The organism is Amycolatopsis sp. NPDC004625 (genome assembly GCF_040609695.1).
Classification (GTDB): domain Bacteria; phylum Actinomycetota; class Actinomycetes; order Mycobacteriales; family Pseudonocardiaceae; genus Amycolatopsis.
Map to the genome: position 1 here is coordinate 1 of NZ_JBEXKX010000010.1, position 107999 is coordinate 107999.

The window sequence follows — 107999 nt, forward strand, 5'->3', positions numbered from 1 at the left end:
CGAGAAGGGTGTTCAGGTCTGTCGTCACAAACGGATCTTGAACACCCTTCGCCGATCTCCGGCCACCACCCAGACTTACGCATCACTCGTCTAGCGCACGAGCCGGAAGAACCCGCGCACCTGCCCGACGAACAACTCGGGTTGTTCGAGCGCGGCGAAGTGCCCGCCGACGGGCAGCTCTTCGAACCAGCGCAGGTCGGTGTAGCGCTGTTCAGCCTGCCGCCGCGACGGCCGGACGATTTCCCTGGGAAAAACCGAAACCCCGGCCGGGACATCCACTGTGGACAGATCGCGGTCGTTGTTCTCCCAGTACATCCGCGCGGAGGAGGTCGCCGTCGCGGTGAACCAGTAGACGGAGACGGCGTCCAGGATCCGCTGCCGGTCGACGGCGTCCTCCGGGTGGCCCTTGTGGTCGGTCCAGGCCCAGAACTTCTCGGCGATCCACGCGGCCTGGCCGGCCGGCGAATCGGTGAGGCCGTAGCCGAGCGTCTGCGGCCGGGTGCCCTGCTGGGCGGAGTAGCCGCTGCCGGTCCGCCGGAACTCCTGCAGGTCGGCGAGGGCCTGGCGCTCCTCGGGCGTCGGGTCGGCGGTGTCAATCCGCACCGGCGCGAAGTTGACGTGCACCCCGGCCACCCGCCCGGACCGCGCGAGCGCGTTCGTGACCGCGGCACCCCAGTCGCCGCCCTGGGCGCCGTAGCGGTCGTAGCCGAGCGACGTCATCAGCTTGTCCCACAGCTCGGCCACCCGCGGGATCTTCAGGGCGGGCTTGTCGCTCCACCCGAACCCGGGCAGCGACGGCACGACGACGTGGAAGGCGTCGGCGGGATCCCCGCCGTAGCGCGCGGGGTCGGTGAGCGGCCCGATGACATCGAGGAACTCGAGCACCGACCCGGGCCAGCCATGGGTGAGCACGAGCGGCAGCGCACCGGGCACCGGCGACCGCACGTGCAGGAAGTGCAGCCCGACGCCGTCGACGGTCGCCCGGAACTGCGGGAACGCGTTGAGCCGCCGCGCGAACCCGAAGTCGTACTCCTCACCCCAGTCCCGGCAGAGCTCGCGCACGTAGGCGAGCGGAACACCCTGCGACCAGTCATCGACGGTCTCGGCCTCGGGCCACCGAGTCCGCCGCAACCGCTCCCGCAGATCGGTGACATCACCCTCGTCGAGCGGTACCTGGAACGGCTCGGCCATCTCGGCTCCTTCAGGTGGGCTTCCCACGCTAGCGACGTCCGCCCGAACCGATCAACTTCACGCCCCTGACCAGCAGAATCATCGGTCGGCCCACCTGCGGCACGGGGGTCGCGGGGCATGCGCTAAGCTTTCGGAGTCGCCCAGCGATGGGCCCTCGTAGCTCAGGGGATAGAGCACTGCCCTCCGGAGGCAGGTGTCGCAGGTTCGAATCCTGCCGAGGGCACTCCCACAAGAGCGGGAAAAACCGCTTCTCACCAGCGGTTTCACGCTTGAAGCGGTTCTTCCCGTTCTCCGGCTGGTTACGGCCATTCACGGCCAAATCCGGGTGTCTCTTCCCAATGCGTTCCCACGGGAATGCATTGGGCATCAGGTGGACGCCGTCCGGGGCCGCGCCCGGCTACCGAGCCAGGATCTTCTCGATCCGCGCCTGGTTCGCCTCCTCTCCCCCGTCCAGGAACGCGGCATAGATCTCCAGCAGCACCGCAACCGACTGGCCGGCCCAAGCCGCGATGGTCGCCGGGTCGACTCCCGCCACCAGCTGGGTGCTCACCGCCGCGTGGCGCAGGTCGTACGGCCGAGCGGCGAGCGGCGACTTCTGCTGCTCCTCGGTCAGCACCATCCGTCGCGCCGCACGCCAGGCCCGGGTGTAGGTGATCATCGGTATTTCGCCGCCCTGCTCAGCATGGAACAGGCGGCCGTCGGGGCCATAGCCGAACGTCAGGATGTGTCGGTGCAGAAGCCGAGTCAGGTCCGGCGGGAACGACACGATGCGCTGATCGCCTACGTCCCGGGCCTTCAACGGCCGGTCGTCGCGCGGCTTCCCGCTGTCTGTCCATCGGCCTCCCGCGTGCGGTTCGGCCCTGTCCAGGCGGAACTTGCCCCAGCCGTAGTCGAACTCGTCCGTGGCGTCGTTCCACTCCGGATCCGGCAAGTGCGCGATGTTCCGTCTGTTCAGCGATACCGCCTCCTCGGGACGCAACCCGGCGTAGTACATGCTGCCGAAGAAAGCTTCCAGCCGTGGGCCGCTGCGCGGCAACGCGCCGACACCGGACAGCAAGGCCCGCGTCTGCGCCGGGTTCGGCACGGCCCTCGTGTCGACCTTCCGCTTGCCCTTCGGCATCGCCGTCCACTTCACCGACGGCAGCGGGTTCGCGTCGATCAACTTTTTCTCAACCGCATAGTCCAACGCGTTGAACAGGACGCCGCGCGTCTTCCGCGCCACGCTCGGGGCGAACTTCTGGCCGTCCAGTCGCCTGGTGACCGCACGCTGCAAAGCGCGCAGTACATCCGGATCGAGAACCGCTCTCACGGGCATTGTGTTGCGTTCCAACCACTTCAGGACCTTTCGAACGTCGTCCGGCATCTCCCGGTTGGTGCGGTATTCGGTGTTGTAGCCCCACTGCCGGAGCGCCGAACGGACGACTTTCGCATCCGGTCCGTTCTTGTCCCGTTTCACGAACACCGGCGTCACCCGGATCAGCGCTTCAGCCATCGTCTGCCGCGCGGTGGCCGCCGCGTCCGGCCACTTCATGTCGATGTAGGCCACCGTGAGCGCATACCAGCTCATCTCCCCCGCCGGCAGGGTCAGCGACGGCGGCAGTCCGGAGACGATGTCGAATGCCTCACCAGCTCGTTGTGCAACCAGCAGCGAAGAGCGGAACCCGTCCGCTTGCGCGTAGAGCTTGAACGACTTCTTGAAGTCCTTCTTGTCCACTCGCCACAGCACGCGGTAACTCGTGGGCTTGCCAGCCGCGTTGCGACGAGTCTCGATCGCCCACACGCGGACGTTGTACGACGACGTGATCACGCGGCCTCCTCTCGGTCTTCGAGCCAGGATTCCAGTACGGAGCGACGAATCCGGACGCCACCGTTCGGCAGCTTGATGCACTTCGGCGCGCGTTCCTTGGCGCGCCAGTCATAGAAGGTGGACGGCTTGATTTTCAGTTCCTCACAGACCTGCGAAATGGTGAGTTTTTCGTCTTTCGCGGACATGGTTGTGGACCTCCGAGCAGAGGCGTGCCGCGCACCAGGCGACCGGTGAGGGGCACGAGCGAGCGAGAGTTACCGATGCGGGGTGCCAGGGAGGCTGGCAGGTGGGGTAACTGCGGTAACTGCGGTAACTTGCCTGGTCAGGCGGTTACCGATGGGTGCCCCGGTTACCGATGGATCGGTAACCGGGGCGCGTGGGAGGTTTGTCCGGTTACCGATCCATCGGTAACCGGTTCCGGATCGGTAACCGCCTGACCTGCAGGGTTACCGCAGTTACCGCAGTTACCGACACTGTCAGCCCGCGGCGGGCAGGTAGCGGCTCCAGGCGTCCGCCAGACCGGTCTCGCCGGTGGTGGTGTAGCCCTTGACGCTGTCGCCGTCGTACTTGAACGTCGTGGGCTTGACGTCGTAGCGGGACAGTTCCTTGGCCATCATGCGTGGGTTGAGCGGCTTTCCTTTCACGTCGGTCCAGTCGGATTCCTCCATTTCCAGGAGTTCGGCGATGATGAACGTGGACGGCAGGCGGTCGGTGTTGCGTTGGGCGAAGATCCGGCGCATGTCGGCGAGCAGCTGTATACCGAAGCTGCCGCCGCGGTTGCTGTTGCTGGCCACGAAGTAGGAGCATGCGGCGCGGGCGGTGGCCGGCCAGTGCTCGCCCGCGGCGTCGGCGATCGCCAGCAGCGGTTCCCAGATTTCGGCCGCCCGGTCGGTGACGCCTTCGGGCATGTCCGGTTCGGCGTCGCCGACTTGGTTGCCGACGCCCGCGACCCAGGTGGCGAGCTTGTCCCGCAGCGGCGCGGCCTGGCGTTCGACGACGCGTTCTTTGAAGGGTTCGACGGTTTCGCCGGGGGCGCGGCGGCGCATGTGGAAGGTGATGGCGCGGGTGGTGATGGTGTCGGGCATGTGCCCGGCAATTCCTGCCAGCGCCACCGGGGCGTAGACCTTGAACCGCTCGACTTTCATGGCGCGGGCGTCGCCGACGCAGCGCGGGATGGTGGCCGACCGTTTGTATCCGGCGTTGAGCATGGCGCGCAGGTCTTCGGTGTTGCCTCCTTTGGCGGGGTTGAAGATGGCGTCCACTTCGTCGAACAGGATGGTGATCGGCCCGTCCGAGACCAGCCGGAACAGCGCGGCGGTGGTGGCCGAGAGTGTCATTTCCGCCTGCCGTACCAGGAACTGTGCGACTTCCAGGACGCGTGTTTTGCCGCTGCCGGGTTCGGCGGAGTCGAGGATCAGGCGCGGGGTGACGTAGAAGTGTTCGGCGGCGTGGGTGTGGGCGTACCACAGCGCCAGCGTGGGGGCGCAGTGCTCGGACGGAAAGACGTTGAACCGCCTCACGAACGCGGTCACGGTATCCAGGATCTGCGCCCCGCTCGGGGGTGGCGGCGGCGCGGGCATGTAGGGCATCGGCCGGGCCGGGTCCTGCTCGGCTAGGTCCCGGTCCGGGGTCGCGCCGTTGTCGACGGGATCGGGGCCGGCTGCGTGCTCGGCCAGCCACGTGGTTTGGCAGTCCTCGGTGCAGAAGTCGTCGGAGGGCGACCCGGCCAGCGCCGTCCCGCAGTGTCCGCAGACCGTGCGGGTGTCGCCTTGAGGGTCGGCGATGGCGGCGTCGATGGCCGACAACGCGGTATCCAGATCAGGCATGACAAAGCTCCCTCGGGTCGTGCGTTCGGGTGGTGCTGGCCGGGCGCCCCCGCGCCGGTCACGCCGCGGGTTCCAGCGGTTCGCCGGAGAATGTCTCCACCAGCGCGCTGGCGAGGACTTCGGCCATCGCGGGCGGGACGGCGTTGCCCCACCCGCGGACGCATTTGCGTTTGGACTTCGCCACCGACTCCGGCACCCGGTAGTCGGTCGGGAAGCCCATTCCCGCGGCGATCTCGTGCGGTGCGAGCATCCGGAACGTGCACGAATCCACCGGCGGCGGAGACCCGGTGCCCCCGAGCAGGCCGTAGCGGTCCCGGGTGGTCAGCGTCCCCACCGGCCGGTCGGTGAGCTGGGTACCGCCGTTGCCGTAGTAGGCCACCAGCAACGCCACCACGGCCTGGTCGGCCGGCGGGCCGACCAGGCCGTGGTGGTTGCCCTGCGCCGACACCGTCGGGATCGGCCCGGACACCGGGTAGGCGGTCTTCATGGAGCCGCCGCCGCGTTGCAGCGACACGAACGGCGGGATCACCATCGCGTGCTCGCGGCGGCAGGTCAGCGTCCGCAACGGCTGCCCGACGTGGGTGGCGGTGTCGACCCCGGCCCGGCCGGAGCAGTTCACCAGCAGCGGCGGGCACGCCAGCCCGTCGGTCTCCCGCGTCGTGCGGGTCGGCAACGGCACCTCAACCGACGTGGCGTGCTCACGCCAGGTCCCGCCGGCCGGGGCCAGTAGCGCCCCGATGTGCCGCGCCAGCCCGGCCTCAATCCGGTCGATCGTCTTGGGCTCCAGCGGGTCGGGTCGCCCGTGGCGGTCGACGCGCTCGCCGATGCGCTGCCCCGGATCCAGGCTCCAGTCGATGATCGACGACGCCGGGAGCACCTCGGGTTCGATGATCCGTTGGCGGCAAGACCGGTTGGGGCAGCGGTAAACGTACTGGCCGGTGAGGATGCCGTAGGTACCCATGTCGGTGCCGGGCACCCGGGCGGGCTTCTTGAACGACTGCACCGCGGCCACCAGCTGGTCGCAGTCCGGGCAGTACGCCTGCGGGCGCAGCCACTTGTCCCAGTCCGGGGTGCGCCCCAGGCTCGTGAGCCAGTAGGCGAGGAAGAACCGGTTGCGCGACTGCGCGACCTTCCCGAGCTTCGGGCCGGTGACGTGCATGGCGTTGAGCGCGATGAGGCGCGTGTTGTAGCCCTCGGTCTCGATCTCGCGGCGCCAGCGCTTGAACTCGGCCCACTTCACGACCTGGACCACGTTCTCGACCACGCCCCCGAGCGCTGGCCGGCCGCGCCGGTTCATCGCCTGCAGGTACCGCGGGACCTCCTCCATCAGCGCGCGGGCACGGGCGACGCTCGGGTCGGTCGCCTTGGGGCCGGTCTTGGGGTCGAACAGCACGCCTTGGGTGCTTTGGTCGAAGTCGCGTTTCACCCCGCGGGCGTCGGTCCACGGCGGACACGAGGGCGAAGCCCAGAAGAAGTCGACGGCCGGGAATTTGCCGATGTCGGCTTTGGCGATGTCACCTTCGTAGTGGTCCATGCCGGGGTGGTTGTAGGCGTGGGTGGCGATGGCGTCGGGGTTGTGGTTGGCGGCCAGGACGCCGGTGGTGCCGGGGACGGCCAGCACGCCGGTGGTGTCGCCGCCGAACCCGGCGAACTCGTGGTAGGTGGTGATCGTCATCGGTGATCGGGTCCTTTCAGGTCATGCACCAGCCGGAGTCGCAGCCGCCGTCGCCGGACTCGAAGGGCAGCAGTTGCACGCCGGGGTCGACGGCGCGGCGCAGCGGCCGGCCGGTGCGGGTGAGGTAGACCGGGTCCTTGCCCAGGGCGGCGCGCCGATCGTTGAGCAGGTCCTCCAGCTGGCACGACTTCTCGAACAGCTCGGGCTCTTCCGCCCGCATTACCGCCCACATGGAGAGCCGGTGGAACGGGCAGAACCAGCATGAGGACTTCGGCGGTACGGGCAGCCGAGTGAAGCCGCTGCGGGCCAGCTGGGCCCGCACGTCCGGGTGCTGGTCATCGACGGTGGCGCGGGCACGCTCGGCCATGGCCGCCGACAGCGGTTGTTCGGCCACCAGGGCGGCGCATTCGGCCCGGCGCATCCTCAGATCCAGCAACGGATACACGATGCGTTCGTGTGGCTCGACCCGGCGGGAGTTGGCCCGGTGGATCTCCTCCAGGCTGATCCCGATCGCCACCGTGGCCGGGGTGTCGGCGGTCGCACCGTGGGCCTTGAGCCATTTGCCGATCACCCGGATCTTGAAGTCCGCGGTGCACGAGCGGGTGCCGGGTGCGCCACCGGACATGCGCACCGGGATCGGCAGCGACCGCGACCCCGGTCTCGTCAGCCGGCCGAACAAGGTCTCCACGGAACCGTCGCGGCGGTGCCGGTTCAGCGTGGTGATCGTCAGGCCGTGCTCGGCGGCCCACGGGGTGGCGATGTCGCGGACGTAGGCCAGCGTGCCGGGGTGCTCGGAGTCATCGCCGACATTGGCGAACAGCACCGCATCCAGCTCCAGCCGGCCGGTGGCGGCCAGCACCAGCAGCGCGGTCGACTGCTGGCCCCCCGCCGTAGGACAGGCACCGCATCAGGCACCACCACCGGTCGGCCGCGTGCGGCGGTCGATGGCTTCGGCCCAGCACGCCGCGGTGGCGGCAACCTGGATCAGCTCCTCGGTCAGGGCGGCCGGGTCGGCGTCGGCGAAGGCTTCGTAGACCTCTTCGCGCAGGATGTGCAGCCACGTCAGCCGTCCTTCGGCGCGGGCGATCTCGGTGGTGAACCGGGCGGTGTGGGCGGCGTCGGCGGCGCGGCGCAGCAGCCCGGTCAGCTCGGCGTGGGGGCCGGTGCCGTCGGGGTGGTTCTGCTCGCCCCACAACGCGTCCTGGCGGCCGCGTTCGGCGGCGATCCGGGCGAGGACGGCGGCGGTGGCAGGCGTGATGGCCGGTGCGGTGGTGGTCATGGCAGGCTCACTTCCGGTTTGGCGGCGGGCACGGGAAGGGCCGGGCACCCGCGGTGCCCGGCCCTTCCCGTGTCCTATGTGGTCAGTGATGTTCTTCGGTGGGTGGTGAGGTCACGGCCGGACGTTGGTTCGGCCGCGGGTGTGCCGTTTGCTCCAGTGGATGGCCGCGCCGATGACGCTGGACAGCGCCCCGGCGGTCGCCAGGGTGGGCCCGATGCTGTGCACGATCGCCAGCACGATGACCGTGACGTTGCCCAAGGCGGCCACCAGGGCCAGCAGCAGCGGCCAGGGCGGGATCGGGGTGGGCAGCAGCGCAAGCAGCCGGGCGGCCATCGAGTCGTTCGGAATGGCCGGCTGCGGTTCGAGCTCGGGCGGTGTGACCGCGGTCTTGGTGGTTTCCACCGCCCTCAGCGTCGCTGTCCCGATATCGCTACACAACGTCACTTTCGGGTGGACTACGCGGCCTGACCGACGGTGGTCTCGTAGAGGGTCCAGCAGTCGTCGCAGTCACACAGCCGGCCGAGCCCGGGGCCGTCGACGGTGCCCGGCTCGACCAGGACCGGGTCGGGCATCGCCTGCGCGGTCAAGCTGGCCGCGCGCCAGGTCGGGATGATCTCCGGCGGAGCGGGATCGGAATCGCGGCAGCTGCAGATGTAGCAGGGCCGGCGGCCGTCCTTGTCCTCGCCGGTGACGTGGAAGTGGTCCAGGTGCGCGCAGGCGCAGCGGTGCACGATGGCAGCCATGACGGTGCTCCTTCCGATTCAGCGCTGGCGGGCGAGGGAGATGACAGCGGCGGTGGCGTTGTCGGCCTCGGGGGCGGAACCGCCGGTGACGGCGAGCTCGACCAGGATTTCGGCGAGGGCCTGCGGGTCGTCGGCGAAGACGCGCGCCAGGTCCTCGATCTGCCCGGCCGTGAGTTCCTTGTGGACGCCGTCGCTGGTCACGATGATCCGTTCGACCTTCGCGTCCTCACCCCGCAGCGGTGTCCAGGACATCGTGGACACGGTCGCGAAGGCCAGCCCGTTGAGCACGTAGTCCGACAGGACCTCGGTCGCGGCTCCGACCCGTTCCAGCGCGTCCCGATCGGACGCGATGAGGCCGGGGTTGTCGAGCATGTGCCGGATGTGCTCCCCGGCGGTCTGATCGACCGTCCAGCGGCGCAGCCCGGCGGTATCCGAGTAGGTCCAGACCGCGGCGTCGCCGACGTGGGCGACCTCGATCCGCCCGCCGACGACCGATACGACGGCGGCGACCGCGTTGGGGGCCCCGGGGTAGTCGGGCATCGTGTCCGCGGCGGCCATCAGCCCGGCCTGCGCGCCGCGGTGGGCGGCCACCGCGGCGGCGGTTTCGGCGGCCAGCTTGGCCGCGGTGCACGTGCGCGGTTCGGACCCGATGCCGTCGACGACCGCGGCGGCAATACCGAGCGGGGTGATGACGGCGGAGGCGGCGTCGGCGTTGGCGACGCGGCCACCGATGTGGGTGGCGACGGCGACGGTGGGCATGGTCATCGAAGCTCCATTTCCGTTGGTGATCAGGCAGCGCGGCCGGGGCCGCGCCGGTTGATGCGGCGGGGGTTGCCTTCTCCGGCGGCCAGGGAGGTGGCGATGACGCCGGTGTCCTTGGCCCAGGAACCGGGGCTGTTCCACGCGGCGACGGCGGTCTCCAGCTCGGCGCGGGCGTGCTCGCGATCGAGCAGTTCGGCGCCCACGAGCTGGCCCAGTGCGTAGGCGGCGGTCGAGAGGACCTTGTTGCGCCGCCCCGGTGGCTCCGTGGCGACGCGGTCGCACTCGGCCCGCACCGCGCGGGCGGTGTAGGCGTCCGGCGCCGTCAGCGGCTTCTCAGCGGCCCCTGAGTCGGCTGTGGGCGAGCGTTCGACGTTGGCCTGGACCAACCACCCCGGCAGCTCGGCCGGGTCGGTGTCGTCGATCAGCTCATACGCCCCGTTCGGCAGGACACTGCCCGGCGCCAAGCCGTAGGTGCCCCACCCGCGGGTGTCGATGTTGGTGGCGACGTGCTTGACCGTGCCGCGCAGGCGGGTACCGGGCGGGGCGGTGAACCACAGCTGCCGCCCACCCGAGGGCGTGGCGAGGGTGAAGGTGTCCGGCAGCGGCCCGCCCCGCCCGGCCGCCAGCGCCTGCAGCTGGAACCAGCCGTCGGGGTCGTGCTCCCCGCGGGCCGCGGGCTGCCCGGGGCGGGGGGGCTTGGGCACGTCGCAGTCGAGGATGAACAGCCCGGACGGGCCGGGGAAGACGGCGATGTTGTACGGGACGCCGTCAGACCACCGCGCCGCCACCCGGTCCACATCGAAGGTTGCCAGCGACTCCGGGGTGACGTGCCCGCCCGCGCAGACCCCGCGCCCGCGGCACAGGGCGGCCTTGTGCCACAGCGCGGCTTTCGTGCCCGGGCGGCACGGGAACACCGTCCACCCCCTGCCAGCAATCTCCATCGCCGCCGCCCGCAATGCCGCACTCTGGGCCGAACTGCTCATCTGCTGATCTCCTTTCGCCAGTGGGGTTCGCGGTCCCACGCCGCGACGTCGTGCAGGTGCGTCCCGAACGCCTGCGCCAGCCGATCGGCCAGGTCGTCAAGCCGGGCGGGCGGCAGGCGGGATGCGGACAGGGCGGCGGCAAGCGGAAGGCAGGTGGCCGAGGCGTAGAACTCGTGGGCATTCCACGCATCGGCAATCGCCCGCCCGGCCCGCCGCGCCGCCTCCCCGTCGATGCCCGCTGCGGTGATGAGCCAGGCCCGGATGTCGGCGGCCCGGTACTTCGCCTTCTCGCCCACGGCCGAGCGTCTCGGCTAGAACGGCGGTTCCTCGGAGAACCCGCCGCTCGCGCCGGGGGCCGGCGACCCAGCCGTCCACGGCTCCCGCGCCCCACCACCGCCGGTGGCGCCGCCGTTGCCGCCGGAGCGTTCGGGGCGGGCGGATTTCGCGGGGTGCCACAGCAGGGACAGGGCGGCTTCGCGGACCTGGACGTCGAAGCCGTAGCGCTTCTCGCGGGTGTTCTTGTCCTCCCATTCGGACTGCTTGAGCTCGCCGACGATGAGCAGCCGGTCACCCTTGCGGGCGTCGGCGACGTTCTCGGCCTGGCGGCGCCACACGGTGCAGCGCAGGAACGTCGCGCCCATGTCCTTCCACTCGCCGGACTCGCGGTCCAGGCGGCGGTCGTTGGCTGCGAGGGTGAACGAGCACACTCCGGCGCCCGAGGGGGTGAAGCGCATCTCCGGGTCCGCCGTCAGCGTCCCGGCCATCGTGATCTCCGGCAATCCAGCCATGTCAGGTTCCTCCGATTTCTGGTGGTGGGCAGGTACGAGTACGCCCCGACGGCCGGGCCATCGAGGCGTGGGAATGTGCTGGCAGGCGTTGATGCTGGCGGGGTGGGCAGCGGCGGCGCGGCGGTTGAGCCGCGCGCAGCAGCGTCACCGGGGCGGGGAAGCCGGGCGAGGCATGAAATTCGTGACGGTTCCGCGCCTCCCGCTGTCGCCGGGCAGGCCCGCACCGAGGCCGCCCATGACTGCCGCCGTCGTGGTCTCCAGCTTCGCCATCGCCGCCTTGGCCGCCAGGCGCCGGGCCGTCAGCTGCTCGGTGGTGCGGCCGGCCTCGTGCGTTGCGGTGTCCATCGCGTACACCGCCGCTACGGCCTCATTGATCCGGGGAAGCAGTTGCGGCGCCAAAATAACCAGCTGCGCGCGCGGCCGGGTAATGGCGTCGCGGGTGACCAGCGAAGCCGCGAGCGTGACGTCGATTTCGTCTTGGTCGTCGCGGATCCGCGCGGTCTCCAGGTCCCACATCGCCGCATAGTGCGAGGACAGGGCGGCCATCAACGTTCCGTAGATCTCCACGACCGACACCTGCCATTCGTGCACTCGGCCGGCGGTGTCCGCCCGGCTCTTGAGCACGCCGCCCAGCACGGTGCCACTGATGGTGCCGATCAGAGTACTGACGATAGTGATCACGCTTTGCCACAACGACATTCGACGTTCCTCATCACTCGGGCGATGGTGGCGCTGAGCACGGTGCCGGTCATTTGTTCGCGGCCTTCTGCGTGGCATCCCGCCGCTGGCATTCGAGTTCTTCCTGCTGGCGTCGCAGATCGGGCTGCCAGGCGCCCGAGCCGTTGGTGGTCACGCCACCACCGCGAGCACGTCCGCCGCGGTGCGCGTCCCCACTTTGGATCGAGCGGCGGCCTGGTCGGCCGCGCGCCAGATCACGACCGGGAACGCGCCGTCTTCGCCGGGGCAAGCCGGGCGCGTGGCCGGGTCACCGGAGCGGACGGGGTGGGTGTAGGCGAACCAGCGCAGCCGGAACGCGGTCGCGTCGGTGCGGGTCGGGACCAGCCCGCTAGGCGCGGCCATGCGGATCAGGTCGAGCGCGGCCGCTGGGCGGGTGAGTCCGACGGCGAGCACGGCGCCGTCCGGCGCGACGCGCACGGCGGGGGCGCGCACCCCGAAGCAGGCGTAGGCGTCGCTGCACGACAGATCGGGCGCAGGAAGGAACATGGCGAAGCTCCTTTGTGGTCTCAGAAATTCAGGTCACTCGGATGCGGATGGGCCGTCCGACATCGGGCAGATTCCGGCAGAGCGACCCGCGTAATCAGCCGGCATCAGCAGCACCCGTGCTCGGCAGAGCCGGGGGTTCACAGGGTGATCCGGCCGCGCGCCACGAGTTCCGGTGCGGCGTCTTGGATCCGCGACCAGCGGCGGTTGACGGCTGCGCGTGCACTTGCGCGGGCGGATCGCTCGGTAAGGGTGTGCCGAAATTCCCGTCGCATCAGCCGTTGAATGTCACCGAACGCGCGGATGTCGTGGCTGCTGTTGCCGCGGCCAGCTGCGCCGAGCCGGTGTTCCCGTAGCCAGCGGTCTTCGGCTTCGAACCCGCCCCACAGGCCGACCGCTTCGGCGATCAGCTGAGGCAGGTGGCCATTGGGGTTGATGACGCGCACGTGGCCGCCGGTGGGGGTGAACGTGATCGAACGGACCTCTAACCGGCCGTCCTTCCAAACCCACGCGTGGCCCAGTTCGTGCACGGCGATGGCGAGGTGTGCAGGATTCCCGGGGTCACCGGCAGAGGTGAACAAACCCATGGAGGTCCCCTTCCGAAATGGCTTCAAGTCGTGGGCTGGGAGCGAAACACTGTGCGGTAAAGGGAATGCAGCCGACCGGATCCGGGATCGACAGTCGAGCACGAGGGCACGCCCGCCGGGCCTCGGGCGAGGCCGCGGCGACCTAGCCGGGACGGCTACATCCGGACGGCGCGCTGGTCGCCGACGGCGCCTTGAACCCACCCGTCGCGGCCGGTGCCGGGGTGGTAGGTCTTGAGCACGACGGTGCCGCTGTTGAGGTCGACGTCGGTGGAGGTGACGCGCCACCAGTCGCCGTCGGCGGCCTGGACGACGCAGTTCGTGGTGATCTCCTGGATCGGCAGCATGACGGTCTTCATCGCGGGAAGTCCCTTCGGTCAAAGGTGTTCGGGCAGGTGGAAACCGTCGGGCCGATGGCGCGCAGCGCATCGGCCCGGCGGCGGTCAACGGGAGCGCAGCGCCCGACGGCCGGCGGGTAAGGCCGGGGTGGGCGACCGTGAAGTGGTGTCAGATGTCGCCGTGGTGCAGGCGGCCGCGCTGGTCGAGCTTGCCCGCGACGCGGGCGATGCGGGACCACTGCGCGGACACCAGCGACTGGGCTGCGGCACGGGCGAGGCGCTCGGAGATCCCGGTTCCCCAGCCGGCGGCCCGGAACGCGCGGTCGCCGGCCGGTAGAGCCGCTCTTCCTCAGCCTCGCGGGGCATGACCACCTCCATCATTGATTACCATGAGTGATCTTTGTGGCGTGGTGGTCCAGTGGATTGCCAGTGAGCGGCCCAGTGGATCGGCGAGAGGTCAGTGGATCCCCACTGGGGCGTCCACTGAGCCGATCCACTGGGCATGATCAGCGACGATGACCGTTCAGTGGATCAGTGGATGACCTCGGAAAACCGTCCTGGAGGGGTCTTTGGGGCGGCAATCCGCGGTGAGGTGCCATCCACTCACTGACCGGCGGCAGCCCGCGCGGTGCGCACGCTGTGTGACTGAATCCACCAGTAGCCGTCGCGCTGCTTGATCTCGACATCGAGGTCGGTGAGCTTGTCGCGCAGGGCTTTGCCGGTCAGACCCTTGCCATAGGGGCGGTAGTTCGGGCCGGCCAGCTTGCGCAGCCGCACCACGAGGTCGGTGTCCTTGGCCTGGTCTTCGTCGGCTTCCAGCACGCTGACGAGGTCTTCCAGCAGATCCCGCTCGGCAGGGGCGGCGATCCGGCGGGCGACCCCGGCGCGGAAGCCCTTGGCGCGGTCGGCGACCTCGTGGGCCTGTTCGGTGCTGATGAAGTGCGTGCGCACCGTGGTGTGGGTCGCGCCGTTGGGCAGATCCATCGACTCGCCGGGGGCGAGCACGACGGTGCCGCGGTCGAGCCCGGCCCGCAGCGCGTGCGGCGCCGCGCCGGTGTCCACGGCCGCCTCCCCGAGGGCCATGCGGGCGATGGACTCGGTGCCCACGAACAGCGACGCCCGGATCATCGCGCCTTCCCGCACGATCGCGGGCAGGTTGGCGTTGGTGGGGTTCTGCGAGAACTCCAGGAACACGACGTTGACCGCGCGGCCCTGGTCGTGGATGGACTGCGCCGCCCGCGCCGCGCGGGACTTCTTGCCGTTGCCGCCGATGTCGCCGCCGTCGGGGTGCTCGACCGCGCAGCCGAAGAGCTTCTGGACTTCGTCGACCACCACGAACAGCGGCTCGAACCCGGACCCGGGGGCGGAGTCCTCGCGGCCGATGTCGCCCTTGCGGCCCATCGCCCGCCACCGCTCGTAACGGTCCTGCATCTCCCGTTCGGCGGATTCGAGCATGTCGCAGGTGGCGATGAAGTTCTCCGCCCCGGCCCCCTCGATCAGGGTTTCGGCCAGCCCGTCGAACATGGACCAGTCCCCGAATCCCTTCAGGTCCGCCAGCCACAGACGGCTGGACGGGTCCAGCATCAGCCACAGGACCAGCGCGCGGGCCGCGGCGGTCTTGCCCTGCTTGGAGAGTCCAGCCAGCAGCAGGTGCTGCTGCAGCAGGTTGAGTCCAACCGCATCGCCCTTGACGTCCATGCCCCAGGGCATCCGGTCCCGGTACACATCGACCGGACCGAAGTCCGGGTCCAGCAGCGGCGAGTCCGGCAGTTTCCGGTCCAGCGCGCCCGGGTCGGCGACCCACAGGGTGAACTGGCGCTCGGAATCCGCGGAGCGCTCGAAGTGGACTTCGTGGGCCTTGCGGTCCAGGTTCCCGGCGAGGGTCTCGCGCAGGTTCATCACCTGGCTGGCGGTGACCTGCGGGGGCAGGGTGACCTCGACCTGCGCGCCCGGTCCGTAGCGGGTGATCATCGACAGCATCCGGGCCCCGAAGTCGGCATCCGAGCGGATCGCCTCGCGCAGGACCCGGATACCCAGGTCACGCAGCGCCGCGACCACGATCGAGGGGGTCAGGTTCACGACCTGGGTTTTGGCGGCCGGCGGGGCGAACATCCCCGGGGTCTCGGTCCGGGTCCGGCCCAGGTTCCACAGGTAGGTCAGCGCCCCGGCCGTGCCGAGGCTGATCAGCAGGACGCCGTAGGTGATGCAGAACCAGACCAGGAACGCGATCCCCTCGACCACCGCCGTGATCGGGCCGAGAACCTCGCCCTTGCCGGCGACGGCCAGGAGCACTCCGAGCGCCAACAGCAGCACGGCGGCTCCGGCGATGGACAGGCCGGTGGCCTTGGCGATCTGGACCGGGGCGCGCATCCAGTCCATCACGCGGTCGTGGCGGCGCTGCTTCTCCGCGACATCGCGGGCCTCCCACTCCAGCAGCCGCTCGTGGTTGCCGTCGGCTTCCGCCGCGCGCATCATCCGCTCGTAGCGGGACGGGCCGTGGGTGTCGCGCCAGTGCTTGCACACCACCCCTGCCCCCGCGACCGGGTAGACCAGCGCGTTGCGCAGGACGAACTTGGCGGTGCGGAGGGTCGTGTCGTGGGTGACCGCGGTGCGGGTGTAGCGCACGACCGCGGCGCCCTGGCGGCGGTATTCGGCGAAGCGCCACTCCCGCTGGGCCCTCTGGTCGGTCAGCAGCCGCCACTGCTCTTCGGTGACGATCTCGCCCTCGATCACCTCGCCGCCGGAGTGGTCGGCGCGGGCGCGCAGCGGGTGGACGGTGGCCAGCTCCCCGGCCGACCCGACGGCAGGCTGGCCCTCGGTGCCGGTGGTGTTCTCGTCGTCGTGCTGGTCGGTGGGGGTCATGGCGGAACCTTTCTGCCGTGGTGGGGCATCACGAGGCAGGGGCCGAACCACCCGGGTCGCCGTGCTGGGCAGGGGGTTCGGCCCCTGCCCGGATGCGGGCGGGGCCTAGCTGGTGCCGCCACGGGCGCGGTCGGCGAGGTAGCGCTTCTTCAGCTCGGTGGCGGGGCCCTTCCCGCACTTGAGCGTCTTGCGGATCGACTCGCCGTTGGTCGGGTCGAACCCGGCGGGCGGGTCGGCGACCGCCGCGGCGAACTCCGCGGCCAGCTCCTCGAAGCTGCGTCGCCTGGGCTCAGCCGCGCGGCCCCGCACCGTCCGGCGCGGGACGGGCTTGCGCCGGACGGGCACCTCACGCCCAGGCCGGGGTTGCTCCGGGCGGGCAGTGTCCTGGTCGGCGGTCGGCCGGATGGCCGGCGGGCGGTTACCGTCAAGGGTGGCGACCCCGCCGGGCCCCTCCCCCTCGCCCGGCGGGGTCGTCTCCTGTCCGGGTGTGTCGGCCGGCCGACGGAAGTCCAGCCCGGCGAGGTAGGCGGCGGCTTCGTCGGCCACGGTGTCGGCCAGGTCGTCACCGGCGGGGTCGACCGGCAGGCCGGGCATCGCGGTGGGGTGCAGCTTGCCGCGGTGGAGGGTGTAGCGGCCGGGTGCGAAGACCAGCCGGGCGGTGCCGTTGGGGTCGACTTCGGCCACCGAGTGGGCGATCGCGGCGCGCCGCGCGGCGTCGACTCGGGCGGCGGCGACCTTGCGGGTGGCCAGCTCGGCCCGCTGCTCGGCCAGTTCCTGCCGGGCCAGCTTGCGGGCGGCCCGCTCGGCCGGGCTTCGGCGGGGTGCGGCCGACACCAGCTGGTGCGCGGCGACCCCGGCCACCGACACCAGGCCCATCACGACTCCGAGGCTCCAGCCGCCGCCGTGGCGGTCGGTCACGCCGCGGATGACCGCGATGGCGAACCCGACGGCGGCGAACACCCACGTGCCGGTTTGCAGGGCCCACACCGGGCGATCCGGCGTGCGGACGCGGGAGACGTGCACGGCGATGGAGAAGGCGACCATGCCCCACTCCGAGAGCACCGGCAGTAGCGCGCCGGTGTGCCCGAGCGTCGCCGCGCCCCATTGCGCGGCCAGCGGGACCGCGATGGCCGCGGAGACGAGCATCAGCGGGTAGATCAGCAGGTCCACCACATGCGCACCCGCCCATGCTCGCGCCGCGGTTGCTCGAGTGTTCCAGCGCTCACGCCGCAGCTGGCGGTCGGCTTTGGCGTCGGCTTCGGCCAGGCGGGCGTCTGCCTGCTGCAGCTGGGTCAGCGTCAGCTGCTGCTCGAACTCCAGCTGCCGGTCGGCGCGGCCCTGCTCGGCGCGGGCGGCGCGGTCGGCGCGGGCCTGCTCGGCCCGGTCGGTGAAGTAGCTCACCGGGTCACCTCCTGTCGGGATGCGGCGTCGGCCGGCGGCGGCTCGTCGTCGGCGTCGGCGCCGCCGGTGGTCAGGGCGGGTCGGGCCGGGCCGGTGGTCACCACGGCGTGGCGGGCGGCGGCGGTGGTGCGGCGCAGCCGGATCTCGTTCGCCGCCCACACCGCGGCGGCCGCGACGGCGAGCAGGTTCAGCCAGGGCGTGAGCACCAGCCCGCCGATCAGCGGGAGACCGACACCGGCGAGCTCGGCCGCGTGGGCGGTGGTCCAGGCCACCGCCGTCTCCTGGCGGGTGCGGCAGCGGTCGTTGTGGTCACTCATGGCACCTCCGGGTGCTCGGTGGGGTCGTCGGCCGGTTCGGCGGTGTAGGTCACCCGGCCGGTCACGATCGCGGCCAGGTAGAGCGCGGCGCGGCCGGTCTCCGGCAGCACCACCCCGGCCAGCACCGCCAGCGGCCACACCGGACCCCACGTGCCGAACGCCAGCCGGTTGGCCAGCCAGACCACGCCGATGAACACCACCGCGGAGAACACCGTGCCCACCGCGTCACGGATGTCCGCGCGGCGCGCGGACCGGATCGCCAGCTGCGCGGCCGCCTCGGCGGCGAACGGCGCGGGCGTGGGATTGTCGAGCTCAGGCATGTGCAGCCTCCCGGCGCATCGGCCCCGGCTGGCCGGGGTGGGGATGGGTGTTGTGCGGGTCGAAGTAGTGGTTGATCGGCCCGGACGGTTCGCGGGCCACGTGGGTGGTGGCGTAGCCGTCGATGCGGGCCATCACCCCGGCCAGGACCCGAGCCAGCAGCACCAGCGGGATCCGGATCAGGTGCAGCACCAGGAACAGCGCCAGCGCGGTGAACACCCGCAGCAGCGCCCACGTCCCGTTGCGCTCCAGCAGCCGGCCCAGCAGCGCCATGCCCGGGTTCGGCGGCACACCGTCCGAGATGGCGCCGGCGACGTGGCCGGGCATCAGCTTCCGCCCCACTTCTTGCCGGTCTTGCGTTCCCAGGCGGCTTTGCGTCCGTCCAGCTCGGAGTTGAGGACCTGGCGGCGGTCGGAGTCGTTGAGCTGGCGGAGAACTCCGGAGCGGACCTCCGGCTTCACCCGCGACAGCATCAGGTGCACGACGGCATCGTCGATCTTTTCGTCGTCGGACTTCTTGGCACACATTGGTTTCTCCTCAGCAGGTTCGGATGTCAGGGGCGGGCGGGGCGGTTGACCGTTTCGATCCGCGCGCGCCCGGCGCGGACCTGGGCTGCGCCGGTGTAGGTGCCGTCGGCGGCGATGACGGCGGAGTAGCCGATGCCGGTCGGGGTGCCGTCGGCGTGCAGCAGCGCGACGTAGACGGTGTCCCCGGGCCGCACGATCGGCGAGAGGTCGACGACGGCGCGGCTCACGCGTCCTCACCGGCCAGCCGGCCGAATTCGGTTTCCCAGTCGATGTGTTCGGTGCCCGCCGGAACGGCCGCGTCGAACTCGTCGGTGGCGCGTTCGGCGGCTCCGCGGGGTATCAGCAGCTCGGCCTCGCCGTCCGGGGAGGACAGCCGGATGACGATGAGGGCCGGATCGCCGCCGGTGTCCGGGCGGATGTGGACGTCGCCGTCGCCGGTGGGTTCGATCAGGCCGCCGGCCAGCAGTTCCCGGGCGAACACCCACCGGGTGAAGCCGGTGACGAGGGTGACGGCGTAGGGGTCGGCCGGGTCGTAGTGCAGGTCCGCGGGCTGCTGGTGGCCGTGGACGATGACGTGGGTGCGGACCTGGCAGACCGGGCGCTGCTCACCACGGGGTGCAGGTAGCATCGGGGCTCCTTCCTGCTGCAGACGCGTCACACCGCTGGTGTGGCGGGTTGGATGCGGGGAAGCGGGCCCGGCCCGGCGGAACTTGCTTGGCGGCTGGGGCCGCCGGGCCGGGGCCTCACTAGGACTTGGCGGCGATTTTCTTGCTGCAGGGGATCGCACCGCAGTAGCTCATGCCGTTCAGCTTTTTCTTGCCGCGCTTGCCGCACCCGGCGCAGAACCCGGTCGGCATCGCGCTGGTGCCGGTGTGGGCCACGACCCGGCCGGCGGGCCGGTTGGCGTGCCAGTCGTTCGCGGCCTGCAACGCCTTGATGATTCCCATGACGAGATGTCCTTTCGTGAGCAGGAAATTTGTGCTGGGGAACGGTAAGGAAGGGGGTGTCAGTCGCCGGGCTCGGTGCTGGTGTTGATCGCGCGGGTGAGGATCCGGGCATGGTCGAATGCCAGTCCGCCCCTCTCCCCCGCCCGCAGCGCCACCTCCACCGGGAACCAGTCGACTCCGGCGGCGTCGTCGGCGGCGACGGGGTTCGGGGCGTCGGGCAGGATCGCCCGGTAGGCCACCGAGACGTAGCGGCCCCGCGGGTCCCGGCCGGGGACGTCGAACACCCCGACCAGCTCGATCGGCACGTTCTCCGGGATCACGATCCCGGTTTCCTCCGACAGCTCCCGTACCGCGGCGTCCTGGGAGGTTTCGTCCTCGACATGGCCGCCGGGCAGCGCGAGCTTGCCCTTGAAGGGGTTCCAGCGCCGCTGGATCAGCAGCACGTGCCACCGGCCGCGCCGGTGGGTGAACACGACCATGTCCGCGGTGTAGAACACCGGGGTCCGGTCGTCCAGCTTCGCGGCGAGCTTGGCCGCGAGAGATCCGATCAGCGACATCGGCAGAACGTCCTTTCTGGACAGGGACGCGGTCATCGGTTGGGGCGGAAGAAGACGAGGTGTTCGTTCGGGCGCCAGCCGTCCCGGCTGACGGTCGCGTTGGGCTTGCCCTGGCCGGCCAAGGTGACGAACCCATCGCAGGTCGGGCAGTCCGACGTTGCGATCGCCTTGAGGACCAGGGCACCACTGTTGTGGTTCATCGGTTTTCCTCTCCTGGTTGGGGTCAGCGCTTGGGAACGGTGACCTTGACCTGCACGACCTTGGTCGATTTGAACGGCAGGTTCTCTGCGATGCGGGCGTCAGCCTCGGTCATCCACGTGGTTTCGGGGCCGCCACTGGTGGTCCAGATCTCGACCTTGTGATCCTTTTTGGACATCCCTTGCGTTCCTTTCCTGTGACAGTCGTTGGGTCACTTGGTGGGGTCGTAGAGGAACCGGAGCAGGGTCTGTCCCAACTCCGCGTGGTCGTCTCCGCTGCTGGCCAGGAGCGGGTAGCCGTGACCGGTGAGGACGTTGGCAACGTCGCGCACCAGCGCGTACGTGAACCGGGAATCCGTCGGCCACTGGCGGAGCGGGTAAGTGCGGCGGGGGTTGTCCATGTAGCAGCCCTCCAGGCGTTGAGAGATCAGGGAAAATCAGGCGGCGGGGCCCTCGGCCAGGCGCACCCATTCGCGGTCCCAGTCGACCGCGGCGGCCTCGGCACCGGCGGGGACCAGGGCGTAGGCGGCGTCCAGCAGACTGGCGACGGTCGAGCGGGCCACCGGCAGCCGCGCCGCCCCGGAGGGCGAGCGCAGCAGCAGGCTCAGCTGCCCCGCGCGGCCGCCGGTGTCGGGCATGACGTGGACGTCCCCGTCCCCGTCCGGCTCCGCCAGACCGGTGCGCAGCAGGTCCCGGGCGAAGATCCAGCGCTGCCCGTCCAGGTGCAGCGTGACCGCCCACGGATCGGCGGTGGTGTACTCCCAGAACCCCTCGACCAGGCCCCGGCCCGGCAGCCAGACCGACATCGGGAAGCGCAGCTGCGTCATCGCCAGCCCCGCTCACCGGGGGCGCGGGTGCCGAACCCGCGCACCGGGTCGAGCTGGTGGATGGCGTGGGTGAGGATGTGGCCGTGGTCGAAGGCGAACCCGCCCGCGTTGGCGACGCGGACCGCGACCCGGACCGGCAGCCACTCCGCCCCGGCCGCGTCGTCGGCGGCCACCGGATCCGGTGCTCCGTGCAGGATCACGCCGTGGGCGATCGACACGTACCGGCCGCGCGGGTCCCGGCCTGGGGTGTCGAACACCCCCACCTGGTCTACGACCGTGCCCGCCGGAACCTGAATCCCGGTTTCCTCCGTCAGCTCCCGCACCGCGGCCTGCGCGGCGGTTTCGTCGGGGTCGACGTGCCCGCCCGGCAAGGCCAGGGCGCCCTTGTGGGGGTTCCAGCCACGCTGGATAACCAGCACGTGCCAGACCAGATCGCGCAGGGTGAAGGCGACCATGTCCGCGGCGTAGAACACCGGGTGGCGGTCATCGAGACGGGCGGCGATCTTCGCCGCCCACGAGCCGATCAACGACATGAGATGCCGTCCTTTCCGGACAGTCGAGGGTGAGGGGGTCAGCGGCGCCGGGCGGCGGCCTCGCGGGCGGCCTCCTGGCGGGCGGCTTCGCGGCGGGCGGCCTCGGCGCGTTCGGTGTCGCGCATTACCCGGTCGTGGTAGGTGCCGGAGTCGTTCGTGGTCACAGCAGGGCTCCTCTCATCGGGTGATCAGGGACGTGCTGGCAGGGGGTGAGTGAGGCTCAGCGCAGGAGCGGGGCGCCACGTGTCGGCGCGGGTCTCGGCGTCGTTTGCGACCTCGCGGCAAGCCGCCGCGCGGACGTCAGGCGGCGCGCAGCAGGGCGGTGACGTAGGAGACGAAGCTGCGCTGCGCGCAGGGGTGGACCTGGTCGGTCTGCGGGTCCCGCAGCGTGGTCCGCAGCCACAGCGTCAGCCGCGCCACGCTCCATCCGGCCCGCCGACGCTTCGCCATCGCGGTGACCAGGGCGTCCAGGAACTCCGGCCGCACCCGGCCCGCCCGGCCGGCCGCCTGCACCGTGACCCGGGACAGCGGGGCGGCGTTGGACAGCGGCGCCCGGCTGGTCCGCGGCAGCGCTGCCACCGCAGCTTCCCGCTCCTGGGTGGCCAGCAACCGCAGCTGCGCGGCGACATCCCGGTACACCCCGGCGCGGCGGTGCATCACCGCATCCCGGGTTCGCCGCGTCAGGACCCGGGCGTTGCCCGCCAGCAGCCCTGCCAGCATCTCCAACCGCCGCGCCACCACACCCGCACCGGTGTCGCGGACCAGGACCAGCGGGTTGCCCGCCGGGGTCTGCTCGGCCTCGGCCAGCAACCGCAGCTGCGCCGCCACGTCGCCGTAGACGGTCACCCGGACACCGGTCACGATCTCCGGCAGCCCGGCCGCCGCCAGCACCGCAGCGTTCCGGGTCAAGGTGTCGGCCAGGGCACGGAACCGGGCCGCGACCGGGGTGGTCAGCGTGGCGGTCATCAGCGGTCCTTTCGAGCGGATCGAGCCGGGCGCAGGCATGGCGCTGCCCCGAGACGAATGCGGAAAAGCGGAGAATAGGTGCGCGGAATGAGCGGAAACAGGTGGTGCAGGGGATCAGGCGGCGAGAACCGCGGGGCCGATCTCGGCCTCGTATCGGGCGGCGAACAGCTCGGCCCGGAACACCTGGGCCAGGCGCATCGCGCTCAGCCCGTGCGGGCCGTCGAACTCACCGACCATGATGTGGAAGGCGATGTCCAGCCAGTGCTCCCGGTCCTCACGGACCGCGTCCGCGGACGGCATCGTGGCCAGCAGCCGGATGAACGCGGCCGGGACGAACAGGCGTTGCCTCACGATCGCCTCCCGTAGCGCAGCGCCACCCAGGTCGTCAGCAGCGACGCGGCCACCCCGATCGCGCGGTGCGCGGCCTGGTCCAGCTCCATCAGCGCGGTCCCCGGCCCCGAGACGTCGACCACGCCGTCCCGGCGCTGCACCGTCGCGTGCTCGACATAGTCCTGGCACCCGGCCAGCCACGCCAGCGCCTTCAGCGGCTCCCGGCGGTCGATCACGAAGTGGGTGACCGCGTTGACCGCGGTACCCGCGGCCAGTGCCCGCAGCGGCACCCGGAACCCGAGCACCCGCGTCACCGCTACCGCGGCACCCAGCTGCCCGGCGGTGTAGCTGGCCACGTGGCGAGCGCAGTGCTTCGCGCCCTCCCGGCCCGGCTTGCCCTTGCCCGCGGCGTCCTCACCGGACTGCAACCACTGGTCGCACAGCGGGTGGATGTCGGCGAACGTCGCCTGCAACGCGGCGAACAACGCCAGCCCGCGAACCGTGCTGCTGCCCATCTCAGGCCACCTCCCCCAGCTCACGGGGGGCCGCGATCGGCAGCGAGAACACCGGCGCCATCGGGCCCTCCAGCTCGGCCAGCGCATCCTCGATCTCCGCCAGCTCCGCGTAGAGGTCGACCAGGTCGGCGAAGTCGTCGAAGGGCTCGGCCAGGGCGCTGTCACCGGCCAGGCCGGTGGTGTCGCCGAAGTAGTCGAAGTCCAGCTCGACCGCGTCCATCTCGGACTGACGGCGGGCGGGGTGTGCGTTCCTCATCGGATCTGTTCCCTTCGTCTTGCGGACCACTCCAGACTAATCCGGATTAGTTCAGACTCGGAATAGGCCGATCGAGTGAACTAGTTCGGAGAGGTTCGGGTGCGGTACGGTTGCCACATGGAAAGCCAGGCAGAACGTGCAGGTCGGGCAGCGTTTGAGTGGATCGCCCAGCAGCTGCGCGAGGAGATTCAGTCAGGGAAGCTATTGCCTGGTGCTCAGCTGCCGAATCAGCGCGAAATCGCCTCACGTTTCGAAGTTGCTGTCGGCACTGCTCAGCGTGCTTTGGGGTTTCTGCAGGAAGAAGGCTGGATCGTCTCTCGTCCGGGCGTGGGTCGGGTCGTGAGCTCAACGCCAGGCCGGGCCCCACTGACTTTGGACCAACTGGCGACCCAGGTTGCCGACCTGCAATCCGAGGTCAAGGTGTTGAGGGCGTCCGTCGAGGACTTGCGAGCCAGCCGCGGTTAGTTGCCGAGATCGCGGAAAAGCTGCACTACGCCGTCGATCGCGTTGGTGCCGTGATCCTTCACGGATGTCACCATCCCAGCTGCGTCGTGCGGGTGATTGATCACCAGGGCGAGTGCGGCCAGGTTGAACGGGCTCTTCGCCATTGGGGGCCTCCAAGGATGTTCGTTGCGTTGGCTGGTTGATGTTGATAACTCCATGAAACAGCCCCCTGAGCTGCAATGACAGGGCACACTAGGGGGCGCACTCGTACACTGGGGGCACACTCGGGCGGGGAGGCAGGAGAGTGGGCAACGAGCAGTTGGAAGCCCTGATGCTGGAGGCGGGCTATCTACGGGATGACGGGACCGTCGGCCTGAAGGTCTTCGCTCGCGCGGTCGGGCAGCAGGACGGAAAGACGTACACGCACACGTACGTGCGCCGCTGGCTCGACGGGATGGTGCCTCGCGACGGCAAGACGCGGACGGCGATCACGTCCGCACTTGCTCAGCGTCTCGGCCGGCGAATCGGCCTCGACGAAGTCGGCTTTGGCAAGGCGCAAAAGGTGCGCGCCGACCTGGGCCTGGACTATCCGGGCCGTCTGACTGACGGCGTTCTCGCGGCCTCGCGGCTGTGGCAAGCCGATCTCGCCGGCATGGCGGTTCTCGTCGACGCCCCGGTGAATGCCGCCGCTTGGAATGAGGCCGCGTTGTCGTGGCTGGTGTCGACGCGCGACGACGTCTTGAGTGACACAGGAAAGCGCAAGGTCGGCGAGTCCGACATCAAGGGCATCCAGAAAACGACTGCGATGTTCGACGGACTCGACGGGGCACACGGCGGCGGTCACGCGCGCAGTGCACTAATCGAATTCTTGCGCACGGATCTGGTCGGCTTGCTTGGAGGTTTTACGGAAAACGACGCACTGAGGCACGACCTTTATAAAGCAGCAACTCAGGCGACACTGCTCGGCGCGTGGATGTCATATGACGCGGGATTGCACGGGTTGGCGCAGAGGTACTTTATTCAGGCGTTGGGCATATCGGAGAGTGTTAACGATCGGCTTCTTGGCGCCAGCATCCTGGACGCGATGAGCCATCAGGCCAACTTTCTCGGTCGCTATAAAGAAGCCGCAAATCTGGCGCGATCGGCGCGAATGGGAACAACCCTCTCGGGGTCGCCAAGTGCTGCGGCGCATTTCTACGCGATGGAGGCGCGCGCTCTCGCAAGACTGGGAGATGCGCCCGCGTGCGACAAAGCGATGTCTTCAGCGGTGAAGGAATTTGAAAGGCGCGATCCAGACAACGACCCGGCCGACTGGTTCTCCTACTTCAATGAAGCGGAATTGGCCGCTGAACTCGGACACTGCAACCGAGACCTCGGCCGGGCCGTTGACGGTGTCGCATTTGCTTCGCAGTCGCTCGGTCCAACCTCCAGCGGCTACGTGCGGAGCGACTTTTTTGCGACCATGGTTCTTGCGGATTCGCATCTGGATAGCGGCGATGTATCGCAGGCATGCGAAGTTGCCCTCAAAGCGATCGAGATCGGCGAGACACTTAAATCTGCCAGGTGTGGCGCGTACGTTGGCGAATTTCGTACGCGCCTCGACCGCGTGGGTAGGACCGCGGAATCAGCTGATTTCATCGAAAGGGTTTCGATGACGCGGCTGTGGACTACGCAAGATGCTAGAAGGCCGACCAGTCGCGGCGATCTCCGCCGTTCCTGATTGCGATGACGCGCTTACGAACCTCGTTCGCCGCCTTCTCGGTCTCGCTTGCGGCCAGCCAGAGCGTCATTGAAATCTCTCGATAGCTTGCCAGCGTTTCGTATCCCGACCATTTCATGATGTCGAATCCGTAGATGTCGACGAATCTCTTGTATTCGTCCGCCGAATGCCAGCCGAATCGCTCGAAAAAGAGTGCTGTTTGCACCAAGTCCCACTCCCTTGGGCCAATGCAGAAGCTATCCAGGTCGATGAGGCATGGGGCTTCATCGCGAGTCAAGATCACATTGCCAATGTTAGCGTCGCCATGAATCACGCCCCGCGGTAAGAGAAATTGCAATTCGGCGTATTGGTGCGATAGCTCCGTAATGCGCTGCCGCATGAATCTCTCGTCGTTCCCGGAGAGACTGCGCGCCGCGTTCAGGCGTTCGGCAATTTCGTCGAATGGCTGCTTTTGTTCGAGCTGCAGGGAATCCGGCGCCTGGAGCTTATGAAGATCTCGAATGACTTCGGCAACCTGAGCTACCGATGCGTATGCTTCTTTTTCTGCAACCGAGACCCAAAAGGTGGCTGGGTGGCCCAGTGCGTCAACTGGCTGCCGAACGTCGAGCACCCTGTTTGCGGGGTAATCCTCTGACTCCAGCCAGCGAGCCACGCCCACCTGCCTCCGGGCACTCTTGAATCCCTCCCTTTCTCGCGCGATTCGGAGGATAATTTGTCCTTTGAGTCGGAAGACCGCATTGGATCCCATTCTGATCAGTTCGGCGCCCGTCCCGTCGATGCCGACTTTCCCGCAGGCGATTTCCGCAGCCTCAAGGGCCGTCTTCTCAGTCAAACCCTCGGCCTGACTCAATTTGGTCTCCTCCCTTGCATCCGAACTCTTCCTGACACTAGTAGATACCCCGACGGCTCAAACCCACTCGCCGCTGGCTTCTCGCATGTGGGTGCAGTAGTGCGGTTCTCCGAGGTGCAGTGGTTCGGCAGGGTCCTGGTAAGCCCAGAAGTCCTGCGCGTCTTCGGACTGGTTAAGGCTGGTCGTCGACCAGTGGTAGCCGGGGCCGCGGGCGATCGCGGCGTCGAGCAGCAACGTGCCGAACCCGCGTTGACGGTGCGCGGGGTCAACCTGGACATGACGGACGATCCCGCGCGCGTCGACCCCGCACAACTGCAGATCGGCGCTTGCAATCACGACGTCGTGAAGTCGGATCTCAAGCTGGCCCACCCCAGCGCGGGTGGTTGGCCGGCGGGCGACCACCAGGATCTGCGCTCTGCGATCCTCGGGCTGGTCGGCCCGCTCTGCGGGCATCGGCGTGCGGTGGTCGACAACAAGCCAGCGCGCCCGGGGGCGGCGGCGGGCCCAGCAGAGGACGCACACCTGCGTGGAGAGCAGGTACGCGTGGTGGTAGCCGCTGCCGCCGTTGGCCAGCGTCATCCGGTGCTTGCCCGGCCGCGCAGCAACAGCTGGTGGCCGCACACGGCGGCGGAGACTGCCCCGGAGCGGTCCGAGCCCTCGCGGCCCGGGTGGACGACCCCGGCGCCTACGTCAACCGCCTGTGGCTGCCGGGCCAGGCAACGCAGCCCGGCCCGGCAGGCACACTCGCTGTGGACGCCTGCCAGCTCGACTTCGGCGGCCTCGCCAGCGCGCCCCGCCCCGATCCTGGTCCGCAGATCGGCCACCTGACCCTCACGCAGCAGCACGGCGAGGGCCACCAGGTCACCGCCTACCGACCTTGCTGACGTCACATTGCCGGACTCGAACGCATGTTCTACGTTGGGGTGACCGGGGCGAGACGGGGAAGGTCCCGCCTCGGTGCGTCACAGCGTGCCGTTCCTGCTGCGCGGCGGACTACAGCACTCGCACGCCCGCGGCAGGAACGGCACGCGTCACCACCAGGAGTATTCGATGGACGACACCCCGCCGGACCTGACCGGCGCGACGACCTACGTCGTCACCGGCCAGGCCAATGCGGTCGACCGCTGGCACGTCTTGCCCGACTCGACCGTCGTCTACGAAAGACGCCCCGGCGAGTTCGAAGAGGCCCGCGTGCTCACCGCCAGCACACTCCGGAACCGACCGCTGTGGGTCGAGGTACCGGCCGACGGTGCCGGAGCCAGCCCTGCCGACACCTCAAACTTCGACACGGCAACACAGAGTCAAGTCCGTCACACTCCGGAATGAGTTTAGTCCAGCGAGTTACATGAACTGCCGTTGGTGCATCGCGCCTTCCCAATGCGTTCCCAACATGGCCGCCAATCGTGCACACGTAGTACGTCTGCGCAGTTCAGGGCCCGCACGACATGCAACGGTGCGCCGCCCTCCGGAGGCAGGTGTCGCAGGTTCGAATCCTGCCGAGGGCACACTTTCTCAAACGGTCCCGAGAGGCAGCGGTCAAGTCGCTGCTATCTGACCGGACCATCATCCATGCCGGGCCCGTTTCGCGGCCACGGACCAGGTTCGCCACGAGCCCCCTCACTCCACCCGCTCGACGTGGAAGTACCCCACCGGCTTCGGGCCTTCGGTGACCACGACGACCGTGCCCGCCCGGACCAGGTACGGGCCGGCGTTCCCGACCACCAGCCAGCGCCCCGCCGCCGACGTCACCGAGGCGCCCGGTTCGAAGTCGCGCAGGACGAACGACGCCAGGCCGGACTCGGCCGTTCGCGGGGGCACGAACGCGTTCGCCGCGTAACCACGGTCGGTCGGCTGCGGTGGGCCCGCGGCGCGGCCGCCCTGGCCGGGCGTCAGCCAGACCAGGCGGCCGTGGAACGGGAAGTCCGGGGAGTTCGGCACCGGAAGAGTATGTACCCCGGGCCGGGCGCGTCGCTCTGAAAGCGTTTTCAGCGCAGACGACCCGCTTGGCCCACTCGCGTCCGGCGTACCCGGTGCTACCGTCGCCTGACCGAAGATCCCGTTCTCCGCCAACGCTGGGAGCGCTCTCGGATTCGGTGTCGATTCTTGCCCGCAAGGAGGCGCGCATGAGTTCGTACGGAAGCATCAAGAAAGCGCTTACAGCCGCTGCCGCACTGGTCACGGTGGCCGCGCTGGCGCCACCGGCCACGGCCGCCGCGACCACCCTCTACGTGGCGCCCGGCGGCAAGGACTCCGCCGCCGGCACGCAGGCGGACCCCACCACCCTGCCGTCGGCCCTGAGCCGGATCACCGCCGGGGGCACCATTTCCCTGCGCGGCGGCACCTACTCCTACGCCCAGACGGTCACCATCGCCCCCGCCAACAGCGGCACGTCCAGCGCCCGCAAGACGCTGTCGGCCTACCCCGGCGAGACGCCCGTGCTGAACTTTTCCGCCATGAAGGAGGACCCCGCCAACCGCGGCCTCGCGCTCAACGGGTCGTACTGGCGGGTCGCCGGCATCGTCGTCGAACGTGCCGGGGACAACGGGATCTTCGTCGGCGGCAGCAACAACGTCATCGAACGCGTGGTGACCCGCTTCAACCACGACTCCGGGCTGCAGATCTCGCGGATCGCGTCGAGCACGCCGAAGGACCAGTGGCCGTCGAACAACCTCGTCGTCAGCTCCGAATCGCACGACAACGCCGACTCCGACGGCGAGGACGCCGACGGCTTCGCCGCGAAACTCACCGCCGGCCCGGGCAACGTCTTCCGCTACGACGTCTCCCACAACAACATCGACGACGGCTGGGACCTCTACACCAAGACCGACACCGGCCCGATCGGCCCGGTGACCATCGAAGACTCGCTGTCCTACAGCAACGGCACCCTGACCAACGGCACCGTCAACAAGAACGGCGACCGCAACGGCTACAAGCTCGGCGGAGACAAGATCGCGGTCAACCACATCGTCCGGCGCGACATCGCCTACCGCAACGGCCACCACGGCTTCACCTACAACAGCAACCCCGGGACGATCACCGTTTCCGACAACGTCGGCATCGACAACACCGAACGCAACTTCTCCTTCGACACCGGGACGTCGGTCTTCCGCAACGACACGTCGTGCCGCTTCGCCAGTGGCGGGTCGAACGACAAGACCGTCGGCAGCGTCGACAGCTCCGACCAGTTCTGGACCGGCAAGAACGGCTCCCGGTGCTCGGCGTACGCCGGGACGATGAAGTGGTCGTTCGCCTCCGACGGCCGGCTCGTCGTCACCTTCGGCTGAGCCGTCGCCGGGCGTGGGCCGGGCGGGTGAGCCGGCCCACGCCCGACGTGGTGAACCTGTTGAAATGCTGTGAACCGGACAGAACTGGCACTCGCCGCGCCACCCACGCGTTCTCGGGGTAGGAGAACGGAGGGACCATGGGTGCATTGGGGACGCTGCTGGGCTTCCTGCTCAGCCTGTACCTGCTCGTGCTCGTCGCGCGGATGGTGCTGGACTGGGTCGGGATGGTGACCGACACGCCGCCGTGGGCGCGCCGCGCCCGTGGCCTGGCCTACGCCGCCACCGAACCGGTGATCGGGCCGGTCCGGCGGGTCGTGCGGCCGGTCCGGATCGGCGGGATCTCGCTCGACCTCGCCTTCACGCTGGTCTTCGTCGGCGTGATCGTGCTGCGGAGCATCGTCTACGCCCTTTAGAGCGAGCCGCGGAACCCGGCGGACAGCCGGTCGACGCCGCGTTCCAGCTCGGTGCGCAGGCCCCGCAGGTCGACGCCGTCGGGGTCGATGAGGGCCTGCATCGAGATCCCGCGCAGCTGGGCGAGCAACGCCGAGGCGTACGAGTCGGGGTCGTGGACGCCGGTGATGGACCCGTCCGCGACCCCGCTGGCCACGGTCTGCGCGATGGCGAACCGGAACCGGCGGTCGGCCTCGGTCAGCGCGCCGCGCAGGCCCGAGTACTCGGCCGCGGCGTCGCCCCAGAGGACGAGGAACGCCTGGTTGAGCGTCGGCATCGTGCGGATCAGCTCGAAGATGATGTCGAGCAGGGCGCGCAGCATGTCCATCGGCGTCGCGGTGGCCGCCCCGGTCCGGGCCGCGACAGCCTCGCTGTAAACGTTCGTGAACTCCTCGACGGCGTGCTCGACGAGCCGCCGCCCGAGCCCGTCCTTGTCGCCGAAGTGCTGGAAGACCACCGACCGCGCGTAGCCGGAGCGGGCGCAGACGCCGCCGATCTTCATCCGGCCGAAGCCCTCTTCGGCGATGAGCTGCGCGGCGGCCGCCAGGATGCGCGCCTCGGCGATCTCCTCGCCGTCCTCCTGGATCCGGCCTTCGGCGGAGCGGTCCACCGCGCCATGTTAGCGACTGCAACCGCTCCGCACCGGCCGAGCCGTCAGCGGATGGTGCGGGGACGGTCAGCGGCCGTGCGCAGTCTCGGAGTCGTCACCACCGACCCGAGAGGAACTCCCGATGACCAAGACCGTGCTCGTTTCCGGGGCCGGCATCGCCGGCCCGTCCGCCGCCCACTGGCTGCACCGCGGTGGCTACCGCGTCACCGTCGTCGAGTCCGCGCCCGCGCCGCGGCCCGGCGGCCAGGCCGTCGACTTCCGCGGCGAGCAGGTGAAGCTGCTGGCCGCGATGGGCGTCCTCGACGAGGTGCGCCGGTACGAGACGGCGATGGGCGACCAGACCGTGCTCGGCCTCGACGGCCGTCCCGCGCTGACCGTGCCCGGCGCCGCCTGGAGCGGGGAGGTCGAAATCCTGCGCGGTGATCTCGCGCGGATCCTCTACGAGCACACCGTGGGCCACACCGAATACGTCTTCGGCGACCGCGTCACGAGCCTCACCGAGACCGCCGACGGCGTCGAAGTCACCTTCTCCCGCGGGGCACCGCGGAAGTTCGACCTGGTCGTCGGGGCCGACGGCGTGCACTCCGGGGTGCGGGCCGCGGCGTTCGGGTCGGAGCGGGACTTCCGGCGCGACCTGGGCTTCGGCATCGCCGGCTACACCGCGCCCAACCACCTCGGGCTCGACCACACCAGCGTCATGTACAACGAGCCCGGCCGCGGCCTCAGCGTGGGCAGCCACCGGCTGCCGGGGAAGCTGCACGTCAGCCTGGTCTTCGCCGCCGACAGCGTCGAGTTCCACCGCCGCACGCCCGGCGAGCAGCGCGCGCTGCTCGCGCAGTTGTTCGCCGGCACCGGGTGGGAGACGCCGAAGCTGCTCGACGCCCTCCCGGCGGCCGACGACCTGTACGTCGACTCGATCAGCCAGATCCATCTCGATCAGTGGTCGAGGGGCCGGGTCGTGCTGCTCGGCGACGCCGCCTGGTGCGCCGGGCCCGGCGGGTCCGGCACCGGCCTGGCGATGATGGGCGCGCAGGTACTGGCCGGCGAGCTCGCGGCGGCCGGCGGCGACCACGTGACGGCGTTCGCGAAGTACGAGCAGCGGCTGCGCAAGCCCGCCACGGTCGGGCAGAAGAACGGCAAGGGCTCCGGCAACTTCCTCGCGCCGCGCACGGCGGCGAAGATCCGCAGCCGCAACCGCGCCTACCGGATGCTGAACACGCGCGTGTTCGGGAGCATCTTCACCTGGATGACCGACCGGGCGGCGAACGCGCTGGAGTACCGCGAGTACCCCGCGCTCACCGCCGCGTGAGGCCGCCGATCTTCGTCTCATCGGGGGTTCCGGCTGGCGGCCCGGCGTGGCCTGCGTCACCCTCGACGCCATGTCACCACGCCGGGCCGCCGATGCCCCGGTCAGGACGGCGCTCGCCGGGCTGACCGTGCTCGCACTCGGTGTGGTCACCGCACTGAACGCACGCTCCCTACCAGTGATAGGGGACGGCACGACGTACTCGGCGGAGTTCAGCGAGGCGGCCGGGCTGGCCGAGGGCAACGACGTGCGCATCGCCGGCGTCGAGGTCGGCCACGTGTCGGACGTGCGGCTGCGCGGCGACCACGTGCTCGTTGCGTTCCGGGTCAAGGGCGCCTGGCTGGGTGAGGCGTCGGGGGCGTCGATCCGGCTGAAGACCGTGCTCGGCCAGCAGTACCTCGCCCTCGACCCGCAGGGCACGGGCACGCTCGACCCGGGGACGCCGATCCCGCGGTCCCGCACCACCGTGCCCTACGACATCCTGACGGCGTTCGGCCGGCTTTCGTCCACAGTGGACCACATCGACACCGCGCAGCTGGCGAAGAGCTTCGACACGCTGTCGGCGACGCTGACGAACACTCCGCACAGTGTGCGCGCCGCGCTCACCGGACTGTCGCGGCTCTCGGACACGCTCGCGTCCCGCGACAGCAAGCTGGCCGCTCTCCTGGGCAACACGCGCGTCGTATCGCAAACGCTCGTTAACCGCGAAGCCCAGGTGCGACGGCTGCTGGCCGACGGGAACCAGCTGCTCGGCGAGGTGAGCAACCGCGAGACCGCGATCAGCACCCTGCTCGACGGCTCGCGGCGGCTCGCCACCGAGCTGTCCGCCCTGATCAGTGATAGGGACGTGCAGCTCGGGCCGGTGCTGACGCAGCTCGACCGGCTGACGTCGATGCTGCAGCGCAACCAGGACGCACTCGCCGCCGGCATCCGGGGCCTCGCCCCGCTGGTCCGGCTCGGCACGAACATCGCCGGGAGCGGCCGGTTCATCGACGGCTACCTCTGCGGGCTGCTCCTGCCGTCGATCGGGCCGCTCAACGAAGAGGGCTGCCACGGCTAGGTCTTCGTGTTGTTCGCTAGGAGGCCGATCCGGCGACGATGAGCCGGAACCCCGCGTCCCACTCCGGCAACTCCAGCAGTCCGGCGTGCTCGGCATGCCAGCGACCGGACTCGAGGTCCGTCCGCAGCCGCGCGATGCCGCGGTCCACCGCCGCCGGCGACGTCTGCGCGAGCGCCGAACACGACCGGCGCACCGCCGGGTCGAGGTAGGCCTCCGGCCGCCGCCAGTACGCCGGGAAGACGCCGTCGGTGAAGTCCCACGGCACCGGCAGCACGTGCACCGAAGCCGCGCCGAGGTGCTCCGCGATCTCCGGCGCCGACGGACGGGACCGTTCCAGCGTGGCGACCTCCGGCACGTACTCCCGCACGAACCAGAAGTCGCTGTGCAACGCGGTGTCGTAAGCCAGCACGACCTGGCGGCGGGACACGCGGCGCAGCTCGTCGAGACCGCGGCGCCAGTCACCCCAGTGGTGCACAGTCAGGACCGCGAGCGCGGCCTCGAACACTGATAGAGAGAACGGCAGCGCCTCCGCGACAGCGCGCACGACCGGTGCCGCACCGCGCGGACGCTGCCGGATCATCTCCGCGGACGGCTCGACCGCGACGACCCGCCGGCCGGGCGGTTCGTACGAACCCGTCCCGGACCCGACGTCGAGCACCGATGCGGCGTCGCCGAGAGCGTCGAGCACCGCCGCGAGCCAGCGCGGATCAGTCCGCCTCCCGAGTGCGTAGCCGACGCCGATCTCGTCGTAGCGCTCCATCACCGTTCGGGACCGTCGCCGCCGTTCTGCTCGGCGAGGAAGCGCTCGAACTGCGAGCCGAGCTCCTCGGCCGTCGGCATGTGCTCGACGGACTCCGCGAGCAGGCTGTCCCGCTCCGACGCCTCGACGAACGTGTCGTACTGCCGCTCCAGGGCGCGCACGACGTCGGCGATCTCGTCGGACTCGGCGACCTGCCGGTTGATCTCGGCGTCGGCCAGCTCCGCGGCCGCGCGCAGCTCGCCCTCGGCCAGGCTCAGGCCGGTCGCGCGGCTCAGCGCGTCGAGCACGATCAGCGACGCCGCCGGGTACGTCGACTGCGCGAGGTAGTGCGGCACGTGCGCGGCGAAGCCCATGGCGTCGTGGCCCCACTCGCCGAGCCGGTACTCCAGCAGCGCGGCGAGGCTGCCCGGCACCTGCAGCCGGTTCGGCAGCGGCTGGTTGTCGCCGATCAGGTCCTTGCGGGTGGCGTGCGCGGTGACGCCGAGTGGGCGCGTGTGCGGCGCCCCCATCGGGATGCCGTGGAACCCGGCGGTCACCCGGACGCCCCAGCGCTCGACCAGGTTCCGGACCGCCGCGCAGAACCGCTCCCAGTCGTGGTCCGGCTCCGGGCCGGACAGCATCAGGAACGGCGTGCCGTCGGTGTCGTGCAGCAGGTGCACCACCAGCTCCGGCGCGTCGTAGTCCTCCCAGTGGTCGACCGCGTAGGTCATCGTCGGCCGCCGCGAGCGGTAGTCGATGAGCCGGTCGACGTCGAAGCGGGCGATCACCCGGTGCTCCGCGCCCAGCAGGTGCTCGGCCAGCAGACGGCCCGCCGAGCCGGCGTCCATGAACCCTTCGAAGTGGTGCAACAGCACCGCCCCGGTCAGGTCGGGGACGTCCGAGTCCACCTCGTACAGGTCGTCGGGATCGAATCCCACCGGATCCTCCTGCTCTTCACACGTCTCTCCGTCAAGCACAACACAGCCCGGGTGGGATTCCATTCCGCCGACGGTGTCGCTGATCGTAACGCCACGCGTTCGAAGCCGGTTCGGATCGTCATCGTGACAAGTGTCGTGGGCAGGCAAGGCCCCGATCGGGCACGCTTGAGCCGTGAGCGAACACACCACGAACACGGCGTTGCGGCTGCGGCCGCCGGCGCACCGGGTCAGCCGCCGGGCCATCGGCTACTGGACGGTGACCGCCTCGATCGTCTGGATCATCCTCCTCGGCGTGCAGACGCTCATCGTGGTGACCAGCGACGACGCTCCGGCGTTCCTGACCGTGACGCTGGTGATCTCCGGCGTGCTCGGCCCGCTGCACCTGATCGTGATGCCGCAGTGGCGCTACCGCGTGCACCGCTGGGAGGTCACCGGCGAGGCCGTCTTCACGCAGTCCGGCTGGCTGAAGCAGGAGTGGCGGATCGCGCCGGTGTCGCGGATCCAGACCGTCGACATCGAGCGCGATCCCTTCGAGCAGCTGTTCGGGCTGGCGAAGATCACCGTGACGACGGCGTCCGCGGCGGGCCCGCTGCGCATCTCGGGCCTGGCGCACGACCGCGCACTCGCGCTGGCCGACGAGCTGACGAAGACGACCCAGGCGGTGCGAGGGGACGCGACGTGAGCACCGAAGTGATCACCCCGCCCGCCGAGGGCACGCAGGACGCGCCGTGGCACCACCTCGACCGGCGCATGCTGCTCATCCGGCCCGTGCTGGACCTGGTGAAGTCGCTGCCGGTGCTGGCGGGCGCGCTGTTGTTCGGCCACGGCGAACCGTGGCAGTGGATCGGCCTCGTGTTCACCGCGATCGCCGTGTTCACCGGTGTCTCGCACGTGCTGACCTCGCGCTACCGGATCACCGAGGCGCAGGTCGAGTGGCACACCGGGCTCCTGCTGCGCAAGCAGCGCGCGATCCCCCGGGACCGGATCCGCACGGTCGACGTCACGTCCGAACCGAAGCACCGGCTGTTCTCGTTGGCCGCGGCGCGGATCGGCACCGGGCGGCACTCGCACGGCAAGGGGCCGGGCAAGGACGAGCTCGTCCTCGACGCCGTCACCGTCGCCGAGGCCCAGCGGCTGCGGACGCTCCTGCTGCACCGCAAGGCCGAGGCCGTCTCCGAGGAAGCCACCGCGCCGCCGGAGCAGCTGATCGCCGCGGTCGACAAGCGGTGGCTGCGGTACGCGCCGTTCACGCTGTCCGGGCTGGCCGTGGTCGGGGCGGCCGTCGGCACCGTCTACCACTTCGCGCACGAACTGCACTTCGACCCGATCCAGTTCTCGCTGGTCCAGGCGGTCGTCGGGCACTTCGCCGAGACGCCGGCGTGGTTGAGCGTGGTACTCGCCGCCGTCGGGCTGCTGGTGCTCGTCTCGCTGCTGTCGGCCGGCGGGTACGTGCTGTCGTTCTGGAACTTCCGGCTCACCCGCGAACCCGCCGGCACCCTGCACGTCCGGCGCGGGCTGATCACCACACGGTCGGTGTCGATCGAGGAGGACCGTCTGCGCGGCGCCGAAATCCGCGAGCCGCTGCCGCTGCGGCTGGCCGGCGGCGCCCGCTGCGTCGCCATCGCCGCCGGGCTGCGCGAGGGCAAGAGCGCCGACAAGGGCGGCAGCCTGCTGCTGCCGCCGGCGCCGCTGACGCGCGCACACGAAGTCGTCGCCGAAGTGCTGCGCGAAGACCCGGTGGCGACGCCGCTGGTGCGCCACCCGCGCCGCGCGCTGTACCGGCGGCTGTCCCGGGCCGTCCTGAGCGTGCTGCTGCTCGCCGCGGCGCTCTACGGCCTGGCGTGGCTCGGTGCGCTGCCGGACTGGCCGTGGCAGGTCGCGCTCGTGCTGGTGCCGTTCGCCGCGCTCGTCGGCTGGGACCGCTACCGCGGCCTCGGCCACGCGCTCGCCGGCCGCTACCTGGTGACGCGGTCGGGTTCGCTCGACCGCGGTACGGCGGCGGTCCGCTGCGACGGGCTGACCGGGATCGTCGTCGAGCGCTCGTACTTCCAGCGCCGGGCCGGCCTGGTCACGCTGATCGCGCCGGTCGCCGCGGGCAAGGGCAAGTACCAGGTGCTCGACGTCGGCGAGAGCGACGGGCTGGCGCTCGCCGACCGGGCCGTCCCCGGCCTGCTGACGCCGTTCCTCACCGGTGACCGGGACCGCGGTTGACGGTTCACCGGCGCGGCTCGTAGCGTGCATTCCGCCGTCCGAAACCCTCGACCGCAGTTCGCGTTCACGAGAGGACGGCAGAATGTTTCGCAGGCTCTTCGGCGTACTCGCCGCGGGGATCGTCGTGGCTTCGGCCTTCGCCGCCCCGGCCGCGGCCGCCGCGGAAAACCCCTACGGCGACCCGAATCTGGTTTCGATGTTCGACGGCACGGACCTGAGTCCGTGGACGTCGTCGAAGGCCGGCCTGTGGTCGGCGAAAAGCGGCGTCATCCACGGCAACGGCACCGCACGCGGCTGGTTGTACTACAACAAACAGCAGGTCGGCACGTTCCGGTGGATATTCAATGTCCGCCAGGTCAAGGGCAACCACAAACCGACCGTGCTGATCTGGGGCACCACGGACCCGATCCGCGACGCGCTGAGCGCCATCCAGTTCCAGCCGCCGAACGGCGGGCACTGGGACTACCGGCCGGGGCACAACGACGGCGGCGGGAAACTGTTCCAGCAGTTGCCGCACACGACCATCGACATCAAGAAGTGGGCGCAGTGCGAGCTGATCGGCGACGCGGCCACCGGCGTGGCGCGGATGGCGTGCTGCCCGCTCACCGGCACGGCGGTCACCTGCAAGGGCGTCGAAGTGCTGCGGTTCACCGACAAGACCGCCGGCCGGGTCGGCCCGCTGGCGCTGCAGGTGCACAACTCCGGGATCCAGGACGAGTACCGCGGGCTCTACGTCGAGTCACCGGTGGTGACGAAACCGGGCGAATTCCTCACGATGTGACGCAGGTGGGCCGGCGGCGGGCCTTTCGCGGCCCCGCCGCCGGCAATACCTGGCCTTCGTTTCACACTACGTGCTAATTTATTCACCCCGTGTGATAGCGAAGGACGTTTTTGTCTCACCGAGAGGTCATGATGACGCCTGCCGTCAGTAGCGTCGACGGTTCCGCCACCACTTCCCCGCGCCGCACGCCCGGTGCCAGCAGTTCCCGCAAGGTCCTCCAGTTGCTGCTGGCCTTTTCGGAGCGCCGGTGGGAAGCCAGCGTCGCCGAGCTCGCGGCGACCATCGGCAGCCCGGTGGCCACGACCTACCGCTACGTGGCCCTGCTCAAGGAGCTCCAGCTGCTCGAGGAGGGCCGGGCCGGGCACTACCACCTGACCAGCCAGGTGATGCCGCTGGCGCGGGCCGCGCAGCTGGCGAACGACATGGTCCGGCTGGCGCGCCCGGCGATGGAGGAAGCGGCGCGGGAACTCGGCGAGACGGTGATGCTGTTCCAGCAGTTCGGCGACTCCGCCGTGTGCGCCGACCGCGTCGAGTGCGACCGCGCCATGCGCTTCACGTTCGAGCCGGGGCATTCGCTGCCGCTCGGCGTCGGCGCGTCCGGCAAGATGCTGCTCGCGCTGCTGCCCGAAATCGAGCGGGACCGGCGGTGGGCGTCGATCGTCGAGCAGCGCGGCCCGGCGGTGCGCGACGAGCTGAAGTCGGCGCTGGAGAACCGGTACGCGGTGAGCTCCGGCGAACTCGACGAAGGTGTCTGGGCGTGTTCGGTGCCGGTGCAGACGATCGGCAGGCGGCCGACGGTGCTGAGCCTGGCCGGCCCGGCCGCCCGGATCACCGAGGAGGCCCGGCACACGGCGATCACCGCGTTGCAGGAGTACGCGATCCGCATCCAGCGGTCGATCTCGTCTTATTCGCTGTGAGAAACCCGCGCGGGCGCGTAGAACTGCCCGGGTGATCCGGCTCGCGCGTCCCGACGACCTGCCCGCGCTGATCGACGTCGAACGCGAGGCCGGCGCGCTCTTCCGCGACGTCGGCATGGCCGCGATCGCCGACGACGACCCGGGCTCGGTGGCGGAGCTGGCGGCGTACCAGTCGGCCGGCCGCGCGTGGGTGAGCGTCGACGCCGCCGACCGGCCGGTCGCCTACCTGATCGCGGACGTCGTCGACGGGTGCGCGCACGTCGAGCAGGTTTCGGTCCGGCCGTCCCACGCGCGCCGCGGGCTCGGCAAGGCCTTGATCGAGACGCTCGCCGAGTGGGCTGCTTCGCGCGGGCTGACGGCGTTGACGCTGACGACGTTCGCGGCGGTGCCATGGAACGCGCCGTACTACGAGCGGCTGGGGTTCAGGGTCGTCCCGGAGGCGGAATTCGGCCCCGGGCTGCGCTCGATCCGCCTCGCCGAGGCGGCCCGTGGCCTGGACGCCTGGCCACGCGTTGCGCTGATCCGACCGCTCTGACCTGCGGTTTTCTCTCCCGCTCCCCTACTTGGGGGAGAGAGTGGCGCAGGCGGTCGAACATGTGTTCTACTGTGCCTGCCGGTCCCGGAGGGGGAAGCTCCGCGGGCCGGCCCACAGACTTCGGGAGGTTGTTGTGGCGGTCAAGATCACCCACCTGACGAACGGCCAGCAGGTGCGTTTCGCCAACGCCGACGGCGCCCGCCGGTACGCCGAAATCATGGGCGGCGGCGTGGACAAGTGGCGCTTCACGGTCGTGCCCGAGGACCCGATGCTGCGAAAAATGTCGGACTCGGTCGTTAACGTGCCGGTATGGCGTGAGCCGTGTTCGCGCTGAAAGCTTGCTGACCTGGCCTTATGATCCTTGATCTTGAGTTGCGACGGTAGCATAGCGCGCCCTCAGGTGATAAATTGAGTTCGTGTCCGAACTGCTACATAGCCTCTTCGCGAGCTTCGACCTCGAGCTGAGGGCCAGCGGGAAGAGTCCCCACACCGTCGACACCTACCGTCACGCGGTCCTGGGGTTCTCCCGCTGGCTTGTCGAGCAGGGGCGTGAGCCTGTCGACGACGAGTTGACCCGCGACAACATCCGCCAATGGCTGGCGGACCTCCGGGAGATCCGTTCCCAGAACACCCTGGCGACTCGCTATGCCGGCCTCTCCCGCTTCTGCAAGTGGCGCGTGCGCGAGGGCCTCGCCGATGAGGACCCGATGGCGGGGATGCCCATCCCTGAGTGGTACGAGCCGCCCGTCCCCGTCCTCGAAGACGACCAGTTGGCCGCGCTGGTGAAGACGTGCGCGGGGAAGGACTTCCGGTCACGTCGCGACGAGGCGATCATCCGCCTGCTTGCTGACTGCGGGCCGCGCATTTCCGAACTCTGCGGCATCCAGGCGGAAGAGGTCGACTTCGTCGGCAAGGCGATCCCGATCATGGGTAAGGGGCAGCGGCCCCGGCTGCTCTACCCATCCGGGTTCCGGACCTGGCAGTCGCTGGACCGCTACAGGCGCGAGCGCCAGAAGCACCGCCTGCACTATCTACCGGACTTCTGGCTAGGTCTCCGCGGACCGATGAGCCCTGGAGGCATCCGGCAGATGCTCCATGCTCGCGGCGGGCTGATTGGCATACCCGACCTACATCCGCACCAGCTCCGGCATACCAAAGCCCACGATCACCAGGTGGCTGGCGGGAACACCCTCAACTTGCAGCGCCAGATGGGGTGGACCTCTGACCGTATGGTCAAGCGTTACGGCGCGTCCGCGGCTGATGCCCGAGCGAAGGCTGAAGCTCAGCAGTTGAGGCGCGGTGACCGCTTCTAGGGGGAAAGCCAGTCGGTAACGAGACGGAAGATCGAGACGACTTCGACGAACAGCCACACCTGAAGGTAGGAGCGCCCGCCATGTCGACCACCCTCCGTGCCAGAGGAATCACCCCGCTTCGGATGGTCATCGGCCTGGCGATCCTCGCGGCGCTCGTCCTCGGTTCACTCTGGGTTGGTGGCGCCTTCGCCAGCTCAGGCCCGCACCAGGTGTCGGTGAAGGTCGGCGGCCCCGCCGGCACGTTCTACCGGATCGCAGGCGGCCCGGGGGGCGACACGGGACCGATGAGCCCCGGCGCCGACTACCGGACCCAGTTCACGACCGACAAGGACGCAGAGGACCTGGGCCTGCTGGTCACTGTGACCCCTCCGGAGGCGCAGGACGCCTGGTGTCGGATCGAGTACGACGGCAAGGCAGTGGCGCTTCCGCGCCGCGTTGCCGGTTCATCCGATCTGGTGTGCAGCATCGGCCGCTGACTTCACCCTCAGGCGGTACCCTAGCTGCTGCACCTCTTCGCGGAGGGACGCCCCCGGGTAGCTCCCGGGGGCACGCGGAGAGGTCGACTCCGCGAATGAGGGTGGTCAACATGGACCATGCCGAGATTGGCGAACGACTGGGCAAGATCCGTCGGCGCCGGGGCATGAGCCTCGATACTGCCGCCGGTCTGGCAGGCATTTCGAAGGCGTACTGGTCGATGCTCGAGAACGGCAAACGGCGCTTCGAACGCCGCGGGCTGCTCGAGGATCTAGCCGGCGCCCTTGGTTGCGCGGTCTCGGACCTGACTGGACAACCGTACCTGCCGGGCGACAGGCTCAGCGCCGAAGCGATCGCCACGCTACCGCCCATCTCCGTGGCTCTGTTCGATTCAACACTGGACGATGTGCCAGAGGACATACGCGTGCGGCCGGTCGGTGAACTCGCCCGACTTGCGGCACGAGCGAACGCCGCCTCAGCGGACTCACGCTATGGGCTGGCCGGTCACGCCCTCGGGGACCTGCTGACGGAGTTGCATGTACACGCCGTTACCGGGAATGCAGACACTCGACAGGCAGCACTCCGCGCCCTGACGGAGGCGTGCATTGTCGCTATCGGCACTGCCCGAACTCTTGGGAACAACGACCTGGCGGCCATTGCGGCACGGCGCGCACAGGACGCAGCAGCACGCCTGGAAGACCCGGCGCTTGGCGGCTTCGCAGCCATGTCCGCATCCGTCGTTCTAGGGCGGATGGGGGCACGGTATCGGGCTCAGCGCGTCACCAGGCTGGCACTCGAATCTGTCAGCGGGGCCGATCCCGACGCCTCTGACACCGCGCCCGCCGAAGCCGCCGGGATGCTGCACTTGGCCTCTGCGCAACTTGCCGCGAAGGATCAAAACGTGGACGCCGCAGACACTCACATTGGGGTGGCCGCCGAGCTTGCCGCACGCACGGGCGAGCGCAGCACGTTGCGTTACGACTTTGGTCCGGCGAATGTTCAGGCGTGGAGTTTGTCCCTTGCTGTTGAACTCGGCATCGGCCCCGAGCGCGCCGAGCAAATCACGCGTGTGGAGAACTACGATGCGGGGCTTCGTTCGGCCGAACGAAAGGCCGCCCTCCACTTCGACCTAGCACGTGCGTTCATCCAGGCCGGAGGCGCCCGCGACGCTGACGCCATCCGGCACCTTGACCTTGCAGACCGGGTCGCTCCCTTGCGAGTCCGCCATGACCCGATCGCGCGCGAAGTCGTGGCCGAATTGGACGTTCGTGCCCGTCGGCGCGCTTGGGAACTCGACAGCCTGAAGTCACGCCTCCAGGTGAGTTAACAGGTTGTGAACGTCTGAGCTTAGTTCGCGCTTAGCATCACTAATGTGACGGCGTGTGACGGTGAGATGCTCCTCGCTGAGAGGGGCAACGAGAGCGACCGGGTTCCTCTTCAGGACCGGGCCGAACACGAACACACCCTCTCCGCGCCGTCACCCTCAGCCGATGTTACCCCGGAGTTGGAGACCGCATTCCGTCAGCTGGCACGCCCCCGCAAGCCAGGCGAAGCGATGACGAGAGCGGACTACGCCGCGGGCCGCCGGGTCCTCGCGGCCTACTGGCCGATGTACGGCACACCTAGACCGTTGCCGGAGCGTTGGCGGTGACCGCGCTCGACGATTGGTCGTCAAGCAGCAGGGCCGACACTGGCGAGTGGTGGGAGCGGCACGGCTTCTGCGACGGCCTAGCGCACCTCTACCCGCACGCTCAGCTTGTCCAGGACTGGCCGGCGCTGGTGTTGCCGGCGTGCGAGCTGCGCCGGCCACAGCCGCGTGGGCACGACCGGCCGAGCATCACTCCGCGGCCCGTGCAACCACATCCAGACCGGATGTGCCCCTACTGCGTGGACCAGACCAACCCGATCACGGAGGTGCCCCGTGCCCGCCGATGATGTCGCGGAGCCCTACTACGTCCGCGACGTAGCCGAGCTGGCGCAGAAGCTGGCACTCGGCATGTGGATGGTCTTCCGCCACGAACACCTTGGCGACGTGTGCGACCTGGACACGTGGAAGGCGGCGCTGCGAGAAGCGTGCGCACAGCTCGATGTGGTCGAGCGGGTGGTCACCATCCCGCGCAAGGACCTGACTGTCGTGTTCAACGCCGAGTTGGTGCCGAGTGCCGAACAGGTTCAGGCGTCAGTGAGCAGAGTCGAACTCGATCGGTGGATAGCACGCGAGTTGCGCCCCGAGATACCTGCACGGATAGCGCGGGGCGAGTAGACCCCCCGACTGGCACGTCCTGTCCTCCCTCCAGGACGACGGGCCAGCCGGGTTCCAACTCCACCCAACCACAACAACCATGTCCTACCCCGGATACGTGGATTGGGTGGTGCGCCTCCGGCGATGAGAACCGGAGGGCAGGGGGCTCCCACACGGCTCCAGTAGTGGGAGCCCCCATGCGCAACGTACGGGCTCTACCCTTCCCCGCCAGTTCGCCGGTCAAGCCATTCGATGAACGCCACCGGCGGGTTCTCGCCATGCCGCTCCGCCTGCTCAACGATCAACTTCGCCAGGAAGGCGACATCAGCGCTGGCTGCTTCTCCACGCTCTGCCAGCTGTTGCGATCGTTCTGCGGCAAACATGGTTCGTTCAAGCAGGGCTCCATAGTCGTCGGCTACATCAAGGGCGCGTTCGAGTAGACCGTTCGCGCCCCCGTTGAGGTGTTCGTCAACTTCGTCCAACGTGAGCGCAAGCGGAGAGTCCAGCTCGCCAGCGACGTGCGCCCCCGTGGTGCTCACGATCATGTACCCGCCGTAGCCAACCGCCAGAGGATCCCGGGCCCGCGACTTCAAGAGCCGCATTCCTCGCCGCTGAGCCACGCGACGCAGTCGGTTCTCTCGGATCTTCTGGTCAACCATCTCTCTCCTCTGGTATCTGAAGCTATACTAGAGATGATGCCCTAAGTGATGCTGGAAGGCAAGCCCGAAGGTGTAGACGCAGCTCAAGCTACATATTGATCTCCACGCCCTAGACGCACGAAACGCCCCCACTCTGCAATGAGAGTGGGGGCGTTTTGCTGGGCCTACTTCGTGCCAGGAAGGTTCCTGGTCTCGCCCGGGGTGCTACCCCCCGAGGGCTTGCCTGAAGGCTCAGGAACGACCTCAGCCGCTACCGGGGCAGCGGGTTCGGACTCGCCGCGCCAGGCGCTGTACGCGGCGCTGGCAGGGTTGAACGTGGTTTCGACCGGGCGGTATTCCTGTTCGGACACGGTCCGCTCCTTCAGTTCTTGGGCAGCAGCGCAGCGGTGCTCGGGTCGCCGACGAAGTGGGCAACAACGCCCTTCAGGACGGCGACCACACCAGCGCCGACACCGACACCGACAGCGGCCTTCCAGTCGATGTTGAGGACGTTCACGGCGTCGAGACCGACGACGGAGAGGACACCGCCAGCAACGGAGGCGAGGGCACGCTCAGCGAGGTCACGGACGAAGTTGGACATGGGTTGATACTCCTCGGTTAGGCGGCGGGGCCGATGTGGACTTCGCCGGTGATCTGAATGTTCTGCTTCACGGCGTCGGTGACGATCTGCCGCACCTGATCGACCGTGAGGTCCGGCTGAGACGACAAGGCAGCCACGGCCGCGCTGAGCCCAGCAACCTTGGCGTCGATGCTCGCTACGGGCGGAATCACCACAGGGGTCTTCTGGTCGGCGAACGCCGGCTGGCCGTTCAGGCCGCGAGCCGCAATGAAGACCTCCGCCAGGATGTCCTTCATCGGCACAGCGTGGCCGTCCCACCAAGTGACCTTCGTGTCCAAGAACTCCTGCGGGGTCATGTCGTCTCCCTGTGCGTTGTGCTGGCCCCAGTCGGCGGCCAGGATGTCATTCACGTCGCATGCGATCCCGCCCACGACGACGGATCCGATGCGCTGGAACAGGCGCGCTTTGGTCGTCCGCCGCCCCTTGGACCATGCGGCTGTCTGCCAGCCGTACTCAGCCAGCCCCGCACCGATGACGGCGTCGAGCACGTCAGCTTCGCCGTACACGCCGATGGGGCGGCTGCCGAGCACGGAGGCGATGCCCCCGAAGTAGGCTTTGACCGTTTCCATCTGAGTCGTGATGTCCTGGTCGACAGCGAAGTAAAGCGGGCGCGATGCCGGAAAGCCGATGTTCGCGGCGTCCGCGGCAATGGCTCTTGCCGCGTCCACGCCACGGCCCCAGCCCTTGAGCGCATCTCCGGATAGGTCTTCGAAAATCAATGCGACGCCAACGCCGTTGCGGTCCATGTCTTGGAACTCGGCTTTGGTGATGTTCTTGGGTCGCCATGGTGTGCCTGCGTAGCGGACCACGCCGACGTGTCCAGCGGCGCGAACAGCGGCACCAGCTGGCCGGCCCGCGGAGTAGTCGAGTGCAGTAGCCATCAGGCTGCTTCTTCCATATAGAGGGGTGGTGGATCGGGTATCTCGCCGCCGAGTGATCGCAAGGTGTCTACAACCTTGCGATCCCAGCGAACATGCGCGGTGATTCGCTGCTCTTGGGCGCGCTGCGCCTGCCACAGCCGGCGAGTCTCTGCCTGAAGTTCGGCGACCTGATCAGCAAGTTCAGCACTCGTCGCGGTCGTCGCGGTCAACAGTGCTGCGGTGCCGTCCGTCTTCAACTTACGCGCCTCAGGACGCGCCTTGAAAACTAGAACTACGGCGGTGATCAGCGTTGCCGCCGCGACGACGACACCGCCGGCGACGGTCCAGAAGTTCACTGGTCGGCCACCTTCCTTGCGTGGCCGAGGGCGTGGGAGATCTGCCATGTTCGCCATGCTGAGGCGACAGCAATAGCGCCGAGCAGCAAGCCGAACGCCAACGCTCGTTTCCCAGAGTTCCCGAACGCCCAGATCGTGTAGGTCGCGCACACACCAGACAACCCGACAAGGCCGGCGCGTTCCACCAGGACACCAACGGCGGTGTGTGCGCGAGCGATTCCCGTCAGGGTCAGCACGCAAGTCACCAGCGCCAGGCCCAGGAACACGCGGGCCCATGGTTCGGGGTACGCCTGAAGTGTGGTCGTGGCGAACTGGTCGAACGCGACAAGTCCAGCCACGCAGTACAGACCAAATGCTAGCGTCATCAACACTTCAAACGGTGATCGCTGCGCGGGGTTGATCATCGAACGTTCCTCCGTCTGAAGTCACGGCGAGGTTGTGCCAGCGAACCAGCCCTGCGCGAATGAGAAGGCCACGCCGAGAATGGAAACAGGAGTCACCGCTATAGCCGAACTGGCACCACCGGAAACCACGCGAGAAAAGATATCGACCCCGAAGAAGTTGCCGATCGATGGCTCGGGCACCTGCACCGAGTACGGGCCGCAGGTGGTCAGTACGCCCGGTGATACCGTCGTGGATGCAGGTGCTTGCACAGTTGGGCTGGTCCAGTTCCACCCGGTGACCGCGTCGTAGATCTTCACGTAGCTCTCTACTACGGACGCCGCACCTGCGCCGCCCCATGAGTTGTTCATCCGCCACTGGGCTAGAAAGCAGCTATTGAGCTGCTGCACCTGCCCGGTGTAATACGAAGCGAACGAGCCACTGCTGTTGAAGATGAGACCGGGGTTGGTCGGGTACATCGGGACCTGGATGTAGGGCTGCGCCAGACCATAGCCAACGTCCACGTCGGAACCTAGTACTAGGTTTGCTGCACCGTCGTAGATCAGCACCGCGGCGCCCGAGGCCCCGTTGGGGCGTGGCACTACCGCGAAGTCCACAGTGCCGGAATGTGAAACGATGAACGGGTACTTCGACTGGCGGCCCTGCTCGTCGGCCTGGCGTTGCTGACGATTCAGCTTGTTCACCAGGAAGTCCGACGAACCGGGCCGCTCGATCGGCTGGTTGGCGACCACTCAGGACCCCCTAACTGCTTGCAATTGGTGCAGCACCTTGTCCCGCTCGGGGCCGCTCGAGATACCGAGGATTCGGTACGAGTACTTGCCGTTCTTCAACCAGTGGTGGTGCTTCACGCTGTAGTCCGCGAAGTGGCCCGGCAGGTACGACCCCAGCCGCGGGTCAGCGTCGGCCAGCACAGTGGCCTGCCACTGCTCCGGCTGCGAGTTGTACAAGGCCACATCGGCGGACGCCCAGCTGTCCAACGTGGTCTGATCGGACGCCGAAGTGTGCCCAGAGTCGACCATGTCCAACATCGGCCACCCCGCCGACACCAGCGTGGTGTCAGTCGAGTAGCCGTAAAGCTGCCCTGCCTCGTTCCCCGTCCCCTTCACGAACGATGTGTTCGCCTGGTCCGACCCATCCCCGGAGATGGCGAGCTTCACCAGGTTCGACCGGTAGTCGAACAGCAACGGCACACCAGGCTGCGTCAGGTAAGGGTTACCGATCAGCATCCGATGCCGGATGTAGCGCAATCCACCAACGACGGTCAGGTAGGGCTGGAACAACACGTCCGGGCCGCCGTCGACCTGCGTCAACTCCTGAAGCCGCTGGCCGGCCATCGCCATGTCGTAACCGTGATACGTGCGGGTATTCGTCCCAGCCGGGAACAGCGCAGGAAGGTCCAACGGCAGGGCCGAGCCTGGCCGGTACACCATCGACGTGGCGTGATACGCGATGTTGAGAGCGATGTTCGGCAAGCTGTCGGTAACCGCGAGATCCGCCGAGCTGTCAGTGATCCGAGCAGAGGCAGGATTCCAGGTGCGGGCGTGACACAACCGATGGTTCAAATTCTCCCAGAACCCCTTACCCGACACCGTATGCACCGGGCTATCGTCATCCGGCGCATACGGCAGGATCGGCCCGGCCTGGCAAACCGTGTCGCTTGGGACGCCACGGCCACGCACGATCGCGACGGAGAACCGCCACGGCACACACCACTCACGGACCTTAGCCGCCCGTGCCGACCCGTGGAGTGGGACGGTGATCTTCCAGCCCCCCACGTCGTTGATCCGCGCCGACCACTCCGGTTCCTTCGTCAGGTCCAAGTCGAACAGCACCCGCCCGGTCACGGTGTCGTAGGCCAGCGCGGTGTATGCGCGTTCTACCGTGGCCACGTCTACTCCACCTGGCGGTAGCGAGCCTGGAAGTCCTCATCGGAGAGGAACTCCCCCATCTCGTCGTTAGCGACGAACCACCAGCCAGGCAGCAGGGTCAAGTCACCGATGATCCCGGACGGCACAGTCACCACGCCGGCCTGTTCGGTCACTGGGCCGAAGGCAGTTCCCGGTCCTCGCTGCTCGACCGCAGCGATCACGGCATCAAGGTTGGTGCCGTCCCACTGTTCGGCGTCGTATGTCCGCACGAAGCGCGGCATTGTCATCTCCCATCCAGCTACGGCTAGGCCGCTGCCTGCTGCTTCCAGACCTTGGCCATGGCGTTACGCAGCGCGTTGTTGATCGTGGTGGCGGAGCCGTTGTTGTAGAAGTAGAAGCAGAACTGCTGTCCCGCAGTGAGGTACGCCGTGCCGCTCAACGCGTAGTCCGTGCCGTTGGTGAAGCCAAGGAACGGCACAATGTGTGTGGCATCGGAGTAGGTAGTGGCACCGACGCAGATCCCGCCGTTCACGCCCGCGGTCGAACGCAGCTGGCCGAAGAACGAGTAAGGCCCAGCTGTCTGGCACGTCCAGGTGTCGGTGCCGTTGAACGTGAGCCCGTTTGGCGAGACGACGTTGGTGGCGAACTGGAGTTTGTTCGCGCCGGTGGCCAGCGCAGGCGTGGTCCGCCCGTCCTTCCACTCGCCGCCGATATCAACGCCGTAGCGCAGCTTCTGCCACGTCCCGTCGCTTTTCAGGACCTCATACAGGTCGGTGGTGGGGTTGTAGCGGGTGTCCCCGACCTTGCCGGCCGTGTCGCTGTCGCCCTCCATGAGAGCGCGGGTCGAACCGATTACACCCACCGAGCGGCGAAGCCGAGTCAACGTGATGACCCCACCGGTCGACACCTGCGCCCGCGCCAGCGGGATACCGATACCGCCACCCGAGGTGGGGAAGCTGGTGTATACGCCGAGGCTGTTGACCGTAATCGGGTCGACAGGGACAGCGCCCGGCGTTCCCGTGATGATCTCGATGCGGCAGGGGTTGCCGTCCGGCGACGTGTCACCCTGCGCAGAGTCGTACCAGCGCATGACGACAATGTCGTTGCGCGGGTTCGACCCAGGCGCCGCGTCACATGTCACCGACGCAGCCGAAGTCAACCAACCCTCATAGGGGCCCTGACCGGTGCGGAACGCCACCGCGGTACCAGGCGCCACACTCATGGTCAGTCCGGACGTGACAGTCACAGCCAGGTCGGTGAACCGAAGGTTCGCCACGTCCCACGTCGTCGGAACGACACCAGAGCGGGTGCCATTCAGCGGGGTGGTGTCGTTGTTCTGATAGATGGCCTGGATCAGGGCTCGACCCTGACGGGCGTTGTTCCGGTTCTGGGCAGTCCAGAAACCAGTCGCCGCAGCGTTGGTGGGCATCGGGCCCCCTCCTAGTTGTAGGCGTACTGCCAGGTGGCGGTGACCGATCCCGCACCAGTGCCGGAGAACTGGACGGACGCTTGACTGCCGGGCGAAATCTCGATCCACTGCGCCGACGCGAGGAATCCGGAACGGTCAACACCGTTGAGGGCGACCGAGCGGGAGAACGGTGAAGTGTCGATGACGAGGGCTTGCCCAACGTCGACCAACCCGGTGTAGGCGATCACGTCGCCGGTAGCCGGATTGGTCAACGTAGGGTTCGTCACCGGACCAGTGACCGTGAACACGGGGAATGACGTTGCTGTGCCGGTGTTGCTCAGCGCTAGGACACCGCCGGTTCCGCTGGTACCCCAGTCCAACCCGCCCGGCGTGCCGGCTGTGTAGTCCAGGCCACCAGGGCTGCCCGCAGTGAAGTCCAGGCCGTCAGTAGACGCACCGCCCACGCTGATCGGTCCCGCTGTCTGCACTGCGGTGTCGAGCCAACGCGGGTCAACGGCGTACAGCTGAAGTTGCCAGTCGAAGCCCTGGGCATCACTCCACGGCTCCACTTTCACGGCCGCGTTGTCGAGTTCCACAGTCAGCTGACGGGACGAAAGGCCGTCGTTCCTTACTAGGATCGACTGGCCGCCATCGGCAAAGAGGGCCAACAGTCGATCTCGAGCAGAGGCAGCGCCCGCAAAGTCAGGCGCCTGACACCACCCTTGCACAGTGTCGGAGCGAGCCCCGAGGTATGAGCGGGCGCGATACGCACCCATACCAAAGGGCCGCTCCGTTGTGTGCATCTTTCGCGTCGAACCGCTGTTCAACGTCTGTGACGTGACCACCCATCGGCAGCCGTAGTCATCGTCCACATTGGCTGCCCAAGTACCGACCGTGTACGTCGGCAGGATCACTGAAGTGGCCACGTCATGCTCCCCTCATGGCCCAGCCGAGTTCGCCGGAAACGGCAGCGGCGATGCTGTTGGGATCCATTGCCGCGGAATTGACCGTCACGTAGTTGTTGACCGTGGTTCCGCCGGCCATCGCGGGGATGCGACCCATTCGAGCGTTGGTTTCGTCGAGCAATCGCTGAGACCGCGACGACATCGGGTCAATTGGGATGTACGCCTCAGGGACCCGCATGTTGTCGCCGATCACGCGTAAGGTGCCGGGCGGCACGATGTTGGCGAGCGGCGCCATTGGGCTGAGCGTCCGGCCGGCGTCATTGAACGCAACGCCACCCTTGGCGAACGCCGCGATACCACCCTCTGCGAACATCCGGATGTTGGTGCCGGGCACCCTCACGGACTCGCGGTAGTTGACACCTACGTTGATTGTGGCCGTGCGATCCCTTGCCGCGTAGTCGATGGCCGCGTTAGCTGCCCCCGTCTTCGCGTCAGCGTTCACCCACGCCCACGTGCCGTTCGCCTGCTGGACCCACAGCTGCAACTTCCCCGACGCGGGATCGGTACGGGAGTTCAGGTTCGTCCAGCCCCAGGTTCCGTCAGCCTGCATCTGCCAGGCTTGGACCTTGCCCGTAGCTGGATCCACCCGCGTATCCGTGGTGGTCATGCCCCACGTGTTGTTGGTCTGCTGCTGCCACTGCGTCACCGATCCGGTGGCGTCCTTGGTGTCGGCGTGAACCGCAACGACCGGGTAGTAGTGGTTGATCTCCTCGAGCAGACGTGCGGCTGCGTCGTGGCCTTCCTTGGTGTCAGCGAACACCTGGAACCGACCGTCCGGGAGCTGAACGACTTGGTCACCCAGCTGCTGAAGGGCATCGACCGCCGGCTGAGTGAGGGTGTCGACCACGATGCCCTTCTTGTCGGGCACCGCCTTCAACTGTCCCTGGATGCCGAGGAGCTTGTCTTGCAGCTGCTGGTCACCCTTCGCGGCGAACTGCACCGCAACCTCAGCCGGGATAAGACCCAACTTGTCGGCGAGCTGACCTGCCTGTGTCTTCGTCAGACCCGCAGCGGTAGCCGCGGCAACGAACTTGTCCCGGGTCCGCTGAGTGACTTCCTCAACGCGACCAAGAGAAGTAGCGAGGCTGTCACCAGTGGCCTGGCTCTGCGCGAACGCTGCCGCAACCTCTGTACCCATCGCCGTCGACAGAGAGCCGAACACGCCTTGGAGGGAAGCGCCCTTGGCCGTGAGGCCGTTGATGCCACCCTCGCCGTTGACGAGGTCGGAGAACGTACCCTTCAGCTTGCCGCCGGAGTCGTTGACCTGCTTCATGTACTTGTCGGTGTCGTCGAACGCCTTCGTCGTCTGCGCTTGCGCAGCCGAGAGGGTGTTCCCCTTGCCCGACAGCTGATCTAGGACAACCCCGAGCGCACCGCCCTGGTCGGTGACCGACTTAGTTGCGTCGCCGAGCGTCGCCAAAGCCCCCGACATCACCGCGGAGTCCGCGGCCGACATCTTCAGCTTCTCGCCAGCGAACCCGGTGGCGTCGCCAAGCTCACGCATCTGACGCTGAGCCTCAGCGGTCGCGCGTGCCTGTTCCCGCACTTCGGTAGCGAGGTCACGCTGACCTTGAGTCGACGCCTGGATAGCACCCAGCGCCGAGTTCACCCGGTTGATGTTCTCGTCCGTGCTGCCAGAAGTTCCCCGGACAGCCTCATCCAGGTCCTTATAGCCAGCGATGGACCCGCCGAGAGCGGCGTTGTAGGCGTCGGTCTTGCTGATCCCGTTTTCCTGCAACGCTTGCCAGTCGCCCTGGGTCAGGTTCGCTGCCAGGGTTCCGCGGACGTTCATGTCCATCTGCTTGGTGAACCGGTCGAGAGCGCCAGCGCTGCCGGTCATCGCATCGGTGGTGAGCTGGCTACTGACGCCGTACTCGGCGAGTAGCTGCGACCCGGTGTGCTGGCTTACGCCAAGCTTCTTGGTAGCCAGGTTGTTGGCTTCCATCGCACGGGTATTCGCTGTCACCGCACCGGTAGACGACAGCGTGCCCTTGATGTCCGCGACAGAGGCGTTGAACTCCGCGGCCTTCGCCGCGGCTTCCTGACTCTTCTTCCCCCACTGGTCGAGCAGGAACCCACCAGCAACCAGGGCAAGCCCAAGCGGGTTGATCCCGTTGTCGACGACAGACTTCAGTCCGGCCCTGAGCTTGGCGCCCTTGCCTTCGACGCCATCCATTGCCGCCTTGAACGGGGTCGTCTTATTGCCGGCCTCGTCCAGCGTCGTGGAGAACGCCTTGACCCCGAAGCCAGTGTCGGTCAGCGAAGAGCCGAACAGCTTGGCGATCGAGTTGGTGGCGAGCATGGAGCCGCCGAGTTGGCCGACCGGCTCAGCCCACGAACCGAGGGCCGCGGTCATACCAGTGACGATGTTCAGGCCACCGCCGACAGTCCCCAAAAATCCCGAGGTGGTGCCGGTCAGGAGCGGCATACCGTGCGTCGCGAGGTTGTTCGCGACGGTCAGGACCTGATCCACCGCCCCGCCGAACTGCGGAAGCACCACGTGTCCACCACTGGCGAGGTTCGCCAGCAACGCACCCGTCTGTCCCAACAGGTTCTGCGTGATCCCGCCGAAGTCCCGCATGGACTGACCGGCAGCGTCTCCGCCCTTGGCCAGGTTGGTGAAGAAGTTGGACAGGCCGGTGCCCGTCTGCGCCGTGAAGGAACGCAGCCCCTTCAGTGGGGCCTCAGCAGACTCCACCGCCGTGACCACACCAGGCATCACGTTGACGGCGAAGTCGCTCGCCGCGCCGCTCAGTTCCCGGATGGCGGGCGCGGAGCCACGAACTGCGGTCTGTACTGCCGGACGGACCTTCGTCCACGCGTCGTTCATCGTGTCGATGGCGCCGACGACATCGTTCTCAAGCGGCTGCGCCATCGCCGTCGCGTCAGTCTGAACCTGGTGGGACAGTTGCTGGAACGAGGACTGCACACGCTCGTTGCCAGAGACCATCGACACAGCGAGTAGGCCGAACCCACCGCTGACGAGGGCAAGCGCTGCCGTGGCCCCTGCCGCACCCACTAGGGCAGCCGCAGGCAGACCAGCCGACAGACCGAGGAATTTCAGCCCATCGAACTGAGCGTTCGCCCGCTTGGCCGCCCGGTTCATCTCGCTCTCGACAGCCGCGCCGCCCTTGCGTGCCGAGTTGCGAGCCCCGCTCTCATCGACCTCAACCGGGATGTTCGCCTTGACACCCGACTCCGCAAGGTGGACGAGGGCTTGCAGTTGCGCCCGGTACTTCTCAGCGCCCTCAGGCGTCGTCGGGATCTCGGCACGGACCAGCGTCTGCGCCTTCTTGAGCGACGCCTCAAGGTCACGGCGGAACATCTCCGTGTCCGGGGTTACCGGAACGTCGAGCGCCTTCGTGGCAGTCGAAGCGATGGCGGCCTGGATCTTCCGCCGCCATGCCTCATCGATCGGGTTGGTGACCTCCGGCCGGATGGTCGGCTTGGTCTCCCGCTCGATCTTCTCCTTGACGATCTTGGCGTTCTCGGGATCCTTCAGCGCCGTCTCAAGCTTGATCGGCTTGTCGCCCTCGAGCTTCGCCCGGATCTTCTTCTCGTCGCCGGACGTTTCGTCCTTGAGGTGGACTTCGACATATGCGCCGGCCAGCTTGAAATCGCCGTCACCTTCGGGCACCGGTCACCCCTAACCCAGGTCGAACACCCCGGCCTGGTTCACGCCCATAGGGCCGTAAGGCTTGGTGTTGTTGAGAGCTGCGAGGTCATCGCGGCTGTATGCGGTCATCGCAGGCTGTGGCGAATCAGCGGGCTGAGGCCGACGAGTCACCTGCTCATCACGGGCTTCATTCATCAACGCAAACCGGACCGCGCCGTCGAACAGCGGGAGCCGGTACATGCGGGGGAAGAACAGAGCCGCGGGCAAGTCGTCCATGTCGTCGACCCGGTGGAACACGGACATGTCGCACAGCACGTCATCTAGGTGGATGACGAACCACCCGAGTTCTGAGAGCCGGTCATGCCACGTGTCGATCAGGCTTTTGGGACGAACGCCCCGTTGGGGAGAAGCTTGTCCATCAGCGCCTGAAGGACCGTGGTCATGCCGCTGCGGCTCAGCGTCTCGCAGCCGACCAACGCGTCCCACGCTTCCGGCTCAAGCAGCTTCTGCGCAGCGAACGCGAGGGCCGCGGGCTCCCCGGCCGTGACGGCGATCTCGTACGCCTTGAGCGACCACGACGGTGGGACAAGCTTCGGGATCGTGTAGGTCTTGCCGCCGATGGTGAACAGCGGCTCCCGGTCAGCAACCAGGGCTTCCGTCTCGGCACGGGCAGCGTCGTCGTCAAGGACGATGCCGAGGTCGGCCGGCGGCTTGGGCTTCGTCCGACGCGGGGTGGTCGACGCCTTGCGGGTGGCGGTCTTACGGGGGGTTGATGCGGCCATGCTTTGGTCCTCCTGACAGGACTGGAGATGGGGCAGCCCCGTACCCGCGGCGGTCAGGCACACGCGGGTACGGGGCTGCGTCGGGGGATGGATCAGCTGGTCTGGTCGATGATCCGAATGGGGCTCACCGTCTCCGTGACGAAAAACGCCTGGAACTCCGCCTTCAGCACCTGCTGATCGGCCTTGCTGTAGTCGAGCGAGGTGTTGCCCGACGGCAGGACCTTGCGCAGGATCACGCGCCGCTTGTACGAGGCGCTGCCATCGGTCTTGTCCGGGCCAAGGCCGTCGATCAGCAGGGTCCGGTACGGGGCGCGGTTCGCGGTCTGGCCGGCGTTCAGGTCAGAAACGGCGTAGTTCGCGCCAGTCGAGCCCGCCGTCATGTTCCAGGCGTAGTTGAGGTTGACACGGGTGATCTCGGCGAAGTTCACCGTGCACTTGATCTTCCGACCGGTCAGCCGGGCGCCCAGGTCGTCGGGGACCTGGTCGCCCATCAGCGAAGTCCACGTCGGGTCGATGCTGATGCTGGTACCACCGAGGGTGAAGCCTGTGTCATAGAACGCCGAAGAGGCGGGCGTAAGGTTCACGTCGGTCAGCGCCGGCTCGTACGAGAGAGTCGGGTCGAACGCGTTCTTGTAGATGTACAGTCGGGCGGGACCCATAACCAGGTTGGTCGGGTCAAGGCCGGCAGTGTCAGCCATGAAAACTCCATGAGGGAATGGGGACCTGACGGCCCCAAGAGGGTTGTTGTCAGTTCCCCATCACGGGGTGCTTTTAGCGACCGGGACCCATTTCAGGACCAGGTTCAGGGCGTACACGGCATAGCTGCCGAAATCGCCATAGCCACGACGTGGCTTGCCGATGAGGTAGGCGGCCTTCACGACCGCGTTCTCATCGCACGCCGGAAGTTCGAGGAACCACGGCGTGAGGCTGTACGTGCCAGCCTGGACAGACAGCGCAAGGTTGCGCGCCTTGTTCCACGGTGGGTCATCGCTGCCGGGCGTCACAGCCCAGCTGCGGACATCCATCACCGGAGACTCCAGACGAAATTCCGGGACAGTGGTGCCGCCAGCCAGAGCCACGGTGACGTACCCGGATGTTGCCCAGGTGGAGTTGTCGCGTGGCAGTGTCTCTCCGACCATTACAGTCGAGAAGCCGGAGAGTTGGCCGATCCACGCTTTCGCCACTGCCTCATCTGAGGCGTAAATGAATGGAGCCATGTCTCAGACCCGCCTTCGGAATAGCGCGGGACGTAAATACGGCTGAGGTGGGACGATGTCGCCCGTGAAGACCGTCTCCCCTGTGTGGGGATCCCGGTAGGCCACGCGGTGGCCCTCTTCGACGTACAGGGCGTAGTTCAGATCGCTGCCTATCCGGGCGGTCTCTCCACGGATCTCACTGGACAGCGACTCACGTAGGTGGCCAGTGTCGACAGGAACCATCGCCTGCGCGTCCTCGAGGACTTCGCCGACTAGCCTGCCGAAGAGGTCCCGAACATCGGCGGCGATCTTCTCTCGCCAGTCTCCGCTAGGGACGTACTTCACGGCTCACCCCCCGTCGTCGCCGACGCGCTTAAGATCGAGTTGGGTATCGGGCTCACGGCCGGCTTGCTGCGGCCTGGTGACGTTCAGGACGACGTACAGAGCACCGGTCTTGCCGTCTCGGATGCGGTCGCCGGTTTTGATGTCCGTCGTAGAGGGGACGGTCCCGAGGACGCTCCGCACCACACGGGGTGTCTGCGATGCGTGGTCCCAAAAAGTGGCGCGCTTCTCTTCGATCGCCGCCAGGACGTTCGTGTAGAGCGGCGCGCTGTTGTTAGGAACCGGGTCCCCGTAGTCGGGATCCGCGCTGGTGCCTCGGTAGATCGAGGCACGGCAGGTCGCTAGCGCCCACATCAGATTGACCGCCAAACACCCGGGTCCTGGTAGTCGTCGCCGTACACGTCCCTGCGAGGATCAGCGTCCTCATAGGGTGCGCGCACACGCAACGACTGCGCCTGGAGCCACGACACCCGCCTCAGCGCATCCTTCGCGAACGGCGCAAGCGTCATCGCGGACGGCGCGTAACTCGTCGACTGCGCCCCGCCCGACGACGTGAGGTCAAGGCGGTCGAACGCGTCAGGCTGCGAGTTGATCCACGCGGCCTGATAGCAGACAGCGAGCTTCAGCCAGTACTGGTCCCGGGCACCGATGCGGTCAGCATCGACCGGCAGGCGACCAGCCCTGATATCGATCGTGGCCTGTGCGACCGCCAGGGTTGCGGCGTCCACGTTGGCCCGCGTGTAGGTGGTCACATCCGTGGTCGTCGCCCATGTGTCGGGCATGTATGCCTCCCCACGGCGAAGGGGGCTGCGCGGACTTGCCGCGCAGCCCCCTTGTCAGGTTGACGTTGGTCAGCCGTTGACGAGGATCGCGAACGCGCCCGGCGCACCCACCGCGAACGCCTTGCGGGCGCGGAAGTACAGGACGTTCTCGTCGGTGTCGACACCGATACCGGTCTGCGAGTCCTGGAAGTTGACCGCCAGCGGGTCGCGGTCACCGACCTGGAGGTACTGCCGGTTGCCGAAGACGATGAACGGCTTGCCGGTCGGCGACGGCGAACCGGCCGCGCTGGTCTTCGCGCCGAGCGACCACTGAAGCGTGTAGCCGAACAGGGTCACCGTGCCGCCCTGGCCACCCCCGGCGGTGCCGTTGGTGCTCTCGTTGAAGATCGGGCGGTTCGAGCCGTCCTTGATGCCGCGCAGGGTCTGCGCGAAGGACGGGTGAGCGATCACGACGGTCTGAGCCGGGTCGAAGTAGTCGCCCTGCTCAATCTGCCCCAGCGAAGCGGACAGGTTGTCGTACGTGATGCCGCCCGTGCCGGCCAGGGTCAGGTTCGCGTTCGCGGTGTACCCGGTCGTGCTGTCGGCCTGGGTCAGCAGGTAGTACAGGCTGTCGAAGCCCCACCCGCTGGTGCCCTTCGCGGCAGTGATGCCGAGGGTGACGTTGTCGAACAGCTTGCCGTACGAGGTCGCGGCGTCCATGCTCTTCGTGTCGACGATCGACGCGAGAGAGTCGGCCATGTCCTCTTCGGCGACGGTGACCTTGCCGCCGAACTTGTCGGCGTTCAGGAGAACCGAGTCGTTGCCCGAGCTGTCCGCCGGGGCGCTGGTCGACTTGGCCCAACGGCCGATGACGACGCCACCCGAACGCGGGGTGTACTTCGTCTGCGAAGACATCGGGACGTGATTGCCCCAGCGCTCAACGGCCGAAGCCTGCTGGACTTTCTGGATGACATCGGGGTTGGTTTCGACCGGGATCCACCCGGCACCCGTGAAGGAAACGGCCATGATGGCGTCTCTCCGTTTCTTGAAGAGGGAAAGGGGAAAGTCACCGCCGATCCCTCACGGGGCTGCGGTTTCAGGTGGGCCCGTCTTCTCGACAGGTCAGGAATAGCGAGCGGCGATTTGTTCGCCGGGGGTCTTCGGGGCCGTGGCGGCAGGACGGCCACCAGGAGTCAGCCTCCCGGGCTTGGGCTTCTCGCCCTCACCCTCAGCCTTGAAGAACTCGGGGTACTCGGCCTTGACACGCTTGACTTCAGCGTCGAGGCCGGTGATCTCGCCGTTCTCACCGATGTCCAGGTTGGACAGGATGATGAGGCCGGCCAGAGCGCCCACCCGATCGGTGCGGGCGTCTGCTTCGAGCAGAGCAGCGCGGGCAGATGCCTTGACGGCGGTCGGCTTGTACAGGGCAGCGGCTGCTTCCAGCGCTTCCCGCTTCGCCTTCTCTGCGTCCGTCTCGGTCTGCTTGCGCAGTTCCTTCAGTTCCAGACGGCGTTCAGCGGACTCAGCGTTGACCTTCGACAGCTTCGCGGTCAGCGCCTCGTACTGCTCACGCGTCGGCGGAGTCCACTCCTCAGCCTCCGTCGCCTTCGCGACAACGGGCGCCTCTTCGGTCGTGGTCTCAGTGGTGTTTTCGTCCGCCATCTCGGCGCACCTCTCCTATGGAAAGAAAGCCCGTCGCGGGCTGCTTATTTGTCGAATGAGCCGCGTTTAACTGCGGCCCGTGACTTCGCCTTCACCGATGCCGGAACACGCCAGCCATATGGGGAAGGTGAGTTCTTCCCTGCCCCGATGCGGGTCAGGAGTCGGTCGGCGGCGCTGAGGCGCGCACGTTCGCTGTCGAAGTCGGAGTCGCCGCGCAGCACGGCGCGTTCAGCCTCACGACGAAGCGCCTGCGGCATGTCTTCGGCCGCTGACGCCAACGCTGCTGCGGCAGCGCGACGGGCCGCGTCTGCGGCCACGGTGTCGCCCTTGGCTAGCGCGTCCTTGATGGCTTCCTGCCAGTCGTGGGTGACGGCCCCTGCTGCTTTCGTGTCGTGACCTATCCAGGGCGAGACACGGCAGCGGCAGTTGTGGTGAAACGGGGGTTCGGTGACGGGAGCGAACTCGCCGCGTCTGCCGCCGAACCGGGTCCCGTCCGGGAACGGCTGCCCAGGAGTCACCACATGCCCCGCCAGAGCAGTACAAGACAGGCACGCGTTTCGCTCTGCAATCCAAACCAGTCGAGCGCCGACCTTCTCGGCGGCTACGCGGATCCCCGCGTTCAGCTCGTCGTTGAAGGTTGTCCGTGCGGTGCGCTCAAGGATGGCCTTCGCCTGCCGCGCAACAGACGCCTGTTCCAGCACTTGATCAAGGTCCGCGTTTTCCAACTTTCGTAACTCGTCGGCGCCGGTCTCGAGCTTCTGCTGTGCCCAGCGGACGCCGCGGTGGATCGCGTCCCGGGTGTCCTTCGACACCTCGCCGGGATCACCAATCGGCGGGATCCCGGCCTCTCGTGCGCCCTGGTCGGCACCGAGCAGCCGTGCCCGCTGAGCGTGCTTGAGAAGCGCGTCATTCGGGTCCAGGCCGATACCTACGATCTGGGCAGTCAGGTCGTCCAGAAGCCCTCTGAGCCGGGCGCCTTCGGCCTGCGTCTTCGGCGGCCCGAATAGGCGGTTCCAGGTCCGGAGGATCCAGCGCCACAACGCGGTGAACGCCGACTCGACAGGCGCGACAACATCAGCAACAGCCGCGTTCTCAGCGGCCATAGCGTCATCGTCGTGCTTGCGAATCAGCTCCCGCGGGTCACGCGGCGCCGGCATCGGACACGTCACCGATCAGTTTGGTGATCACCGCGTCGACAGTTGCCTTGTCCAGGATCCCCGAAGCGACAGCAGTACTCAGGTCACGGACAGCCGCGCCCAAGCCTTGGAGCAGTTCGACACGGGCTGGCAGGCCACCCTCGCCATCCTGCATCCAGCGTTCTACGTCGGTGCTCTTGTAGCCCACCTCAGTCAGCGACTGGTCGACCGGAACACCGAGTTCCTGCTTCTGCTTGGCGTGGCCCAGCTTCGTGGTCTCGTCGGTCGACTCGATCGGGGCCCACGCGATGGACACAGGCGCATCGGCTTGTCCGAGCAGCTTCAGCACGAACCGGTAGAACGCACGCCACGTCCCGTCGAACGAGGTCTTACGGCTGTCCGACTTCGTGTCCAGCGGTTCGTTCGCGGTCTTCAGCGACTCTCCGGAAGGGAGCTGCCCCGACCGGTCGAAGAGATGCAGCGGCGTCTTGCTTGCCACTGCACCTTCGCGCAGGTACGCCTGTCGCGGATCGAGGAACACCCCGGGCGGAGCCGGTTCGAGCTGAAGGAACTGCTTCACGTTCTTGAGGAACCAGACGGAGCCCGGTTCCGAAGACAGCTTCGACGTAGCGTCTCCGCCGTGGACGGTGTCCGTGCGCTGCCCATCGGGCGACACAGCGAACTCGTCCTCATCCAGGTTGGAGGCGTCAGCAGCGGCGTTGCCGGTGCCGTCCTCGAGGGCCACTCGCTGCGGGATGCCGTGGAAGTCGAGCCCCGCCATGTGCACCGAGGTCAGCTTGATCAGCTTGTCCTGGCAGCCGTAGAACGACGCGTGCTCCGGGGTGCCGTACTCCCCCGGCAAACCCGTTCCGTGGAAGTGGAACACCGGGAAGCCGTAGGGGTTCTCCTCCGTGGAGTCCATACCCTCTTCGGAGTAGGGCTGGAAGTCCGACGGCTTTGACGCCCGCGTTCCCTTGCTGATGAAGTGGTCGATCCGATCCGGGTAGATCAGGTCCACGCGGACCCGCTTGCCCTCATCGGTCGTCACGGCCCACCGCTGGATCGCCAGACGCGGCACACCGGGCTGGTCCTCGTCATACAGGACCCGCATGTTCCGAGCGTCATGCCAGCTGATCCGCACGCTGCCCGGTACGGGGTTGCCCTTGTCGTCCAGTTCGGGCCACGCCCACAGGTAGGAGTCACCCAACTGGAGAGCGCGGCGCATCACCTGCGGTCGGACGAGGGCCATGTTGTTGACCTCATCCACCGCGGCGAGCAACGCCGTGCGTTCGTCGGTGTCGCTGCTGATCGCGGTGATCTTCAGCTTGTCCGCGACGGCGTCGATCACGACCCAACCCAAGAGGGTTTGGAAGCTGATGCCCTTGTCGCGCAGCAGCCGGCGAATCCGCCGCGATGCGAACACCTCAGTCACCGGACCGTCCGAGTACGCCACTGCCTTGCCGTAGCCAGGCTCCGCCGCGCAGATCGCTTCGAGGGCATCCCCCAGGTCGTTGGCCATCACGCCCCCTCGGGACAGTCGAAACGGTGGAAGGGGCGGCTATGCGGCGCCCTCACGTGCTGATGTGCGCGGCGGCGGGGTGTCGCCCTTGAGGAACACGGTCACGCCCTGGCAGGCGGCATCGACGAGGTCGTCATGGGCACCCCGCGGGAACGCCACCATCTGCCCTTCAAGGGCCGGTAGGCGCTTCTCGTGGAAGACCTTGCCCCGCTGGTACTTGGACAGGACCCGACCGGCGCGGACTTCCTTCGGGTCGCTGGAGTGGGTTGTCCGCACGGGGACAGGCAGGCCGGTGAGCACGGTGTTTCGCCACAGGTCGCCGCCCTGGTTGGTCTCCACGACGACGCCGGAGATCTCCGGGTAGGCGTTGAGGATCTGCAACACCCGTAGCCGCATCGGCTCACCCGGCGGAAGCTTCACCTGCCAGGCGTCCCGGATGAGGCACACGTCCTCGATCCGGGAGTACGCCACGACCGCCAGGCCGGTGAAGTCGGACCGCTCTTTGTCCGTCACCGCAGGGTCGATCGACAGGATCTGGTGGGTGATCTGGATGGGCGGTAAGCCGGCCTTGTCGTCGGGCCGGTACCGGAACACATCAAGCGTCCAGTAGGGCGAGTCAGCCGCGAGTGAGTGGTTGCGGTACTGGAACTGGAACGACCGGGTGTGGCGGTACTGCTGGATCCAGGACCACGGGTACCGCTCAGGCCAGATAGACCGCTCTGTGCCGTCCTCGTTGGTCTGGATGATGTCGTAGTACCGGGGAACGAACTGTTCGTCGTCGACCCACGACGGGTACTCGTCGCCGCGTTGCTTCGCCGCGATGTCGTCGATGATCGCGCCTGGCATGGCGACGGTACCGGCCATCGTCACCGAGGCGTTCGGGTTCATCGGGAGGATGCCCGACGTGACCGTCTTCAGCCTGGACTCTTTCTGCCGCGGCGAGTAGGAACCCTCAGCGCCCTCGATGTCGTCGAGGATGATGTGATCTGGTCGCTTGTTCCCGACCTTCAAGCCCAACACGGCACTGTCGATGCCGCGGGCGGCGAAGATGAACCCTGACCGGGCGATATACATAGACTGTGTGTCCCGGACAGCGCCGCCCTTAGGGCGACGGGCCGGCGTGCACAGATCGGGATAGTCGAGCCGCAGGAACGGGTTGTTCTCCAGCTCTCGCTTGAACGTCGATAGGTGTTCCTCGGCTTGGGTTGCCGAGTCGGCAAAGGCCGCTTGGAACTGTCGCCACCCGTGAGCAGCCAGCCACATCGGGATGATCAGGAACCAGTCGGTGGACTTCGCCAAGCCGCGGGGGGCAATGATCGCGTCTCGCATCGACATGGCCGGTACCGAAGCGATGGGCCGCATGTAGCGGCGGGCCAGCTCAAACCACTCGACGTGGGCTTCACTGAATGAGATCAACCCCCCGGTCTCTTCAGACCGAAGATGGTGATCCAAGTAGAGGAGGGCGAACAGCATCGGCCGCGTACGGGTCAACGCCCGGCGCCCCCGCGGGGTATCCAGCACCCCACGGGGGAACTGATCCAGGTAAGCCTTTACGTCGGCGGGAGTAAGTCCGGAATGTGCGCCCACGTCTCCCCCCGCACTGCGTACGAGACGGTCGGCCTGGACACGTCGTAGTCGCGGGCGATCGCCCGGTGGGACTCGCCACTGCGGGCGCGTTGGCGAATGGCGGGGATATCCTCCGCGGCCAGCTTCGCCGTGTGGATCCGTTCTCCGCGGGCGCGCTCCTCAGGCGTCGGCGGGCGGAGGTGCCCACCGTCGAACTTGCCGGCCGCGATGAACTCGTGCATCCGGTCTGACTGAGTGCCCAGCACCCAGTGTGTGACCTCAACGCAGTCGCGGTTCTCGCACCGGTTGAGGAGGATCTTCCCGTCCGGGATCGGCCCGTTGACGGCGAGCCATGCGGCACGGTGGGCCAGGACCGGTTCGCCGTCCACGTGGGTGACGCCGTAGCCCTGGCTGTGGTGTCCGCCTTCCCAGCGCTTGCACGGAGTCTCTACGGCCATTACTGCTTCCTGCCATTCCTGCCGAGCGTGAACCAGCGCGTAACGCCGTGCTCTACGCCATCGATCAACTCCCAAAGCCCTGACGCCTGGGAGGACTTACATGTCGATCACCGTGCACACCGCTACGCGGAGCTACGCCTACGGCACGGCCAAGACGTACCGCGTCAACGGAGACGGCACCCTCGATGTCCTCACCGCCGAGGTGCCGCACGACCCGCGGGCGAAGAACCCGCTTGCCACGTTCGGGCCAGGACAGTGGGTGTGTGCCGAAAGCGGGGCATCGACGATCACGTCCGCTAGCGGTGGCGGCAGCTAGGCCGCCTGCTGTTCGTGGCGGGCGTCACCTAGCCACGCCTGCTCCCACCGCCACGCATTGCCCTCAAGGGTGCGCGTGGCGGCCCATTCCTTCGCTGCCTTACCGACCTGCCGCCGGTAGCTGTCGTCCGTCGTGAAGGCCGTCAAGGCGTCTTCCCACTGGGCCGGCGTCGAGCACGCCACGTTGGGGCCACCGTGCGCCGACGCGTAGGGACCCGTGTCACTCGTGACGGTCGGGATCCCCAGGGCCGCCATCTCCACCAGGGCAAGATCACTCTTGCTCTGGTTGAAGACGCTGGTCCGAAGAGGCACAACGGAAAGGTCGAAGTCGACCGCCCGGAGGAAGTCCGCGACGTTGGTGTGCCAGCCCGTGTGCCGCAGCGTCGTGTGCCGTGACGCGACCCGAGGTGTGTGGTCCATGCCCATCGAGTGGAACTCGACGCGGCCCCGCTGGTCCGGGTGCTGGAGGAACCGGCGCAGCGGCTTAGCGATCTCCCCGAAGTCCCGGGCGTGAGAGGTGCCGCCACGCCAGCCGATGGTCACCACGTCCGGATTGCGGGGGCGCTTGTGCTCGAGCAGCCACGCCGGCACCTGGTTGGGTACGACGTGGACGTTGCCGCTCCACCGCGCCACCCGCTCAGCAAGCGAGTCAGTCGTGACCGTCACCGCGTCGGCGGCCTCGCAGCATCGCTCAAGGTTGCGAAGCATCTCGGGCGTGTAGAAGTCGGCTGCCTGCCGGTTGGACGGGTCCAGGTTCCACAGGTCGTCATCCAGCTCGACGACGGTCCGGACGGTGCCCGCAGCAGCATGCTTCAGGAACGTCCGGGTGGGAGCCGGCAGCACGATGCGTTGGACCACCAGGGCATCGAAGTCGGCGACACTGGCCGGCACTCCGGGCAGGACGGTCACGTCGTGACCGCGCTGCCTCAACGCTTGCCCCGGCGCCTTGATCCGGAACTCGCCACAACCCGCATCGTCTGCCTTCACCGCACACAGCCGCACAGGTCCCCGCTCTCTGCGCAGCCATGGCGGCTGTAGCACTTGCCGGGCCTCGAACGACTGCACCGGGGTAGGGCCCGATGATCAGGAACGAGGCGACGAACTTGGACAAGAGCGGCGTAGAGCGGCGTGCATGGACCGCGTACGAGGTCGCCGAGAGCATCGGGCAGCCGTACCGGGCAGTGATGCGGCTGATCGCGACCGGGAAGTTGCGGGCCGTGAAGCTCGGCAAGGCGTACTCGATCCCCGATGAAGCCCTGACCGAACTGCTCAACGGCCGCGACAACGGCAACGGCAACGGCGCGACATGATCCTCAGTCGGCCCCGCCTTGGACCGCGTCCACATCGGCCTGCGCGGCTGCCTCTGCCCGCTCGATCAGGTCCAGGACAGGCGGGGAGATCTGCTCCACAGTGGACGTGATCTCTGCCTTCTCGGGAGCGTCCAACCCGAGCAGTCGAGCGATGCGCTCTTCGATCCGGAGCAGCCGGTCAACCGACGCCAGAACAGGTGCGTCATCAGGGAGCGGGACTTTCACCCCGTCTTCACTCTCAAGCATGACCACACGGCCATTCGAGACCGTCAAGTGCGTCGCCTCGCGGATCTCAAGAACCCGTTCACGCAACTCGTTCAGACGGTCCAGCTGCATTTGCCGGTAGGCCGTAGCAAGCGGCGCCACCCGTTCGTCTGCCTCAGCTGCGATCAGCCGGCGCGCAGTCTCGTGGGAGATCGGATCACCTTCGGCGGTCATCGTTGCGGCGATCTTCCGCAAGCTCAGCCCGCGCAGTGCGAGTTCGTACGCCCGGACCTGCCGCTCAGCAGTCTCAGCGGGGTTCTGTCGGGACTCGTTGCGGGCAGCCACTGTCACACCCCCGTGTGTCAACTCGTGCGGGCAGAGATGCCCTGATGGGGCGTCCTCGTCATGGGGACTGGGACCGGGAGCGGGGCGGCGCAGGCAGGAGAGCGCACGCCCCGCTCAACCGGAGCTGAACCGGAAGCTCGGCGGCGAGTTTGATTGGCGTTTCCGCGGGTTCCGGGAGACATGCGAAAGGCCCCGTCGCCTTGGTGGGCGTGGGGCCTTTTGGGAAGTAGATACAGCTGTACTACCGCTGCTTCGCATTTTACGGGATGCGCCCGGGTTTCCGCAAGCCCTGATGTGGGCGCGATACTCCGACCTTAAAACAGAGTAGGCGGGCTTAGGCTTGCTGTCAAGCTCCCAGGATGTGCCCGCACGCATCTCCAGTTAAACACATAGTAGCGTCGCGGACCCCGGGAATCAAGACCTTCGTCTGGTATTATCGACGGCGTCAAGTTGGAAGATCATCTGGTCAATGGTCGCAGGGATCAGTGCCCCTCCAGGTCTCGCACACCTGGAGGGGGTTCTTTATTTGCGAGTAGCTAGTCGATCATGCAGAGATGAACGAACTAACTAGTGAGCAAATCCAAGGGTTGACGGTCCGAGCACACGCGGTCGGCGAGGCATTGCTAGCCCTGCTACTCGACGTGCAAGCATGTGCCTTGCGAGAGGTTGTCCGCCCAGACCAGTCGCCCGAGGTGACGCCAGCCGCCGCACCCGTACCCGAGCCGGCAGCGCCCAAGTGGTTGAAGGTCGGGCAGGCAGCCGCACTGGCGTCCTGCCATCCAGATACTCTTCGCCGGGCTTGTCGCTTGTACGAGACGAGCCGCGGACGACGCGGTCTGAAGAACAGTCAACGGAAGCCCCACGGCACCCGGCTAATACACATCGATGACCTCAGTGAGTGGATGTCGGGTGGTGCGCCGACACCTGGCCGGCGTCGACCTCGTTAGGTCCCGAGTTCGAAGCACTTGCATCGGAGTTGGTTCGGTTTCACTTCGGCCACGTGACTCCCCTGGGGACTCCCGGTGTTGTCGCAGGGGACAAGGGCTTCCGACCTGCGTCGATTCGAAGATTCGGCCGTTCCTCGCGAGAGTCTCGCGAGGAACTCGTTAGGGTCTCGCGAGGCCTACGGAAGGGTTCCGTAAAGGATACCGGGACCCCTAACCGAACCCCTTCCACTCCGTGAGCCCCTCACTGAGTGCTCCGTGAGCCATAGCGGATGCCACACCGGATGCCGTCAGCAATGCCATTCGGTGTGGCACAACTTCTCGAACGAGTGCGGATCGCCGATCGAAAAAAAGTTGATCGGCGATCCGCAGCACGTAGGTGGCAGGCAAGGTCACGCAGCAGATCGTTGAGCAGCCGCCCACCGACGAGCATGGTCCCGGACCTCGTCCAGCAGCCCAGCCAGAAACACCTCGTCGTCCAGTCGCTCGAGGTTGTCGTCGAGGATCTCCTTGATCTGATGCCCCGCCGGGTGCTGCGAGCGGTATCCCGGCCCTCCGTCGTGACCCCATGCCTCCATGTCCGTGGCAGGCAAGTAGCCACCCTCTTCTAGGACAACAGCGCTCCAGACGCTGACGAGCGTCTTCGCCATCTGCGAGGCGGTCTTGCCCTTCAGGGCTTCCGAAGAGATGAGCTTCTTGCCGTGGCACGAGCTTGCTCGGGCCGCCACGCGAATGCCCCCACTGGAAGTGCAAGATTCTTCTGGTTGAGTTCTTCTTGTTCGTGAACCCTGTGGGGTTCGAGTGGTCGAACCCTGTGGGGTTCGAGCCTGCATTGAGATGCCCATCCGTTCGGCTTCCTTCGCGGCGCGTTCGGCCTCAAGTCGCCGCTTCCGGTCAGCGTCGAACTCCTCGAGCGTGACGAACCCTGTATAGCCGGGCGGGGGTGTCTCATGGACGATGACGTGGTCGGTCTGGCCAGGGCGCTCGATCACGTCGATCGCGCCCAACTCCTTGAGTTCCTTCTTGTAGCGAGTGACCTTCTGACGGCTAGAGAAGCCCATGATCTCTGCACATGAACTCAAGGAGCACCACACCAGCTGATCGCCGCGTCGTTTGTTGACGCGCGCGTGCAAGATTGTGAAGAGCATCTGGGCTTGAGGGGTGGCACCCGAAAGCATGATCCACTGGGGAAGTTTGGCAAAAAGCTCAGGCGCCTGGCGGCCGATACTGGCAGTTCCGTCCTCGTTGCTCACGCGGCGACTCCCATGTGAATGGGACGCCGCACATGTCCATCGCTAGACGGGGACAGAGCCAGTTTCTCTATGCTAGAGTTAGTTAGCACGAACACTCCTGCCGAGTTGTGCGCGGGGCGCGTAGCCTGAGCCACTACGCGCCCCACACTTTTTGACTTACCTAGTATATCTGCAAATGATCACGCAGCGGCGTCTTCCTGCTGATTGTTGACGTACCATTCCTGGCCCGAGTCGGTGACCATCCACACGATCCATGGCGATCCGCGGTGAATGCGCGTTGTCCCGGTGTCGGCGAGGTAGCCAGCTTCAACCAGTTCACCACGGCGCGGACGCGTCGAGTTGGGCAGCAGTCGCAAGTCACGGCTGATCTCGTAGTCGGAAACGCCCGTCGGGTGTTCCGCTGCGTAGATCAGGATTCGGGCTCGCTGGCTACCAACTCGTGGCGCTACGGCGACAGCTGCCCGCGCCGAAGTCGCTCGGGGATTCTTCGATACGCGACCCTCGCCAGACGCGGTGACCGTCTGGTTGCGCGCCTCCCGCATCCGGTGCTGGTGTTCCTCGAGTGCGTCGACCGATGCCAGGATCGTCGCCTGCGCCGACCACAGAGCGGTCCGGCCGGCACGAACGTCGGCGAACGCATCGGTGATGTCCCGCCGTACGCGGGCGAACGTGGCGCCGCGCAGCGGGATCACGTTGTCCTCGGTCACGGGGTCACCTCCCGTTCGGGGGCGACGGTGGCGACGGCCAACTTGACCGCCCGGGCGAACCGACGTTCGCCCGAGGCGCGACCAGCGAGGAATGCGGCCGTGAGCGACAGCCACACTCCGATCGCGATCATGATTGCGATAATCAACTTGAGTTCTCCTGCCAAGATGTGTTTCGGGTACGACAAGAGCCCGACCCCCCGCCACGGGTGGTTGTCATGGGCGGGACATCGGGCACCTGCGTTTGGAGCCTTAGTGCTGCGTACGGCAGAGCGGCAGAGGGGGGGGGACCTGCAACGCCCTCTATCAGGGTTCGTCGGACTCGGTCACTGGACGGGGCCTTCCGCAAGCCAGGCGTACAGCCGATCATCGAAATCGAAATCGGCAACCGCTTTTGCGCGCATGTACATGGTGACCTCTGCGTCGCCTCCGCCGCCAGCCTGATCCAGGACGGAGATCGCCCATGCGCGAAGCTCACAGTAGGGAGTCGAGTCCGACGCGTACCGCCTCAGCAGTAGCGCAATCTGGATCTCGCGTTCCACCCGCTCGTGTGCGTTCACGTCAGGCCGCCTCAGCGAGACCGTCGAGGGCGGCGTCGGCTGCGTTAGCCTCAGCGATCAGCGCCTTCGCCTTGCTGCGCGCCACAGACGACCGGAACGCCAGCCCTTGGAAGTAGAGTTTCCGGGCGTGTTCAGCACGGCGGGCGCGTTCGTCGGCCGGCAGCGTGCCGTCCGGATCCACCTCCCGCTCGAACCGAGAGTTGAACGCCTCACGCGCTGGACCGGTGTTGGTGCCACCGCGACTGTGCAACGCGTGCGCTCCGAGCCGAGCCCGCATGATGCGCTGGTTTGCGTCGAGCGCCATGTCTATCCCTTTCCTGCCGTGCCTGCCTAATCATTGGAGCACACCGCAAACCGGAAGAATAGGGGGCGATCGCGCCCACAACAACGACATTCACGCTGCTCAGACCCAGGGAACCTATACAGATAGATAGGGATTTGCACCTGCAACTAGATTTCCGGAAGCCGCCAGCGAAGCATATCCGTTACCATTTCTAGCGCAAGTGAACGCAAGAAAGAGGGGCAGCAACCTCGCGATCACTGCCCCTCTTCGCCCATCTCGTCTCGTCTACGTCAACGACGCCTTGCGCGCCAACTCCACAGCCGCCTGAAGCGCAGTGATCAACTCCTCGGCTTCCTGCTGGGCGAGGTTCAGCGTCGCCTCGTCGCACTTGATGACTAGCACGCGGGCCTGCGCTTCGCCCTCGTCCCTGGTGACCTGGACGAACGCGACAGGCGGGATGAACGGCGCGTTGATCAAGTCCTCCATCGGCAGCTTCTCGTGCCGAAGCGTGATCGTGCCGACGTAGTCGGAGTCGTGCCCCCGGTCGTCGACATGGTCAGCGTCCTTGTGAGGCGCTCGGCACCAGTGCCGGCACTCGTCGGACTGCCAGAACGCGCGAGAGTCGGTAACCTCTTCACGCAACCTGTCGGCACAGTTGTCCGTCATGTTCATTGGGTCCACTCCTTACCAGTGGATCAAGGCCCTCGGTCGGTGTTCGCAGCACCGCCGGGGGCCGACTTTTGCCGCTGGACGGTCTGTGACCAGCAGCTTTCAAGATCTAGATCTCAGGCGATAAATGCGGGTCGACGCTCCTGCCGCGACCCGCATAAACCCTGGTCAAGCACACCGCTCAGGCTGGGATACCGTGCCGGTATGGCGCATGACTTCCAGGTAGTGGTGGATTCGGCCGACCCGCACGTGCTCGCCGACTGGTGGGCCGAGACGCTCGGCTGGTCCGTGGAGCCGACGGACGAGGACTTCATCCGCGAGATGATCGCGAAGGGGTACGCGAAGGAGGAGGAGACCCGGACTTACCGCGGGGCCCTGGTGTGGAAGACGGGAGCGGGGATCCGCCACCCGGACTCGCCACCGGAGGGGCCACCGCGGCGGATCCTCTTCCAGGAGGTCCCGGAGGCGAAGACGGTCAAGAACCGCGTCCACCTGGACGTGTGGGTGGGCGCGGAGAACGTCGAGCCGACGATGGAGAAGCTGAAGTCCCGCGGGGCGACGTACCTGTGGCGGGGACGGCAGGGACCGCACAGCTGGGTGACGATGGCGGATCCGGAGGGCAACGAGTTCTGCATCTCCTGACCGGTGACCGGGTTCTTTCCTGCCGTCGGAGGGCAGGAAAGAACCCGGTCACCACGTCAAACCTGCGCCGCCAGGCGGTCCAACGCCTTCGGCAGGGCCGCCGCCAGCAGGTCGAGCTCCGGCTCCGCCGCCACCAGCGGCGGGGACACCGCCACTCCCCGGCCCAGGTTCCGCACGATCACGCCTTCGTCCCGGCAGGCTCGCTGCAGCTTCACCGGTGCTCCCGGGTCTTTCTCCATGACCTCCGCGGTCAGCTCGACGGCCGCCAGGAAGCCGAGCCCGGCCCGGACCTCCGTCACCAGCTCGTGCCCGCTCACCCCCGACACCGCGTCGGCCAGGGGTTTCTCCAGCTCGCGGCCGCGAGGGATCAGGCCGTCGCGCTCGTAGATGTCCAGCGTCGCCAAGCCCGCCGCGCAGGCCACCGGGTGGCCCGCGTACGTGGCGCCGTGGCGGAAGATCGGCGCTCCCGGCGCTCCGGTGAAGAACGGCTCGGCCACCCGCGGCGCCACGACCAGCGCACCCAGCGGGATCGTCCCGCCCGTGATGCCCTTCGCCGTCGTGATCATGTCCGGGCGCACCGCCCAGCGGTCGATGCCGAACCAGGTGCCCAGCCGGCCCCACGCCGCGATCACGCAGTCCGCCACGAAGAGCACATCGTGGCGGCGGCAGATCGCCGCCACCTCCTCGAGGTACCCCTCCGGCGGCAGCAGCACGCCGCCCGCGCCGATCACCGGTTCGCAGAAGAACGCCGCGACGCGTCCGGCGCCGACGCGCTCGATCTCCGCCTCCAGCGCCGCCGCGTCGTCGTACGGGACGTGCGAAAAGTCCGGCGGCTGCGGGCCGACGTTCGCCGCGTTGGCCGGGATGCCGCCGACGGCCGTGCCGAACCCGTGCGTGCCGTGGTAGCCCTGCGCGCGGCCGATCACGTGCACCTTCTCCGGCCGGCCGGTGTGCGCGAAGTACGCGCGCGCGAGCTTGACCGCCGTGTCGATCACGTCGCCGCCGCCCGAGCCGAAGAACACCTTCGAGCCCGGTTCCGGCGCCAGCGCGGCGACGCGGTCCGCCAGCTCGATCGCCGGCTGGTTCGCGTTGTAGCCGAACAGGTTGTACGAGTCGAGCGTCCGCAGCTGCTTGGCGACGGCTTCGGTGATCTCCGGGCGCCCGTGGCCGAAGTTCGCGTACCAGAGCGACGCGGTCGCGTCGAAGTACCGGCGGCCCGCGTCGTCCCAGACGTACGAGCCCTCGCCGCGGGTGATGACCATCCGGTCGCCGTCGACCGCACCCATGTCGGCGAACGGGTGCCACAGGGCGTGTTGTGCTGACATCGGTCCTCCTCAGTCCTGCCCCCATCCCTACCAGGGCGGGACGCCGGGCGCGAACACTCCATCGTGCACAGTTCCCCGCGCCGGACTGGCCGGTCAGTCCAGGAACCCGGCGATCTCCTCCGGCGGGTACCCCAGCTCCGCGAGGACCTCCGCGGTGTGCTGGCCCAGCGTCGGGGGCGCCGACGTCGGCCGCGCCGGGGTGTCCGACGCCTTCACCGGGAAGCCCGTGCCCAGGTACGTCCCGACGGTCGGGTGCGGCAGCCGCACCACCTGGTCGCGAGCCGCCGCCCACGGGTCCGCGTAGACGTCGTCGATCTCGTTGACCGGGGCCGCCGGGATGCCCGCCGCGTCGAACGCCGTCATCCACTCCGCCGCCGTGCGGGTCAGCAGCACCGGCGCTAGCACACCGTTGAGCTCGTCGCGGTGTGCGGCGCGAAGCGCGTTCGACGCGAACCGCGGGTCGTCGGCGATGACCAGGCCGAGCACCCCGCAGAACGCGTGCCACAGCTTTTCGCTGCCGACCGCGATGACCAGCCAGCCGTCGGCGACGTGGTAGCCCTGGTACGGGACGATGCTCGGGTGCGCCGAGCCCATCCGGCGCGGCCGCGGTGTGTCGTGGAAGTGCGCGCCCGCGGCGTAGACGTGCCAGGCCAGCTGACTGTCCAGAAGGGACACGTCGAGGTACTGGCCGCGACCGGTGGTGTGCCGGGCCTGCAGCGCCATCAGCACCCCGATGATCGCCCACGTCCCGGCGTTGAGGTCCGCCACCGGCAGCCCGACCTTCGCCGGCGCGCCGTCCGGTTCGCCGGTCAGCGACATCACGCCGCCGAGGGCCTGGGCGACCAGGTCGTACCCCGCGCGGTCGCGGTACGGGCCGGTCTGCCCGAAGCCGGTGATCGACACGTGGATCAACCGCGGGTTCAGCTCCGACAGCTCGGCGTACCCGATGCCCCACTTCTCGAGCGTCCCGGGGCGGAAGTTCTCGACGAGCACGTCGGCGCCGGCGACCAGCCGCCGCAGCGCGTCCCGGCCGCGGTCGCTCTTGAGGTCGAGCACGATCCCGCGCTTGTTCCGGTTGGCGGCCAGGTAGTAGACGGCCTCGTCGCCGACGAACGGCGGTCCCCAGCCGCGGGTGTCGTCGCCGTGCCCCGGCGGCTCCACCTTCACCACGTCCGCGCCCATCTCGCCCAGGTACTGCGTGCAGTACGGGCCGGCGAGGATGCGGGAGAGGTCGACGACCTTGATGCCGTCCAGCGGCCGGAATCCGTCGGGGGCAGGGGGCATCGTCGGCTCCTCGTCGGGCGTGGTCACGGTGGCGTTCCCCGGGCGCTGAGCTCGAGCAGCCGGGCTTCGGCGTCGCGCAGGTAGCGGTCCAACGCGGCTTCCGCGGCGTCGAACCGGCCGCGGCGCAGGTCGCGCAGGATCTGCTCGTGGCAGCCGAGGAACGGTTCGTAGAACTCCCGCGTGTTCTCGTTGAGCACGAAGAACAACCGCGTTTCGGCGAGCACCTGGCGCATCGTCGCGGAGAGGCGCTCGCTGCCGGCCAGGTCCGCGAGAGCCTGGTGGAAGTGGATGCTGGCGGTGCCGACCGCCGGCCAGTCCTCGGCATCCGCCGCGACGCGACCGTCCCGGAGCGCGCTCTCTATCACTGATAGATCGACACTCTGCAACTCCGCAGCGCGCCGCAACGCACCGCATTCGGTGGCGCGGCGCACGACGTAGAGGTCCGCGATGTCTTCGGTGGTCAGTTCCCGCACGAACACGCCGCGGTTGAGCTCGTGCACCGCCAGCCGTTCGTGGGCGAGCAGCTGGAACGACTCGCGCAGCGTGTTGCGCGAGACACCGAGGGCAGCGCTGATCACCGGCTCGGACAGCCGTTCGCCGGGTGCGAAGACGCCGTCGGTGATGTGCTGGCGCAGGATCGCCGCGACCCGCTCGGCGGTGCCACTGCGCTCGAGCAGGTGCCGCGCGCTCTCCAGCCCCGAGGCATCGACGGTCACGGCACTACCTGACGCCGAGTTCGAAATCGAGGCTGTAGCGGTTGCCCGGCATCGCGCCCGCGGCCTTCGCGCCGTCGATCGGCAACACGACGCCGTTGACGAACCGCGACTCGTCGCTCGCCAGGAACACCACCGCCTTCGCGACCTCCCACGCCTCGCCGACGCGCGCGGCGGGCGTGCTCGCGACCAGCTGGTGCTGCTTGGTCTCGAACTCTTCCGGTGAGTTGAGCGTGCTGCGCAGCATGTCGGTGTCGATCGCGCCCGGGTTGACCGTGTTCGCCCGGATGCCCTGGTGCGCGTGCGCGACGGCGATGGACTTAGTCAGCCCGACCAGCGCGTGCTTGGTGGCGTTGTACACCGGGTCGCCGGGCCGGCCCATCACGCCGCCGTTCGACGACGTCGTGATGATGCTGCCCGCCTTCTGCCCGATCATGTGCGGCAGGACCGCGCGGGTGCCGAGGAAGGCGGCCCGCACGTTCAGCGCGAAGATGGTGTCGAAATCCGCCAAGGTCGTGTCCACAAGGGACTTCCCGAGGTGGACGCCGACGTTGTTGAACAGCACGTCGATGCGCCCGGCTTCGGCGACGACCCCGTCGACGAACACCGCCACGGCGTCCTCGTCCGTGGCGTCCACTGTGGAATGCCGGTAACCCTCGACCGCTTCCGCGGGTTCGCGGATGTCGGAAGTGAAGACCGTCGCACCTTCGGCGACGAACTCCTTCACCGTGGCGAGGCCGATTCCCCGCGCGCCGCCGAAGACGACCGCCACCTTGCCGGCCAACCGACCCATGTCACTTCCCCGCTCTCAGTCGTGCTGTCTGCTCTTCGTCCACTGTGTAGTCCTCGGGCAGGCGGACGAGCGCGTCCGGCTGCCCGAGGTACACCACCTCGACGCCGTACACCTCGCGCGCCGCTTCCCTGGAGACGTAACCCTCGACGACGTCGGCGAGTACCGCCGCCACCGGCCGCTCGAACGGCGGCCCGTAACCGCCACCACCGGGCAGCGTGACGTCCACAACGGACTCCGCAGCCAGCGGCACCCGGCTCTTCGCGGGCAGGTCCGCCCCGCCGTGCAGGCCGAAGCGGCCGACCGCGCCGGGCTGCCCGCCGTCCACTCCGGACGCCGCAGCACGCACGCGATCGACGTTACCGTTGACGCTCCAGGGGAATCCGCCGCGGACGGCCATCGTCGTCACCTGGCCGAGGCCGCCACGCCACCGTCCGGGGCCGCCGGAGTCGGCACGCAGTTCCCGGGAGTGCTGGACCAGCGGCGTCGTCGTTTCGATCACCTCGGTCGGCGTCGACCGCAGGCCGCTCGGAAATCCCGTCGTGCTGAGGCCGTCCTTGTCCCGGCGCGCCCCCGTCCCACCGGTTTGGAAGACGTTCAGCATGAACCCGGGTCCGCGCCAGATGGTCATCCACAGCGCGTCGGCGCTCGGCGCGATCGCCGTGCCCGGCAACGCGCCGATCAGCAGCGACGGCAGGAAGTGCCCGATCAGGTGCCGCGACGCGACCGGCGCCGGCGGCCGGCAGTTCAGCACCGAGCCCTCGGGCGCGGTGACGTGCACGGGCCGGAACGACCCGGCGTTGTGCGGCACCTCCGGCGAGATCGCCGCCTTGACCGCGAAGGACGCGTACGCCCGCGTGTAGTTCAGCACGACGTTGATCCCGCGACCGCTCTGCGGCGACGAGCCCGCGAAGTCGAGGCGGATCTCGTCACCGTCCACAGTGGCCGCAACGCGCAACACGATCTCTTCGTCGTCGAAGCCGTCGGTGGCGATTTCGTTGGTGTACGTGCCATCGGGAAGCGCCCGCAGCGCGTCCCGCAGCGCCTGCTCCGAGCGGTCCATGATCTCGGCGGCGACGTCGTCCAGGGTTTCGAGACCGAGCTCGTCCAGCAGCCGCAGCAGGCTCGCGGCGCCGACTTCGTTGCCGGTGACCTGGGCGTACAGGTCGCCGATGGTCTCTTCGGGCGTCCGGACGTTCGCCCGGATCAGCCGTTCCAGGTCGGCGTTGACCTCACCGGTGCGCAGGAACTTGAGGATCGGCAGCCGCAGGCCTTCTTCGAAGACTTCGTGCGCTTCGGCGGAGACGAGCCGCCCGCCGATGTCGGGCGCGTGGCAGCACGACGCGAACCACGCGACCAGCCGGCCGCGCCGGAACACCGGCGTCGCCACCGTGATGTCGTTGATCTGCCCGGCGGTCTGCCACGGGTCGTTGGTGAGCAGCACGTCGCCGGGTTCGAGCGTCTCCGGCGGGTAGGCCGTGACGAAGTGGTGCATGCCGGTGGCCATCGCGTTGATGTGCCCCGGCGTGCCGCCGACGGACTGGCCGATCATCTCGCCCCGGGAGTCGAACACCGCGCAGGCCAGGTCGAGCGATTCCCGCACGACCGCGGAGAAGGCCGTGTTGACCAGCGCGTTCTGCTGCTCGGCGAGGATCGAGTGCAGCCGGTTGCCGAACAGCCCGGCGAGGATGGGGTCGACGCTCACACCGTCACCTCCAGCGCCCCGTCCGGCCGGGCGACGCAGTGCGCGCCGGGCGGGACGACCACGGTGGACTCGCGTTCCTCCACGATGGCCGGCCCGTCGACCCGGGTCCCCGGCGCGAGCCGGTACCGATCGAACACAGCCGTGTCGACAAATCCACCAGTCGATGGGAAGTACGCCGGGCGGCTGCCCTTCTGCGCGTTGCCATCGGAAGGCTGCGCGGCCAGCCGCAGCGTGACGTCGGGCGCGGGTCCGCTCGACACGACCCGCCAGTTCAGCACCTCGACGCCGACGGCCGGCCCGGTGCGCCGGTAGAGCGCGCGGTAGGTGCGGGTGAAATCCTCTATCAGCGATAGAGGCCAGCTACCGCCGCGGACCGGGACACGGATCTCGTAGCCCTGCCCGGTGTAGCGCATCTCGGCCACCCTCCGGTGCGTCACCGCTTCCACCCCGGACTTGGCCAGCAGCGCCGCGCCTTCGTCCTCCATCTCGGCGAACAGCGCGTCGACCTGCGCCCACTCCAGATCGTGGACGGCCGCGCGCGCGGAGCGGACGAAGTCGAACGCGAGCGGCGCGGTGAGGAAACCCGCGGCGCTGAGCACTCCCGCAACCGGCGGCGCGACAACGGACGGCGCCCCGAGCGCCCGCGCGACGCCGGCGCCGTGCACCGGTCCCGCGCCGCCGAAGGTGTACATCGGCAGCTTCGCCGGATCGTGCCCGCGCTCGACAGCGTGCACCCGGGCGGCGTTGGCCATGTCCTCGTTGACGCTGGTGTGGATGCCCCAGGCGGCCTCTTCGACACTCACCCCGAGCGGGCCGGCGATCTTTCTCTCTAGCACTGATCGAGAAGCCTCGACGTCCAGGCGCATGCTGCCGCCGAGGAAGTAGTGCGGATCGAGGTAACCGAGCACGAGGTCGGCGTCGGTGACCGTGGGCTCGGTTCCGCCGCGGCCGTAGCAGGCCGGCCCGGGCTCGGACCCCGCCGAGTCGGGCCCGACGGTCAACAGCCCCAGCGCGTCGATGCGGGCGATGGAGCCGCCCCCGACGCCGATCTCGATCATGTCGGTGACCGGCACCTGCACCGGCAGTCCCGAGCCGGGCAGCAGCCGGTACTTGCGGTCCACCTCGAACTGGTGCGTGACCAGGGGCGTGCCGCCCGCGATCAGGCACAGCTTCGCCGTCGTGCCGCCCATGTCGAAGGCCAGCAGGTCCGGCGGGCCCAGCACCGCGGCCGCCAGTGCACCACCCGCCGGGCCGGACTCCAGGATGCGGATCGGGTGCCGCGCAGCGGTCTCGACGGTGGCCACGCCGCCGTTCGACAGCATGATGTGCGGCGCCCGCGTGATGCCGAGCTCTCTCAATCGGTGTTCGAGATCGCGCAGATAGCGCTCGGTGAGGTCCTGTACGTAAACGTTCGCTAACGTCGTCGACGCGCGTTCGTACTCCCGGATCTCCGGGACGACGTCGGACGACAACGCAACGCGCAAACCCGGCGCGACCGCACCGAGAATCTCCGCGACGCGCCGCTCGTGCGCCGGATTGGTGAAGGAGTGCAGGAAGCAGACGGCGACCGCTTCGATCCCGCGGTCCGCCAGTTCGCGGCCGAGCTTCCGCACGTACTGCTCGTCGAGCGCGGTGTGCACGGACCCGTCGGCGAGGATCCGCTCCGGGACGTCGAACCGCAGGTGCCGCGGCACCAGCGGCGCGGGCAGCTCCAGGTGCAGGTCGTACAGCTCGTACCGGTGCTCGCGGCGCATCTCCAGGACGTCGCGGAAGCCGGCGGTGGCGAGCAGCGCAGTCCGCGAGCCCTTGCGCTCGATCAGCGCGTTCGTCACGAGCGTCGTGCCGTGGACCACCTGCGTCACGTCGGAAGCGGCGATCCCGGCGCTCGAGAGCAGCGCGGCCAATCCCTCTATCACTGCTAGAGCGGGCGCATCGTGCGTGGTCAGAACCTTGCCGACGGCGACGATCCCGGTCTCGTCCACCGCGCAGAGGTCGGTGAACGTGCCGCCGATGTCGACGCCGATCCTCATGTCCGGTACCACCGCGGCGAGGTGTTCAGCGGCGGCTTGAGCTTGGCCTTCACGACCAGCACGTTGGGCTCGTCCGACTCGACGAACTCGCCGAGCAGCCGCCGGAACGCCCGCCCGAACCCGGAGACGCGGTCCGCGTGCACCCCGAAGGACCGGGCCAGGCCGACGAAGTCCGGGCTGTCCCAGTCGACGCCGCGGTGCGGCAGGCCCTCGCGGTCCTGGTCGTAGCGCAGCATCCCGTAGCCGCCGTCGTCGACCAGGATGACCGTGACCGGCAGCTGTTCCTGGGCGAGCGTTGCCAGGTCACCGCAGCCGTAGAGGAAGCCGCCGTCCCCGGTGATGCAGATCGCGCGCCCGGTGCCGGCCGCGGCCGCGCCGAGCGACGCCGGGAAGCCGTAGCCCAGGGTCCCCCAGCCCATCGGGTAGGCGAGCTTGCGCGGCGCCCGCACCCGGTGGAAGCCGCCGACCCAGTACCCGGCGACGCACATGTCGGACACCAGCACCGCGTCCGTCGGCAGTACCTCGTCCAAGGTGGACAGGAAGTCGTAGGCCTGCGGTTCCTCGTCCCGGATCCGCTGGCGCACCCGGCGGCCGATGCCGGCCAGCCGGAGCGTGATGTCGTCGAGGCCGGGACGTTGCTTCGGCAGCAATCTATCGACGATAGAGCGCGCGTCCCCGACGAGCGTGAGGTCGGGAACGTAGTTCTTGGCGGCGTCGTCGGCGTCGACGTTGATCGCGATGAGGCTCCGCGGTTTCGGCATCCGCCAGTTCTGCGTCATCAGGCCGTCGAAGTCGGTGCCGATGGCGAGCACGACGTCGGCTTCGTCCCAGAGTTCCCCGACCTCCGGCGTGTGCACCGGGTTCGGCGCCAGGCACGGGTGGTCGAGCGGGAGCAGTCCGCGCGCGGCGAACGTGGTGATCACCGGCGCGGCGAGCTTCTCCGCGAGCGCGCCGATGGCGTCGCCGGCGCCCGAGCGCAGAGCGCCGCCGCCGGCCCAGATCAGCGGGTGCCGCGCGTCGGACAGCATCGTCTCGGCGCGCGCCAGGTCCGGGACGTCGACGTCGGGCTTGCGGTGCGGCGCGGGCGGACGGCGGTGCGGCACGCTCTCGCGCAGGTAGTCGGTCGGCACGCCGAGGTAGACCGGGCCGCTCTGCGGCAGCTGCGCGAGCCGGGCGGCGCGGTGGACCGTCGTGCCGATCTGGTCGGGGGCCCGCACGGTGAAGCCACCCTTGGTCACCGGCGCGAACATCGCCTGCTGGTCCGAGGTCTCGTGCAGCACGCCGCGGACGACGCCGGGCCGCCGCAGCGTCGAGGGGATGTCGGTGGCGATCACCAGTACCGGGGCCGCGGACGCCATCGCCTCGCCGACCGCGCCGAGGGTGTTCGCCGCGCCCGGGCCGGTGGTGACCAGCGCGACGCCGAGCTTGCCGGTGGCGCGGGCGTACCCGTCGGCGGCGTACCCGGCGGTCTGTTCGTGGCGGACGCCGACCAGCTTGATGCGGGTTTCACCGAGCGCCTCCCACAGTGGCAGGTTGTGCACCCCCGGAAGGCCGAAGACGATCTCCGTTCCGAGCGCTTCCAGCGCGTCCACCAGCTCCCGAGCACCACTCACAGCCACGGCTCGGATACTGCCAGATCGTTCAACGATCTGGCAATCGGCCCTAGACGATGTGGTGCTCCACCGATGCGGTACCGGCGCCGTCGAACCGCCGGACGTCCAGCTCGGTGATGTCCACCGCCGGTTCGCGCTCCAGGTAGAGGTCCCGGATCAGCTCGCCGACGGCCGGGGCCATCTGGAAGCCGTGTCCCGAGAAACCGGTCGCGTAGAAGAACCGCGACAGCAGGACGCTTCGCCCGAGGATCTGGTTGCGATCCGGCGTCGTTTCGTACAGTCCGGCCCAGGCGGTGCGGACCCCGGCGTCGAGCACGGCGGGGATCCGGCGGCCGGCCAGCTCGGCCAGGCGCGGCAGCCACTCGCCCGGTTCGTACGCGGTTCCGAAGCCAGGGAAGCCGTCGTCCTCGCTGAACGACATCGCCAGGCCCGGCCCCTCGCGGTGGAAGTAGAACGCCGACGGCAGCTCGATGGTCAGCGGAACCGATTCCGGCAGCCCGGGCACTGGCCCGGTGAACACGACCTGCCGCCGATAGGGACGCACCGGGAGGGTGAGCCCGGCGAGCTCGCCGATCCGCCCCGACCACGCGCCCGCCGCGCACACCACTGCGCCGGTCCGCACGGTCCCCGCTGTCGTGACGACACCGGTCAGCGTGTCGCCGTCACGCTCGATCCCGATGACCTCGACGCCGGTGCGCAGCAGCGCGCCGTGCGCACGCGCCGCCCGCGCGTAGCCCTGGACGACAGCGTCCGGCGTCGCCTTCGCATCGTCCGGCGACCACAGCGCGGCGACGATCCCGGCCGGCTCTATCAGTGATAGAACGCTCCTCGCTTCCGCGGGATCGAGCAGGTGGCTGCGGACGCCGTACTCGCGCTGCAGCTCCGCGCAATGTCCGATTGCGGGGATGTCCGCCGGGTCGGTGAGCAGGTACAGGTAGCCGTCGCGCCGGAAGTCGATCTCGACGCCGAAGTCGCGCGAGAAAGCGCTGTACGCGGCGAGCCCGCGCAGTCCCAACTCGACGTTGACGCGCGTGGTGAACGACGACCGGACGCCGCCCGCGGCCTTCGCCGTCGAGCCGCCGCCCAGCCCGCCGCGTTCGAGCAACAGCACGTCGACGCCGGCTTCGGCGAGCCGGAACGCGCAGCTGACGCCGATGACGCCGCCACCGATCACGACGCATTCGGCCATCGGTGGCAACGACGTTTCCCCGGTGCCGCGGGCGGTCATACTCGCCAGAGTAGAACGTGATCCACCCGCGGCCGCCGAGCGCGTAGAGTCGGCGTGCCGAGCGCGGAAGGTGATGTCCCATGGCGATGATGCCCGTGACCGACTCGATGTTCCTCCTCGTCGAAACGCGCGAGCATCCGATGCACGTGGGCGGCCTGCAGCTGTTCAAGAAGCCCGACGGCGCCGGCGACGAGTACCTCCGCGACATCCGCAAAGCCCTGCTGGAGTCGGACAACATGCGCTCGGTGTTCCGGCGCCGCCCGGCCCGGCCGGTCAACACGATGGGCCACGTCGCCTGGCGGCTCGACGCCGACCTCGAACTCGACTACCACTTCCGGCACTCGGCGCTGCCGCAGCCGGGCCGCATCCGCGAACTGCTGGAACTCACCGGCCGCTGGCACAGCACGCTGCTCGACCGGCACCGCCCGCTCTGGGAAACCCACCTCATCGAAGGGCTGGCCGACGGCCGGTTCGCCGTCTACACCAAGGTCCACCACGCGCTGATGGACGGCGTCTCGGCGCTGCGCCAGCTGCAGGGCACGCTCTCGGACGACCCCGCGGACCTGGACTGCCCGCCCTGGTGGGGCAGCCGGCGCAAGCCCGGCGCGGACCGCGAGAAGCGGCCCCGGTCGTTCCTGCAGACCGCGAGCAAGACGGCCAACCAGCTCGCGAGCCTGGCGCCCGCGGCGATGAAAGTCGCGCGCGAAGCGTTCGGTGAACACACGTTAACCCTGCCCGGGCAAGCGCCGCGCACGATGCTCAACGTGCCGATCGGCGGCGCGCGGCGGTTCGCGGCGCAGTCGTGGTCGCTGGAGCGGGTCCGGAAGGTGGCGACGGCCGCCGGGGTGTCGCGCAACGACGTCGTGCTCGCGATGTGCTCGGGCGCGCTGCGGGACTACCTCATCGAGCAGCGCGCGCTGCCGGACGCGCCGCTGATCGCGATGGTGCCGGTGTCGCTGCGCCGCCAGAACGACCCCGGCGAAGCGGCCGGCAACAACATCGGCGCGCTGCTCTGCAACCTGGCCACCGACCTGCCGGACGCGGGCAAGCGGCTCGTCACGATCCACCAGTCGATGCGCAACGGCAAGCGGCTGTTCTCGGAGCTGACGCCGCTGCAGACGCTGTTGTTATCGGCGGTTAACGTGGCGCAGCTCGGCGTTTCGCCGATCCCGGGCGTCGTCAAGAACACGCGGCCGCCGTTCAACCTGGTGATCTCGAACGTCCCCGGCCCGCGCAAGCAGATGTACTGGAACGGCGCCCAGCTCGACGGCATCTACCCGGCGTCGGTACTGCTCGACGGTCAGGCCGTGAACATCACGCTGACGAGCAACGGCGACAACCTCGACTTCGGCGTCACCGGCTGCCGCCGCAGCGTCCCGCACCTGCAGCGGATCCTGACACACCTCGACACAGCCTTGGTGGAACTCGAGGCTGCGGTAAAGTAGCCCGCTCACCGACACCCGGCTCCCCCATCGGAAGGAATCTTTCCGAACTCGCTGGTCAGTCCGCTCCGCGCGCTCCTAGGGTGGCGACGATCGCCCGGAGAGAGGAGCAGGACATGACCGAGGAGTGGACGACCCCCGAGTTCGTCGAATACGAAACTCCCATGGAGGTCACCGCCTACGCGGCCCGCATGGCGGACTGAAGGATGCCGGTCGAGCCACTCTCGGAAAGCGCATTCATCGCCGAGCTGCGCGGTCTTTCCGGCCGGTACTGGGGAACGCACCCGTTCCACCACCGGCTGCACGCGGGCGAACTCGACGAACGCGGGCTGCGGATCTGGGCGGCCAACCGCTGGTACTACCAGTGCGTGCTGCCGCAGAAGGACGCGGCGATCATCGGCAACTGCCCGCTGCCGGAGATCCGCCGTCAGTGGCTCGACCGGATCGTCTACCACGACGGCGTCAGCGCCGGAACCGGCGGGATCGAACGCTGGCTGCGGCTCTGCACCGCGGTCGGCCTGGACCGCGCCGAAGTCCTCGACGAACGGCACGTCGTCCCCGGCGTCCGGTTCGCTGTGGACGCTTACGTGACCTTCGCGCGGACCAAGCCGTGGTGGGAGGCCGTCGCATCGGGACTGACCGAGATGTTCGCCGGGCACCTGATGCAGCGGCGCGTCGCGGACATGCTTGCACACTACTCCTGGATCGCGCGCGAAGACCTGGCGTACTTCACGAACCGGATCGACAAGGTCGCCGGCGAAGGCAAGGACACCCTGGACATCGTGGTCCGCCACTGCGTCACGCGCGAACAGCAGGACCGCGCGATCGCCGCGTTGTCGTTCAAGTGCGACGTGCTGTGGTCGATGCTCGACGCGATCGAGCGGGCGGCCGCGTGATCACCGCCGATTCCGTTCCCCAGCTGCGTCGCGGCGTTCGGCTGTCCTTCGACCACGTCCGGGAGACGCACGTTTTGCTGTTCCCCGAAGGAGTTCTGGTGCCCAACGCGACCGCGGCGGCGGTGCTCGAACTGTGTGACGGCGCCCGGTCCGTCACCGAAATCACGACAGCGCTTTCTCAACGCTACTCCGGCGTGCTCGCGCAGGACGTCCTTTCCGTGCTGTCCCGACTGGGCGAACGGCGGGTCGTCGCATGGACGTGACGCCACCGCTCGGCCTGCTCGCCGAGCTGACCCACCGCTGTCCGCTGCACTGTCCTTATTGCTCCAACCCGGTCGAGCTGACCGCCCGGGCCGCCGAACTGTCCACTGCGGACTGGTTGTCGGTGCTCTCCCAGGCCCGCGAGCTGGGCGTGCTGCAGGTGCACATGTCCGGCGGCGAGCCGTTGCTGCGGCCGGACCTGCCCGAGCTGGTCGCGCACGCGAGCTCGCTCGGTTGCTACGTCAACCTGGTCACGTCCGGCCTCGGCCTGACGGCGGCCCGGCTGGACGACCTCGCCGAGCGCGGACTGGCCCACGTCCAGCTGTCGGCGCAGGGCGCGACCCGGGAGCGGGCCGACCTGCTGGCCGGCGCGAAGGCGCACGACCGGAAGCTCGCCGCGGCCGCGTTGGTGAAGGCGTCGGGGCTGCCGCTGTCGCTGAACGTGGTGCTGCACCGGCGCAACCACGACGAGCTGGCCGGGATCATCGAACTGGCCGAGCGGATGGGCGCGGATCGGCTGGAGCTGGCGAACACGCAGTACTACGGCTGGGCGTTGCGCAACCGGGACGCGCTGATGCCGACCCGCGCGCAACTCGACGCGGCCGAGCCCGTGGTGCGCGCGGCGATCGCGCGGCTGCGCGGCACGATGGAGATCGTCTACGTCGTCGCCGACTACTACGAGCCGTACCCGAAGCCGTGCATGTACGGCTGGGGTGCGCGGCAGCTGACCGTGGCGCCGGACGGAACCGTGCTGCCGTGCCCGGCGGCGTCCGCGATCTCGACGCTTTCGCTCTCCAACGTGCGCGACACACCGCTCGCGGAAATCTGGTACGACTCGTCGTCGTTCACCGCCTACCGCGGCGAGGAGTGGATGTCCGAGCCGTGCCGCACGTGCGACCGCCGCGGGCTCGACTTCGGCGGCTGCCGCTGCCAGGCGTTCCTGCTGACCGGCGACGCCGCGGCCACCGACCCGGTGTGCTCCCGGTCGCCGCAACGCGGGGTCGTCGACCTGGTGCTCGCCCGGCCGCCGGTCGCCGACCTGGTCATGCGCCGGTGAAGGTGATCCTGCTCGGCACCGCGGCGGGCGGCGGGTGTCCGCAGTGGAACTGCGCGTGCCGCCTCTGCACGTCCGGACTGGTGCCGCGCTCGCAGGACTGCGTCGCGATCAGCGCGGACGGCGCCGGCTGGTACCTCCTCAACTGCTCCCCGGACATCCGGTCCCAGATCCTCGGGACGCCGGCGTTGCGCGCGGGGCCGGGACCGCGCGAGATCCCCCTGCGCGGAGTGCTGCTCACCGACGCCGAGCTCGATCATTCCCTGGGCCTGCTGATGCTGCGCGAGGCAGGCGGGCTCCCGGTGTGGGCGCCGGAGGCGGTGCTGTCCGCGCTGTCGCCCTTCCGCAGCATCGTCGACGGCTACGGCGGCTGGGAGTGGTTATCCGCAGTTAACCTCCCCGGACTGCGCGTCGACGCGCTGCCGGTGAGCGACAAGCGACCGAAGTACGTCCCCGCAGGTTCGGACGGGCCGTGGGTGGTCGCCTACCGGATCGAGGACCTGACGACCGGCGGCGTGCTGGTCTACGCGCCTTGCCTGCGGAGCTGGCCTCCCGGGTTCGACACCCTGGTTTCCGGCGCGGACCTCGTGCTCCTGGACGGAACGTTCTACGCGCCGGACGAAATGGCCGGCGTCGGCGGCCCGGACCAGCTCGCGATGGGACACCTGCCGATCACCGCCAGCCTGTCCCGGATCGCCGCCCGCCGGGGACCACGCTGGGCATTAACGCACGTTAACAACACGAACCCCGTACTCGACCCAACATCGGCCGAGCACGCGGCGGTACTGGCCGCGGGCGCACTGCTTCCGCCGGACGGCACGACGTACGTGCTCTAGGCAATGCCCTCCGGCGCGGCGCCGGCGACCTGGACGGCGTCGACAGTGATCCGGTCGATCTCGGCCAAGTCATCCGACGTCAGGGCGATGTCGGCAGCGGCAACGCTCGCCTCGATGTGCTCGGCCCGCCGCGCCCCGACGATGGCGGCGTGCACCCCGGGCCGCGCGAGCGTCCAGGCGATGGCCAGCTGGCCGACGGTGAAGCCGCGGCGGGCCGCGAACTCCTTGAGCCGGTCGACGACCTCGAGGTTGCGACGCAGGTTGTCCCCCTGGAAGGCACTCGACTTCGAGCGCCAGTCGGTGGGCTCGAAGGTCGTGCCCGGGGTGAGAGCGCCGGTCAGCAGGCCGCTGCCGAGCGGGCTGTAAACGACGACGCCGATGTCGTGCGCGCGGGCGTAGGGCAGCGGGCCGGTCTCGATGCCGCGCCGGAACAGGTGGTACGGCGGCTGCAGCGTCTCGACCGGGCGCGTCACGTCGAAGGCTTCGAGCTGCTCGGCGTCGTAGTTCGAGACGCCGACGTGCCGGACCTTTCCGGCGTCGACGAACTCCTGCATGAGCCCGGCGACGTCGGCGGCAGGCGTGTCCGGATCGGGCCAGTGCACCTGGTAGAGATCGATGTGGTCGACGTTCAGGTTGCGCAGGCTGGAGTCGAGCCCCTGCGTCAGCCACGCGCGGCGGGAGTCACGCGGCCGCGCGGCGCGCGGGTTGATGCCGCCCTTGGTGGCGATGACGACGTCGGACTCCTTGCGCAGGGCGCGTCCGAGCAGCACTTCGGACCGGCCGCGGCCGTAGGCCTGCGCGGTGTCGAAGAAGTTCACGCCGAGGTCGCGGGCGTGGTGGATGGCCGCGACGGCGGTGTCTTCGTCGAAGGCGCCCCAGTCGCCGCCAAGTTGCCAGGTTCCGAAAGCAATCTTCGACACTTCCAGGCCGCTGCGACCCAAGATCGTCATACGCATGCGTCCAGCACAGCACAGACATCGGACCACTGCATCGATCTTCCCGCCCAACGAAACCCCCAAATAACTCTTTGACGGTCGTGGCATGATTTGACACATGCCCCACGACCACCTCCGGGTGCTGGCCCACCCGCTCCGCATGCGCCTCCTGTCCCTGCTGACGGGCACGGCGATGAGCGCAGCCGAAGCGGCGCGCGAACTCGGCGAAACGCAGGCGAACACGAGCTATCACATCCGCCGCCTGCACGACGCGGGCCTGTTGGAGGTGGCCGAAGAGGTCCAGATCCGCGGCGGCCGCGCCAAGCGCTACCGCCACCACCCCGACTCCGGCCGGCGCCTGACGAGCCGCAAGCCGGGCGAGGAGCAGCTGCTGACGAAGGCCATCGCAACGGAGCTCCTCCGCCGGGCGGCCGAGCGGGCCGCCGACCGCCCCGCATCCCTGACGGACGCGGAGCTGTGGGTGGATCCGCAACTCTGGGCGCGCACGCTCCGGCAGGCAACGGAACTGAGCGAAGAGTTGCACGCGGCAGCGCAGCCACCGAGGACACCGGGAACGGTGCGGGTCAGCGCGAGCGTGGCCCTGTTCGAGCTGGCAGCCGAGGATCGCCGATGAGCGCGTCGCTCCGAGCCCGCCGCATCGCGACCGGCGCGGACCCACACCTCGAATCGACTACTCCCACCCGCGCCGTGCGGCGCCCGCTCATCTCCCGAGCACCTCACACCCTTCACCGAACCCGCCCGCGCCCACCGGAGCCGCTGCCATGACCACGCCACTGCTCGCGCCACTGCGGGAAACACGGTTCCGTGCCCTCGTCACCGGCCGGACCCTGGCCGACTTCGGCAACGCCGTCGCCCCCTTCGCGCTCGCCTTCGCCGTCGTCGATCTCACCGGGTCGGCCGTGGATCTCGGGCTCGTCGTCGGGGCTCGATCCCTGGCCAACGTGCTGCTCGTGCTGTTCGGCGGGATGCTCGCCGACCGGCTGCCGCGGTCGGTCATCCTGCAGGGCACCGAAACCGCCGCCGCGCTCACCCAGGCCGTCATCGCCGCGAGTGTCCTCGGCGGTTTCGCGTCCGTTCCGCTGCTGGCCGGGCTCAGCCTCGTCAACGGCGCTGTCTCGGCCATCTCCCTGCCCGCGGCCGCGTCGCTCACGCCGTTGACCGTGCCCGCAGCGTTGCTCGCCCAGGCGAACGCGCTGGTCCGGCTGCTGTCGAACGTCGGCCGCATCGCCGGGGCCGGGCTCGCCGGGGTCCTCGTCGCTTTCGCCGGCTCCGGCTGGGCACTCGGCGCGAACGCACTGCTGTTCCTCGCCGCAGCGCTGGCGTACCGCCGGATCCGGCTCCCGCGCGGCGAACGGCTCCCGGGGCGCCGCCACCCGTTCGGCGAACTCGCCGAAGGCTGGCAGGAGTTCCGCGCGCGGTCCTGGGTATGGCTCGTGGTGCTGCAGTTCACGGTCGTTAACGCGGTGAACGCGGGCGCGCTGCTGGTGATCGGCCCCCTGGTCGCCGACGACACGTTCGGCCGCACCGGCTGGGGGTTCGCATTGGCCGCGCAGACCGCCGGGGCGTTGCTCGGCGGAATCGTCGCCGCGCGCTGGCAGCCAAGGCGCATGCTCGCGATCGGCGTTGCATTCGTCCTCGTCGACGCACTGCCGATGCTGGCGCTCGGCGAGACGCCGTACCTGCTGCCGCTGCTGTTCGCGATGTTCCTCTCGGGGGTCGCGATCGAGCAGTTCGCCGTCGCCTGGGACGTGTCGCTGCAGGAGAACATCCCGCCGGACAAGCTCGCCCGCGTCTACTCCTACGACATGCTCGGCTCGTTCCTCGCGATGCCGCTCGGCCAGGTCGTCGCGGGCCCGCTGGCCGAGCACGCCGGCCGGTCGGCCACGCTCCTCGGCGGCGCGGCCCTGATCGTCGGCGCGACGGCGATCGTGCTGGTCAACCCGCAGATCCGCGGCCTGGTCCGGCAGGGCGCGCCCGGATGAGGTTCAGCACGCTGGCGCTGAACACGACGTCACCAACGCCGTCGGTGCGACGTCGGCTGACTGCGTCACCGACCCAGATGGAGTTCCGGAGCCAGGTCGAGATGACCGTCGAGGCGCCACCAGCTTTCCAACGTCTCGCGCAGCGCCTTCAGCAGCTCGCCGCCGGTCTCGAGCGGGACCAGCGCCGCCTTTCCGTCGTCCACCCGGAGTGCGGCGGCCAGCCGGTCGCCGTGTTCGACCAGCCCGACGATCACCCGCGTCGGCTCACCGGTGACGTCGACCGTCGGGATGGCTCGTTCGTACTGCCAGCCTTGAGCGTTCACCCGGCCGACAGTGGCACAGCCCGCCGCGGTCCGGTCCGGGTTTCACCCTCACGTGTGGTCAGGCAGGCGCCCAGGGCCGCACTTCCTCCAGCAGCTTCGCCACGGCCAGCACGAGGTCGTCGGAATGCCGCGGGCCGACGATCTGCAGGCCCACCGGCAACCCGGCCGACGTGCGCCCGGCCGGCACGCTGATCGCCGGCTGCTGGGTCATGTTGAAGGGGTACGTGAACGGCGTCCACTCCGGCCACTCGCTCAGCCCGCTGCCCGGCGGCACGTCGTGCCCGGCCTCGAACGCCGCGATCGGGACGGTCGGCGTGATCAGCACGTCGTAGCGCGTGTGGAACTCGCCCATCCGGATGCCCAGCGCGGCGCGCTCGGCGGTCGCGTCGAGGTAGTCGCTCGCCGTCCACTTCCGGCCGAGTTCCCAGACCTTGCGCAGGCCGGGGTCGGTGCGCTCCTCGGAGCCCGGCGGGAACGTGCCCAGCAGCTTGGCCGCACCGGAGGACCACAGGATGTCGAACGCCGGCTTCGGGTCGGCGAACCCGGGGTCGGTCTCCTCGATGTGCAGCCCGGCATCGCCCAGCGCGCGGACCGCGTCCGCGACGATCGCGGCCACCTCGGGGTCGACGTCGACGTAGCCGAGCGTCGGCGAGAACGCGGCGATCAGGCCGCGCACGTCCCGCCGGACCGCCTCGCGGAACGACGCCACGGGCGGCGCCAGCGCGGCCGGGTCGCGGTGGTCGGGCAGCGACAGCACGTCCAGCAGCAGTGCGGTGTCGTCCACCGACCGCGCCATCGGGCCGGCGTGCGAGAGCGGCCCGAACGGGCTCGCCGGGTACAGCGGGATCCGGCCGTGCGTCGGCTTCAGCCCGACGATGCCGCAGAACGACGCCGGGATCCGCACCGAGCCGCCGCCGTCGGTGCCGACCGACAGCTCCCCCATCCCGGCCGCGACAGCCGCGGCACTGCCGCCGCTCGACCCGCCCGCCGTCTTCGACGGGTCGGCGGGGTTGCGCGTGATTCCCTGCAGCGGGCTGTCGGTGACACCCTTCCACGCGATCTCCGGCGTGGTCGTCTTGCCGAGCAGCACCAGGCCGGCCTCGCGCATCCGCGCGGCGACCGGGCTGTCGACGTCCCACGGCTGGTCCGGGTCGATGCTCTTCGAACCCCGGACGGTCGGCCAGCCCTGGGTGAGGAACATGTCCTTGATCGAGGACGGCACGCCGTCGAGCCAGCCGATCGGGTTCCCGTCCCGCCAGCGGATCTCGGACGCCTTCGCCTGCTCCAGCGCACGGTCGGCGTCGACGAGGCAGTACGCGTTGCACTCGCCGTCGCGGGCTTCGATGGCCTGCAACGCGTTCTGCGTCGCCTCTATCGGTGATAGTTCACCGGTGGCGTAGGCGGCGACGAGCTCGCTGGCGGTCAGCATCCTGTCGTTCATCCGGCTCCCTGGTTCCCCGACGGCACGTAGCCGAGCGTCTTGTCGACGACATTGCGCAGCGGCTCCCCAGCGCGCCAGCGGCGGAAGTTTTCGGCGAACACCTCGACCAGCGTGTTCCGCCAGCCGACGAAGTCACCGGACATGTGCGGCGAGATCAGCACGTCGGGCATGGCCCACAGCGGACTTTCCGGCGGGAGCGGCTCGGTGTCGAACACGTCGAGCGCGGCGCCGGCGATGCTCCGGTCCTCGAGCGCCGCGACGAGGTCGGACGTCACCACCAGCTCCCCGCGGCCGACGTTGACGAACCGCGCCGACGGCTTCATCGCGGCGAACGCGCGCGCGTCGAACATGCCCTTGGTGTGCTCGGTCAGCGGCGCGACCGCGACAACGTAGTCGGCGTGCGGCAGGAACTCGGCGAGCTGCGCCGACTCGTGCACGACGCCGAAGTCGGGATCCCCGGTGCGCGCGCGGCGCCCGGCACCGGTCACCCGCATCCCGGCCGCGCGCAGCAACCGCGCGATGGCCCGCCCGATCGGCCCGGTACCGACGACCACGACGTCGCGGCCGGCGATCCGCTCGCTCTCGCGGTGCAACCAGCGACCCTCGCGCTGCAGGTCGTGCGAGCGCGCGAAGTCCTTCGCGAAGGCGAGCACGACACCCAGCACGTACTCCGCGATGGCGTCGTCGAAAACACCGCGCGAGTTGGTGAGGACCACGTCGCTCTCACGCAGCCCGGGGAACAGCACGGGATCTACACCCGCGCTGGCGATGTGCAGCCACTGCAGCCGGTCGGCCGCGTGCCACGCGCCCGGCACCGCGGTGGAGAGGAAGTCGTAGACGAACAGGGCGTCCGCTCCGGACAGCGCTTCGGCAAGACCCGCCGCGTCCGTGTAACGCACGACCGCCCCGGATTCGACAGCACGCATGTCCGGTGGGCGGGACTCGCCGCAGAGCACGGCCAGGACGGGGGTTTCCCGGTGTTCCGAGGCGATCACGTTGACACGGTAAAAGTCACTCGTATGATTGTCAACAATCCGAGGAACGACCCCCGGAGCACCGGACGTGTCACGTGCAGACGTATTCCGGAGGCTGAGCCTTGGATTTCGACTTCCTGGCGTTCGACGGCCCGCTGGCGCAACGCGGCATCGGCGTCATCGCCCCCTTCGACCTCGCACTGGAGCGCGAGCTCTGGCGCTGGGTCCCGATGGAGGTGTCCCTCCACCTCGCCCGCACACCGTACGAGCCGGTGCCGGTCAGCATGGAGATGGCCCGCCTCGTCAGCGACAGCCACCACCTGGCCGGCGCCACTCGCGACGTGCTGCACGTCGAGCCCGAGGTCGTCGCCTACCTCTGTACTTCAGGCAGCTTCGTCAACGGCGTCGACTACGAACGCTCGCTGACCAAGGCGATCTGCGACGCCGGCGCGCCGGACGCCGTCACCACCTCGGGCGCGCTGGCCGAGGTGCTGCAGCAACTCGACCTCCACCGCGTCTCGGTACTGACGCCGTACGACGCCGACCTCACCCAGGCGCTGCACGCCTTCCTCGCGGAACTGGACGTCGAGACCGTGGCCAGCGATCACCTGGGACTGGGCGGCGGCATCTGGAAGGTCAGCTACCGGACGATCGCCGAACGCATCCTCGCCGCCGACCACGGCGATGCCGAAGCGATCTTCGTCAGCTGCACCAACCTGCCGACCTACGACCTGATCGAGCCGCTGGAAGCCGCCCTCGGCAAGCCGGTGCTCACCGCCAACCAGCTGACCATGTGGGCGTGCCTGCGCCGGATGAATCTGCCCATCGTCGGACCCGGAAGGTGGCTTCGTGACGTGTCGTGAAGGTTTTCCTTGACCACCCCTCTAGGATTGTCGACAATTTGCGTCCCCTCCGGAGGTTCCGTGACCACCATCGGCTTCATCTACCCCGACCACGCGGCCGAAGACGACTACCCGCTGGCCGAGCAGCTGCTCGGCGGCACAGCCGTCGACGAGGGCGACATCCGGCTGGCCGTCGAGCACATCTACGGCACCGACAAGCACGCGGTCGCCGAGCTGCTGGACCTCGGCAGCGAGGCCCGGCTCGCCGACGGAGCCGCCCTCCTCGGCAAGCACGAGCCCGCCGCGGTCATCTGGGCGTGCACCAGCGGCAGCTTCGTCTACGGCTGGGACGGCGCCCGCGACCAGGCCGACCGCCTCGCCGCCGTCGCCGGGGTGCCGGCCTCCAGTACCTCCTTCGCGTTCGTGCACGCCGCGCGTGCGCTGGACGTCAAGCGGGTCGCGGTGGCCGCCAGCTACCCGGACGACATCGCGCGGCTGTTCGTCGAATTCCTCAAGGCCGGCGGCATCGAGGTCGTCTCGATGGCCAGCGCCGACATCATCACCGCCGCCGAAGTCGGCGCGATGAGCCCGGAAGCCGTCGTCGAGCTCGCCGTGAGCCACGACCACCCGGACGCCGAGGCGGTGCTCGTGCCGGACACCGCCATGCGCACCCTCGGCGAGATCAACGCCGTCGAGGCCGCCCTGCGGAAACCCGTGCTGACCGCCAACCAGGTCACCGTCTGGGAGGGCTTGCGCCTGACCGGGCAGCACCGGCTCGTCCGCTCACTCGGTGCGCTCTTCCGGCACCGGCCCGACGGAGCTGTCTGACATGGCCCTGCCACCGGGCATGCTGCCCGAGATCGAACCGGTCAGCCGCGAGTCCACGGCCGCGGTCATCGCGCGCCAGCTGCGCGACGCGATCATGACCGGCGCCCTCCCGCCCGGGACCCAGCTCGGCGAAACCGAGCTGGCCGCGCGGTTCCAGGTGTCACGGGGGCCACTCCGGGAAGCAATGCAGCACCTGGTCTCGGAAGGTCTCCTCCGCAGCGAGCGGCACCGCGGGCTGTTCGTCATCGACCTCGAACCCGGGGACGTCTACGACATCTACGCCGCTCGCTCCGCCATCGAGCGCGCCGCCATGCTGCGGGCCTTGCGTGGCGGTGACCGGAACCGGATCGCGGATCTCCTCGAGCAGACAGTCGTCGAGATGGCGACCGCCGCCGGCGAAGACGACCCCGGCGCGCTCTCCACCGCCGACCTCCGGTTCCACGAGGCCCTCATCAACGCCTCCGGCAGCAAGCGGCTCGTCCGGATGGCCCGGACGCTCCTCATCGAGACGCGGATGTGCCTGACCGCGCTGCAGAGCACCTACCAACGGGTCGAGGAACGCGTGGAAGAGCACACGAAGCTCATCCAGGCGCTGCGGGACGGCGACGAAGAGACGGCGCTGACGCTTCTCGAGGCGCACATGGAGGACGCCGTTCAGCGGCTCGCGCCGGGGACCAGCCTCACGGACGGGCACGCGCCGCCGGTGCCGGGCAACGCTTGACCGAAGCGACGCCAGGCGTGCTCGCAAGACCGGCACACGCACGTGGACGGCCGGCTCGCGGACTCGCACCGGTGTGATGCGCGCGTGGACGGCCCGCGAAGGCTCCGGGAAGCAGTTGGTCGGCCGGGTGCACCTGCACTCAGGCTTCATGGCGAACCCCCAGGACCGGCTGGCCGCCGCGGCCGTCACGGTAGTCGGAGGACCACGGGAAGCGGCCCTGGGAGTCCGCGTGAACCAGTTGCAGCGCACGGATTCCCGGGCCGTACAACGCGGCCGCGAACACCAGGTGCGCCGACGGCTCCGCGAGCGGGACGACCTCGATCAGCGGGCCGCCCCGCAGCGGGATGCCCTCGCCCGGCGATGGTGGTGACGCGTGCACTGCGTGCGCCGCCATGCCGTTGAGCAGACCGGCGGCCGGGAGCACGGGCAGTCCCGTCACCACCAGTTCGGGCAGGCCGTACCCGCTCAGGCCGATCGTGTAGGCCCACGGCGGGTACAGCCCCGTCCCCTCGACGCTCTGCACGAGCCAGCCACGGTCGGCCACGCCTTCGCGAAGCCGTTCCAGGTACCCGGGTCTGTCCGGGTCGTCGCACTGCCGGCACATCGGTGCCTCCTCCCCCTCGGTGGGTTTGCGACCACCGTGCCGGAGGGCACCGACAAAAACTCAGCCCAGCGCTTCGGCCACTGCCGTACCGAGCCGTTCTGTGGTATCGGTGCCGCCGAGGTCGGGCGTGCGGACGCGGCCCTCGTCGAGCACCCGGTCCACGGCGGTCCGGATTGCTTGTGCCGCAACGGTTTCACCCAGGTGTTCGACCAGCATCGCGGCCGCCAGGACCTGCGCCACGGGGTTGGCGATGCCTTGCCCGGCGATGTCCGGAGCGCTGCCGTGGACCGCCTCGAACATCGACGGGAATTCACCCGATGGATTGATATTGCCGGACGGCGCCATGCCGAGCCCGCCGGTGATCGCGGCCGCGAGGTCGCTGAGGATGTCGCCGAAGAGGTTCGACGCCACGACGATGTCGAGCCGGTCCGGCGCCTGAACCATGCGCGCGGCCAGCGCGTCCACGTGCATCTGTTCACTGTGGACGTCCGGGAACTCGGCTGCGACCTCGGCGAAGATCTCGTCCCAGAACGGCATCGAGTGGATCAGCCCGTTGGACTTCGTCGCCGAGCAGACGCGCGCGGACCGCGTCCGGGCCAGTTCGAACGCGTACCGGATGATGCGTGAGACGCCGACGCGCGTGAAAACCGACTCCTGCAGCACGAATTCGTCCGGCCGCCCGGCGTTGTGCCGGCCGCCGATCGCGGAGTACTCCCCTTCGGAGTTCTCCCGGACGATGACCAGCTCCAGCTCCTCGGCCTTCCGCCCGGCCAGCACGGAAGCCGTGCCCGGCAGCAGCCGCACCGGGCGCAGGTTGACGTACTGCTGGAACGCGCGCCGCAGCGGAATCAGCAGCCCCCACAGGGAAACGTGGTCCGGGACGCCGGGGAATCCGACCGCACCGAGCAGGATGCCGTCGAACGCCGACAGCTGCGCGACGCCGTCGTCCGGCATCATCGCGCCGACCCGGGCGTACCGCTCGCAGCTCCAGTCGAACTCCGTCCACTCCAGCGAAAAGCCGTGGAGCGCGGAGGCCCGGTCGAGGACCTTGCGGGCCTCGACCGTGACGTCCACGCCGATCCCGTCGCCGGGAATGCTCGCCAAACGGTAGGCCGTCACAGGGCCACCGCGATGTACTTGGTTTCGAGGAACTCGTCGATGCCGACCGAGCCGCCCTCGCGGCCGAGCCCGGACTGTTTGATCCCGCCGAAGGGCGCAGCCGGGTTCGAGACGATGCCCTGGTTGAGCCCGATCATGCCGGCTTCGAGGGCCTCGGAGACGCGCAGCGCGCGCTTGAGATCGCTGGTGAAGACGTAGGAAACGAGCCCGAACTCGGTGTCGTTCGCCTTCGCGACCGCCTCTTCCTCGGTGTCGAAGGGCGTGATGGGGGCGACCGGCCCGAAGATCTCCTCGTGCGTCAGCCGCGCCTCCTGCGGGACGTCGGTGAGCACGGTGGCCTGGTAGAAGTGGCCCGGACCGTCGACGCCGGAGCCGCCGGTGAGCACCTTCGCGCCGCGGTCGGTGGCGTCCTTGACCAGCTCCGTCACCTTGTCCACGGCGTTCTGGTCGATCAGCGGGCCGACCACGACGTCCTTCTCCGTGCCGCGGCCCATCGGCAGGGCCTGCATGCGCTCGGTCAGCCGCCGCGAGAACTCCTCGACGACCCCACGCTGCACGTAGAAGCGGTTCGCCGCGGTGCACGCTTCGCCGATGTTGCGCATCTTCGCCTGCATCGCGCCGTCGATGGCCGCGTCCATGTCCGCATCGTCGAAGACCAGGAACGGCGCGTTGCCGCCCAGTTCCATCGACGTGCGCAGGATCTTGTCGGCGCACTGCTCCAGGAGCTTGCGGCCGACGCCGGTCGAGCCGGTGAAGGAGAGCTTGCGGGCGCGGCCGTCGCGGATCAGCGGTTCCATCACGCTCCCGGAGTTGCTGGTCGTGACGACGTTGAGCACGCCTTCGGGCAGTCCCGCCTCGGCGAGGATGCCGGCCAGCGCGAGCATCGACAGCGGCGTCTGCGCGGCGGGCTTGATCACCGCGGTACAGCCCGCGGCGATCGCCGGGCCGATCTTGCGGGTGCCCATCGCCATCGGGAAGTTCCACGGCGTGATCAGCAGCGTCGGCCCGACCGGCTGCTTCGTGATGAGGAACCGGCCGGCGCCGTTCGGCGCGGTCGCGTAGCCGCCGTCGATGCGGACAGCCTCTTCCGCGAACCAGCGGAAGAACTCGGCGGCGTAGGCGATCTCGCCCTTCGATTCGGCGAGCGGCTTGCCCATTTCGAGCGTCATCAGCAGCGCTAGCTCCTCCTGGCGCTGCATCAGCAGCTCGTAGGCCCGTCGCAGGATTTCACCGCGCTCGCGCGGCGCCATCTTCGCGAAGTCGGCCTGCGCGGCGACGGCGGCGTCGAGCGCCGCGACGCCGTCCGCCGGCGAGGCGTCAGCGATCTGGCATAGCTCCCGGCCGGTGGCCGGCTCGACCACCGGGAACGTCTTCCCGGACTCGGCGGCCACCCACTTGCCGCCGATGAACAGTTCCTTGCCGACCGCCTCGACGACGCCGGACTCGGTGCTCGCACTCATCCCGACTGCTCCTCACGTGTTGTCCCGAGGGCCATGCTATGGATATTGTCAACAATCGACAACCCGCTCAGACCGACCTAGGAGCACGCTGCCATGGCCCAGCTATCTCCGCTGCTCAAGCAGGCAACGCCCGTAGTGGTCGACCACGGTGAAGGGGTTTACCTCTACGACGTGGAGGGCAAACGCCACCTCGACTTCACCGCCGGCATCGGCGTCACCAGCACCGGGCACTGCCACCCGCACGTCGTGCGAGCCGCGCAGGAGCAGATCGGCAAGCTCGTCCACGGGCAGTACACGACGGTGATGCACAAGCCGCTGCTGGAACTGACCGAGCGGCTCGGCGACGTCCTCCCCCGCGGGCTCGACTCGCTCTTCTACGCCAACTCGGGCAGCGAAGCCGTCGAAGCGGCGTTGCGACTCTCGCGGCAGGCGACGAAGCGCCCGAACGTCATCGTCTTCCAGGGTGGTTTCCACGGCCGGACCGTCGCCGCCGCGACGATGACGACGTCCGGGACGCGGTTCAGCGCCGGCATCGGCCCGCTGATGGCGGGCGTGCACGTCGCGCCGTTCCCCTACGCCTATCACTACGGCTGGGACGAGCAGACGGCGACGAAGTTCGCGCTGCGGGAGCTGGACTACCTGTTCCAGACCGTCTGTGCGCCGAACGAGACCGCCGCGTTCTTCGTCGAGCCCGTGCTCGGCGAGGGCGGGTACGTTCCGGCGAACACGGAGTTCCTCGCGGGCCTGCGCGAGCGCGCCGACCGGCACGGCATCCTGCTGGTCGTCGACGAGATCCAGACCGGCTTCGGCCGTACCGGGAAGTTCTGGGGCCACGACCACTTCGACGTCTCACCGGACGTCGTCCTCATCGCCAAGGGGCTGGCGAGCGGCTTCCCGTTGTCCGGTATCGCCGCTTCGCAGGAGCTGATGGCGAAGGCGTTCCCGGGTTCGCAGGGCGGCACGTACGGCGGCAACGCGGTCTCGTGCGCCGCAGCGATCGCGACACTCGAGGTCATCCAGCAGGAGAACCTGGTGGAGAACGCCGCCGAGCGCGGCCGGCAGCTGCTCGAGGGCGCGCGTGTGATCGCGGACAAGACGCCGTCGATCGGCGAGGTGCGCGGGCTCGGGCTGCTGGTCGGCTCGGAGTTCACCACCGCCGACGGCGAGCCGGACACCGCCACCGCGCAGGCCGCGCAGCAGGCGGCGGCGAAGAGCGGCCTGCTGCTGCTCACATGCGGGCCGTACATGAACGTCGTCCGCATGGTGCCGCCGCTGGTGGTGACCGCCGAGCAGGTCGACGACGCGCTGCGCATCTGGGGCGACGTCGTCGGATCGGTCACGGGGAGCTGAGGATGGCGCGGTACATCACGATCACCCTCGACAAGCGCGGCGTCTCCTGCCGGGCGCGGCTGCTCGACGACGAGGCCCCGCGCACCTGCAAGGCCGTGTGGGACGCGTTGCCGCAGAGCGGTTCCGCCTACCACGCGAAGTACGCGCGCAACGAGGTCTACACGCTCGTGCCGCCGTTCGCGGAACCGAAGCCGGGGCGGGAGAACCCGACGATCACGCCGATTCCCGGCGACGTCGTCTACTTCGGCTTCGAGGCGTGGGAGATCGGCAACCCGGCGTACGGCTACGACGACGGCAGCGAGGCGCACAGCGACCAGGGCGCGACCGACCTGGCGATCTTCTACGGACGCAACAACCTGCTGATCAACGGCGACGCCGGCTGGGTTCCCGGGAACGTGTTCGCCACGATCGAGGAGGGCCTGGCCGAGATGGCCGCGGCCGCGCAGGACCTGTGGTTGCGGGGTGTCGAGGGCGAGACGCTCTCGTTCGCGCGAGCCTGAACGCCGGCCCGGCCGCGGGGACTTCGCGGCCGGGCCGGCGTTCAGCCGAGGTTGTCGAGCAGCGCGTAGTCGGCGTCGGAAAGGGCGACTTCCGCGGCGGCGCAGTTCTCTTCGAGGTGCGCGATCGACGACGTCCCCGGAATCGGAATCATCGCCGGCGAGCGACGCAGCAGCCAGGCGAGGGACACCTGCGCGGGTGTCGCGCCGATGTCCGCCGCGACCTTGCCGAGCACTCCGCCCGCGGTCGCGTGGTCGCCCCGGGCGATCGGCAGCCACGGCACGAACGCGATCCCCTCGCGCGCGCAGTAGTCCAGTACGTCGTCGGATGCTCGGTCGGTCAGGTTGTAGCGGTTCTGCACGCTCGAGATGGGGGCGATGGCCCGCGCTTCCGCCAGCTGCGCGACGGTGACCTCCGACAGCCCGATGCGGGCGATCTTGCCCTCGTCCCGCAGCCGGGCGAGCGCGCCGACCTGGTCGGCCAGCGGCACCAGTGGGTCGATCCGGTGCAGCTGAAGCAGGTCGAGACGGTCGATACGGAGGCGTCTCAACGAAAGCTCCGCCTGCTGCCGGAGGTACTCCGGCCGGCCCAGCGGGACCCACTCGCCGCGGCTCGGACGCGCGTGCCCGCACTTCGTCGCGACGAGCAGGCCCGGGTACGGATGCAGCGCGTCGGCGAGCAGCTCTTCGTTCAGGCCCAGGTCGTAGGCGTCGGCGGTGTCGAAGAACGTGACGCCGAGTTCGGCCGCGCGGCGGGCGACCGCCTTGGCGCCGTCTTTCACGTGGTCCCATTCCGTCAACCGCATGGCGCCGAAACCCAGGCGGTGCACGGAGGAGCCGTCTTCGAAGGAGAACGTCGAGGTCATGCAGGGAAGCTTTGCCGCCGTTGACGTCACCCTCCAGAAATTTAGCTTGAGCTAAATCGAGACACTGTGACCGGGTGATCACAGTACGCAAACCAAAATGTGAAAAACCTTCATGGCGACGTACCGGCGGTACGTACTACGCTGCGGTAACCACAGCGACGGCGCGGAGGAGAGACTGCCGATGGGCGACGTGGCAGCACGGCTGGCCGAGATCGTCGGGGACAAGAACCTGCTCACGGGCGAAGGAATCTCGGAGGACTACGCGCACGACGAAGCGCTGACGGCGGAGCCGCAGAAGCCTGCGTACGTCGCGAAGCCGGCTACCGCCGAAGAAGTCGCGGAGCTGCTTAAAGCCGCTTCGGAGCACAACGTGCCCGTGACCGCGCGAGGGTCCGGCAGCGGACTCTCCGGCGCGGCGCGACCGCAGGCAGACGGCCTCCTGATCTCCTTCGAGCGGATGAACGCCGTTCTCGAGGTCGACACCGGGAACCACGTCGCCGTCGTGCAGCCCGGCGTGACCCTCGCCGAACTCGACGCCAAGACCGCCGAAGCCGGACTCGGCTACACCGTCTACCCCGGTGAACTGAGTGCGAGCGTCGGCGGGAACGTCGGGACCAACGCCGGCGGGATGCGGGCCGTCAAGTACGGCGTCACCCGCAACAACGTGCTCGGCCTGCAGGCCGTGCTCGCGACCGGCGAGATCATCCGGACCGGCGGCAAGACGTCGAAGGTGTCCACCGGCTACGACCTCACCCAGCTGATCATCGGCTCCGAAGGCACCCTGGCGCTCGCCACCGAAATCACCGTCAAGCTGCACCCGCGGCTGGCACACGGTGCGACCGTCTTCGCCCCCTTCGGCGACTTCGGCCAGGTGATGGCCGCCGTGCCCGAAATCCTCTCCAGCGGGCTCGCGCCGCACATCCTCGAGTACATCGACAACCTGACGATGGCGGCGATCGTCTACAACGAGAAGCTCGAGCTGGGCGTGCCGGACAAGATCCGCGAGACCAGCGAGGCGTACCTCGTGGTCGCGCTGGAGAACCGTGACAGCGGACGCCTCGGCGAAGACGTCGAGACCGTCGGCGAGCTGCTCGGCGAACTGGGCGCCACCGACGTCTACGTCCTCGAAGGCAACGCCGCGCGCAAGCTCATCGAAGCCCGCGAGAAGGCCTTCTGGACCGCGAAGGCGGCCGGCGCCGACGACGTGATCGACGTCGTCGTGCCGCGGACCGCGATGCCGCAGTTCATCGCCAAGGCGCGGGAGCTCGCGATGGCCGCGGGCGGCGGCGCGCTCGGGTGCGGGCACGCCGGCGACGGCAACGTCCACCTCGGGATCTTCTGCAAGGACGCGGACAAGCGGAAGCAGCTGCTCACCGACATCTTCGCGTACGCAATGGAGCTCGGCGGCGCTATTTCCGGCGAGCACGGCCTCGGCCGCACGAAGGCCGGCTACCACCAGGACCTCGAAGACCCGGCGAAGATCGAGCTGATGCGCCGGATCAAGCAGAGCTTCGACCCCGCCGGGATCCTCAACCCCGGCGTTCTCTTCCCCGAAGGAACCGCATGAGCGAGATGAACGGCGCCCAGTCCCTGATCCGCACGCTGGTCGACGCCGGCGTGGAGGTCTGCTTCGCGAACCCCGGCACGTCGGAGATGCACTTCGTCGCCGCGCTCGACACCGTCCCGGAGATGCGGGGCGTGCTTGCGCTGTTCGAAGGTGTCGTCACCGGTGCTGCCGACGGGTACGCGCGGATCGCGGACAAGCCCGCCGCGACGCTGCTGCACCTCGGCCCCGGACTCGGCAACGGCCTGGCGAACCTGCACAACGCGCGGCGCGCGCACACGCCGATCGTCAACGTCATCGGCGACCACGCGACCTACCACAAGCAGTACGACGCGCCGCTGGAGTCGGACATCGAGGCCGTCGCGGGCTCGCTGGAAGGCTGGGTGCGGCGCTCGGAGCACACCAAGGACGTCGGGGCGGACGCTGCCGCCGCGGTCGCCGCGGCGCAGGACGCGCCCGGCCGCATCGCCACGCTGATCCTGCCTGCGGACGCTTCGTGGGGTGACGGCGGCGAGACATGCGCACCTGTTCCGCCGCGCGTGCCGCAGGCCGTCGACGCCACGACCGTCAAGGACGTCGCCGCGGTGTTCGGCACCGGCGAGCCGGTCGCGCTGCTCATCGGCGGCAGCGCGTGCCGCGAGGAAGGACTGCGTGCGGCGAGCCGGATCGCCGCCGCGACCGGAGCGAAGGTTTTCGTCGAGACGTTCCCGTCTCGTCTCGAGCGCGGCGCCGGTCTACCGGCGATAGAGCGGCTCGGGTACCTCGCCGAGCAGGTCACCTACCAGCTCGACGGGGTCAAGCATCTCGTCGTCGCGGGGACGAAGGCGCCGGTGTCGTTCTTCGCCTACCCGGGCAAGCCGAGCGATCTCGTTCCCGAAGGCGCGGAGGTGCACACGCTTGCGTCCGTCGGCCAGGACGTCACGCGCGCGCTGAACGAAGTCGCGGAGCTCGTCGCCGCGGACACCGAACCGGTGCTGCAGCAGCCGTCCCGGCCTGCGCTGCCGACCGGGCCGCTGACTCCGCAGAACTGGGTCGACGTCATCGGTGCGCTGCTGCCGGAGAACGCGATCATCGCCGACGAGGCCAACACGTCCGGCCTGCTGCTGCCGGCCGCGACCGCGGGCGCGCCGCGCCACGACGTCCTGACGCTCACCGGCGGCGCGATCGGCTACGGCATGCCCGTGGCGACCGGCGCCGCGGTGGCGGGACGGGACCGTCCCGTCCTGAACCTGCAGTCGGACGGCAGCGCGCTGTACACCATCTCGGCGCTGTGGACGCAGGCGCGGGAAAACCTGAACGTCACGACGGTGCTGCTCAACAACCGCGCGTACGCGATCCTGCGGCTGGAGCTGCAGCGCGTCGGGGCGGCGTCGGGCGGGCCGAAGGCGAACGACCTGCTCGACCTGTCGCGCCCGGACATGGACTTCGTGAAGATCGCGGAAGGCATGGGCGTGCCCGCGACGCGGGCGACCACCGCGGAGGAACTCGCGGAACAGCTGCAGCGCGCGTTCGCCGAACCCGGCCCGCACCTGATCGACGCCGCGGTGCCGCCGCTGCTCTGAACCGGACTATTCTCCCGGCACACCCTGAGCCCGGGAGCGGCGGATGAACGACGACGAACACGCGAAGCGCGGCATCGACCTCGAGCGGCCGAACGCGGCGCGCGTGTACGACTACATGATCGGCGGCAAGCTGAACTACGCCGTCGACCGGATGTTCGCCGACCAGATCCTCGGGGTGCTGCCGAACGCGCGGCACATGGCGCTGGTCAACCGGGCGTGGCTGCGCCGTGCCGCGCGGTTCGGCGCGGAGCAGGGCATCCGGCAGTTCCTCGACATCGGCTCCGGCATGCCGACGGTCGGGCACGTGCACGAGGTCGTCCAGGCGATCGACCCGTCCGCGCGGGTGGTGTACGTCGACAACGAGCCGATCGCCGTCGCGCACAGCGAGATCGTCCTGGAAGGCAACGACAACGCCACGATGGTCCAGGCGAACGCCGAGCACCCGGACGAGGTGCTGGAGCACCCGACCACCGAGGCGATGCTCGACTTCAGCGAGCCGGTGATGGTGATCATGGCGGCGTTCGTGCACTTCGTCCCCGACTCCCGCGACCCGGCCGGCCTGATCGGCCGCTACCGGGACGTGCTGGCGCCGGGGAGCCACCTCGCGCTGTCGTCCGGGACGTGGGAAGGGCAGGGCGAGGAGACGCAGCGGTCGGTGGCGCTGTACGAGAAGAGCGGGACGCCGCTGGCACTGCGCTCCCCGGACGAGCTCGCCGCGCTGGTGACGGGCTTCGAGATCCTGTCGCCGGGAGTCGTCTTCACGCCGGAGTGGCGGCCGGACGAGCCGCTCGAGGACCCGCCGGCGCGTTCCGGCGGCCTGGCCCTGGTCGCGCGCAAGGCGTAACGCGGCGGCGTTCGTCGCAGCCGGGACCGGCCCGCCACAACCGCACGACGGACGACACGAGTCACCTCGCGGGCAGGCCGGCGTCTCCGGCTATTCTCGCGTCACACCTGACTCCGGGGAGCCGCGATGAGCGAAGACGAGTACGCCAGACGGGGCATCGACCTCGACAAGCCCAACGCCGCACGCGTGTACGACTACATCCTCGGCGGGCAGCTCAACTACGCCGTCGACCGGATGTTCGCCGAGCAGGTGCTGGCCGCGCAGCCGAACGCGCGGGACCGGGCGCGGCTCAACCGGCAGTGGCTGCGCCGGGCCATCCGGTTCGGGATGGCGCAGGGCATCCGGCAGTTCCTCGACATCGGCTCGGGCATGCCGACCGTGGGGCACGTGCACGAGGTGGCGCAGGCCGTCGACCCCACGGCGCGGGTCGTCTACGTCGACAACGAACCGGTCGCCGTGGCGCACAGCGAGATCGTGCTGGACGAGAACGAGAACGCGGCCATGGTGCACGCCGACGCCGAGTTCCCCGACGACGTCCTCGAACACGACACCACCGAGATGATGCTGGACCTGGACCAGCCGGTGATGGTCGTGATGGCGCTGTTCGTGCACTTCATCCCGGACGAGCGCAACCCGGCCCGGCTCATCGCCGCCTACCGCGACGCGCTCGCGCCCGGCAGCTACCTCGCGCTGTCGTCCGCGACCTTCGAGCAGCAGAGCGACGGCACGGCTCGCGCCGTCGCGATGTACCAGAAGAGCGCGAACCCCGTCACGCCGCGCTCGGCCGACGAGCTGCGCGCGCTGGTCGACGGCTTCGAGATCGTCGACCCGGGCATCGTGTTCATCCCCGAGTGGCGGCCGGACGAGCCCGCGGACGTGCCGGCCAACCCCGCGGACTGCGGCGGGCTCGCGCTGGTGGCGCGCAAGAACTAGGCGGTGACGAGCTCCGGCGCCGTCCGCGTCTTCGGGACGAGCGCCGCGAGCAGCACGCCCGCCAGCGCGGCCAGCGCCGCCACCGCGAACGTGGCGCGGAAGCCGAACAGCGACGGGACCGGCAGGCCGCCGACGGTGATCGTCAGCTGGGCCAGCATCGCCGCCATCACCGCGCTGGAGATCGCCGTGCCGACCGAGCGCATCAGGGAGTTCAGGCCGTTCGCCGACGCCGTCTCGGTGACCGGGACCGAACCCATGATCAGCGCGGGCATCGCCGCGTACGCGATGCCGACGCCGGCACCGATGATCACCGACGCCATGATCAGCTCGAACGCGTTGTCCATCAGCACGATCGCGAACGCGTACCCGGCGGCGATCACCAGCGCGCCGCTCATCAGCGTCGGGCGCGGGCCGAACCGGGCGATGAGCCGCGCCGAAACCGGCGAGAGCAGCATCATCACTAGGCCGTTCGGCGCCAGCGTGAGACCGGACTCGACCATCGTCTGGCCCAGCCCGTAGCCGGTCGACGCCGGGGCCTGCAGCAGTTGCGGGAACGACAACGCCATCGCGTACAGCGCGAAGCCGACCATGATCGACGCCAGGTTCGTGAACAGCACCGGACGGCGGGCCGAAACCCGGAGGTCGACCAGCGGGTCGCGGCGGCGCAGCTGGTAGGCGCCCCAGCCGAGCAGGAGGACGACCGCGACCGCGGCCAGCCCGAGCGTCGGTGCGCTGGTCCAGCCCCACGTGCCGCCCTTGACCACCGGCAGCAGCAGGCAGAGCAGCCCGGCCGCCAGGCCGAACGCGCCGAAGTAGTCGAACGGCGCCGGCGTGCGCAGCGGCGACTCCGGCACCACGGTGAGGATCAGCAGCGCGCAGGCCAGGCCGAGGCCGGCGGCGGTCCAGAACAGCACGTGCCAGTCGGCGTTCTCGGCGACCACGGCCGCGACCGGCAGCCCGATGGCGCCGCCGACGCCGAGCGTCGCGCTCATCAGCGAGATCGCGCCGCCGACGCGTTCGGGCGGGAGTTCGTCGCGCATGATGCTGATGCCGAGCGGGATGACGCCCATCGCGCAGCCCTGCAGCCCGCGGCCGACGATCTGGAAGACGAGCGCGCTCGTCGTCGCGGAGACCACCGAGCCGGCGATGAGCAGCGCGAGGCTGACCAGGATCATCCGCCGCTTGCCGTAGAGGTCGCCGAGCCGGCCGCTGACCGGGGTGATCACGGACGCGGCCAGCAGCGTCACGGTGACCACCCAGGACGCGTCGGCCGGAGAGGCGTGGAGCAGCCGCGGGAAGACCGGGATCAGGGGCACGACCAGCGTCTGCATGAACGACGCGACGAGCCCGCACGAAGCGAGCACCACGACGATCGCCCGGCCGGACGGCGCGGAACGGGACACCACCACACCCCCAGTGTGTACTTAGTACGCGTCATGCAACTTCATGCACTGTACCTACGGGGTGACGGGTTTCCGTACGACTGGCGGTTTCGTCACAGCCAGGTGCGCACGCCTCCGTGTCCGGAACAGGTGCCGGAGCGGTGCTGGCTGTAGCTGTAAGTGCCGTCCTTGCAGATCGCCGTTGCGCCGGACGGGTTGTCACTGGGCCGGTGGACGCAGTTGCCGTCCGAGTTCCGGTAGTAGTCCGCGCCGCATTCGACGGGTGCCGGCGCGGCCGGGACGGTGGTCTTCGGCGTCTTGGTCGGCTTCGGCGCCTGGGTGGTCTTCGGCGCGGCCACCTGGGGAGCCGCCGGAGTCGTCGTGACCGCCGGTGCTTCGGACGTCGCCGGAACCGACGTCGGCGTTTCGGACGTCGGCGTTTCGGACGTCGGCGTTTCGGACGGCGCCGAGTACGTCGGGATCGCGTACGCCGACGTCGTGGGGGCGACCACCCCGAGATTGCCGGCGTCCTTGGGCGGCACCGAACCGACCCCGCACCCGGCGACCAGGACACCCGCGGCCAGCACCGCTCCGAGCTTCATCCGCACGCCGACTCCCTTGACCTGACGAAGTAATGGCGCAGGAGTCGACGGAACGCGCCCGGCTGTTACGCCGGTTCTCCTAGACTTTCCGTATGTCCTGGTTACGGCGGTACGCGACGGAGTTCGCGGTCGTCGTCGCGGTGCTCGCCGGCTCGGTCTTCGCCGTGCTCAACGACGGCGCCAAGCCCGCTCACCACGCCGCGGCCGGGTGGGTGCTCACCGTCCTCTGCTGCGCCGCCCTGTTCCTGCGGCGCCGGTACCCGCTGAGCGTCGCCGCGTTCGCGCTCGTCTGCTGCGCGCTCTACTACCCGCTGACCGACCCCGACGGCCTGGTGCTGCTCGCCTTCGCGTACGCGCTCTACAACGCCGCCGCGGCCGGGCGGATTCGCGGGGCGGCGTTGCTCGTCGTGGCCGCGATGGCCGGTGTCGCGGCCGGGGAGATCAGCTCGCGGACCGGGCGGCACGTCGACAACTTCGCGTTCTTCCTGATGACCGGGTGGTTCGTCGCCCTGGTCGCAGGCGGCGCCGTCGCGCACTACCGCGCCGAAGCGGAGCGCACGAAGGAGGCCGAGGCGCGAGCGCGCGCCACCGACGAACGTCTGCGCATCGCGCGAGAGCTGCACGACATCCTCGGTCACCATCTATCACTGATCAATGTGCAGGCCGGCGCCGCACTGCACCGCCGTGACCCGGAACAGGCCCTAGCGGCGCTCGGGGCGATCAAGGACGCCAGCAAGACCGCACTCCAGGAGTTGCGCGCAACGCTCGGGATGCTCCGCCAGACCGGCGGGCCGAGCCTCCAGCGGGTCGCGGAACTCGCGGAGTCGGCCGCCGCCTCCGGGTTGACCGTGCGCACCGAGGTCGACGGCGTTGCCCGCGAGCTGCCGCCGGCCGTCGAGCACGCCGCGTTCCGGGTGGTGCAGGAGGCGTTAACGAACGTTAGC

133 protein-coding genes and 1 tRNA gene (1 of these 134 running past the window's edge) are annotated in these 107999 nt (G+C 68.8%); 40 read left to right on the top strand and 94 right to left on the bottom strand.

The window, feature by feature from the left end; translation table 11 throughout:
* Positions 1–90: 90 nt before the first annotated feature.
* Positions 91–1191: an epoxide hydrolase family protein gene (locus ABZW17_RS13275; protein ID WP_354812894.1), complete on the bottom strand. Its 1101-nt coding sequence runs from the start codon at positions 1189–1191 to the stop codon at positions 91–93.
* Positions 1192–1341: 150 nt separating this feature from the next.
* Here ABZW17_RS13275 and ABZW17_RS13280 point away from each other — a divergent pair.
* Positions 1342–1414 (top strand) — tRNA-Arg (locus tag ABZW17_RS13280).
* A 174-nt stretch (positions 1415–1588) separates the two neighbouring features.
* On the opposite strand, the gene ABZW17_RS13285 is transcribed toward ABZW17_RS13280, so the two are convergent.
* From ABZW17_RS13285 to ABZW17_RS13460, 36 genes are all read right to left on the bottom strand, one after another.
* Entirely contained in the window at positions 1589–2998 is a 1410-nt protein-coding gene (locus tag ABZW17_RS13285) for a hypothetical protein (protein WP_354812896.1), read from the bottom strand.
* On the bottom strand, positions 2995–3183 hold the full coding sequence (locus tag ABZW17_RS13290; protein ID WP_354812898.1) for a helix-turn-helix domain-containing protein: 189 nt from the start codon (positions 3181–3183) through the stop codon (positions 2995–2997). Before ABZW17_RS13290 ends, ABZW17_RS13285 begins: the two co-directional genes overlap by 4 nt.
* Before the next feature lie 291 nt (positions 3184–3474).
* Entirely contained in the window at positions 3475–4824 is a 1350-nt protein-coding gene (locus ABZW17_RS13295) for a DUF3631 domain-containing protein (RefSeq protein ID WP_354812900.1), read from the bottom strand.
* A gap of 58 nt (positions 4825–4882) precedes the next feature.
* Positions 4883–6499, bottom strand: coding sequence for a DNA cytosine methyltransferase (locus tag ABZW17_RS13300; protein ID WP_354812902.1), 1617 nt, complete (start codon positions 6497–6499; stop codon positions 4883–4885).
* Between the two features lie 16 nt (positions 6500–6515).
* The gene (locus tag ABZW17_RS13305) at positions 6516–7358 is read right to left on the bottom strand and encodes a phosphoadenosine phosphosulfate reductase (protein ID WP_354812904.1); all 843 of its coding nucleotides are present in this window, start codon (positions 7356–7358) and stop codon (positions 6516–6518) included.
* 48 nt (positions 7359–7406) lie between these two features.
* Entirely contained in the window at positions 7407–7778 is a 372-nt protein-coding gene (locus ABZW17_RS13310; RefSeq protein ID WP_354812906.1) for a hypothetical protein, read from the bottom strand.
* A 111-nt stretch (positions 7779–7889) separates the two neighbouring features.
* Entirely contained in the window at positions 7890–8180 is a 291-nt protein-coding gene (locus tag ABZW17_RS13315; RefSeq protein ID WP_354812908.1) for a hypothetical protein, read from the bottom strand.
* Positions 8181–8233: 53 nt separating this feature from the next.
* A complete protein-coding gene (locus tag ABZW17_RS13320) occupies positions 8234–8521 on the bottom strand; it encodes a hypothetical protein (protein ID WP_354812910.1) in 288 nt (95 codons plus the stop codon).
* An 18-nt stretch (positions 8522–8539) separates the two neighbouring features.
* Entirely contained in the window at positions 8540–9286 is a 747-nt protein-coding gene (locus ABZW17_RS13325) for a hypothetical protein (RefSeq protein ID WP_354812912.1), read from the bottom strand.
* A gap of 23 nt (positions 9287–9309) precedes the next feature.
* Entirely contained in the window at positions 9310–10266 is a 957-nt protein-coding gene (locus ABZW17_RS13330) for a bifunctional DNA primase/polymerase (protein ID WP_354812914.1), read from the bottom strand.
* Positions 10263–10562, bottom strand: a complete 300-nt coding sequence (locus tag ABZW17_RS13335) for a hypothetical protein (protein WP_354812916.1) — start codon at positions 10560–10562, stop codon at positions 10263–10265. Before ABZW17_RS13335 ends, ABZW17_RS13330 begins: the two co-directional genes overlap by 4 nt.
* 15 nt (positions 10563–10577) lie before the next feature.
* Positions 10578–11045 carry a single-stranded DNA-binding protein gene (gene ssb, locus ABZW17_RS13340; RefSeq protein WP_354813348.1) on the bottom strand — a complete coding sequence of 156 codons (468 nt, stop codon included), beginning with the start codon at positions 11043–11045 and terminating at the stop codon, positions 10578–10580.
* A 153-nt stretch (positions 11046–11198) separates the two neighbouring features.
* Positions 11199–11753 carry a hypothetical protein gene (locus ABZW17_RS13345; RefSeq protein WP_354812918.1) on the bottom strand — a complete coding sequence of 185 codons (555 nt, stop codon included), beginning with the start codon at positions 11751–11753 and terminating at the stop codon, positions 11199–11201.
* A 150-nt stretch (positions 11754–11903) separates the two neighbouring features.
* The gene (locus ABZW17_RS13350; RefSeq protein WP_354812920.1) at positions 11904–12278 is read right to left on the bottom strand and encodes a hypothetical protein; all 375 of its coding nucleotides are present in this window, start codon (positions 12276–12278) and stop codon (positions 11904–11906) included.
* Between the two features lie 137 nt (positions 12279–12415).
* On the bottom strand, positions 12416–12862 hold the full coding sequence (locus ABZW17_RS13355; RefSeq protein WP_354812922.1) for a hypothetical protein: 447 nt from the start codon (positions 12860–12862) through the stop codon (positions 12416–12418).
* Positions 12863–13017: 155 nt separating this feature from the next.
* Positions 13018–13218 carry a hypothetical protein gene (locus tag ABZW17_RS13360; protein WP_354812924.1) on the bottom strand — a complete coding sequence of 67 codons (201 nt, stop codon included), beginning with the start codon at positions 13216–13218 and terminating at the stop codon, positions 13018–13020.
* Between the two features lie 582 nt (positions 13219–13800).
* Complete coding sequence (locus ABZW17_RS13365) at positions 13801–16059, bottom strand: ATP-binding protein (RefSeq protein ID WP_354812926.1); 2259 nt, start codon at positions 16057–16059, stop codon at positions 13801–13803.
* A 105-nt stretch (positions 16060–16164) separates the two neighbouring features.
* A complete protein-coding gene (locus tag ABZW17_RS13370; protein ID WP_354812928.1) occupies positions 16165–17460 on the bottom strand; it encodes a hypothetical protein in 1296 nt (431 codons plus the stop codon).
* On the bottom strand, positions 17457–17777 hold the full coding sequence (locus tag ABZW17_RS13375) for a conjugal transfer protein TraH (RefSeq protein ID WP_354812930.1): 321 nt from the start codon (positions 17775–17777) through the stop codon (positions 17457–17459). The genes ABZW17_RS13370 and ABZW17_RS13375 overlap by 4 nt, the downstream gene beginning before the upstream one ends.
* Positions 17774–18097, bottom strand: coding sequence for a hypothetical protein (locus ABZW17_RS13380; protein WP_354812932.1), 324 nt, complete (start codon positions 18095–18097; stop codon positions 17774–17776). Before ABZW17_RS13380 ends, ABZW17_RS13375 begins: the two co-directional genes overlap by 4 nt.
* Positions 18090–18422, bottom strand: coding sequence for a hypothetical protein (locus ABZW17_RS13385; protein ID WP_354812934.1), 333 nt, complete (start codon positions 18420–18422; stop codon positions 18090–18092). Before ABZW17_RS13385 ends, ABZW17_RS13380 begins: the two co-directional genes overlap by 8 nt.
* Complete coding sequence (locus ABZW17_RS13390) at positions 18422–18622, bottom strand: hypothetical protein (protein ID WP_354812936.1); 201 nt, start codon at positions 18620–18622, stop codon at positions 18422–18424. The genes ABZW17_RS13385 and ABZW17_RS13390 overlap by 1 nt, the downstream gene beginning before the upstream one ends.
* A gap of 26 nt (positions 18623–18648) precedes the next feature.
* Positions 18649–18849, bottom strand: a complete 201-nt coding sequence (locus ABZW17_RS13395; protein ID WP_354812938.1) for a hypothetical protein — start codon at positions 18847–18849, stop codon at positions 18649–18651.
* The gene (locus ABZW17_RS13400) at positions 18846–19250 is read right to left on the bottom strand and encodes an SsgA family sporulation/cell division regulator (protein WP_354812940.1); all 405 of its coding nucleotides are present in this window, start codon (positions 19248–19250) and stop codon (positions 18846–18848) included. The genes ABZW17_RS13395 and ABZW17_RS13400 overlap by 4 nt, the downstream gene beginning before the upstream one ends.
* A gap of 118 nt (positions 19251–19368) precedes the next feature.
* Positions 19369–19569: a hypothetical protein gene (locus tag ABZW17_RS13405; protein ID WP_354812942.1), complete on the bottom strand. Its 201-nt coding sequence runs from the start codon at positions 19567–19569 to the stop codon at positions 19369–19371.
* 59 nt (positions 19570–19628) lie between these two features.
* Positions 19629–20126 carry an NUDIX hydrolase gene (locus tag ABZW17_RS13410; protein WP_354812944.1) on the bottom strand — a complete coding sequence of 166 codons (498 nt, stop codon included), beginning with the start codon at positions 20124–20126 and terminating at the stop codon, positions 19629–19631.
* 32 nt (positions 20127–20158) lie between these two features.
* Positions 20159–20326 carry a hypothetical protein gene (locus ABZW17_RS13415; protein WP_354812946.1) on the bottom strand — a complete coding sequence of 56 codons (168 nt, stop codon included), beginning with the start codon at positions 20324–20326 and terminating at the stop codon, positions 20159–20161.
* 23 nt (positions 20327–20349) lie between these two features.
* Entirely contained in the window at positions 20350–20502 is a 153-nt protein-coding gene (locus ABZW17_RS13420) for a hypothetical protein (protein WP_354812948.1), read from the bottom strand.
* Positions 20503–20535: 33 nt separating this feature from the next.
* Positions 20536–20724, bottom strand: coding sequence for a hypothetical protein (locus tag ABZW17_RS13425; RefSeq protein ID WP_354812950.1), 189 nt, complete (start codon positions 20722–20724; stop codon positions 20536–20538).
* A 36-nt stretch (positions 20725–20760) separates the two neighbouring features.
* Positions 20761–21150, bottom strand: coding sequence for an SsgA family sporulation/cell division regulator (locus ABZW17_RS13430; protein ID WP_354812952.1), 390 nt, complete (start codon positions 21148–21150; stop codon positions 20761–20763).
* Entirely contained in the window at positions 21147–21683 is a 537-nt protein-coding gene (locus ABZW17_RS13435; RefSeq protein WP_354812954.1) for an NUDIX hydrolase, read from the bottom strand. Before ABZW17_RS13435 ends, ABZW17_RS13430 begins: the two co-directional genes overlap by 4 nt.
* A gap of 38 nt (positions 21684–21721) precedes the next feature.
* On the bottom strand, positions 21722–21847 hold the full coding sequence (locus tag ABZW17_RS13440; RefSeq protein ID WP_354812956.1) for a hypothetical protein: 126 nt from the start codon (positions 21845–21847) through the stop codon (positions 21722–21724).
* A gap of 136 nt (positions 21848–21983) precedes the next feature.
* Positions 21984–22649, bottom strand: coding sequence for a hypothetical protein (locus tag ABZW17_RS13445; protein ID WP_354812958.1), 666 nt, complete (start codon positions 22647–22649; stop codon positions 21984–21986).
* Between the two features lie 114 nt (positions 22650–22763).
* Complete coding sequence (locus tag ABZW17_RS13450) at positions 22764–23000, bottom strand: hypothetical protein (protein WP_354812960.1); 237 nt, start codon at positions 22998–23000, stop codon at positions 22764–22766.
* Positions 22997–23494, bottom strand: coding sequence for a hypothetical protein (locus ABZW17_RS13455; RefSeq protein ID WP_354812962.1), 498 nt, complete (start codon positions 23492–23494; stop codon positions 22997–22999). The genes ABZW17_RS13450 and ABZW17_RS13455 overlap by 4 nt, the downstream gene beginning before the upstream one ends.
* A 1-nt stretch (position 23495) precedes the next feature.
* Positions 23496–23750 carry a hypothetical protein gene (locus tag ABZW17_RS13460; RefSeq protein WP_354812964.1) on the bottom strand — a complete coding sequence of 85 codons (255 nt, stop codon included), beginning with the start codon at positions 23748–23750 and terminating at the stop codon, positions 23496–23498.
* Positions 23751–23867: 117 nt separating this feature from the next.
* Between ABZW17_RS13460 and ABZW17_RS13465 the strand changes: the two genes are divergently transcribed.
* Complete coding sequence (locus tag ABZW17_RS13465) at positions 23868–24215, top strand: GntR family transcriptional regulator (protein ID WP_354812966.1); 348 nt, start codon at positions 23868–23870, stop codon at positions 24213–24215.
* On the opposite strand, the gene ABZW17_RS13470 is transcribed toward ABZW17_RS13465, so the two are convergent.
* On the bottom strand, positions 24212–24358 hold the full coding sequence (locus ABZW17_RS13470) for a hypothetical protein (RefSeq protein WP_354812968.1): 147 nt from the start codon (positions 24356–24358) through the stop codon (positions 24212–24214). The two genes, ABZW17_RS13465 and ABZW17_RS13470, sit on opposite strands and share 4 nt — an antisense overlap.
* Positions 24359–24498: 140 nt before the next feature.
* Between ABZW17_RS13470 and ABZW17_RS13475 the strand changes: the two genes are divergently transcribed.
* Positions 24499–25914, top strand: a complete 1416-nt coding sequence (locus tag ABZW17_RS13475) for an XRE family transcriptional regulator (RefSeq protein ID WP_354812970.1) — start codon at positions 24499–24501, stop codon at positions 25912–25914.
* Here the strand turns inward: ABZW17_RS13475 and ABZW17_RS13480 are convergent.
* Together ABZW17_RS13480 and ABZW17_RS13485 are read right to left on the bottom strand one after the other, a co-directional pair.
* On the bottom strand, positions 25874–26764 hold the full coding sequence (locus ABZW17_RS13480; protein ID WP_354812972.1) for an aminoglycoside phosphotransferase family protein: 891 nt from the start codon (positions 26762–26764) through the stop codon (positions 25874–25876). The two genes, ABZW17_RS13475 and ABZW17_RS13480, sit on opposite strands and share 41 nt — an antisense overlap.
* A gap of 57 nt (positions 26765–26821) precedes the next feature.
* Positions 26822–27343, bottom strand: a complete 522-nt coding sequence (locus ABZW17_RS13485) for a GNAT family N-acetyltransferase (RefSeq protein ID WP_354812974.1) — start codon at positions 27341–27343, stop codon at positions 26822–26824.
* A gap of 32 nt (positions 27344–27375) precedes the next feature.
* Between ABZW17_RS13485 and ABZW17_RS13490 the strand changes: the two genes are divergently transcribed.
* Both ABZW17_RS13490 and ABZW17_RS13495 read left to right on the top strand, forming a co-directional pair.
* On the top strand, positions 27376–27648 hold the full coding sequence (locus tag ABZW17_RS13490; RefSeq protein ID WP_354812976.1) for a hypothetical protein: 273 nt from the start codon (positions 27376–27378) through the stop codon (positions 27646–27648).
* A gap of 166 nt (positions 27649–27814) precedes the next feature.
* Positions 27815–28090, top strand: coding sequence for a hypothetical protein (locus tag ABZW17_RS13495; protein ID WP_354812978.1), 276 nt, complete (start codon positions 27815–27817; stop codon positions 28088–28090).
* A 291-nt stretch (positions 28091–28381) separates the two neighbouring features.
* On the opposite strand, the gene ABZW17_RS13500 is transcribed toward ABZW17_RS13495, so the two are convergent.
* A complete protein-coding gene (locus tag ABZW17_RS13500) occupies positions 28382–28702 on the bottom strand; it encodes a hypothetical protein (protein ID WP_354812980.1) in 321 nt (106 codons plus the stop codon).
* 185 nt (positions 28703–28887) lie between these two features.
* Between ABZW17_RS13500 and ABZW17_RS13505 the strand changes: the two genes are divergently transcribed.
* Both ABZW17_RS13505 and ABZW17_RS13510 read left to right on the top strand, forming a co-directional pair.
* Entirely contained in the window at positions 28888–30048 is a 1161-nt protein-coding gene (locus ABZW17_RS13505) for a right-handed parallel beta-helix repeat-containing protein (protein ID WP_354812982.1), read from the top strand.
* A gap of 137 nt (positions 30049–30185) precedes the next feature.
* Positions 30186–30461, top strand: a complete 276-nt coding sequence (locus ABZW17_RS13510; RefSeq protein ID WP_354812984.1) for a YggT family protein — start codon at positions 30186–30188, stop codon at positions 30459–30461.
* Here ABZW17_RS13510 and ABZW17_RS13515 read toward each other — a convergent pair.
* The gene (locus ABZW17_RS13515; protein ID WP_354812986.1) at positions 30458–31108 is read right to left on the bottom strand and encodes a TetR family transcriptional regulator C-terminal domain-containing protein; all 651 of its coding nucleotides are present in this window, start codon (positions 31106–31108) and stop codon (positions 30458–30460) included. The genes ABZW17_RS13510 and ABZW17_RS13515 overlap by 4 nt on opposite strands.
* Positions 31109–31229: 121 nt before the next feature.
* Here ABZW17_RS13515 and ABZW17_RS13520 point away from each other — a divergent pair, with 121 nt between their 5' ends.
* On the top strand, positions 31230–32417 hold the full coding sequence (locus ABZW17_RS13520; RefSeq protein WP_354812988.1) for an FAD-dependent monooxygenase: 1188 nt from the start codon (positions 31230–31232) through the stop codon (positions 32415–32417).
* Between the two features lie 70 nt (positions 32418–32487).
* Complete coding sequence (locus ABZW17_RS13525; protein WP_354812990.1) at positions 32488–33474, top strand: MCE family protein; 987 nt, start codon at positions 32488–32490, stop codon at positions 33472–33474.
* 16 nt (positions 33475–33490) lie between these two features.
* On the opposite strand, the gene ABZW17_RS13530 is transcribed toward ABZW17_RS13525, so the two are convergent.
* Both ABZW17_RS13530 and ABZW17_RS13535 read right to left on the bottom strand, forming a co-directional pair.
* A complete protein-coding gene (locus ABZW17_RS13530; RefSeq protein WP_354813350.1) occupies positions 33491–34234 on the bottom strand; it encodes a class I SAM-dependent methyltransferase in 744 nt (247 codons plus the stop codon).
* The gene (locus ABZW17_RS13535) at positions 34234–35151 is read right to left on the bottom strand and encodes a PAC2 family protein (protein ID WP_354812992.1); all 918 of its coding nucleotides are present in this window, start codon (positions 35149–35151) and stop codon (positions 34234–34236) included. Before ABZW17_RS13535 ends, ABZW17_RS13530 begins: the two co-directional genes overlap by 1 nt.
* A 172-nt stretch (positions 35152–35323) precedes the next feature.
* Between ABZW17_RS13535 and ABZW17_RS13540 the strand changes: the two genes are divergently transcribed.
* The 10 genes from ABZW17_RS13540 (at position 35324) to ABZW17_RS13585 (ending at position 43645) form a co-directional block, all read left to right on the top strand.
* Entirely contained in the window at positions 35324–35833 is a 510-nt protein-coding gene (locus tag ABZW17_RS13540) for a PH domain-containing protein (RefSeq protein WP_354812994.1), read from the top strand.
* Between the two features lie 68 nt (positions 35834–35901).
* Positions 35902–37362 (top strand): PH domain-containing protein, encoded by a 1461-nt coding sequence (locus tag ABZW17_RS13545; RefSeq protein WP_354813352.1) that lies wholly within the window; start codon positions 35902–35904, stop codon positions 37360–37362.
* Positions 37363–37444: 82 nt separating this feature from the next.
* Entirely contained in the window at positions 37445–38143 is a 699-nt protein-coding gene (locus ABZW17_RS13550; protein WP_354812996.1) for a family 16 glycoside hydrolase, read from the top strand.
* Between the two features lie 131 nt (positions 38144–38274).
* Positions 38275–39060, top strand: a complete 786-nt coding sequence (locus ABZW17_RS13555; protein WP_354813354.1) for an IclR family transcriptional regulator — start codon at positions 38275–38277, stop codon at positions 39058–39060.
* Positions 39061–39091: 31 nt separating this feature from the next.
* Positions 39092–39595 (top strand): GNAT family N-acetyltransferase, encoded by a 504-nt coding sequence (locus ABZW17_RS13560; RefSeq protein WP_354812998.1) that lies wholly within the window; start codon positions 39092–39094, stop codon positions 39593–39595.
* A 133-nt stretch (positions 39596–39728) separates the two neighbouring features.
* Positions 39729–39929, top strand: a complete 201-nt coding sequence (locus ABZW17_RS13565; protein WP_354813000.1) for a hypothetical protein — start codon at positions 39729–39731, stop codon at positions 39927–39929.
* Between the two features lie 82 nt (positions 39930–40011).
* A complete protein-coding gene (locus ABZW17_RS13570) occupies positions 40012–40908 on the top strand; it encodes a tyrosine-type recombinase/integrase (protein WP_354813001.1) in 897 nt (298 codons plus the stop codon).
* Between the two features lie 80 nt (positions 40909–40988).
* Complete coding sequence (locus ABZW17_RS13575) at positions 40989–41384, top strand: hypothetical protein (RefSeq protein WP_354813002.1); 396 nt, start codon at positions 40989–40991, stop codon at positions 41382–41384.
* Between the two features lie 110 nt (positions 41385–41494).
* Positions 41495–42709, top strand: coding sequence for a helix-turn-helix transcriptional regulator (locus tag ABZW17_RS13580; protein ID WP_354813003.1), 1215 nt, complete (start codon positions 41495–41497; stop codon positions 42707–42709).
* A 594-nt stretch (positions 42710–43303) separates the two neighbouring features.
* Positions 43304–43645 carry a hypothetical protein gene (locus ABZW17_RS13585; RefSeq protein WP_354813005.1) on the top strand — a complete coding sequence of 114 codons (342 nt, stop codon included), beginning with the start codon at positions 43304–43306 and terminating at the stop codon, positions 43643–43645.
* Between the two features lie 194 nt (positions 43646–43839).
* Here ABZW17_RS13585 and ABZW17_RS13590 read toward each other — a convergent pair whose 3' ends face one another.
* The 24 genes from ABZW17_RS13590 to ABZW17_RS13705 form a co-directional block, all read right to left on the bottom strand.
* Positions 43840–44283: a hypothetical protein gene (locus ABZW17_RS13590; protein WP_354813007.1), complete on the bottom strand. Its 444-nt coding sequence runs from the start codon at positions 44281–44283 to the stop codon at positions 43840–43842.
* Positions 44284–44644: 361 nt separating this feature from the next.
* Positions 44645–44863 carry a holin gene (locus ABZW17_RS13595; RefSeq protein WP_354813009.1) on the bottom strand — a complete coding sequence of 73 codons (219 nt, stop codon included), beginning with the start codon at positions 44861–44863 and terminating at the stop codon, positions 44645–44647.
* Between the two features lie 17 nt (positions 44864–44880).
* Entirely contained in the window at positions 44881–45783 is a 903-nt protein-coding gene (locus tag ABZW17_RS13600; protein ID WP_354813011.1) for a glycoside hydrolase domain-containing protein, read from the bottom strand.
* The gene (locus ABZW17_RS13605; protein ID WP_354813013.1) at positions 45783–46118 is read right to left on the bottom strand and encodes a hypothetical protein; all 336 of its coding nucleotides are present in this window, start codon (positions 46116–46118) and stop codon (positions 45783–45785) included. Before ABZW17_RS13605 ends, ABZW17_RS13600 begins: the two co-directional genes overlap by 1 nt.
* A complete protein-coding gene (locus ABZW17_RS13610; protein ID WP_354813015.1) occupies positions 46115–46522 on the bottom strand; it encodes a hypothetical protein in 408 nt (135 codons plus the stop codon). Before ABZW17_RS13610 ends, ABZW17_RS13605 begins: the two co-directional genes overlap by 4 nt.
* Positions 46523–46543: 21 nt before the next feature.
* Positions 46544–47251 (bottom strand): hypothetical protein, encoded by a 708-nt coding sequence (locus tag ABZW17_RS13615; RefSeq protein WP_354813017.1) that lies wholly within the window; start codon positions 47249–47251, stop codon positions 46544–46546.
* Complete coding sequence (locus ABZW17_RS13620) at positions 47252–48409, bottom strand: hypothetical protein (protein ID WP_354813019.1); 1158 nt, start codon at positions 48407–48409, stop codon at positions 47252–47254. It lies immediately after the preceding gene.
* A 2-nt stretch (positions 48410–48411) separates the two neighbouring features.
* Positions 48412–48669 carry a hypothetical protein gene (locus tag ABZW17_RS13625; protein ID WP_354813021.1) on the bottom strand — a complete coding sequence of 86 codons (258 nt, stop codon included), beginning with the start codon at positions 48667–48669 and terminating at the stop codon, positions 48412–48414.
* A gap of 23 nt (positions 48670–48692) precedes the next feature.
* A complete protein-coding gene (locus ABZW17_RS13630) occupies positions 48693–49817 on the bottom strand; it encodes a hypothetical protein (RefSeq protein WP_354813023.1) in 1125 nt (374 codons plus the stop codon).
* Between the two features lie 11 nt (positions 49818–49828).
* The gene (locus ABZW17_RS13635) at positions 49829–50722 is read right to left on the bottom strand and encodes a hypothetical protein (protein ID WP_354813025.1); all 894 of its coding nucleotides are present in this window, start codon (positions 50720–50722) and stop codon (positions 49829–49831) included.
* A 1-nt stretch (position 50723) separates the two neighbouring features.
* Positions 50724–54398, bottom strand: coding sequence for a hypothetical protein (locus ABZW17_RS13640; RefSeq protein ID WP_354813027.1), 3675 nt, complete (start codon positions 54396–54398; stop codon positions 50724–50726).
* Between the two features lie 9 nt (positions 54399–54407).
* Positions 54408–54680 carry a hypothetical protein gene (locus ABZW17_RS13645; protein WP_354813029.1) on the bottom strand — a complete coding sequence of 91 codons (273 nt, stop codon included), beginning with the start codon at positions 54678–54680 and terminating at the stop codon, positions 54408–54410.
* Positions 54681–54751: 71 nt separating this feature from the next.
* Positions 54752–55159: a hypothetical protein gene (locus ABZW17_RS13650; protein WP_354813031.1), complete on the bottom strand. Its 408-nt coding sequence runs from the start codon at positions 55157–55159 to the stop codon at positions 54752–54754.
* A 92-nt stretch (positions 55160–55251) separates the two neighbouring features.
* On the bottom strand, positions 55252–55857 hold the full coding sequence (locus ABZW17_RS13655; RefSeq protein WP_354813033.1) for a hypothetical protein: 606 nt from the start codon (positions 55855–55857) through the stop codon (positions 55252–55254).
* 60 nt (positions 55858–55917) lie between these two features.
* Positions 55918–56343, bottom strand: coding sequence for a hypothetical protein (locus ABZW17_RS13660; protein ID WP_354813035.1), 426 nt, complete (start codon positions 56341–56343; stop codon positions 55918–55920).
* A 36-nt stretch (positions 56344–56379) separates the two neighbouring features.
* Positions 56380–56700, bottom strand: a complete 321-nt coding sequence (locus tag ABZW17_RS13665; RefSeq protein WP_354813037.1) for an HK97 gp10 family phage protein — start codon at positions 56698–56700, stop codon at positions 56380–56382.
* Between the two features lie 3 nt (positions 56701–56703).
* Positions 56704–57066, bottom strand: coding sequence for a hypothetical protein (locus tag ABZW17_RS13670; RefSeq protein ID WP_354813039.1), 363 nt, complete (start codon positions 57064–57066; stop codon positions 56704–56706).
* Positions 57051–57479 carry a hypothetical protein gene (locus ABZW17_RS13675; protein WP_354813041.1) on the bottom strand — a complete coding sequence of 143 codons (429 nt, stop codon included), beginning with the start codon at positions 57477–57479 and terminating at the stop codon, positions 57051–57053. Before ABZW17_RS13675 ends, ABZW17_RS13670 begins: the two co-directional genes overlap by 16 nt.
* A gap of 69 nt (positions 57480–57548) precedes the next feature.
* A complete protein-coding gene (locus ABZW17_RS13680) occupies positions 57549–58484 on the bottom strand; it encodes a phage major capsid protein (protein WP_354813043.1) in 936 nt (311 codons plus the stop codon).
* A 96-nt stretch (positions 58485–58580) separates the two neighbouring features.
* Positions 58581–59120, bottom strand: coding sequence for a hypothetical protein (locus ABZW17_RS13685; RefSeq protein WP_354813045.1), 540 nt, complete (start codon positions 59118–59120; stop codon positions 58581–58583).
* Between the two features lie 44 nt (positions 59121–59164).
* Positions 59165–60223 carry a hypothetical protein gene (locus ABZW17_RS13690; RefSeq protein WP_354813047.1) on the bottom strand — a complete coding sequence of 353 codons (1059 nt, stop codon included), beginning with the start codon at positions 60221–60223 and terminating at the stop codon, positions 59165–59167.
* Positions 60224–60260: 37 nt separating this feature from the next.
* Positions 60261–61775 (bottom strand): hypothetical protein, encoded by a 1515-nt coding sequence (locus ABZW17_RS13695; protein WP_354813049.1) that lies wholly within the window; start codon positions 61773–61775, stop codon positions 60261–60263.
* Between the two features lie 39 nt (positions 61776–61814).
* Positions 61815–63248 carry a hypothetical protein gene (locus ABZW17_RS13700; RefSeq protein WP_354813051.1) on the bottom strand — a complete coding sequence of 478 codons (1434 nt, stop codon included), beginning with the start codon at positions 63246–63248 and terminating at the stop codon, positions 61815–61817.
* Positions 63249–63325: 77 nt separating this feature from the next.
* Complete coding sequence (locus tag ABZW17_RS13705) at positions 63326–63799, bottom strand: HNH endonuclease (RefSeq protein WP_354813053.1); 474 nt, start codon at positions 63797–63799, stop codon at positions 63326–63328.
* A 100-nt stretch (positions 63800–63899) separates the two neighbouring features.
* Between ABZW17_RS13705 and ABZW17_RS13710 the strand changes: the two genes are divergently transcribed.
* On the top strand, positions 63900–64115 hold the full coding sequence (locus ABZW17_RS13710) for a hypothetical protein (protein ID WP_354813055.1): 216 nt from the start codon (positions 63900–63902) through the stop codon (positions 64113–64115).
* Here the strand turns inward: ABZW17_RS13710 and ABZW17_RS13715 are convergent.
* A complete protein-coding gene (locus tag ABZW17_RS13715) occupies positions 64112–65023 on the bottom strand; it encodes a hypothetical protein (protein WP_354813057.1) in 912 nt (303 codons plus the stop codon). The two genes, ABZW17_RS13710 and ABZW17_RS13715, sit on opposite strands and share 4 nt — an antisense overlap.
* A gap of 170 nt (positions 65024–65193) precedes the next feature.
* Here ABZW17_RS13715 and ABZW17_RS13720 point away from each other — a divergent pair, with 170 nt between their 5' ends.
* A complete protein-coding gene (locus tag ABZW17_RS13720; RefSeq protein ID WP_354813059.1) occupies positions 65194–65424 on the top strand; it encodes a hypothetical protein in 231 nt (76 codons plus the stop codon).
* Positions 65425–65427: 3 nt separating this feature from the next.
* Here the strand turns inward: ABZW17_RS13720 and ABZW17_RS13725 are convergent, their stop codons facing one another.
* The 7 genes from ABZW17_RS13725 to ABZW17_RS13755 form a co-directional block, all read right to left on the bottom strand.
* Entirely contained in the window at positions 65428–65973 is a 546-nt protein-coding gene (locus ABZW17_RS13725) for a hypothetical protein (RefSeq protein WP_354813060.1), read from the bottom strand.
* A gap of 1336 nt (positions 65974–67309) precedes the next feature.
* The gene (locus tag ABZW17_RS13730) at positions 67310–68170 is read right to left on the bottom strand and encodes a hypothetical protein (protein WP_354813062.1); all 861 of its coding nucleotides are present in this window, start codon (positions 68168–68170) and stop codon (positions 67310–67312) included.
* Positions 68171–68349: 179 nt separating this feature from the next.
* The gene (locus ABZW17_RS13735; protein ID WP_354813064.1) at positions 68350–68877 is read right to left on the bottom strand and encodes a hypothetical protein; all 528 of its coding nucleotides are present in this window, start codon (positions 68875–68877) and stop codon (positions 68350–68352) included.
* Positions 68874–69008: a hypothetical protein gene (locus ABZW17_RS13740; protein ID WP_354813066.1), complete on the bottom strand. Its 135-nt coding sequence runs from the start codon at positions 69006–69008 to the stop codon at positions 68874–68876. The genes ABZW17_RS13735 and ABZW17_RS13740 overlap by 4 nt, the downstream gene beginning before the upstream one ends.
* 192 nt (positions 69009–69200) lie before the next feature.
* Entirely contained in the window at positions 69201–69434 is a 234-nt protein-coding gene (locus ABZW17_RS13745; protein ID WP_354813068.1) for a hypothetical protein, read from the bottom strand.
* Between the two features lies 1 nt (position 69435).
* On the bottom strand, positions 69436–69738 hold the full coding sequence (locus tag ABZW17_RS13750; RefSeq protein WP_354813070.1) for a hypothetical protein: 303 nt from the start codon (positions 69736–69738) through the stop codon (positions 69436–69438).
* Between the two features lie 264 nt (positions 69739–70002).
* Complete coding sequence (locus tag ABZW17_RS13755; protein WP_354813072.1) at positions 70003–70389, bottom strand: hypothetical protein; 387 nt, start codon at positions 70387–70389, stop codon at positions 70003–70005.
* Between the two features lie 222 nt (positions 70390–70611).
* Here ABZW17_RS13755 and ABZW17_RS13760 point away from each other — a divergent pair, with 222 nt between their 5' ends.
* On the top strand, positions 70612–71028 hold the full coding sequence (locus ABZW17_RS13760; RefSeq protein ID WP_354813356.1) for a VOC family protein: 417 nt from the start codon (positions 70612–70614) through the stop codon (positions 71026–71028).
* Positions 71029–71084: 56 nt separating this feature from the next.
* On the opposite strand, the gene ABZW17_RS13765 is transcribed toward ABZW17_RS13760, so the two are convergent.
* From ABZW17_RS13765 to ABZW17_RS13800, 8 genes are all read right to left on the bottom strand, one after another.
* Positions 71085–72353: an aspartate aminotransferase family protein gene (locus tag ABZW17_RS13765; protein ID WP_354813074.1), complete on the bottom strand. Its 1269-nt coding sequence runs from the start codon at positions 72351–72353 to the stop codon at positions 71085–71087.
* Positions 72354–72446: 93 nt separating this feature from the next.
* Complete coding sequence (locus ABZW17_RS13770; protein ID WP_354813076.1) at positions 72447–73637, bottom strand: CoA transferase; 1191 nt, start codon at positions 73635–73637, stop codon at positions 72447–72449.
* A gap of 23 nt (positions 73638–73660) precedes the next feature.
* A complete protein-coding gene (locus ABZW17_RS13775) occupies positions 73661–74353 on the bottom strand; it encodes a GntR family transcriptional regulator (protein ID WP_354813078.1) in 693 nt (230 codons plus the stop codon).
* A 4-nt stretch (positions 74354–74357) separates the two neighbouring features.
* Positions 74358–75143: an SDR family oxidoreductase gene (locus ABZW17_RS13780; RefSeq protein ID WP_354813080.1), complete on the bottom strand. Its 786-nt coding sequence runs from the start codon at positions 75141–75143 to the stop codon at positions 74358–74360.
* 1 nt (position 75144) lies between these two features.
* On the bottom strand, positions 75145–76845 hold the full coding sequence (locus ABZW17_RS13785) for a hydantoinase B/oxoprolinase family protein (RefSeq protein ID WP_354813082.1): 1701 nt from the start codon (positions 76843–76845) through the stop codon (positions 75145–75147).
* The gene (locus tag ABZW17_RS13790; protein ID WP_354813084.1) at positions 76842–78875 is read right to left on the bottom strand and encodes a hydantoinase/oxoprolinase family protein; all 2034 of its coding nucleotides are present in this window, start codon (positions 78873–78875) and stop codon (positions 76842–76844) included. Before ABZW17_RS13790 ends, ABZW17_RS13785 begins: the two co-directional genes overlap by 4 nt.
* Positions 78872–80494: a thiamine pyrophosphate-binding protein gene (locus tag ABZW17_RS13795; protein WP_354813086.1), complete on the bottom strand. Its 1623-nt coding sequence runs from the start codon at positions 80492–80494 to the stop codon at positions 78872–78874. The genes ABZW17_RS13790 and ABZW17_RS13795 overlap by 4 nt, the downstream gene beginning before the upstream one ends.
* Before the next feature lie 43 nt (positions 80495–80537).
* The gene (locus ABZW17_RS13800) at positions 80538–81716 is read right to left on the bottom strand and encodes an FAD-binding oxidoreductase (RefSeq protein WP_354813088.1); all 1179 of its coding nucleotides are present in this window, start codon (positions 81714–81716) and stop codon (positions 80538–80540) included.
* Positions 81717–81796: 80 nt separating this feature from the next.
* Between ABZW17_RS13800 and ABZW17_RS13805 the strand changes: the two genes are divergently transcribed.
* From ABZW17_RS13805 to pqqB, 6 genes are all read left to right on the top strand, one after another.
* Positions 81797–83161 (top strand): wax ester/triacylglycerol synthase family O-acyltransferase, encoded by a 1365-nt coding sequence (locus ABZW17_RS13805; protein ID WP_354813090.1) that lies wholly within the window; start codon positions 81797–81799, stop codon positions 83159–83161.
* 113 nt (positions 83162–83274) lie between these two features.
* Positions 83275–83361 (top strand): pyrroloquinoline quinone precursor peptide PqqA, encoded by an 87-nt coding sequence (pqqA, locus tag ABZW17_RS13810; protein WP_033261286.1) that lies wholly within the window; start codon positions 83275–83277, stop codon positions 83359–83361.
* Between the two features lie 3 nt (positions 83362–83364).
* Positions 83365–84054: a pyrroloquinoline-quinone synthase PqqC gene (gene pqqC / locus ABZW17_RS13815; RefSeq protein ID WP_354813092.1), complete on the top strand. Its 690-nt coding sequence runs from the start codon at positions 83365–83367 to the stop codon at positions 84052–84054.
* Positions 84051–84317, top strand: a complete 267-nt coding sequence (pqqD, locus tag ABZW17_RS13820) for a pyrroloquinoline quinone biosynthesis peptide chaperone PqqD (RefSeq protein WP_354813094.1) — start codon at positions 84051–84053, stop codon at positions 84315–84317. Before pqqC ends, pqqD begins: the two co-directional genes overlap by 4 nt.
* Positions 84308–85372 (top strand): pyrroloquinoline quinone biosynthesis protein PqqE, encoded by a 1065-nt coding sequence (gene pqqE, locus ABZW17_RS13825; RefSeq protein ID WP_354813096.1) that lies wholly within the window; start codon positions 84308–84310, stop codon positions 85370–85372. The genes pqqD and pqqE overlap by 10 nt, the downstream gene beginning before the upstream one ends.
* Positions 85369–86205 carry a pyrroloquinoline quinone biosynthesis protein PqqB gene (gene pqqB / locus ABZW17_RS13830; protein ID WP_354813098.1) on the top strand — a complete coding sequence of 279 codons (837 nt, stop codon included), beginning with the start codon at positions 85369–85371 and terminating at the stop codon, positions 86203–86205. The genes pqqE and pqqB overlap by 4 nt, the downstream gene beginning before the upstream one ends.
* Here the strand turns inward: pqqB and ABZW17_RS13835 are convergent.
* Positions 86202–87155, bottom strand: coding sequence for an aldo/keto reductase (locus ABZW17_RS13835; protein ID WP_354813100.1), 954 nt, complete (start codon positions 87153–87155; stop codon positions 86202–86204). The two genes, pqqB and ABZW17_RS13835, sit on opposite strands and share 4 nt — an antisense overlap.
* A 103-nt stretch (positions 87156–87258) precedes the next feature.
* Here ABZW17_RS13835 and ABZW17_RS13840 point away from each other — a divergent pair, with 103 nt between their 5' ends.
* Both ABZW17_RS13840 and ABZW17_RS13845 read left to right on the top strand, forming a co-directional pair.
* Positions 87259–87774 carry a helix-turn-helix domain-containing protein gene (locus tag ABZW17_RS13840; protein ID WP_354813102.1) on the top strand — a complete coding sequence of 172 codons (516 nt, stop codon included), beginning with the start codon at positions 87259–87261 and terminating at the stop codon, positions 87772–87774.
* A gap of 148 nt (positions 87775–87922) precedes the next feature.
* Positions 87923–89143: an MFS transporter gene (locus ABZW17_RS13845; RefSeq protein ID WP_354813104.1), complete on the top strand. Its 1221-nt coding sequence runs from the start codon at positions 87923–87925 to the stop codon at positions 89141–89143.
* 65 nt (positions 89144–89208) lie between these two features.
* Here the strand turns inward: ABZW17_RS13845 and ABZW17_RS13850 are convergent, their stop codons facing one another.
* The 3 genes from ABZW17_RS13850 to ABZW17_RS13860 are packed head-to-tail and all read right to left on the bottom strand — an operon-like array spanning position 89209 to position 91902.
* The gene (locus ABZW17_RS13850; protein WP_354813106.1) at positions 89209–89466 is read right to left on the bottom strand and encodes a hypothetical protein; all 258 of its coding nucleotides are present in this window, start codon (positions 89464–89466) and stop codon (positions 89209–89211) included.
* Positions 89467–89524: 58 nt separating this feature from the next.
* Positions 89525–90907, bottom strand: coding sequence for an amidase (locus tag ABZW17_RS13855; RefSeq protein WP_354813108.1), 1383 nt, complete (start codon positions 90905–90907; stop codon positions 89525–89527).
* Positions 90904–91902: a D-2-hydroxyacid dehydrogenase gene (locus tag ABZW17_RS13860; protein ID WP_354813110.1), complete on the bottom strand. Its 999-nt coding sequence runs from the start codon at positions 91900–91902 to the stop codon at positions 90904–90906. Before ABZW17_RS13860 ends, ABZW17_RS13855 begins: the two co-directional genes overlap by 4 nt.
* 101 nt (positions 91903–92003) lie before the next feature.
* Between ABZW17_RS13860 and ABZW17_RS13865 the strand changes: the two genes are divergently transcribed.
* The 3 genes from ABZW17_RS13865 to ABZW17_RS13875 are packed head-to-tail and all read left to right on the top strand — an operon-like array spanning position 92004 to position 94272.
* On the top strand, positions 92004–92744 hold the full coding sequence (locus tag ABZW17_RS13865) for an Asp/Glu/hydantoin racemase (RefSeq protein WP_354813112.1): 741 nt from the start codon (positions 92004–92006) through the stop codon (positions 92742–92744).
* A 60-nt stretch (positions 92745–92804) separates the two neighbouring features.
* Positions 92805–93551, top strand: a complete 747-nt coding sequence (locus ABZW17_RS13870; protein ID WP_354813114.1) for a maleate cis-trans isomerase — start codon at positions 92805–92807, stop codon at positions 93549–93551.
* Between the two features lies 1 nt (position 93552).
* Positions 93553–94272 carry a GntR family transcriptional regulator gene (locus tag ABZW17_RS13875; RefSeq protein WP_354813116.1) on the top strand — a complete coding sequence of 240 codons (720 nt, stop codon included), beginning with the start codon at positions 93553–93555 and terminating at the stop codon, positions 94270–94272.
* A gap of 139 nt (positions 94273–94411) precedes the next feature.
* Here the strand turns inward: ABZW17_RS13875 and ABZW17_RS13880 are convergent, their stop codons facing one another.
* From ABZW17_RS13880 to ABZW17_RS13890, 3 genes are read right to left on the bottom strand one after another with little or no spacing between them, the layout of a single operon-like run.
* On the bottom strand, positions 94412–94876 hold the full coding sequence (locus ABZW17_RS13880; protein WP_354813118.1) for a DUF4262 domain-containing protein: 465 nt from the start codon (positions 94874–94876) through the stop codon (positions 94412–94414).
* Positions 94877–94936: 60 nt separating this feature from the next.
* Positions 94937–95995 (bottom strand): tartrate dehydrogenase, encoded by a 1059-nt coding sequence (locus ABZW17_RS13885; protein ID WP_354813120.1) that lies wholly within the window; start codon positions 95993–95995, stop codon positions 94937–94939.
* A complete protein-coding gene (locus tag ABZW17_RS13890; RefSeq protein ID WP_354813122.1) occupies positions 95992–97455 on the bottom strand; it encodes an NAD-dependent succinate-semialdehyde dehydrogenase in 1464 nt (487 codons plus the stop codon). The genes ABZW17_RS13885 and ABZW17_RS13890 overlap by 4 nt, the downstream gene beginning before the upstream one ends.
* Positions 97456–97548: 93 nt before the next feature.
* On the opposite strand from ABZW17_RS13890, the gene ABZW17_RS13895 reads away from it, so the two are divergent.
* Both ABZW17_RS13895 and ABZW17_RS13900 read left to right on the top strand, forming a co-directional pair.
* A complete protein-coding gene (locus ABZW17_RS13895; protein ID WP_354813124.1) occupies positions 97549–98805 on the top strand; it encodes an aminotransferase class III-fold pyridoxal phosphate-dependent enzyme in 1257 nt (418 codons plus the stop codon).
* A gap of 2 nt (positions 98806–98807) precedes the next feature.
* Positions 98808–99305 (top strand): DUF3830 family protein, encoded by a 498-nt coding sequence (locus ABZW17_RS13900; RefSeq protein WP_354813126.1) that lies wholly within the window; start codon positions 98808–98810, stop codon positions 99303–99305.
* Positions 99306–99346: 41 nt separating this feature from the next.
* Here the strand turns inward: ABZW17_RS13900 and ABZW17_RS13905 are convergent, their stop codons facing one another.
* The gene (locus ABZW17_RS13905) at positions 99347–100168 is read right to left on the bottom strand and encodes an aldo/keto reductase (protein WP_354813128.1); all 822 of its coding nucleotides are present in this window, start codon (positions 100166–100168) and stop codon (positions 99347–99349) included.
* A 181-nt stretch (positions 100169–100349) separates the two neighbouring features.
* Between ABZW17_RS13905 and ABZW17_RS13910 the strand changes: the two genes are divergently transcribed.
* From ABZW17_RS13910 to ABZW17_RS13925, 4 genes are all read left to right on the top strand, one after another.
* Complete coding sequence (locus tag ABZW17_RS13910; RefSeq protein ID WP_354813130.1) at positions 100350–101735, top strand: FAD-binding oxidoreductase; 1386 nt, start codon at positions 100350–100352, stop codon at positions 101733–101735.
* Between the two features lie 5 nt (positions 101736–101740).
* Positions 101741–103294, top strand: a complete 1554-nt coding sequence (locus ABZW17_RS13915) for an acetolactate synthase large subunit (RefSeq protein ID WP_354813358.1) — start codon at positions 101741–101743, stop codon at positions 103292–103294.
* Positions 103295–103337: 43 nt separating this feature from the next.
* Positions 103338–104138 carry an SAM-dependent methyltransferase gene (locus ABZW17_RS13920; RefSeq protein WP_354813132.1) on the top strand — a complete coding sequence of 267 codons (801 nt, stop codon included), beginning with the start codon at positions 103338–103340 and terminating at the stop codon, positions 104136–104138.
* 126 nt (positions 104139–104264) lie between these two features.
* The gene (locus tag ABZW17_RS13925; protein ID WP_354813134.1) at positions 104265–105071 is read left to right on the top strand and encodes an SAM-dependent methyltransferase; all 807 of its coding nucleotides are present in this window, start codon (positions 104265–104267) and stop codon (positions 105069–105071) included.
* Here the strand turns inward: ABZW17_RS13925 and ABZW17_RS13930 are convergent.
* Both ABZW17_RS13930 and ABZW17_RS13935 read right to left on the bottom strand, forming a co-directional pair.
* Positions 105068–106480 (bottom strand): MFS transporter, encoded by a 1413-nt coding sequence (locus ABZW17_RS13930; RefSeq protein WP_354813136.1) that lies wholly within the window; start codon positions 106478–106480, stop codon positions 105068–105070. The two genes, ABZW17_RS13925 and ABZW17_RS13930, sit on opposite strands and share 4 nt — an antisense overlap.
* Positions 106481–106566: 86 nt before the next feature.
* A complete protein-coding gene (locus tag ABZW17_RS13935; protein ID WP_354813360.1) occupies positions 106567–107055 on the bottom strand; it encodes a DUF3761 domain-containing protein in 489 nt (162 codons plus the stop codon).
* Between the two features lie 92 nt (positions 107056–107147).
* Between ABZW17_RS13935 and ABZW17_RS13940 the strand changes: the two genes are divergently transcribed.
* On the top strand, positions 107148–107999 hold the 5' portion of the coding sequence (locus ABZW17_RS13940; protein ID WP_354813138.1) for a sensor histidine kinase. Its footprint extends 216 nt past the window's final position; the window shows 852 of its 1068 coding nt (coding positions 1–852); its start codon is at positions 107148–107150; its stop codon lies off the right edge, out of view.

Bases quoted from the DNA above. Each gene is read 5' to 3' on its own strand.
- ABZW17_RS13275 (WP_354812894.1), bottom strand. From the start codon at position 1,191: ATGGCCGAGCCGTTCCAGGTACCGCTCGACGAGGGTGATGTCACCGAT.
- ABZW17_RS13290 (WP_354812898.1), bottom strand. From the start codon at position 3,183: ATGTCCGCGAAAGACGAAAAACTCACCATTTCGCAGGTCTGTGAGGAA.
- ABZW17_RS13295 (WP_354812900.1), bottom strand. From the start codon at position 4,824: ATGCCTGATCTGGATACCGCGTTGTCGGCCATCGACGCCGCCATCGCC.
- ABZW17_RS13300 (WP_354812902.1), bottom strand. From the start codon at position 6,499: ATGACGATCACCACCTACCACGAGTTCGCCGGGTTCGGCGGCGACACC.
- ABZW17_RS13310 (WP_354812906.1), bottom strand. From the start codon at position 7,778: ATGACCACCACCGCACCGGCCATCACGCCTGCCACCGCCGCCGTCCTC.
- ABZW17_RS13320 (WP_354812910.1), bottom strand. From the start codon at position 8,521: ATGGCTGCCATCGTGCACCGCTGCGCCTGCGCGCACCTGGACCACTTC.
- ABZW17_RS13325 (WP_354812912.1), bottom strand. From the start codon at position 9,286: ATGACCATGCCCACCGTCGCCGTCGCCACCCACATCGGTGGCCGCGTC.
- ABZW17_RS13330 (WP_354812914.1), bottom strand. From the start codon at position 10,266: ATGAGCAGTTCGGCCCAGAGTGCGGCATTGCGGGCGGCGGCGATGGAG.
- ABZW17_RS13345 (WP_354812918.1), bottom strand. From the start codon at position 11,753: ATGTCGTTGTGGCAAAGCGTGATCACTATCGTCAGTACTCTGATCGGC.
- ABZW17_RS13350 (WP_354812920.1), bottom strand. From the start codon at position 12,278: ATGTTCCTTCCTGCGCCCGATCTGTCGTGCAGCGACGCCTACGCCTGC.
- ABZW17_RS13355 (WP_354812922.1), bottom strand. From the start codon at position 12,862: ATGGGTTTGTTCACCTCTGCCGGTGACCCCGGGAATCCTGCACACCTC.
- ABZW17_RS13360 (WP_354812924.1), bottom strand. From the start codon at position 13,218: ATGAAGACCGTCATGCTGCCGATCCAGGAGATCACCACGAACTGCGTC.
- ABZW17_RS13365 (WP_354812926.1), bottom strand. From the start codon at position 16,059: ATGACCCCCACCGACCAGCACGACGACGAGAACACCACCGGCACCGAG.
- ABZW17_RS13375 (WP_354812930.1), bottom strand. From the start codon at position 17,777: ATGAGTGACCACAACGACCGCTGCCGCACCCGCCAGGAGACGGCGGTG.
- ABZW17_RS13380 (WP_354812932.1), bottom strand. From the start codon at position 18,097: ATGCCTGAGCTCGACAATCCCACGCCCGCGCCGTTCGCCGCCGAGGCG.
- ABZW17_RS13385 (WP_354812934.1), bottom strand. From the start codon at position 18,422: ATGCCCGGCCACGTCGCCGGCGCCATCTCGGACGGTGTGCCGCCGAAC.
- ABZW17_RS13390 (WP_354812936.1), bottom strand. From the start codon at position 18,622: ATGTGTGCCAAGAAGTCCGACGACGAAAAGATCGACGATGCCGTCGTG.
- ABZW17_RS13400 (WP_354812940.1), bottom strand. From the start codon at position 19,250: ATGCTACCTGCACCCCGTGGTGAGCAGCGCCCGGTCTGCCAGGTCCGC.
- ABZW17_RS13405 (WP_354812942.1), bottom strand. From the start codon at position 19,569: ATGGGAATCATCAAGGCGTTGCAGGCCGCGAACGACTGGCACGCCAAC.
- ABZW17_RS13410 (WP_354812944.1), bottom strand. From the start codon at position 20,126: ATGTCGCTGATCGGATCTCTCGCGGCCAAGCTCGCCGCGAAGCTGGAC.
- ABZW17_RS13415 (WP_354812946.1), bottom strand. From the start codon at position 20,326: ATGAACCACAACAGTGGTGCCCTGGTCCTCAAGGCGATCGCAACGTCG.
- ABZW17_RS13420 (WP_354812948.1), bottom strand. From the start codon at position 20,502: ATGTCCAAAAAGGATCACAAGGTCGAGATCTGGACCACCAGTGGCGGC.
- ABZW17_RS13425 (WP_354812950.1), bottom strand. From the start codon at position 20,724: ATGGACAACCCCCGCCGCACTTACCCGCTCCGCCAGTGGCCGACGGAT.
- ABZW17_RS13430 (WP_354812952.1), bottom strand. From the start codon at position 21,150: ATGACGCAGCTGCGCTTCCCGATGTCGGTCTGGCTGCCGGGCCGGGGC.
- ABZW17_RS13435 (WP_354812954.1), bottom strand. From the start codon at position 21,683: ATGTCGTTGATCGGCTCGTGGGCGGCGAAGATCGCCGCCCGTCTCGAT.
- ABZW17_RS13445 (WP_354812958.1), bottom strand. From the start codon at position 22,649: ATGACCGCCACGCTGACCACCCCGGTCGCGGCCCGGTTCCGTGCCCTG.
- ABZW17_RS13455 (WP_354812962.1), bottom strand. From the start codon at position 23,494: ATGGGCAGCAGCACGGTTCGCGGGCTGGCGTTGTTCGCCGCGTTGCAG.
- ABZW17_RS13460 (WP_354812964.1), bottom strand. From the start codon at position 23,750: ATGAGGAACGCACACCCCGCCCGCCGTCAGTCCGAGATGGACGCGGTC.
- ABZW17_RS13465 (WP_354812966.1), top strand. From the start codon at position 23,868: ATGGAAAGCCAGGCAGAACGTGCAGGTCGGGCAGCGTTTGAGTGGATC.
- ABZW17_RS13470 (WP_354812968.1), bottom strand. From the start codon at position 24,358: ATGGCGAAGAGCCCGTTCAACCTGGCCGCACTCGCCCTGGTGATCAAT.
- ABZW17_RS13485 (WP_354812974.1), bottom strand. From the start codon at position 27,343: ATGACGCTGGCCAACGGCGGCAGCGGCTACCACCACGCGTACCTGCTC.
- ABZW17_RS13495 (WP_354812978.1), top strand. From the start codon at position 27,815: ATGGACGACACCCCGCCGGACCTGACCGGCGCGACGACCTACGTCGTC.
- ABZW17_RS13505 (WP_354812982.1), top strand. From the start codon at position 28,888: ATGAGTTCGTACGGAAGCATCAAGAAAGCGCTTACAGCCGCTGCCGCA.
- ABZW17_RS13510 (WP_354812984.1), top strand. From the start codon at position 30,186: ATGGGTGCATTGGGGACGCTGCTGGGCTTCCTGCTCAGCCTGTACCTG.
- ABZW17_RS13520 (WP_354812988.1), top strand. From the start codon at position 31,230: ATGACCAAGACCGTGCTCGTTTCCGGGGCCGGCATCGCCGGCCCGTCC.
- ABZW17_RS13525 (WP_354812990.1), top strand. From the start codon at position 32,488: ATGTCACCACGCCGGGCCGCCGATGCCCCGGTCAGGACGGCGCTCGCC.
- ABZW17_RS13530 (WP_354813350.1), bottom strand. From the start codon at position 34,234: ATGGAGCGCTACGACGAGATCGGCGTCGGCTACGCACTCGGGAGGCGG.
- ABZW17_RS13545 (WP_354813352.1), top strand. From the start codon at position 35,902: ATGCTGCTCATCCGGCCCGTGCTGGACCTGGTGAAGTCGCTGCCGGTG.
- ABZW17_RS13550 (WP_354812996.1), top strand. From the start codon at position 37,445: ATGTTTCGCAGGCTCTTCGGCGTACTCGCCGCGGGGATCGTCGTGGCT.
- ABZW17_RS13555 (WP_354813354.1), top strand. From the start codon at position 38,275: ATGACGCCTGCCGTCAGTAGCGTCGACGGTTCCGCCACCACTTCCCCG.
- ABZW17_RS13575 (WP_354813002.1), top strand. From the start codon at position 40,989: ATGTCGACCACCCTCCGTGCCAGAGGAATCACCCCGCTTCGGATGGTC.
- ABZW17_RS13580 (WP_354813003.1), top strand. From the start codon at position 41,495: ATGGACCATGCCGAGATTGGCGAACGACTGGGCAAGATCCGTCGGCGC.
- ABZW17_RS13590 (WP_354813007.1), bottom strand. From the start codon at position 44,283: ATGGTTGACCAGAAGATCCGAGAGAACCGACTGCGTCGCGTGGCTCAG.
- ABZW17_RS13595 (WP_354813009.1), bottom strand. From the start codon at position 44,863: ATGTCCAACTTCGTCCGTGACCTCGCTGAGCGTGCCCTCGCCTCCGTT.
- ABZW17_RS13600 (WP_354813011.1), bottom strand. From the start codon at position 45,783: ATGGCTACTGCACTCGACTACTCCGCGGGCCGGCCAGCTGGTGCCGCT.
- ABZW17_RS13610 (WP_354813015.1), bottom strand. From the start codon at position 46,522: ATGATCAACCCCGCGCAGCGATCACCGTTTGAAGTGTTGATGACGCTA.
- ABZW17_RS13625 (WP_354813021.1), bottom strand. From the start codon at position 48,669: ATGCCGCGCTTCGTGCGGACATACGACGCCGAACAGTGGGACGGCACC.
- ABZW17_RS13630 (WP_354813023.1), bottom strand. From the start codon at position 49,817: ATGCCCACCAACGCTGCGGCGACTGGTTTCTGGACTGCCCAGAACCGG.
- ABZW17_RS13645 (WP_354813029.1), bottom strand. From the start codon at position 54,680: ATGTCCGTGTTCCACCGGGTCGACGACATGGACGACTTGCCCGCGGCT.
- ABZW17_RS13650 (WP_354813031.1), bottom strand. From the start codon at position 55,159: ATGGCCGCATCAACCCCCCGTAAGACCGCCACCCGCAAGGCGTCGACC.
- ABZW17_RS13655 (WP_354813033.1), bottom strand. From the start codon at position 55,857: ATGGCTGACACTGCCGGCCTTGACCCGACCAACCTGGTTATGGGTCCC.
- ABZW17_RS13675 (WP_354813041.1), bottom strand. From the start codon at position 57,479: ATGCCCGACACATGGGCGACGACCACGGATGTGACCACCTACACGCGG.
- ABZW17_RS13680 (WP_354813043.1), bottom strand. From the start codon at position 58,484: ATGGCCGTTTCCTTCACGGGTGCCGGGTGGATCCCGGTCGAAACCAAC.
- ABZW17_RS13685 (WP_354813045.1), bottom strand. From the start codon at position 59,120: ATGGCGGACGAAAACACCACTGAGACCACGACCGAAGAGGCGCCCGTT.
- ABZW17_RS13690 (WP_354813047.1), bottom strand. From the start codon at position 60,223: ATGGCCGCTGAGAACGCGGCTGTTGCTGATGTTGTCGCGCCTGTCGAG.
- ABZW17_RS13695 (WP_354813049.1), bottom strand. From the start codon at position 61,775: ATGGCCAACGACCTGGGGGATGCCCTCGAAGCGATCTGCGCGGCGGAG.
- ABZW17_RS13700 (WP_354813051.1), bottom strand. From the start codon at position 63,248: ATGCTGTTCGCCCTCCTCTACTTGGATCACCATCTTCGGTCTGAAGAG.
- ABZW17_RS13705 (WP_354813053.1), bottom strand. From the start codon at position 63,799: ATGGCCGTAGAGACTCCGTGCAAGCGCTGGGAAGGCGGACACCACAGC.
- ABZW17_RS13710 (WP_354813055.1), top strand. From the start codon at position 63,900: ATGTCGATCACCGTGCACACCGCTACGCGGAGCTACGCCTACGGCACG.
- ABZW17_RS13720 (WP_354813059.1), top strand. From the start codon at position 65,194: ATGATCAGGAACGAGGCGACGAACTTGGACAAGAGCGGCGTAGAGCGG.
- ABZW17_RS13740 (WP_354813066.1), bottom strand. From the start codon at position 69,008: ATGATCGCGATCGGAGTGTGGCTGTCGCTCACGGCCGCATTCCTCGCT.
- ABZW17_RS13750 (WP_354813070.1), bottom strand. From the start codon at position 69,738: ATGGCGCTCGACGCAAACCAGCGCATCATGCGGGCTCGGCTCGGAGCG.
- ABZW17_RS13755 (WP_354813072.1), bottom strand. From the start codon at position 70,389: ATGAACATGACGGACAACTGTGCCGACAGGTTGCGTGAAGAGGTTACC.
- ABZW17_RS13765 (WP_354813074.1), bottom strand. From the start codon at position 72,353: ATGTCAGCACAACACGCCCTGTGGCACCCGTTCGCCGACATGGGTGCG.
- ABZW17_RS13770 (WP_354813076.1), bottom strand. From the start codon at position 73,637: ATGCCCCCTGCCCCCGACGGATTCCGGCCGCTGGACGGCATCAAGGTC.
- ABZW17_RS13780 (WP_354813080.1), bottom strand. From the start codon at position 75,143: ATGGGTCGGTTGGCCGGCAAGGTGGCGGTCGTCTTCGGCGGCGCGCGG.
- ABZW17_RS13790 (WP_354813084.1), bottom strand. From the start codon at position 78,875: ATGAGGATCGGCGTCGACATCGGCGGCACGTTCACCGACCTCTGCGCG.
- ABZW17_RS13800 (WP_354813088.1), bottom strand. From the start codon at position 81,716: ATGACCGCCCGCGGCACCGGGGAAACGTCGTTGCCACCGATGGCCGAA.
- ABZW17_RS13805 (WP_354813090.1), top strand. From the start codon at position 81,797: ATGGCGATGATGCCCGTGACCGACTCGATGTTCCTCCTCGTCGAAACG.
- pqqA (WP_033261286.1), top strand. From the start codon at position 83,275: ATGACCGAGGAGTGGACGACCCCCGAGTTCGTCGAATACGAAACTCCC.
- pqqC (WP_354813092.1), top strand. From the start codon at position 83,365: ATGCCGGTCGAGCCACTCTCGGAAAGCGCATTCATCGCCGAGCTGCGC.
- pqqE (WP_354813096.1), top strand. From the start codon at position 84,308: ATGGACGTGACGCCACCGCTCGGCCTGCTCGCCGAGCTGACCCACCGC.
- ABZW17_RS13835 (WP_354813100.1), bottom strand. From the start codon at position 87,155: ATGACGATCTTGGGTCGCAGCGGCCTGGAAGTGTCGAAGATTGCTTTC.
- ABZW17_RS13840 (WP_354813102.1), top strand. From the start codon at position 87,259: ATGCCCCACGACCACCTCCGGGTGCTGGCCCACCCGCTCCGCATGCGC.
- ABZW17_RS13845 (WP_354813104.1), top strand. From the start codon at position 87,923: ATGACCACGCCACTGCTCGCGCCACTGCGGGAAACACGGTTCCGTGCC.
- ABZW17_RS13855 (WP_354813108.1), bottom strand. From the start codon at position 90,907: ATGAACGACAGGATGCTGACCGCCAGCGAGCTCGTCGCCGCCTACGCC.
- ABZW17_RS13875 (WP_354813116.1), top strand. From the start codon at position 93,553: ATGGCCCTGCCACCGGGCATGCTGCCCGAGATCGAACCGGTCAGCCGC.
- ABZW17_RS13880 (WP_354813118.1), bottom strand. From the start codon at position 94,876: ATGTGCCGGCAGTGCGACGACCCGGACAGACCCGGGTACCTGGAACGG.
- ABZW17_RS13890 (WP_354813122.1), bottom strand. From the start codon at position 97,455: ATGAGTGCGAGCACCGAGTCCGGCGTCGTCGAGGCGGTCGGCAAGGAA.
- ABZW17_RS13895 (WP_354813124.1), top strand. From the start codon at position 97,549: ATGGCCCAGCTATCTCCGCTGCTCAAGCAGGCAACGCCCGTAGTGGTC.
- ABZW17_RS13900 (WP_354813126.1), top strand. From the start codon at position 98,808: ATGGCGCGGTACATCACGATCACCCTCGACAAGCGCGGCGTCTCCTGC.
- ABZW17_RS13905 (WP_354813128.1), bottom strand. From the start codon at position 100,168: ATGACCTCGACGTTCTCCTTCGAAGACGGCTCCTCCGTGCACCGCCTG.
- ABZW17_RS13910 (WP_354813130.1), top strand. From the start codon at position 100,350: ATGGGCGACGTGGCAGCACGGCTGGCCGAGATCGTCGGGGACAAGAAC.
- ABZW17_RS13915 (WP_354813358.1), top strand. From the start codon at position 101,741: ATGAACGGCGCCCAGTCCCTGATCCGCACGCTGGTCGACGCCGGCGTG.
- ABZW17_RS13920 (WP_354813132.1), top strand. From the start codon at position 103,338: ATGAACGACGACGAACACGCGAAGCGCGGCATCGACCTCGAGCGGCCG.
- ABZW17_RS13925 (WP_354813134.1), top strand. From the start codon at position 104,265: ATGAGCGAAGACGAGTACGCCAGACGGGGCATCGACCTCGACAAGCCC.
- ABZW17_RS13935 (WP_354813360.1), bottom strand. From the start codon at position 107,055: ATGAAGCTCGGAGCGGTGCTGGCCGCGGGTGTCCTGGTCGCCGGGTGC.